Consider the following 115,343-nt stretch of genomic DNA (forward strand, 5'->3'; position numbering starts at 1 on the left):
CCTTCCCCATCGATAATTGGATCTTGCCATTTTCAAAGACCTTGAAGCCGTTGTTCGCCCATTTCGTATTGAAATGATTTTTTCGTTTGTACGGGTATTTATTTGGATGTCCGGCTTTTCTTGCTTTCCGTGCCGAATCACGTGCAAATAGATACTTATGGCAAACAGCTTGAACAGATTGGGAATGAATCGGAAAAGTCCCTTTCGTTCCTTTTTGCAATTCGCTCTTGGTGATCCATTTTCCTGTTTTCAAATGAGTTTCTTTCGCAAGGTCCAAACAACGATTCCAAACTTCGCCTGAAACCCGGTTGCACTCGAATAATCGGTCAATGGTTTCCTTGCTAGCACGGAATGATGTCTTCATACAACGGATCATTGCCAACCCTCCAATCAGGCGGTAGTATACTGTCTTATACCCCGAATCCCGCAACTTGAAACATATGTTTGCCTTATGGTGAAAATCGAAGGGCAAGCATTCATCCCCCACCTACGCTTTGCGTTGGGGTGGGAGACTTCTGCTCTAAGTTGTTAAAAAAGCAAACACATCTTAATCCTTGGTCTAACCGAATAAAGCAAATTCATTTTTTTATTGTTTTCATCGCTAAATGAATGTAGAATTTACTTTTGTAGCCTTATGATTTGCGGATGATGTAGGAACTTATATAATGAATAAAAAGTTTTATTGGAGGTTTATTATGAATTACAAAATCATTAACAAACAAGTATTTGAACAAGCGCAGCTACGTTCGGTTTCAGACGTACCATTCACCGAAGAAGAACTTCAAACCGGTATGAAGTTAGCTGTCTCTAAGGATGATGATACCCTTGCACTGTATTTAGTGGATGTAGACGGTCAGAAGAGATTCGATGTCCGTTGGGACGATTCATCCGAGCAATTTAAAGGTTGGCAATCCGCTTGGGATAATTTCTCTTGGTGCCTAAATGTGGTTAGTAATTAACCTATCTTCAAAAAAAAACGCCTCAAACCCTTTTCACTAAAGGATTTGAGGCGTTTTTTTATATGCATTTCTGATTTCATAAATTTCTAATTTCAAAAAAACAACAGACAATCACTTGCTAACAACAGAGCTCATGCTTTATTTAGGGATTTCATAATCAATTGGCCTAATTATTTGGTGAATTGGATCCCTATGGAGATCTTGATGTTTGGTGAAGATTCAATCATAATTCCTCCCCTCTTGACAAACATACATAATCCAGACAAACTAAGAGCACGATTAATAAGAATTGTCTTTACTCGTGGCGCTTAGTTCACGCGTGACGCATTCTACGTGAGGGAACTGACGGCGCTTAGTCCGTCCGTTCCTTTTTCTATATCTTTTCCATTCTTGTTATACATCATAAAAACAGAGCCAATCATCAACATCGGCTCTGCTAATATACACTACCTACAACACGGCTAAGGCACCAACATGCGCACTCTCTACACAGACTATGGCTTTCTCTCATTCCAATTATCTTTCAGCTCAATTAACTATTGATCCAAAAACAGTCAGATTGATAGTTGGCGGTGTAAAAGAGCAGGCTGTACAGGCTTGGGTGTTTGTGCCAGACATATTTATGACAATTCATCAAATCGAATAATAAAAGCAAGTCGGAAGCCATCTTTTTTTATACATTTATAATGAATTTACTAAATTGCTCACCGCACAGGCACCCGTTTTATATTTTCTACCTATTAACCGAATCCGTTATATTAAGGTCGTTATTTTTCAACTTATCGTTTAAAATACTCTCCTCTAAGACGGAAAACTTATCTCCATAGACCTTCGTGATATGTAACTCGCCCCAAGCACAAAGAGCATCTAATATCCCTTCCAGGCTAAGGCCATATTCACTCAATTCATATTCTACTTTTGGTGGCACTTGATTGTACACAATTCGGTTAATGACGCCATCCGCTTCTAGTTCACGTAATTGTTGCGTTAACATTTTTTGGGTAATATCGGGCATAAGGCGTTTCAATTCACTTGTTCGTTTTTTACCGTGCGTTAAATGGCACAGAATGACACATTTCCACTTTCCTCCAATCACTTCTAATGTCGCCTCAACGGATATATTATATTTCTTTTTTACCATTGTTATCCTCCTCATACATAGGCACTAAAAAGTATCTATAGAACTTTTTAGTGCCTATATTACTTTAAAGTGCGTACTTTTCTTTAAAAACTCTATGACTCATACTAACATTTGCCGGCAGTTTTACACTATATATTTTAATTTTACACAACGTAAATTCAATCATACAGCATGAGAAAAATTGGAGGAAGCATGAATGACTGTAGATAGTAATCGAAGTATCTTTGCATTGCTTGCATTAGCGGTAAGTGCATTTGCAATTGGAACAACTGAATTTGTTAGCGTGGGGCTCTTGCCGTTGATCTCCCAAGATCTAGATATATCGGTTTCAACGGCAGGACTAACTGTATCACTGTACGCGTTAGGTGTGATGGTAGGCGCACCGATTTTAACGTCTCTCACTTCAAGAATGCCAAGGAAATCATTACTGCTATGGATTATGCTTGTCTTTATCGTAGGTAACGGCATTGCGGCAGTTGCAACAAGTGTTACCACCTTATTGATCGCTCGTGTCATCGCCGCATTTTCGCATGGTGTATTTATGTCGATTGGGTCAACGATTGCCGCTGATTTAGTTCCTGAAAATCGAAGAGCAAGCGCAATTTCGATCATGTTTACCGGACTCACAGTTGCGACAATTACAGGCGTTCCATTTGGTACGTTCATTGGCCAACAGTTTGGTTGGCGTTTTGCCTTTGTAGCTATTGTTATTATAGGGATTGTAGGACTTATCACGAACAGTATCCTTGTTCCATCGGATTTACGCAAAAGCACTCCAACAACTATTCGAGACCAGGTTAGGCTTGCGACAAGCGGCCGCATACTGCTAGTCTTAAGCATTACGGCGCTAGGTTATGGAGGAACGTTCGTCGTATTTACTTACCTATCACCTTTGCTTCAGACGATAACTGGATTTACACAAGGAACCACCGTGATCATCTTACTCGTTTATGGGGTTGCGATTGCAATCGGTAATATGATCGGCGGCAAGCTGTCAAATAAAAACCCGATTAATGCACTATTTTATATGTTTATTGCGCAAGCGATCGTGCTGTTTGCATTAACGTTTACTGCCCCCTTTAAATTCGCTGGTTTAGTGACAATACTATTCATGGGCTTATTCGCTTTCATGAATGTTCCAGGGCTTCAAGTGTATGTGGTTATGTTGGCCGAACGTTTTGTACCAAGTGCAGTGGATGTCGCTTCGGCTATGAACATCGCTGCGTTTAATGCAGGGATTGCCCTTGGTGCGTATTTAGGCGGGGTTGTAACCGATTCGATTGGACTTATTCACACTGCTTGGGTTGGGGCTGTAATGGTTGTGATCGCAGTAATAATAACAGGGATCGGTCGAATATTGGAACGAAAAGATCAGCGGTCACTAAATCTGTACTAAAGGGGGTGGTTGGAACCGCGTAGTACACAATGCAACATTTATCTAAAAATGGAGGGTATTCAATAATGAAAAACTTACAATCTGCAACAACTTTGCATAATGGTGTGGAAATGCCCTGGTTAGGTCTAGGCGTCTTTAAAGTAGAAGAGGGGCAAGAGCTTGTACATGCAGTTAAAACTGCAATCGAAAATGGCTATCGCAGTATCGATACGGCAGCTATTTATGGCAATGAAGCAAGCGTCGGGCAAGGGATACGTGAAGCGAATATTGCAAGGGAAGATTTATTTATCACATCGAAAGTTTGGAATTCTGATTTGGGATACGAAGCGACGATTGCCGCTTATGAAGAAAGCCTAAGGAAACTTGGTTTAGATTATCTGGATCTATATCTTATTCACTGGCCAGTCGCCGGAAAATATAAAGAAGCATGGCGAGCATTAGAAACACTTTATAAGGAAGGAAGAATCAGAGCAATCGGAGTAAGTAACTTCCAAATTCACCACCTTGAAGATTTAATGAAGGACGCGGAAATTAAGCCAATGATAAACCAGGTGGAATATCATCCACGTTTGACTCAAGAAGACTTGCTTGCATTTTGCCAGCAACATACTATTCAATTGGAAGCATGGTCTCCTCTGATGCAAGGACAGTTGCTCGATAACGCAGAGCTTCAAGAGATTGCCGATAAGCACGGAAAGTCTGTTGCCCAAGTTATTTTGCGTTGGGACTTACAAAATGGCGTTATCACCATCCCAAAATCCACAAAAGAACATCGTATAATTGAAAATGCAACTGTTTTTGATTTTGAATTAACAGCAGAAGATATGGATTGTATTAATCGTATGAATGAGAATTACCGAGTAGGTCCAGATCCGGATAACTTTGATTTTTAAATAATGAAAAGAACCTATCATCCTAAACGAGATAGGTTCTTTGTGTATGCGGCCGATGTCGTCGCAATCCCTCTTTGCCATCGGTGGAGATCGAACCACCAGAAACTCATGAATGCTGACGTAAAAATGCGATAAGGTCATGATGATTTTCTAGCGTGACACCGTGTTCATCCTTGTATGTCTTAAATGTTACATTCGCATCAAGCGATTCGAAGTACTCCTTACTTTCCCTCCCCCATTACGATGTAATAATATAATCATACTCACCATGCGAAATGAAAATGTTCAAATGATTGACCGCCTGTTTCTTATAATCCAACCTCACAAAATTTGGTATATAGCCACTTAACGCTACGACGCCGTGGATCACGTTGCCCATCGTTAACGCTAATGACTGTGCCAGTACCGCTCTCTGACTAAAGCCAAGCACATAAATTTGCTCCACATCAAGCCCTTACTTTAGAAAAATACTCTTTTACTATCTATACGTCTTCTTCATAGCAACCTTTGCGAAACGCTTCCCCAAATGGATAGAACAGTCGGGAAAAAACCTGGCCAACAATATTAAATATCAATTGTATCGTTCTTATAAGTTAGCATAACAATACACAAGCCCCCATCTATTGAAAGATGAGGGCTGATTTGACACTTACTTAGCAATCAACGTGGCGGTGCCTATTAAGTTTCCGAATATTATGCCGTTCATATCTGTTAGTTCCATTCCACTTTGCTACACCATCTTTCGTCATTTAATTACTTTCATAAAACTGTTATTCAAAGAATCAAACTTGCTGATATTTTCCTCAAAAATAGGAAGCGATTTTGTTTTTTCTGATTGATTTACCAAGGTACAAACCAAATCATTAAAGGGAGTTGGAATATTTTTCTCTCTTCCTTTTTTCGAAACATATCCATTAATATAATCAATTTCTGTTTTTCTGCCTTTTTCTAGATCCTGCAACATACTAGCTTTGGTATTGACATGGGGACCCCATACTTCTTTGTAAAATTCCATTTTCCTAGAAATGTCGTCTTTATTCTCCAGCTCTAAAAATTCAAAATTTTTCCCCTGCATTTCTACTAATCGGATTTGATGTGCTCGAGCGACCTTAATCGTTTCATCAGCGATGTTTGCCAAACTTCTCATTGCATCGGGATTATATAATACTTCCCCGAATGTGCATCCTAGTGCAGCTGACATACCGCTAAAAGTTGCATTCATTAACAGCTTAGACCATTTCATTCCATTAATATTTGTGATAATTTCACAGTAACCAACAGTTTCTAAAATGGCACGTATTGTTTTTATTCTTTCTGTAATTTCTCCAGTTAGTTCACCTATATCAAAAGCATATTTTTTCATTACTTCTAGTTCTGTTACCAGTTCCGATACGCCAGGTCCTATCCAAGTAGCCCCAAAACCAACTACACCACCAACTGTTCGATTCTCCCCAACAATGGCAGCAACACTTTCTTCTGGTATTCCATTTTGTAGCGTACAAACTACACTATCTTCATGTAGAAAAGGAAGTATGGATGCCAATGAATCCTTTGTGTAAACTTGTTTTGTTAGAAGAAAAACTACATCATATTTTTCAGTCAAATCATTTGGATGTTTAGCTTTAACAGGAATTGTCTCATTTAAAAAACCTGTTATCTTTGCACCATTTTGATTAAGCTCATCTACATGTTCCTGATTAACGTCAATTAGATCAATATTATAACCGCCCTTAGTGATAAGTGCACCGATAATTGTCCCAAGTGACCCGACTCCTAATATGCCAATTTTCATTAATAGACACCCCTTGATTGATTTTTTGTCGATTGCTACATTAAAAATTGATAGTTACACCACTATTCGTTATATAGCATTTATCATTTACCCAAATAACATGTTTAATGCCAGGACTCCAAGTAATCCATAAATTGCAACAAGAGTATACATAAAACAAACTGATTTAATTGTTTGGACAATCGTCAAATTAAAGTATTCTTTTGTCATCCAGAAAGATACATCACTTGGTGGTGCCCAAGCTATCGAAGCGGCTGCGATTGCTATAACCATCAATTCTGGATTAACACCAGTTGCTTGAACAATTGGCAACATAATTCCCGCAGTGGTTAAAACCGTAACTGTGGCAGACCCTACGGCCAACCTTATAATAGCAGCAATAATCCACGCTAATACAAATGGTGAGATATTCCAACCATTTGTGAATTCTGAAATGTAATCTGCCATTCCACTATCTAGAATAACTTGTTTAAAAGCACCTCCACCACCAAGAACGAATATGATTCCTCCCATAGAAATCAGTGCTTGTTCCGCGATTTTCATTAATTGAGGCATCGTTTTTCTTTTTTTATGCAATCCAAATACATATACTGCTATGAAAAGCGATATTAGCAAAGCGATATCAGCATTACCGATAAAGGTTAAAACTTTATAAACAGTAGTAGTCTCAGGAATCGAAAATTGTGCAATTACCCCCATCAAAATAAGAATAACTGGGGACAAAGCGGTTAAAACGGAAGTTGCAAATGATGGAACTTCATCCATGTTAAATTCTTGCTTTGATACTAAATGGCTTGGAATTTCAATATCCCAATTTTTATATAACCTACCGAATAGCGGTCCAAAAATAATTGTAGCTGGAATCGCTAGAAGAAACCCGTACCCCAGAACAACACCCAAATTCGCTCCTAAAGCTGCTGCAATAGCAGTTGGACCCGGATGTGGAGGTAAAAAAACGTGTGTTATAGATATAGCTGCAAGAAAAGGGATCCCCACTTTCATTAGCTTAACCTTTGCTTCATTTGCTACTGTATATACGATAGGAATCAATAGAATGTAGGTAACTTCATAGAATAAAATTATTCCCAAAATAAATGACGCGAGGCAAATTGCCCAATCTACTCTTTTTTCACCAAAAACGCTAATTAGGGTTGTTGCAATTCTGTTGGCTCCACCGCCTTCAGATATTAGTTTCCCTAAAATTGCACCCAAGCCAATAATGATGGCTAAATGTCCTAATGTACCTCCAAGTCCAGCTTCAATTGATTGGACTATTGTTAATGGTTCCATTCCTAGAAAAAGTCCTACGAATATTGCCGATATTAAGAGAGACAGAAATGCGTTTAACTTAAAAACGATGATTAAAATAAATAATATTATGATCCCAAGAGCCAATGCTATAAGCGGCATAGTTCCACTCCATTCTGAGTTTTTTCAAAATATATTAAACAAGACTATATCCAATTTAGATTTCCGAGTTTCAAATCTATCTGTTAATCGTAACTCGTACGGATTTACAAAACGAAAGCTGTCACTTGATCCGTACGAGTAATAACTTTACGAATAGTTCATTAGCCTTTGCATCAATACACAACCGAGGTGGAACAATTTCCATCATTTGAAATTGCTAATGTCGTATTATCCCTCAGGCTGTTCGGAAATTAGGGTTGCTTCATCCAAAATCTTACTTTGTTGAAATAGGTGCCTTTTTTATATAATTTTGCGAAACCTTTAATTGATAAATTAAACGTTTATTGAATTCATTTCTTGTTTGAACAAGTGTTTCTGGGTTATACTTGAAAAATCCTTCTCCGGTTTTGACTCCTAACTTACCTTCCTTCACCTTTTCCCTTAGCAAAGGATTCGCTTCTGTCCGATTATCCATAACTTTTAATAGGTTATCACCTACTATACTCCAAATATCAAGACCTCCTAAATCTGCTACTTCTAACTGACCAGTAGTAGCATAACGAAATGCAGGTCCAAACATTAATGCTTTATCAACATCTTCCGGTTCAGCGATTCCTTGTTCAATAATCGAAAATACCTCTCTGGCGATCCCCTGTTGAATCCGATTAGCTACTAATCCAGGTACGTCTTTCAAAACTTTAATATACTGCTTTTTTATAGATTCAAATAGATATTCAACTTCTTGATAAACTTCTTCAGGCATATTACCAAAATAGGAAAGTTCAACAATTGGCATAATATGCGCTGGATTATAATAGTGAGTAACCATCATCCGTTCTTTTCTATTTTCACTAACTAAGGCCATCATATCGTTTAACCCAAGACTGGAAGTATTGCTTGTGAAAATCGTTTGTTCTGGACAAATATCGTCTAATAATTTGAACGTTTCTTGTTTTAGCTCCAGTATTTCAGGAATCGATTCCGTAATAAAATCACGATCAACAACGGCTTCTTTTATGTCAGAAAAATAATGAATATTGTTCATGGTCTCCGGAATTACACTATCTTTTATATATCCTTCTTCAGCGAGGAATTCCAAATCAATTTTAATTTCATTTTTCACATTTTTTAGTCTACCTTCATCAATATCAAATAAGTTCACATCATATCCATAGATTGCAAAGTTTTCTGCTATGCTTTTCCCCATTGTTCCTGCACCTAATACAGCTATTTTTTTTATCATGTGTCATCCCTACTCTCTTACTTATTTCCAAATTTGATAGCGCTTTCAAACTAAAAATTATAACTCCATTTATCTACTCAAATTAGCTGTACTCTTTGATTTCTTTTGCTCATTTATCTTCATTCAGCAGAAGACTCCCACCTTTATAGGTGGCGAGATGAATGCGGTTTTGTTTTCCTGTTCAGCGGGTGTTCAAAAGCCCGCTGAACGAAGATAAAGCCTCCGGCGGATGTCACAGATTTTGAAAGGAGTCAATCGAGCAAGCTCGATTCAAAATCTGGACGCAATCACGCCAAGGCGTGATTGATTCTATTCAGCCCCAAAATCTCCCTAGCCTCGTTAGGAGTAGCAATTTCTCTTCCTAGCGTGTTAGATAACTCCACTATCCTTTTCACAAATTGAGCATTAGTAGTAGCTAACTCACCTTTTCTATAATACACACTATCTTCCATGCCCACTCGAACATGGCCGCCTAGAAGTATACTCATCGTATTAATAAGTAGTTGATCTTTACTTGCCCCAATTGCTGACCAAGTTGAATCCTTAGGAATACTATCCACTAAAAACATTAGATTTTTAGGAGTCGCTGGCATCCCGCCATGGACACCTAACACAAATTGAAAATGGAACGGTTCTTCCAATAATCCTTTTTTCGCAATTCTTAATGCGTTATCTATCATTCCGACATCAAATATCTCAATTTCCGGTTTTATTTGGCGTTCTTTTGTAACTGTTGCCAGTGTCTCCAAAAATATAGGAGTATTATAAAAAACCTCTTGTCCAAAGTTCATAGTCCCTGCATCAAACGTAGCCATTTCAGGGTTTAGTTCGCAAACTTTTAATCTGGCTTCCTCATTATTCTCTAATCCGCCTGCGGTTGTTAAATTTAGAATAATATCGCATTTATCTTGAACCCGATCGATTACTTCCTTATAGGTGTCTAAATCAAGTGTGTTGTTTCCTTGATAATCTCTAACATGAATATGGGCAATGGCTGCCCCTTCTTTCCATGATTCAACAACTGAATCTGCAATCTCTTTTGGAGATAATGGCACATGTGGCGTATGTTCCCTAGTGGTTTGTGCTCCAGTTGGTGCGACTGTAATGATTAATTTTTCCATCTTTTTATCCCTCGCATTCCCTATAATTGTTATTCACTTTAGTATAATGCAAATTGTGTGCCAACTATAAAAACGCTATATTAAAGGCTTTCATTCTTCACCTAAAAATAAAGTGATGAAATATTTCATCGGTTTTAAATATAAATCATAATTATCCGTCGATTGTTACTATTTATTTTCGATTAAAAAAGGAATCAGCATTGATTCCTTTTTTAATCACTTATTTGAATTCCTAATTTCTTTGCCTTTTTCACCACAGATGATTGGCTAATTTTTAAAATTGCAGCCGCTTTTCTGGTACTCCCATAATCTTTTAATGCCTTTTCTATTATCTGTCTCTCTACTTTGGCGACAATCTCTTTAAGACTTAGTTCACCAGTTGATATTTCTGTACTTTCGGGCTCCATATTTAATATTTTTCTAGAAAATTCAGCATTAATTTTTTTGTATTTTTCTGACGTGATAACTATGCGCTCAATCACGTTCTGCAACTCTCTTATGTTTCCTGGCCATTTATACGTTTCGAATACCTCATACACTTCGCGGTTAAATAATATTTGTTTTCCATACTTCGTGTTATAAATGTCCAAATAATGTCTCGCTAATAATTCAATATCGGAGGATCTATGTCTTAAGGGAGGAATATGTATAGGGAATACGTTTAACCTGTAATATAAGTCTTCTCTAAATTTCCCTTTTTTCACTAGTTCATGTAAATCACAATTCGTTGCGGCAAGAATCCTAACATCAAATTTAATCGATTTCGTTCCGCCAATTCGTGTAACCTCTTTTTCTTGGATGATTCTAAGTAGTTTTGACTGTAATTCAAGGGGCATTTCCCCTATTTCATCCAAAAGCAAAGTGCCCTTGTCAGCCAACTCAAACATTCCGATTTTCCCTTTACTGGATGCGCCAGTAAAAGATCCGGCTTCATAGCCAAACAATTCTGCTTCTAAGAGGCTGGCAGGTATCGCTGCACAATTGACTTTTATAAAAGGTTTGCCATGTCTATTGCTATTCCTATATATTTCATTTCCAATAACTTCTTTTCCTACCCCGGTTTCTCCCGTTATAAGTACGGTTACATCCAAATCGGCTACTTGGTGAATCATTCGAATAATAGGCTGTATTTCATCACTTTTTCCCATTAAATTATTAGTTACCTGCAATTTTCGAAGATGTTCGATTTCATTTTGTGATGCCACAAGCTTTTCTTGCATATCCAATAAATCTGACATATCACGATTAATAACGACAACCTTTTTTAAATTCCCCTCCTGATCTAAAATAGGTGATCCAGAAATTAATACTTTTACCCCTGTACGGATTTCCGCCATCGCGTTAATTGGCTTTTTTGTTCTTATAATGTCAGGTGTGATTGCATTTTTATATAAACCTTCCTTCATGAGGTCGCTTACATACTTATTTAACACTAGCTCGGGTGCCAATCCAGTTATTCTGCTATAGGATTTGTTGACATATAAAGTCTTCCCTTCTTCATCAGAGATATAAATTCCATCATATAATTCATCACAAATCTTCTTATAATCAACAGCTTCAATTAATTCGTTCATTTCTACATACACTCCTTTCTAATCATTGGTCGGATTTCTTCTGATAGTTGTTTTGTGTATACCTCTGGTAATTGTAGCAAGTAATCAATAAAATGAAAAATAGCCTGAATTGCGGTAAGGATAAATATCCATTGCGCTTTCAGGACGTGGCGATTTTAGCTTCAGTTCTTCTAATCAGCAAATTTTTGTACTGAAAACGAAGCGTCAGCTACAGGGAGTTTGGATTAATGATGATTGAAATGAATGCTGAATCAATTTAAAGGTTTTAGTTGGTCAGAATTGGCTGAATGTTGGGGTTTAGAGGTAAAGGAACAACCGTTTATCGCAGATACAACAGATGGTGAAATGGTTATCCTCGGAAATACGCCTGAAGAGATTGAGAAAGTGTAACATATTAATGGAACAACTATGAAAGTAACGCTAACCAACGAGGAAGAAGTACAACCAGAGAAGATTAAACAATTCATCTGGTCAAATATTACAGATGGACATGGTAAATTTAAAAACCTCAAATACGTACAGATATTCAAAACTTTTTAAAAGCACTTATCATTGAGTCAAAAAAACTGGACTATAGCGCCCAGTTTACGAAGGTTTGTTAAAAATCGAAGATGATTATACGTTAGCTAGTTGGATAATTTATAGCTTAGAAAAGTTATGGACATAAGAGAACGCACATTTCGAAAACATTATGTAGCGGCTTGTTAAAGAATCGGCCGCATGATTGTCCAACAAATTCCTTTTACATACACAGTGAATGGTGCCAGGCACATAAACAAGACAACCCTTATGAATGCCTGACACCAAAAATCAAGAACACTTAGTCCCATTGCTCCTTATGCCGTTTTAAACCTTCTTCTCCATAGATCGTGACCACAAAATGTTCTTCTGCTTTTTTGGTCCGGATATGAATAGAAGAATGGTCTTCGCAAACATCGCAATTCCCGTATTCATAGTCCCCAATTCGTCTCAATACAAAGTAGTCATTTTTGACTTGTGAGAAGTCTCCTTGAAGCCATTTATCCAAGATCGCCTCTAACTCCGAATTCTTGTCCACGAAACGTTTCAAGTAAAGAATGTTTTCCTTCGCCATTTGCCCTGAAGAATGGCCTGCAGAATAGCTATTCACTTCGGCCCATCCCCCCTCTAACACGTCCGTAATAAGATAATCGGATGGATGTGGTGTCACTTTTTGCCTAAGCATACTCAACATTGTATTGGCCATCGTCATAGAATTTCTCTCTAACTCTTGCGCAGAAATACCCGCAAACTGCCCGGGGAGTCGTAGCGCGGGTGCCGATGGATCGATGGGATCATCCATATGTAGCAATCGATGGAGAAATACGGCATAATGCACTCTCGTAACGGGTTTTTCTGGCCAATAGAATCCGAAATCCCCCGTTGTGATGCCATTCGAATAAAGCGCCCGCACATACTGGTTCGCCGGATGGTCTTTCGGCACGTCCATGAAATCCAACTCCACTTTTACTTTCAAATCGAATGCGATCGTTAGCACCTTTGCCATCTCCGCACGGGTAATTGGTTTATTTGGGTTGAAGTTACCTTTCGAATCCGGTTCAAAAATTCCAGCTTGCTGCAATTTCTTCACATCGTTGAAGAAGGCATTCTTCGTGGATACATCCTTAAATGGAACGAACGGCTTTGTTGTTGGCAATTTGGTCGCACGGTTGACGAGGGCTGCCGCATGTTTTCGTGTGATAACCTCACTTGGCCTGAATTCCCCGTTTTCGTAACCGCTAATGATACGCTGATCCCGCATTTCATGGACAATCTCATAATACGGACTATTCTTGGACACATCCTTAAACGGATTTACCACTGCCGCCTCTGCCTGCATCGGTAAAACGATGGCAGGAACAGCAACAGCTGTCGCAATGGTTGCGATAAACAATTTGTAATTCTTCATTTAACTTCCTCCTATTTCTACTTCCGCTATCATGAAAACAACTTACAGACGTAGTTTTTCAGAAATAGTTTCAAAGAAATTTTACCTTTAAGTACAGTATCATGATCTGCACACAAAAAATGGCTGGCTGCTTTAGGCGCTGTATGTACAAACGTAAAATGAAGATTGCGTCTGAATAACAATTGGTTCAACTAACTCCAAGTTTTCCGGGTCCCCAATCTTTATTGCCTCGTCAATCAATCGTAACAAGGATTGGAAGGTATCCATCTGGTACAACCGCAGCTTAGATTCAACCAAGGATGTAGATTATCCTCCCAAGTATCCGGATAATCAGCATCCTTATAGATTCTTGTATACAGCCTGCCTTCTTCAAAAGTCCGGTCCTTCACATCGATTTCCCGTGCCTTCAATACTTGTAAAAGCCGGATTCGATTTTCATGATGCAAAGGGTCAACTTCCACCTTCAGTTTCAACCGATTGTCCGCCTGTTTAAACCATGCGATCAAGCCCTTATTCATCCACCATTTCTTACGCAAGTCGTTCTCGTCAAAATGCTCACCCCACGTCTGCTCGATGAAGTTCGGTGTACGGAAATGGGGCGTATAAAGCTGGTTCGGCCAATCCAACTTCCGGACAAATCGAATAAAAGCCTCTCGCAAGAAGCTGTTATCGACCTTTACAGTGAAATCGATCGTTTCTTTAAACTGACCGCCCCTCTAAAATGTCAATGTAGTAGGGAATGAAAGAATGGACGTCTTGATGCATATAGTCTGTGTTCGCATTCGTCACATTTTTTCGAATACCCAAAACATTCGAATAGCCAAGCATCAAATAATCCTCATGGGAAGACTCCTCATCCTGCAACGACAAAAACTCCGATATGATTTTATATCCTTCATACTTCGTTCGAACAAACTCGATATATTCCTCAAGCTGTCCCCTCGGATTCATTGGACCAAAACTTGTTTTCAATTAAAGCCGCTACTTAATGCCAGCGGGAGACAGCCAACAAATCAATTCGCTTTCCATTAGATGTCGCCAACTCTTTAACCATAACAAGATCTTGATAAGGATAACGGCTCAACTGAAGAACGTCATAATTAGAAATCTTATCCGTGTCCTCAAAATTGGCAGGATTGACAAAAACCTTCACAATCAACTTCTTAATGAAATACAAATCATGATTCCGCTGCGGATCCGTCAACCAGGCTAACATATTGGAATGACGAATTTCATAATTATCAACTTGAAGGACTTTGAAGGGATTGAAACGGTTGAAGTGATTATGTAAATAGATGAATTCTTGAGAATTCTCGATTAAGGAGAGAATTTGCTGTTGATCGTTTGGCATGACTCTTCACACTGGATTATTAGCATTAAAGAAAGCTCATAGTAGCATAGTTTTTCTTTTCACTGACTTTCTAAACTACAGTTCCACCATATACGGTGAAATAAAAAACTTCTACTGCAGTGCCTTGCCAAAACATTGAATTCGGAATTGCCGCTTAGCAAACAATCTCCTATAATAGCAGGCATTCGCCACCTATTTTCATGCCATAAACCAAAAGATAAACAGGTAGAGAAAACGCATCGTTTTTCTCTACCTGTTTTATTTTGGGGACTTATTGGATAGCCCCTATGACAACACATTTATAACAACTCGGTAAGTCGCATAAAAATTTAATAAAAAGCCAATCAGCTTACGCTTTTACCGTCTCCTTACATAATCTCAGAACGGCATTTAATAGGACATTCGCTCCCTTGGCACAATCTTCATAGGAAGTCAGTTCATCTTCTCGATGGCTATAGCCATTCACACTTGGAACAAAAATCATTGTTGTTGGAATATACGAAGCAATGAATTGTGCGTCATGTCCCGCCCCGCTATACATACGGGTTCCTTTATATCCTAAAGCATGACAAGCACTTTCAACAGCATTCACAATTTCTTCATTAAATTTCACTGTGTCCCGATCCCATAAGCGCTTTTTCTCAACAGTACACTCATTTGCTACAGATGGTAGTCCATTGACGATACGGGTAACACCTGCTATTACTGAAGCGTCTTGATGTCTCGCTTCTAGCGTAAACGTTACTTCTGAAGGAATGACCGTATGAATATTCGGATAAACATTCATACGACCAATCGTGTAAACCAATTTTCCCTCTAGCTTTGCAAGTTCCTTTTGCATGTCAACAATTAGGTTTGCAGCAGTAAACATCGGATCTTTCCTCATGGAAATTGGTGTTGTGCCTGCATGATTAGATTCCCCTCGAACAGAAATCTCATGACACACCATGCCAAGAACGCCTTCTACGACCCCAATATCTAGGTTGTTTTGTTCCAGTACTGGCCCTTGTTCAATATGCAATTCTAGAAAAGTACTTGCCTCTTGCAGACGGTTTGCTTCTGAGCCTTCAAAACCACTTTCCCTTAACGCAGTTCCAAATGTGATTCCGTCTTTATCGGGTGTAGCAAGCATTTTTTCTTTATCAAACTTTCCAGATAAAACTCCAGATGACATAATGGCAGGATCAAAGCGTGCTCCTTCTTCATTCGTAAAATTGACAATTGTCAATGGATAATCTAATTCTATGTTGTTGTCTTTAATTGTAGAAACAACCTCTAGCGCCGTTAAAACACCTAATACACCGTCAAAACGGCCCCCTTTCACGACAGAGTCTAAATGAGAACCCATGACGATAGGTGGCAAGTCTTTCTTGCCCTGCAAGGTCGCGTACATATTCCCCATATCATCATAAACGACATGCATCCCAAGCTCCTCGCAAAGTTCTTGCAATTTTCTTCTCGCCGCAACATCTTCCTCTGAAAGTGCTAGCCTTGTGACACCATTATTCTCTGTTTTTCCATATTCGCTAAACTGTTCAATTAGTTGTTGTAATCTTTTTGCATTACATGTTTGCAATAGAATTTCCCCCTTAATTATTAACAGCTTCTTTAGCTACGCGAGCATTTTCCCTAACAATCGCTGCATTCGTTAAAAGACTTACCGATACACCAATTAAAATATTTACCACAATTGCTACAAATCCGATGTTAATATCGTTAATTGCACTTGGGATATTCGGGAAAATTGTAGCCAATTTAAACGATGTAACCGCGTTAAATAACACAATTGAAACGCCCGTCAAAATACCGGCAATCGCTCCGTATTTGTTCATATATTTCGTCTTAAAGAAACCGAACATCATAGCTGGCACTAGTTGCGTAATCAGTCCATAGGACATAATGTTTAACACGGCTAATGCATTTCCACCAGTCACCGTGAAAATATAAGCGATTAATATAATAAGTAATACGAAAAGCTTAGAAACTGTCAGTTGTTGGCGGTCACTTGAATTTGGTCTAATTAATTGATAAAAACCAGTCATTAAACCAACTGCACCCGACATAACCATTACTGAAACAGGCACTAACGCTGTTAATAGACCCGCTGCTCCAACAATCCCTACAACCCATGGGTCAAACGTTTGCATGACTAGACGGAGCAAAGCGAGGTCTCCATCTGCACCTTGTAGACCTGGTACTTGAATAATCGCTGCAAACCCTATGAAAAAAGCAAAAAGTAATAAGATTGTATAGAGAGGTAAAGTGATCGCATTTTTTTTCAAAGTTCTTTCACTTTTAGCCGATAATACAACGCTAAAAGTTTGTGGCAATAAATAAAAACCAAAAGCATTTAATACAATGGTGGAAACGAACCATGGAGTACTAAATCCTTCATTTGCCAACGTTAAGGCTTCAGGTTTGACTGTCTGAACAGCTTCAAATAGCTGCGGAATTCCCCCAAAATAGTGGTAAGGAATATAGACACCTAAAAAGATAATGACGAATAAAATCAAAATATCTTTTAAGATGGCATTCCAGGCAGATCCATGAATGCCCGAAATCGTCACGTAGATCGCCACGATAACTGCCCCGATCGTCGAAGCAATGAGCGGTGAGATTGCCCCATAAGAAGCTTCAGCCACAATGATACCCAATCCTTTAAATTGGATAACAATATAAGGCACTAAAGCTATTAAACCAATGAAAGCAACGACAACACCTAGTGCTTTACTATTATAATTCTTCAAAAAGTATTGTGGCTGTGAGATAATGTCATTTTTCTTAGCAAATCGCCAAATTTTTGGGACCATCCAGTAGGACAACACATAAGCTAAACAGATATACGCCGGCACATAATACGCCGCTGATCCATTCGAATAAGCCCACCCGCTGCCGCCTAAAAAAGTGAATGTCGTATACACTTCACCCGCTATCAATAAGAAAATGAACAATGTTCCAAATCCTTTATTCCCAACCGCAAATTCATCAACATTCATTTCTTTTCCACGGGTGGCACGAATTCCTATAAACAATGCAATCGCTGCAGTAAAGAAGATAATGATTAAGGCGCTATTCATTCAAGCTCACTTCCTTCATTCGAAGGATCAAGTTTATAAACGATAAGCAAAATCCCAGATGATAAAATCATCCAAATTGTAATCCAAAATAACAGAAAAGGTAATCCTAATACATATGGTTCTATTCGGTTAGCTACTGGTAAAAGTGCACCCATCCCTATGAAAGGAATAATCAATAACAACTGACTATATTTTCTCATTTGCTAAGCTCCTTGACTTTGGATTGAGTGTGTACGATTTCCCCATCTAACATTGTCATTTCTGCTTTTATATTCGGTATTTCTTCAATTGAGCAATTTAAAATTGAAGTATTAAGAATCGCCAAGTCTGCCAACTTTCCAACTTCAATACTTCCTTTAATCTTTTCGTCAAAACTTGAATAAGCAGCATTGTAAGTATACATGCGAATCGCATCCATTAGTGATACTTTTTGCTGTTCACCAAACACTGTTCCCTCTTTGGTGCTTCGTGCCATCGCCATATATATACCAACAAACGGATTCACGGTTGTAATCGGTGCATCTGACCCAGCTGCAACAATAATATCTTTTGTCAGTAAATCATTGGCAGCGTACATATATTTTGTTCGTTCCCCATAATTATGGATATAGCTCTCTCCGAACTCATAAGGGAATGAAGGGTTCAGAATTGGAATCACCTTTAATGTTTTTGCCTTTTCTTGTAAATCTGGTGGGCATACACCTAAATGTTCTACCCGATGGCGGTGATCAGCACGCGGATATTCACTTAACAAACGCTCCACTACTGATAAATATTGCTCAATCGCTTTATCTCCTTGAGCATGTACAGTTATTTGATAGCCACCTTGATGGGCTTTAGTGAAGATCGAATATAGCTCCTCTTCCGTGTACATTAAATAACCATAATTTGTCTTATCGCTCGTGTAGGGCTCCCTCGTCGCAATTGTCGGTCCCGTGCTACTTCCATCTGTAAATAGTTTTGCAGGACCAATTTTGAAAAATTCATTTCCTGTATTTGTAACAACGCCTGTACTTAACATGTTTTTGGTGAATTGTTCGCAGTCATTTAATGTGCCAATCATGGCATAAATTCTCGTCTTAATATGTTTCTGTTGGGAGGCAATTTGCATAATTCTAAAGCTATCTTCGTTAAATCCTCCTGCATCATGGACACTCGTAATGCCATACATAAACAATTGCTCCTGTGCCTTTTCTAATGCTTCAAATAGCTCCTCTTCGCTATAAGGGAAACGTTGGCTCGAATTCAGGAAAGCGTTTTCAATCAATCGGCCAGTTAACTTTCCTTTGTCGTCTTTTTCTATTGTCCCTCCAAGAGGATCGGGCGTTTCCTCATCGATACTAAGTAAATCTAACGTGGCTGAATTGACCATTCCAATATGACCACAAGTACGTGTAATAATAATTGGATGTTCTGTAATTAAGCTATCTAATTCTTGAATAGTAGGATAACGTTTTTCCTTTACCTTTAATTCGTTAAACCCAAATACACGAATCACCTTGCCACTTTCAGTTTCCTTTACTATTTCAGATAACTTTTGAAGTAATTCATCTATCGAATGTATAACTGGTTCTTTACAATCTAAATGTATTAACGTATTTCCAAATAAATAAAGATGCATATGTGCATCAATTAGACCAGGCAAAACAGACTTCCCTTCTAAGTCAAGGACCGTAGCGGAAGGCGCCATTTGTTGGACGATCTCATCACTCGTGCCTACTGCAATGATTTTATTCCCCTCTACCAAACATGCTTCAAAAACCTCATCATGTCGGTTTACCGTAATCACTTCTCCATTAATTAGAGCTGTTTGAGCCATGTACTCATCCCCTTTCATAAAAACTATTTTAATGATACATCCCTTTTAAATCACATGATATATACGAAGTGTCAAGTTTTCCCCTCCCATTAAAGACAGAATGTTATGAAGTTTAGTAAAACTGTAACATTGGTGCTGTCCCTTTCCCCAATATTGTCTAAGAACCAATCTAGTTTAATGCTTACAAGAGGTTAGGCTTTCTGCTTCTTAACACAGAAAAAAACCTTTCTAATTCATTAATTTGCTAAGAAGGTGTCTAGGAATATTCACCTACGTTCTACTTACATCCTCTGTCAACAATTGAGCTTTTTCATTCGTCGCCCTAATTGAAAAAATCGACGACCGTTTTTTTCTAAACGAACGTCGATTGTTTCTATCTATTGACTGTAAATATGGTTCAACGCATTTGCTAAACTGCTCTCCGCTCCCCTTCCCTTTAAAGCATCAAAAAGGATTACCATGAAGACATGCACGACATGCAAAAAACAATTTGGAACTAAACCTTTTCGCATCACTATGGACAAAAGCCGCTTTTTTTCAATGGACTGCTTGCCGGATTGTTATCTCAATCTGGCAATGTACGGAACAAGTCCTAAGTGTTGAAGGCATTCATTTTCCCAAAGATGAACATCGAACAACCATCGCCTAATCAAAAATGGTACCAGGTTCCAATACAATTCGGAATTGTTTCGAAACCTAGTACCCTGAATTTAAATATCAATAGTATGTCACTCGAATACTTTACATTAATCTCCCTAAACACTCTTCCAATCGGTCTTCACATTCTCCGTATACCGACAAGCTGGATAATTACTACACCCATAAAACTTCCCATACCTACCAGTCTTCAAGGTCAATTTCCCATTACACTTCGGACAAGCGGTATGTAAAACTGATGCATCCTGCCTATACGTATTTTTTGCATAGCTGGTCTGTGGACGTGTCGCTTGCTTGGTAGCTTTCACTTTCCGAACCGATTGCATATGTTCTGCCTTAAGACGTTTCCTGTCGCTTTTATCTGTAATCAAAAGTCCCGCGAGCTTTTCATTGATCTCCTTCAACGTAGTCTCACCAATACAATGCTCCTTGTACTGGCTAATCGTTTTTAACAAGTCGGTAAATTGTATGACGTGTGCGGAGGTGAATTCCTTCTTGAATTTAAAAGTAGATTTCGATGAAAAGGCGATGATGGAATGGACATCTTGCATTTCCTCTTGTCCTAAGTTTCTTAAATTTATCTTGTCGAGATTTGATATGGTTTTCTGTTAGTTGTTTGGTTAACTGATTTGATTCACGTAATCCCTATGACAACGAGTGGAACTACACAACAATCGCACGAAGAACTAGATGGCTAACCTTCTTTCGTTACATCTGTTGAATCAGTTGCAATCGTGAATGAGCCAATTACAGAAACAGGAGAAAAAACCAAATGATGACCCCATCTCAACAGTACTAGCAGAATTGAGAGGGCTTAAACTTGAAATAATCGATGATGGCCATCAATCAGAAATACTTTACGTGATTGGCGGGAAAGAATTAGAAAAATACTCTACGCTTACCGAATCAAGGAGATAGCTTTCAGTAGAATGATATACGGAAACCAAGCAACCGATTTTTACCGGCTTGGTATGCGAAAATAAAAGCATGAAAAAAGCAATCCATAAATCTAAAAAAATTATGGATTGCTCTTTTTATTTAGTTAAGTCCGGCTGATTCTGGGGGAAGCCCAAATTTCCAAACTGGCTGGGCATGTTTTTCGCGATAAATGGAAAATTGTATTATCCAACAGAACACTTTAAAATGGATATCGAATGTTTTCGGTCTGAACAGATACCCATTTCGTTGTTGTGAAATCTTCAATGATCCAATCGGTTCCAAACCGTCCAATACCACTCTTTTTAACACCACCAAATGGCACGTTGCTTTCTAACACTGCTGGCATGTCATTGACATGTGTAGTGCCTGATTCGATTTCAAGCGCCAAGCGCTCTCCTCGCTTCAAGTCGCTCGTTATGATGGCAGCAGACAATCCAAACTCTGTGCTATTTGCCAATTCGATTGCTTCCTGATCATCTTTAGCATTTATAATTATAGCTACAGGTCCAAATATCTCAGTTTGTGCTAACTTTGAATCATTCGGCACATCAACAAAAACAAATGGTGAGATGACATTCCCCGTGCGCTCTCCTTCAACGGCTAACTTGATGCCTTCTTCCTTAGCTTCCTTGATGATTGATATAATTTTGTCAGCTTGTCTTTCATTGATTATCGGTCCAATGACAGTACTAGGATTTTTTGGATCACCGGCCTTTAATCCTTTTACTCTTTCTGCATATTTCTCAATAAATTCATCATATAAATCGTTGTGAACGATAATTCGGTTCGTAATTGCACAAATTTGTCCATTGTGCATGAACTTGCCGAATATCGCAAGATCGACTGCGTACTCGACATCCGCATCACCTAAAATGACTAATGGGTTATTGCCGCCTAATTCTAAGGCCTTTTGTTTAAACGATCCAGCCGTCACTTTTTCTATATGCTGTCCAACAGCTGTAGATCCTGTAAAACTAATAAAAGAAGTGTTCGCATTCGTTAAAAATTCATCTCCGGATTCTTCTAAATCCGTTAAAATGGAATTAAAGACACCAGCTGGCAATCCGGCTGATTCAAAAGCTTTTGCAAATATTTGTCCACCTACGAATCCAACCTGGACATCCGGCTTATGAACCACACTATTCCCTAATGCAATTGCCGGAAATATTGTACGGGTCGCCATATTAAATGGAAAGTTAAACGGTGTGATTGAAGTAATGACACCTAATGGCAATCGATATACACGGTTCACTTTGTTCGGTGTTCCGGATGGATAATCTTTAGGCTTATAAATCTTTTCCGCCATTTTAAGGGATTCATGGATATCGCTAATACCAAAGCTAAATTCAACTTCAGCTTTTAATAAGGTTCCCCCTGTTTCACGTACAATTAACTGAACGATCTCATCTTTATGCTCCACCAAATAATTTAACGCTTTTGTTAATATATCCCGTCTTTCTTCAACGGTGGTTTTTGCCCATTCTTTCTGAGCTTCTTTCGCTTTTTCAAAAGCAACTTGAATCTGGGATCGGTTCGCAAGAGAAACTTCGGCTAAAACCGAACCATCATACGGATCGTGATTTTGAAATACACGACCACTTTGGCCCTCAACCCATTGCCCAGCAATATAGCTCTTATTCAACTCTTTAATTCCCGTTAAAACTGTTGTAATTAACATAATTACATTTTCCTTTCTATATTTAATTCCAAAACAATGTTTTACGCTCTATTCATATAGATGGTTGTTTATAATAATCTTGAGGCTCCGCTTCAACGTTAATTTTCTTTTCCCGAGACTCTGCAATTAAAATAGATATAACTACTAAAATCAAAGCAATAATTTCAACTGCCCGGATTGAAGCACCATAAAAAAGGACAGCTACCGCGGAAGCTACAATTGGCATAACGGCATTCGCCATTCCTGCCGTACTTGCATTAATTTTTGGCATGGCCAGAAATGTTGTCGAATAGGCAAGAACCCACCCTAGTAAGCTATAAATAATAATGCCGCCCCAATTCGAAACACTTCCAAACAATGACATATCAAATGAATTCAGTTCAATTAAAGCCATCGGCAACGTTTGCAAAGCGCCAAAGAAAGTCAAACCCGCGGCAAGTGTGAACGGTGGTAATTCGACAGAGAATTTTTTTGCATAAATGAAAAATAAGGATATGGATAGTACGGCCAACAACATAAATACGATCCCTAAGACACTAGTGGAACCTTTAGATGAAACTCCGACAATATTCATTAGTAAAACAGCTGATACCGCTAAAAAAATTGATAAGACTTTTTTCATGGAAAGCTTCTCTTTTAATAAAAACAAAGACAAAATTAATACTACAGCCGGTGTAATACTACTTATAATACCTACCGATATGGCATCTGCATGGGTAAGTCCATAAAGTAAAAACACTGTATATAATGAAGCTGTTAACAATGCCTGCATGAACATCCCATAGTAATTTTTAAAGCCGAGTTTGATCCACTTTGTTTTTTCACTAATTGTTGCAAGAGGAATTAGAATAACGGCGGCAATCGTAATAGTTATGCAGGTAAATAGCCATACAGGAAAAGTCTTCATCATCGAATCCCCGATTGGAATGCTTGCACCGATAAACCCCATCGATAGAACAATTAATAATACTCCTTTGTTCATAATTCATTTCCCCCTCCATTTTAGTGTTGTTAACCATAAGAGCCTTTTACGAAGGTAGCCCAATGGAGTGATTCCCTTGCTAGATCCCCCCATTGGCAAATCATCGCTATTTAGCTTGCGATAAAGAACTTGACGAAGGGTTTATGTGTTCTCCAAACTCCTGAAAATCCGTCCGTAAAAGAATATGAATGGCCTTCTTTCATCGCAATTTTCTCTCCTGTTTCCATTTCAATTTCCGCCTGCCCTTTTACAACATAAAATGTCTCATTGCCTTCTACCTTATATGGCATTCCATTTGGATGTTCCTCAGGCTCGTGTCTCCATAATCCTGAAAAAAGAATACCGCCATCGTTTTGAGTTTGTCTAAGCCAACTAACCTGTCCAATCTCATTTCCTTCAACTGTAAATGGTTCCCACTTCTCATGACCCTCTACTAATTCATAAAAATCGACATTGTTTACATGTAGCATAATTTTTTCCTCCCATATAAATAAAATTTGTGGATAATTATTAAATTACAGCTCGCTCACGAACTTTTTCTTCTAAATATTGTTCAACTTTCCTAGAAACTTTGAATGCGCTTTCAATTGCACCATCTATAAAACCAGCCCAACCGTCTGCATAATCAGAACCAGCTAGGAACAATCCATCCTTTGGTTTTTGTAATTCTGATAAATAATTTGTCAATTGATTGTTACACTGCATTGGCCAAGTCTCCCCGGAAAGTGGATCGCCTACCCAATCGTGACCGATTGATTCGACCACATGAATATCTGGAATGACTCTACGAAGTGCTCGCTCAACCTCCAACTTGTTTGTCGGGTCCAGTTTACTTGCGTCAGGACCAAATCCGACCAATATTCCGTCCTGATCATCTGTATACTCCAATTGAATATAATTAATAGGATAATCTTCAGGAGCAAACGCAATAAAAGGGGTAGTGATGTTCTTTACTCTCGCCCAAAACTTTATCCCTCTGCTTGTTTGTCCTTCCTCGGCAGCAGCGAACTTTACAGGTGACAACGCCGGTCTATACTCGATACTATTTAAAACATTCAATGGAAGTGTGTTAATGACTGTGCGGCCAATGAACTGCCCCCCACCCTTGGTTGACACAACAAATCCACTTGCAGTCTTTTCTACTAAAGAAACTTCCTCCGAATAAAAAACATCCGCTTTGGCATCGTTCATAATTCCCTCTATCAATGCTCCTGTACCCTTTTCGATCTTATAGCTGGCGCAGATTTCCATCATCAGTTGCCAATTATAATCAGATAGCGCAGCCCAACGCATAGCCTGAGTAAGCCCGGCTCTTTCCGTCGGTCCATTAAAATTCAGCGCCCACATACTGTGCATTAATTCCTTTATATTATCATTTAATCCTAGGCTATCGATTTTATCGGATACAGTCAGATGGTCCACCTCGTTCAATTTTTTAGAAGTCAGCGGCTCATATGGAAGGGGGAAGTATTTGCGCGCATCCGCTAACAATTGATTGTTTGCCTCATCTAACATTCCAAACAATTCCTCGACTGTCCCCTCATGTCTTTTACCATCCGCAACCCAGTATGCTTTTTCCGGATCCGGAGATGGAACAACCTCCAAACCATACCTTGATATTTCAGCCCATATATGTGGCTGGAACCAATGAACCCAGGTCCCTCCCATTTCCAAGTTTCTTCCCAATTGTTTATCCACCCATGTCCGTCCCCCTAGACGATCTCTGGCCTCCAAAACAAGGGTTTGATAGCCTTTTTGGCTCAACTCCCGGGCTGCGGTAACTCCTGCAAAACCTGCTCCAATTATAATCACATCATAGTTTTTGATCGACATTTGTTCTCCTCCTCTACTTAAATTATTATTGAATCAATTGCGGACTAATCCACTTCCCTTCCCCAGTATCGGATTCCCAATTTTCATAATCTATTATCTAATACAAATAAAAAAAATTGTATTACCCATACGGACCAAATATACAGACTATTTGACTAATCTGAAATTAACTGTATTATAATGAACTAACAGAGATTTTGGGAGGTAAATGATGAACCAACTTTCTTTGAACGAAAAAAACTATCAAAAAATACTTTCTTTTATGGATGATATAAAAGGCGATGATAATAATTTCCGAAAAAATGTCCTACTTGCTTTTGAAAAGTGGTTCGGTTTTTCTCATGCAAACTTCTGGCTTTGCGATCAGCAAAATAATCTCGTAGATCCCGTTACTTCTACTACTGATAAAACTATGATTAAAGATTATTTGAAAAATTATATAGAAATGGATCCATTAGTTCCTTACAAACTAAACGATATGATTCTAAAACGCCGTGTCATCGGGCTTCTAGATCTACAATCAAAAAGAGATTATGAAAAAAGTGAGTATTTTAATAGTTTTTTTAAAAAGTATGGGTTCTATCACAACACGGGAATATTTTTAGTAAAGGACAATAGAATTGTTGGATTAGTGGATTTTATTGCACCTAAAAACGAAATGGAGGTTAATAATTACGAGGTCATGTGTCTTGAAATCATATCAAGATATTTAGCACAGAAATTACATGAGTATAGTTTATTAAAAAGTAAAGAACAAGATTTCATTGAAATTTTCTTAACTCCCAGGGAAAGTGAAGTGTTGCGGTACGTCCAAAAGGGTTATTCAAATAAACAAATAGCCGGTCAACTATTCATTAGTGTAAACACCGTAAAAAAACATGTACAGAGCCTCTACGACAAATTTGAGGTTAATAATCGGACAAGCCTTTCTTTTAAAGTACACAGTTTTGAAAATTAACTGTAATTCATGAAAAAGGATACGTAGAATTTAACTACGTTAGATAGCTGACATGTATTGCACTGTAGCACAGCTCTTTTTAGTCATACCACTGTCATTACAGGAAACGGATTTTAGAGAGCCTGAACTATAATAGGCATAGTCATACATGATGAATACGCCCCTATATGGTTTGGAGTGAAAGCGCCCCTGCTGGATATATGAAAACGAATAGAAATAGCGACCTGCCCATTAATGGGAATAGGTCGCTTTTGCATATTGGGTGCTTTTATCAATATATTATTTTTCTGGGTAAGTTGTATCATTCAATATTGCTGCCAGTGAACCAAATGTGAGACTGATGACACGTTGAGGTTTCGGATCCCAGCAAAAAAAACGACCTGTAGAACGCAATTCTTTTAAATCAACAACAATAATAGCCTCTACAGGCATAATAGTTTCTGTCCAAAATAAGATAGTTAAATCTTCATCAAGATTAAAGAAAGCACACTTTTCTACATCTGCTAGACCTGTCTCAGCTCCATTTACACAGTGCCACGCCATAGTTTCTTTAGTAAAATAGACATGCTCATACCAATCATCAGAACTATAGCGATAGAGAACACGCTTACCTACCAAATCTGAAGTTTGTACAATAGGTTTATTCCCAGGTAACCCTTCAATAACTGCTGACGTAAAATCTGTTTTTGTCCTTCTCTCTCCATTTATTTCCACAAAATTTGATGCTGCAACAAAGACATTACCATCTTCAGACCTCCATATTAATGAAACTTGTTCATTATAGGCTGGCTTGTAAAATGTTACAAAGAAAATTCCTTGGCGTACTTCAAAAGCTTGATAATTATCTGTTCCAGATAATCCTCTTTCTTCTCCTTCCAAGATAGTCCAAACTAATGTTTTTTCATCTTTGAATTCATGACTGATAACGCTTCCGCCTTCAAAATTAAGAACGATTGTTTTGCCAGCTAAAGCTGAGGTATGTGGAATCCTATTCTCGCTAAAGCCATCCGCCATTTCTTCAAGAGTCGGCCACTCTTCTACAGGTACATAAGTTTGAGTTTCCACGTGATTGTTAATATTGTAAGTCAAAGTCATTCAATAATCCCTCCATTAAAGTTTGATTGGATTTGTTGGAAAAAGATCTACCTTTCTTTTATTGTGTGCTTCGTTCTTCACATACAGATTATTTCAAAATTCATCTTTGGTTTCTATTACCCACTCGGATGATTTTTCGTTATTTTCAGTATTTTTTGGATGGAAATTGTATAATAAAAGAAAGAGATTTTTTAGAGGTGAGAAGAATGGAAACCCTTTCAATGAATGATTATCAAAAAGTCATATATTTCATGGACGAAGTTGAAAATACTACAAAACAGGATTTTAGAAGTCAGGTGTTACATATATTTGATAGGTTTTTTGGGTATTCTAAATCACATTTTTGGATTTGCGATGATAACTCTGACCTGACTAATGTCGTAAGTTTAAACGGAAATAAAAAGGCTCTGGAAGAATACGAATATTATTATAACCTGGATTACCTTATCCCCAAAAATGTATCAAGTTTACTCCTTTCAAAAAAAGTAATCAAAACATTTGATAAGGTTTCACCTAAAGATTATGAAAAGAGTATATTTTATAATGACTTCATGCGCGAATATGAATATTATGAAGCACTTGGAATTTATCTTTTTGACAGGCAAAAACCATTGGGACTTATTGAGTTTCTCCGTTCAAAAGATGAAAACCCATTTCAGCAACATGATATTAGGTTACTGGAAATCCTATCTAGATTTTTAACACAAGAAATGAAATTTTTCTCAACAAATTCTACAAAACATGCTAAAGAGGAACAGCTGGGACTCTCAGATTGGATTAAAGAGAAATACAATCTAACATTAAAAGAATTAGAAGTTTTGTATATCTCACAAAAAGGGTATTCCAATGCTGAAATAGCTTCGCAACTGTATCTAAGCAAAAACACTGTAAAAAAGCATCTTCAAAATATTTACCGGAAAGTGGATGTAACAAATCGTACAAGCTTGTGCTATAAAATAAATACGCTTCAAAAAGTAAGATCTCAGCCTAAATGAAATAGACCTCCCTTGAAACTTGCCGAAATGCAATTCAATTGGTGAGCATGATATAAAAGCACCGGCAGATATCCTCGTCGGTGCATGTCGTGCTTACGTTTAGAAGGCAGTCATAGATAGTTTTTTTTGAAGCGTCAAAAAGCTGATGAAGCACGTGCCACTGGTCAGCTACCTGTAGTATCGCAGGAGAGGCATCGCGAACGGCTTTTGCGAAACTGCGAGAGCCATCAACGGTGATTAGATTTATCTCAGGATGCGTAGAGATCCACTGAGCAACGGCTGTAGAGTCAGTCGAAGATATCATATTAACGGGGTGCCCTGTTTCTAAATCGATAAATACTGTCCCGTAAGAAAAACGTTTTTTAAAAGCAATATCATCTATTCCTACGAAAGGGATGGGTCCCGGATTCAAACTGACGCTGTTTTACGATTTTTAGTAAGGTATCGTGGTTATCGGGAATATGGAGGGCTTTGCAGATTTTTTCTCTTTATGAGGCAATTGGTAGAAAAGGCGATTTTCTCTAGTACTTCTTCCAAAAGCCTCGTTCGCCGCTGATACGGGTTTAGCCAAGAAATACGCTCTGTAAAGACGCGAACATGACAATCCGGATGACTGCAATACCATTTATTGGTGAGAACTTGAAATTCGACAGGTGTATCTGCATAAGCTAAGTCCTTCACGTACCGGGTGTATCGGTAGTGTTTTCTATGGGAGATATGTTGGCAATGTGGGCATGGAGCATTCTCCTTTTTCAGGTCAATGATCAGAAAGATCCTTTCCTCCGTTTGCTTACTATAGACCAGCTGATCGTTATCGGCAAAGGGAAGTCATTGTACCTGCTTTTCAACCGTTAGAATAATACCATACAACATGAAATAAATTCCTGGATTTCAAGAGGATTACTATTGCTAAAATGCCAGCTCCTAAACAATTCCGACTTGTATTAGAACCTGGAACTTTTCATTTTAGAGAAGGTATCATCCTCCTCCCAAATTATTCATTCCAAACATTGCACACTAATTATTTCTGTTACTGGTATACGAACTGTTCCCATCTGATCCTGCAAAATAATACACATCAATCTTACATCAATCTGTTCAATTGAGCCTTGGTGCTGGATAATGACTCCTGCTTGCCAAGTTTTAATGCGTGTTTCACATTTCCTTCGAAAAGCGACATCTAACTCCTCTTGGATTAATTGTAAATCGAATTCACTCAGTTTTGGACGCTTCACCAGCTCGTCTTCGCTTTGCCATACGCGCAACTCTTTAATATGTTCCGGGAGCATCATTGCAGTCCATTTAATACGTCCCCGATCCTTGACTTCTCCAACAGATTTCATATGTCTATTCAGTGCCATTCAATCACCCACCTCATCCATTCATTATGACGAGCACCGACAGCAAGTAACGATTTGAGAACTCATGATTTGTGACCTCCGACTAATTTCGAACGCTGCATAGCCGTGCCGTCTTCCGTAAGTGAAGAAGCCCGTAGGATGGCTGATGAACCATAGCGGCTACGAATTTCATCCATGGCGCTGCCCAGCTTTCTTTTTCGCCACTTATTTGCCTCAAACAGACTGAGTTGCATGGATGTTTCATCTTCCAAATTCGTAATTGAAATGGAAATTTTTCGAACGGGACGTTGATCATGAAACTTATCGAAAAGCGCAACGCAAACATCATAAATTTTCATCGTATCGTTTGTAGCTTCTTCTATTGACAGTGAGCGGCTGAATCCGCCGCCTAAAGAATGCTTGCTATAACCGATACTTAAATGAATGGTGCGTCCCGCTTTTCTTGCATGTCTAGCTCTACTGGCGACATCCTCACAGATTTCCAACATGACAACAAGAACCGATTTTCGTGTGACATAATCACGGAATAATGTTTGACCTTTTCCGAAACTTACTTGACCCTCTAGCAAAGGGGCGCCTAATTCAGAAAGATCAATGCCCCAAGCGTGATGGTAAAGTTGGTTGCCCATAATACCGAATTTCTTTTCAAGCCTTTCAAGCGATGTATGTGCGAGATCGCCCACGGAGAAAATCCCCATATTGTTCAAAGTCTTTTCCGTCCGTCCGCCTACTCCCCACATTTCGCTTAATGGCTGAATCGGCCATAGCTTTCTTGGAATATCTTCATATGTCCATCTTGCGAAGCCCGTTTTCTTGGCTTCCAAATCAAGCGCCAGTTTCGCCATTAACATATTAGGTCCCATACCAACCGTCGATGGTAAATTCAGCGTCTCAACGATCTCTCGTTGGATGACTTTAATGGTTTGCGTCGGGTCACCCCATAACTTTTCAGTTCCAGTTAAATCAATAAAGCTTTCGTCAACACTATACACATGAATCGCTTCAGCAGGGACGAATTTGTGTAAAATCTGGGTAATCGCCATCGACATTTCGAGAAAATAGCCCATTTTTGGCTCAAAAAGTTTAATATCAGGATGATTCGGAATTTCGTATAAACGTGTACCCGTCTTTACCCTAAACCTTTTCTTCATCGCCGGGGATGCGGCAAGGACAACGGCCCCCTTTTGTTCAAGATTCCCTACAATGGCAATGGGTACGGTTTGGACATCTAAATTATGCAAGGAAGCTATACAGCTGGCATAGAAACTCATCATGTCTATGCACGCAATCTGTCGATTTGGAAACTTACTGTAATCTATCATATAACCATCCGCTCGCTTGGAATGACGGGAACGAGGACAAGCACATTGTCTATTGTAAAGGTACGATTGGATTTCCTTAAATAGCAATAGGCCCTGAATGAAATCTCACCGACCTGAAGCACTTTAATTTTCCGCTTACTTATTGCACCTTCTTTGGATATGTACATCATATCCAAGTCGTAATTCCGATCCATCGACTTCATCAATTCAACATGCACATCTGTTCCCTCCTCTTTTAATCAGTATATGGAATGCACGTTCGGTTTGCATCGACAAATAAACACTTAACAGAAGTTACCAGAAGTGGATTCTTTGTTAAGTGCTTGATTTTAGATAATCAGGAGTACCTGTGTAGCAAACGATCATGAATGTTTCAGAGGTAACTAATTAGTATGTCGTTTGTTAACTTCAATCGTAATGAACTCCGGCAAATAGCTGGGAGTACATCCTTTTGCTACTATTTCACCTTTGTAAAGACCCGTTTTCTCACCAAGTTTAATACAACGTGCACGATTCTTTTCATCATAAACGCCTATCCAGCCTGCGGTGAAATTCATAGCCCATTGAACTTCTGGTTCTTCCTGCGTAATATTAGCTTCTAATGCAGAAAGCAAGTCCGCGGTGTTATCAGGCGGTGTTTGTCCAGTCCATCTCAATCGCCCTTGATAATACCAGAAAGCCCGCCTTTGAAGAGCAGATGGGCTATTTTCCCACGACTCCATCAATGCAATTTTCTTCTTATCTTTGGTGAGCTGATTAGCCATTAACCAATCCATTAAGTTATTTCGCTCATTAAAAGTGTGTGTCTGCATATCCTTATCAAGCTTATTTAGCACATCTTGTGAAAGAAGTTTTTTGTCCATAATTAAGATTGCTAATAGTCTGGGCAAAAACTCTTCGGTTGACCAAAGTTCCATAGCTAGTTCGTGATCTTTTTTAATGTCCTTCGCGATTTTTCGTAAGTCGCCGAGCTTAGTTTTACTATTGATCTGAAGTAGAATGTCTTCTGCTTTTGAAGAGCGTTTTATTTCTGTACCTTTATTTTCATTCATTTTATACAGCTGCTACTAAAAACATAGAAAAACGTATAAGTTTTCCTACGCTAGACATGTTCCTGCTTCTTCGTACCCCGCCTCGCCACTTATCGGCTACTACGGTTGGTTTGGCACTCCACAGGCGTAAATTCGGATGTAGCCCACCCTATCGGTACACGGTTTTCATTCTGTCACGACCGTGTATGCCTTCGTATATTTTAGATTTAAACTGGCATTGAAGTCTCGATCCATTTCCAACCCGCAATTTCCGCAAGTAAAAATGCGATCAGCAAGTGACAAGCCTACATTTTTCTCGCCACAACTTGAACAACATTTAGAAGAAGGGAACCATCGATCAACAAGTCGAATCTCAATCCCAATTTCCAAACATTTCGCAATGAGAAACTCCCTGAATTGCTTGAAGTTTTGACTGGCAATTGCGCGGGATAAATGGCGGTTTTTCATCATGCCTGTAACGTTTAAATCTTCGATCGCAATAAATGCTGGCTTGGTTTTCACCAGCACACTGGCGACAAATCGGATATACTCTTTACGCATATTGGCGAGTCTAGCGTGCAATTGTTGAACAACCAATAGTTGTTTTTGCCTGTTTTTAGCGCAGAACTCACCTCTCTGCCTATTTTTATTTTGTTCAATACTTCTACTCAGTTTTCGTTGTTGCCGTTTCAAGCGCTTTTCTAGCTTGATGATTCGTTCTTGTTTGTTCACATTCTCAAAAATAAGTTGATTGCTACAAACTGCAAACTCTTTCATCCCAAGGTCCACGCCAATTCCTTCTGATTCACTTTCATACGCTTTTTCACTTTTTTCAACATCACATAAAACAGATATAAAATACCGATCGGCTTTTTTTGACAGCGTGCAATTGATGATCGTTGCATCTGTTGGAATATAACCAAATTCCTTCAAACGTACCCAGCCAAACGTCGGAATTTTGATTCGATGGCGTTCGACGGTGAGGTCTGTTGCATTATTTTTCGGAAAATAAGCTTTCACGTCTTCATTTTTCCTCTTTTTGAAGCGCGGAAATTTGGCTATGCCCTTAAAGAAATTTTTAAAAGCTCGGTCCCCACTCATAATGGCTTGTTTCACGGCTTTACTCGACACATCTTTCATCCATTGGTCGTTTTGTTTCGTATGCACATTGTTCAGCCATTTTGAAAAATCAAATCCAGATAAATGCTTTTTCGTTTCTTTGTACTGTTTTTGTGCGGTCTCCAGATAAAGATTGTAAACATACCGGCAAACGCCGATGGTTTGATTGGCTTTTTGTTGTTGGGCAGCGGTGAGGAGAACTTCAGTTTTATATGCCTTTTTCAAAACGAGCATCCCCTTTACTTTTTTTCGCTTCCAATAGTAGTTCCAACCTCATTTACAGTCTTTACCCGTTTTAACGAACAGATAATCGTAGATGGCTTTCTAAGTGAATAGATATTTAGCTACTTTTTTATATAGTTTTCTATGTTTTTTATAACAGTAGCACTGTGCTTAATTAAAGCTTTCTCAAGATTAGGTGCCTGTGCGAGGCACATTTATGACCATTCTATCGAATAGAATAAACATGCGGTAGGAAGTCAATACAATATTGATACGACTGTTTCCAGCTTTTCGGGTATGAAATTGTAATGAATTCACTGAAGCATTTCCCTCATTTTCTCAATTTCTTCTTTTTCCAAGTGTGTTACTTCCGCTATGAATTCCGTCGGTGTTCCTCTTCTCAACATCTCCAAAACTACTTTTTTCACGCCTTGCACCAAACCCTGCTCCAATCCCTGCTGGACTCCCTTTTCCCACTCCAGATCAAAAGCATTCTTAATGGTTGGGGAAGCATTTTCCTTATTGTATAGTTCCATTAGCTCAGTCTCCTCCCTTATAATTGGTCATATTTCGTTGGATAGCTGTTTAGTATATGCTTCTGGCAATTCTAACAAGTAATCGATGAAATGAAAAACGGCTTGTATGGCTGTACGTGAATAGTTTTGATGGCGAATCAGCTCATGCATTAGTTTACTTTTGAACAGATAGCGTTGATGGGCTTCATCTTTTGTTCGTTGTAAAGCCTTCGCAGCTAATACAACTTTACTGAAAATATTATCGAATTGTTCCAATTGCTTGTCAGAATAATCTTCCGTTTGGTAATGTCTATATGAATAGCGCAGCTGCGTTCCCAAGTAATCGTAAGAAAAATGTTTTGGACGAGTATTAATGTTAGGTGATGTGTGGACAGCGATGGCGACAATCTTTTCTTGATGACGGTCGTATATGCGGTAGAAGTACTGAAACATTCGTTCAGGGAACTCCGGTTCATTCCTGCTTTGCACTTCAATGTGGATAAGAATCCATTGTTCCTTACCATTTTTCAATTGAACTTTTGCCAGTCGATCCGCAAAACGTCTGCCTTTTTTCTTGTCTACGACTTCCTGAAACAGTTCCTTATCTAAAAAATCTGGTTCCTGACTAAAGTCAATCTCAGCGTGTAGATTTGTTGCAAAAAACAATATGAAATCCTCGAATAATTCACCGATAACCTTTTTCCATAAACCGTCCTGATCCGACGGGCTACCTTCGTAAGTCACATGATCTTCTCTGATCCATGCCACAACCATTATAAAACACCTCCAGCAATTGTTTTTAGATTATTAACTAAATTATACCGTAGTTCGAACGTATGTTCAAGTAAGTAAGATGTAGTCTGTTGTATTGACAGTTCTCCCTGATTCCAAATATGGAAGAACCCAATTTTAATTGGATTGGGTGCCTGTGCGAGGTGTATTTATGACAATTCATCCAATTGAATAGAAATGTAAAAGGAAGCAAACCCAGTATTAATAGGACTGACTTCAGCTATTTTATTATGCAATTGCAGTGAGTTTACTGAATCGCTTGTTGCACAGGCATCTGTTATCAAATCGATACAGATCCCGGTGGCTCAATCAATCGAACACAACCAGTAACAATCACTCCAATACCCCATAGGATAAGATGTAAGTGAGTCTTTATGAAAAGGGGCATGTCATTGTCATGAATAACTCTAACTTTTCAGCTCCTATGGGGCGGCCTACTATTGTTGCGTTTGTGAGTGGAGATGTAACGGGGGATAGAATCATGGATCACATCTATTTGACTGGCACAAAAACGGCGGATAGTCCATTCATTCAAAATATTACTCTTCACGTTAGGGACGGCCGAACTGGCGCTGTGACAAGTATTCCGCTTCATAATAATGTAGGTTATAATCCGACCCTGTTCTTGGGCGATTTCACAGGTAACGGTGTAGATGAGATCCTAATCGGTATGGATACAGGTGGCAGTGGTGGAATTATCAACTATTACATTGTTTCCTTTTTAGGTAATCAAGCAAAAATCCTTTTTGATTCTGATGTTTATAATAATCATTTCCGATATGACGTCACTTATCAGGATAATTATAAGGTTGAAGTTGTCAGCAGACCCAATAACGAGAGATATATTATTGATTTATCGAAAAGAGATGCAAGTTATTTAAAAGAAATATATGATCGGAATGGCAAGCTGATAAGTCCGATAACTGGTTTTGTGGATCCATTAAGCGGTTTATATCCGGTGGATTTTGATTCGAACGGGGTCTACGAGCTTTTAGCGTATCAAAAAATTTCCGGAAGATATCATGCGGATGGCTTAGGTTATATAATGAATACACTGGGATGGAAAAACAATGGATTTGTATTGCAGGAACAGTACTTAGGCATATTCGGCGCACAGTTGTAGTGCATATCAAACAAATGACAAAATCCCTTCAAGCTTTTTTACAACTGTGAAGGGGTTCGGCTATTTGTTTTACGCTTTACTTACAACAATCTCTTCGTCCACAACATCTACATGGACTTCTTCGATTTGGTCTTCTTCCAAAATTACGAAAGTGCTAGGTTCTTAAACAAATACGAATTCAATTATTGTTAGGTGTCTGTGCGAAGCACATTTATGACATTTGCTAGAATTCATTAAATAACAAAAAGGAAGACTGCCCAGTATTGATAGGACTGACTTCCGCTTTTTTGGTTATAGTGAGTGATAGTTGAATGTAAATAAGAAGAGAGCCAATTCAACGCTTCATGGTAACTAGTGATCTGAACATGGCATTCCGAATATTTGAGACCATAAATGATAGAGGGGCAAAGCTTCAGCCAGAAAATCTGTTGAAAAATACTCCGGAACTTATCGGACGGAAGCAATATGGACCCGTTTCGCCAAGTAGTTAATGAATCTTTTTAGTTCATTTTCTTTTTTAAGAGAAATCAGTTCTTCTTCAATTGTCTCTCTAGCAGTAAGCATGTTAGTTTGGGATGTAGTGACTGAGTTCCCAACAGGTTTATTATTAATTAGTTCGGTAAAAAAGTAGTTATCCTTGTCATGATGTTTCAAGCGATTCATCCAAATGATATCACCATCATCATTAGGTGTTTTTTTATAAAGGTAGGGTGAATATAGACCGATATAGTCCGTATCATTATCCTTATTAAATTCCGCTATCGCGACGGCAAAAATCAAAGAAAGCGTAGTAATGCTTTGTTGTCCGCCCACTACTACCTTCCTTGCTTTGCCTTCTGAAAAAACCATACTGCCGATAAAATAGTCCTGTGATTGATCTTCATCCATACTTTCTTTAATATCAGTAATTAAATCTTTAATATTATCCTTAGACCAAACGTAGTTTCTCTGAAGTACAGGTATTTCATAATAATCTTGTCCATTCAATAATCTTTCTATATTAACTAAATCGTATGAATATTCCTTGAATTACTCATATCAATTGGCCTCCTAAATCACAACAGCTACCGCCCATGCGATACGTCCTATTGCTATGAAGATCATATCATACATCATTAGTTGGGATCGATAGAAAGCTAAGAATTTGTTTGTAAGAATTACAGTCAGGATGAGCCATCTTGTGGGGTGTACAACTAAATTGTGAGTACGACAACCTTTTCCACTTGAGCTCCGTTAAACCTCTATTATTAATCGTTCTTTCTCTTCTTCCACCATCAAATATAACTGATGCAATGCCCTACTGGTTGCAACGTAAGCCAATTTGCGATCGTCATCTGTCGGTTGGTAGTCACTGAATCGGGTAATGACGACCGCTTCAAATTCGAGTCCCTTGACGGCGGAAGGAGTGGTGATTACTACCTTTGTATCCGTCGGCAGCTCCCCTACAGTCTGAATAGCAACGGAAAAATAGGGATCGATCATATAGTGGTACTGCTCGATCATTGATTCGTCCTTTACAATGACGGCTACCGGCTCAAACTGGTGATCGTAGATAGCTTGTTCCAGGATCGCAATCAGTTCTTTCTCTTCTGTATCGAACTTGAACTCCTTTAGCTTAACCGGTTCGCCGTCACGGAAGGTCTCTGTCGAAAGCATATATTTTCCGCTTGCAAAAGGCTCAATAATCTCATTGCTCACCTCAACGATTTGGGCTGTAGAGCGGTAAGTGGCTTTCAATTCGTGCAACGAAAGGTCACCAATCAATTCACCGAGCCCGTTCCAGTCCTGCAGAGTACTTGCTCGATTTAGGTTCTGTCCGAGATCTCCTATGAGCATAATGCCATTCTTTCGGGTGAGTGCATGTAGTTCCGTGATTTCATATGGCATATAATCCTGCGCTTCATCGATGATCAAATAGGATAGAAGATGATCTTTCGGAGCGCCATGCAAAAGCCTGTTTATATGCAATAATGCCGGTAGATCTTCATAATACATCTCAACCTTATTCCAATCTACTGGCAACACCCCTTCGTCTTTAGCCATTTGAACCGCAATTTCATAACATTCCAAGAGATCCCTCTTCAAGTTCTTTTTAACGTAGTTCAGCAGAGTTTTCTCGTCCGCGTCGGAGAGGACACTTTCTTCTTCAAAAACAAACCTTGGATAGTCATTGCTGAAACTGTGATTGATTTTGTACTCCCTTTTTAAAGCTCCAATGATTTGCCGGTAATAAGCACGCTCGATTTCCGCGAGGCTTTCATTGTGCAAAGCCTCGTGGAGCATGGCTTTCCGTGTGTCGATGAAGTCCAGCTTTTCCGCAGGAAACTTTTGTAGCAGTTGCTCCTGCAATTTTTCGAGCTGCGCTTTGAGAGCAAGGTCCTGCATCAGATCAGCTGTATTCAATACCTCTTTCTGCTGCGAAGCGATATGCTTTAATATGACCACTTCCCGCTGTTCCCGCATCTTCTGCTTCATCTGCTTTAGCCAGGCATCCATAATGAGTGACTCGTCCATCACTCCAAGAGCACGTTCCTTCACATTGGCACTGTGCTCCTCCATTTTCAGCTGGACAGCATGCTGAATCGCTGCAAGGAATTGGCGACGACTCTCCTCCATCTTCTTTTTCATCTTGGTGGAAGCATCTTTAGCATAAGAAGCCGCATCTTGCATCCACTTTTCTCCCAGTATGGTAATTTGCTCAGACATAAAATTGGTTTGGAATAAAGGCAGATTGGAAACTTTCTCTTCCTCCATCCCTTTCGCCTGTTCCCGTACCCATTGCTTCCATTCACGAGATAATTCATTCTGCTCCTTCATCTCTCTTTGTAGACTCTTCAGGAAGAAGTTGAAATAAAGGTTTTCTCTTTCTTTCAGCGGCAAGTCAGGGTATTTTTCCATTTCACTTAGGATTGGCAAAATCGGAACGGTAGTTGAGCCTACTAAAACCGGTGTTGCCCATGTCCGCAAATCATTGAATAACCCCATAGTCTTTCTTTGCACAATCTCCCGGAATTCCAAGGAACCTTTCGCTTTAATGAGTTCAAGACCCTTAACGCTATGCCGCTTCATACCCGCCGGTGATAGTCCAAGTATATCGCAAGCCATGTTGAGGAATGTTGTCTGTTTAATGCCGAAGTCCCCTAGCGAAGGGAGTACGTTTTTGATATGGGCTAAAAACGCTTCATTCGGCCCTAAAATAGCTACACGCTCCGGAGATAGATTTTCGTATTTGTATAACAGATAGCTTAATCGGTGAAGAGCAATTGCAGACTTCCCGCTTCCTGCCGAACCTTGGATAATGATTGGCTTTGTCATAGGAAGTCGAATAATTTCATACTGCTCACGCTGCAATGTCGCGACAATTGCCTGCATGTCTACTCCACGTTTATCCGACAGCGCGGACACCAATCCTTCGTCTTGGAAGTATTCGCTTGATGCCGTAAGTGGCGGGTGAAGTGCAGCGATTTTCCCATACCGTATATCAATTTGCCGGATATAATCGACGATAACATCACCAAGCGTCTTATGAGAAATCGGTTGACCGACTGTACGCAAATAATAGAGCGAGGCCGCTTCCGCTTTCCAGTTCGTCACATATCCATCGATGCCTTGTTCCCCGATATACATCGATTCCATACCGTTCATCGTGACAAAATCGACACGCGCTACAAAAGGGGAATCTTCAATTGCTTGTAGGCGGCGATTATGTGCTTGCGAGCGTTTCCGGATAATCCCTTCTGCATATGCGGATGCGTAGTCCACCGAATATGTGCTGTCGAACTCCACTTTCCGGATTGGTCGCATTAAAGACTTTAATTTCCTAAGTACTTTCTGCAAAAAATCATACTCTGATTTGTCGTCACGCGGTAGGAATGAGGACTCACTATAGGACGGGAATGAAGGAGCTTTTATGATTTCGGGCACTTTGGCTTCTTCTAGAGTAGACATTGTCGTCAGCAACACATCAGACATTGTCTGCAACATCTGCGTTTCATCGACTTCCTTCTCAGCAAGCATTGGTTGATCATTTTCCCGTGCTTTCGGTAGAACGTCTGGTGTTGCGAGGATTTCATTTTCCTCATCTTCCAACTCAAGCTGCACAGCAATCGTTTCTTCAAGATTGGCCAATGCAATGCTATTCTTTTCTTCACTATCGTGATAGATATTTTCTAGACTTGCTAGTTCATCTATGGCGGACGCTGCATGCTCATGAGCAACAGATGCTGGGTTCTCTACCTCTTTTAATAACTGCTGTAATTGTTTATATTTCTCTTCCTTTTCATCTAACTCCTGAGCCAGGCGGTGGTTTTCCACTATTCGCAAAGTATGGCTCATCTGCAAAACTACATATCGTTTCTCTAGTTCCGTATGTACAGCTGCTGGCGTACTCGACTGGACTTCCACCTCGAGTTTGTCCGCCTTCGCTTTTAGCTTTTCTGCTGCAACCTGCATAAGTTGGAGCCGTCGCTCTAAAAGCTCTGTTTCCTTTTTCGCCTGTTCATAGACATCCTTTGAGACATGCTCCTGACCAACCGTTTTCAGCCGCAGCGCCAACCTCTGAATCTGATCGTCTTTCTGGCCAAGCTCTTCTTGTGTCGGACGCATTGTGAGTTCTGCATTATTTGCTTCGAGCAGACGGATGATTCCTTTCAAGTTTTCTAAATCCATGCTTTGCCGGTTGGCAACTTCCTCAACTCTCATTTGATCGGCAATCAGTTGCCTGTTCGTTTGCTCTTTCAGATCCACTTCCTGTTGCAGCTGATAGATTTGCTGCTCCAGTGTGCGCATGTCCGCATCCATAACCGAATGGACATTTGCTGGCTGGCCTTCCACTGGCTTTTGTTCTGCTATCTGGTGTAGCTTAGATGTATCGTCACTCTTAGTAGATAAGAACCTAAATAACTTCATTTCCCCACCTGCTTGTATTCTATTAGCCCGATTTTTTATCACTAGACGCATCCTACATTATACCCGATTAAATGATGGGAATCTTTAATTTTCAGCAAATAAAAAGCCTGAACAGGTGTCAGGCGCTTCTCATCCACTATTGTTTATATTCTTCTAACTCCTCGTCAATTTCATCTTTCATCCCATACTTTGTTTTTATTGCTTCCTGTTTGACGCAGATCCTCAATAGCCCGCGCAATTCCTTCACGCACAGCCACATACTCCCTTTTACGAATTAACTCGTCCATCGCCGTTTTCAGCTCATCGGCATCCTCCATATCCTTAACAGGAACAGCTCTCTAATAAAACCGTGTATAACGTCTTCCTTCTTCATAAGCAAGCGCCCGCACAGGAATGCCTTGCTGCTCCAAGCTTTTCAGTAAACGGTTTCTTTCCAAATGCGGCAGCGGACCCACTTCAACAATCAACCGAACCGTCGAATTACGTCTTTCAAACCAGGCAATGAGCGGATAGCCAAGCCAATACTTCTCTGTTACTTGGTAGTCCAAAGGCAGTTGTGTCCACTCCCGCTCTACAAAACTCGGAAGACTCGGATGGACATAGTAATAGTCAGAAGGAATACGTTGTTCATTCGCAAACATTGTAAATGCCTGTTGCATTGGCGATTGTGCTCGGACTTCAGTAAGTTCAGGAAACTCTAATGGAGTGCTATATTCGTCCCCCATCAAAACTGCATCGTTGATTAATCGTAATAGGGACTGGAAGGAATCTTTCTCGTACAGCTGCAGCATCACGAATCGACATCCTCCCACGAAGTCGGGTGATCAGCATCCATATAGATCCTTGTATACTGCCTGCCTTCTTCAAAAGCCAGCACCTTCACATCAATTCTCCGTGCTTTCAACGCTTGTAAAAGACGGACTCGATTCTCCAGATGTAAAGGAACCACCTCTACCTTCAGTTTCAACCGGTCATTCGATTGTTCAAACCAAGCAATCAGTCCCTTATTCATCCACCAATTCTTACGTAAGTCGTTCTCGTCAAAAAGCTCGTCCCACGTTTGCTCGATGAAGTTCGGCAAACGGAAATAGGGTGTGGACAAATGTTCCAGCCAATCCAACTTCCGGGCAAATCGAATAAAAGCCTCCCGCAAGAAGCTGTTCCCCACCTTCACAATGAAGTCAATCGTTTCTTTATATTGACTGTAAATATGGTTCAATTCATTCGTAAAGCTGGTTTCCTCCCCACCCTTTCCCTTTTCTACTGCTGAAATGAGATCGACAGCTTCCTTATGATTTTTATAAAGAGCCATTCCCATCTCATTTAATTCATCATTTTGAACCAACTGATCCTCCAAGATGTAGATGTAATAGGAAATGAAAGAATGTACATCTGGATGCATAAAGACTTTGTTTGCTTCCGTCAGATTGTTGAGGTTGTCCAACACATCCGAATAGCCGAGCATAAGATAGTCCTCATGCGTAGGCTCCTCATCCTGCAACGTCAAAAAAACGGAATGATTTTATAACCTTCATATGCCGTTCGTACAAACTTGATATATCCCTCAAATACCATAAACTCATATTTTCATTAATAAATTCGGCTATTTCTTATAACTCCGGACAATCGGTCATTTTTTATTAAATTCGTGATCCAATTATTATATTGTCGATTATAGCGTAAGGCGACAACCTGAAGCTGAAAGCAACCTTGTTCCAACTTTGATACAGTTTATTCAATTATGAAACTGACAAAGCATACGGAGTCCCTGGTTAGTAATCCGATTGTTGGATTCGATAAGTTCAATCGTACTGCACTTTAGATCTCTGGGTCTCATAAAGTTCCCTCCAAAACATAGATGGATTTTTAGAGAAGGTTCTTAAGCCGTATTTGGTTTGACTAGTTATCCTTTCGGAACGTAACAGATAACATACTCTCTTAGCACGCGTGATGGATACGAAAAAAATACGGCGTTGCTCATTTAATTCTTTCGGTTTGTCTACTGTGGAGTAAAACGGGAAATTGCCTTCTTCCATTCCCAAAATGATTACGATTTCAAATTCCAGACCTTTTGAGCTATGTCTCGTTGATATTGTTACTTGATTCTCCGATTTACCAAACCGAGCAAATCTACGTAAATCAAATTCTTGGAATTCACCATTTTTTATTTGCTCTTGAAAAGATAGGATATATTCAATTTCATTCTGATGTTTTTGGGAATTTGCTACCATGTATCCTAATTTAAGATTTTCCGACAAATATATAAACCATAAATGTAAGTTGTCTTGATACTTGATACTTTCTTTTAACAGTGAAAAAAAGTACTTTCTTTCAAATAGTCTATCTTCATCTGTTAAAGTTCCTTGATGATTAGATAACAAGTTTAACCAAAAATCGGATATGTCCGTGAATGGAACGCTTGAATTGTCTAAAATCCAAGTAGCACATTCTTTCAGCCATACAATGATTTTACTTTTTAATAATTCGTGCTTGGCTACATAATGGGGGATATTTGCTTCACCCATGACCGCGCTTAATGATTTTATTTGATTTCCAGTTCCGACAAGAACACAGATTTCTTCTAAAGGAATATTATTGGCAATACAATCTGGAATAATAGTATTAACTACATACTCATATTGTTCATTCATTTCACTTTCACAAGTGATAAAATGAAATTCAGCTTTTTCGCCTATCCTTGTGCCAGCTTTATATTCCCTATCATCCAAATTTAATGCAATAGAAGCAGCATCGATGATTTCTTGGTTACTTCTATAATTTGTTTTAAGGTCAACAGACATGATATTTGGGTTATCATACAGTTCTAATAGATAGTCGGGAATTGCCCCTTGAAAACCATATATTGATTGGTCAGGGTCCCCAACTGCGAATATTTTAATGTTTGTTTTATGAAAAAGCGTCAATACCATCTCATGTAAAGGTTTTCCTAAATCCTGATATTCATCAATCAGAATCCAAGGAAACTTTGCTTCAAGGCACTTTCTCACGTATTCTTTTTCCTGAATAAACTTTGTAGCCCATTTTATTATTTCAATAAAATCAACCTTATTCATTGCTCGTAGGCGACCTTCAAATATATGTGCAACCCTATTAGCAAAATCATTTGGTTCATGTTCGACTAAACTATCACCGCTAATTACCTGGTTCCGATATTTGTCCATAGCTTCAATTTTTAATGTACTCTTCCCTATTCCAAGCTCGTCAATTATATCGTTGAATAGTTTTGTTCTATCTGTCTTAGAAATGATATTTAACGGTAAAGAAATATCTATATCGTAAAGGTGCGCAAAGGGTATAATCACTTCCGCAATACAAAAAGAATGAATGGTATCGAGTACAACATTTGGTCTTTTTTGATAACCAAAGGATTTTAGTCTTTCAGTAAATTCCTTGGCCGCCTCATTACTGTAAGTAATACAAGCAAGCCCTCTAGGTGCTTTGATTTTATTGCCTAATAAGTCCATAATTTTCAAAGTAAGGACTGTTGTTTTTCCACTCCCTGGTCCAGCTTTTACAACGGTGCTTATATTGGATTTAAAGGCAGCATATTGGTCAACGTCATTCTTTATATCTTCAAGCTTTTGTGCATATAGATCCATCATAAATCATCTACTTTTGTAAAGATATCTTGTATTGCCTCTTCAATATAGGGTGGAATATTTTCCTTAGTACATTCTGTTGAAAGTCCTTGAGCGAATCTGCCTTTCCCAATAAGGGAATGTCTGCTTTCAATTTTATTTAAGCAAGCTACGTATTGTTTACTTTCAATTGCATTTTTAAAGTTCTCTTTTTGCTTTTCTCCACCTGATGTTAAGTCGTTAAAAATCCGAACAAATACTTCGCAAGCATCTTTATCATCAGAAATTTCCATCATGTCGATTTCCAACGTATGCATACCGATAAAGAAATTGAATTGCTTGTAAAACTCATCTTCTTCGTCAATTTCAGTTGGGATATCTGACTCCTTAACTTTGCATAAATCAACTAAAATTTTACGAGTTCTTTCCAGCCCGTCATATCCATTAAATTCATGACTTTCTTCGAGTACCTGACCAAACTTCCTATCAGAAGAAACACTTTCCCTAAAATAATAATCTCCATCTGTAATAACTACATATGGAATACCTAGTGCATCAAGAAATTGAACGTATGGTTTGAAATTAGTGGAGTTTATGTTACAACATATAATGCCCTTTTTATCTAAGGGCATATGTAATGCTTCTGCAAAGGTCGGTATTAAATATTCTTCTGCTACCCCTTCTACAAGGATGACACCTTTCCCAAAGTAAATCTCACCTTTTTTCACATCAATATATCTTGCTAAATCTTTACTATCCCTATCATTTAATTGTAAAGAAGCTGTGGTTTTAACATTAGTTCCACTCCCCATTGCACGAAGATGAACAATAGAATCAATTGGTGCAACGGACGTAATATGAGGAGAATGGGTGGTCATTAGCACTGATGTGTTTTGTTGCATCACGTCCTTGAAGATTAGCCGTTGCAAAGCAGGGTGTAGGTGTGCTTCTGGTTCTTCGATTGCTAATATTGTAAACCCTTTATTATCCCCAAAATATGAGTCCATAAAGGTATACAATAGACCTTGGTTTTCGGGTGATATGTCTTCTATTAGAATGTAATTTTTATTTTCATTTTGTATGTAGCATTTATTTAAGATTTCGCTATCTTCTTCCTCCAAAATTTTCAAATAGTTATCAGCCTTTATAATAGCTGGGATAGTTTTGTCTTCTAAAGATAGTAAAACTAACGAGATATAAAGGATATTATTTAATCCTAGACTCGAGTCACTTATTTGTCGTTTCCCTTGCCCTATCAATATCTTTAATGTATTTAGAATACGATTAGGGTCTAAGTCCATAGTCTCAAGTGATATAGATGAATCAATTTGCTGGCCAATAATAGTAGAAAATCTACTGTTAATACTATCAGTTAGATGCCTTAATTCATCTATTGATAGAACTTCATCACTTGTTGCCTTTAATCTTGTAGCAATATCAGTTAGTTCTTCTTTTCTTATGTCATAGTTTTTGAGAAGCTGATTTACAGGAGATTTACGCAAGCTTTTCATCTCTGCTTCTACATCTCTGATAGCTGGAATGACTTTTAAATTTAAATATTTTCGGTGATAATGCGTAAATGGAATATCCTCTTTGTTTCCTTGAAATATTCGATATTGATATTCGTAGGTACCATCGTTGTTTTGTGTTGCATAAAAGTGGTATGTTAATCTTATTGTTGATGGATTATCTGATATTGTCGCATCACATAGAGTTGATAATAAGACCTTGTTATGATCGTATCCTTGAATATCAATAGATATTTTAACTTCTTCACCATTATCCATTGGGGACTGAATACCTTCATAGAAATCAGAGTCTGCCAAGAAGCGATCTTCGTCAGATAATCTTGGATCAAGTATTAATTGAATTGCCCTTAAAAAGTTTGTTTTTCCAATATTGTTTTCTCCGATTATTACTTGTTTATGAGACATATTAACATCAACGTGTCGGAAGTTTCTAAAGTTACTAATTTGAACCCTGGATATGTAAGGTGCATTAATTGTTTTCATGAATTATATAGCCTCCATATATCATCTTATTAAAATGACTTTCACACCTTAGATACAGAATTTGCTACCATTTTCTCATTCCCAACCGGTGTAGTATAGTACCGTTGTTCAATCCCCCATAGTAAATGTTTAAGTTCGTCTTCGTTCTTTATATTAAATTTTGATTCTTCTTCATCGAAGGAGAGCTTTTCACTACAATAATCTTTTATGTATGAATAGATTGTACTCTTCTCCCTTGTTGAAAATCCCCTAATTGTTTCCATAGCTAGTGCTATTCTTTTTCTGTTTGCTGTTTTTACTTGTAATGCATCATAACCATCTTCTAGTTCAATAAAGTCACTTTTTAAAAACTCCTCTGTTTCCTTTTGTGTGGCTTCCTTATAAAGTTCAATTATGCCCTTAAAAATCGAGGTAAGCGATGAAATATTTTTAAAATAAAGCGTATCCTCTGACTCTTCATAAATAGCATCGGGAATTTCATTAATAACTATTATAGGAGACTGATTTTCGATTACTGGTTCACCAATCTTAAACCACTTTTTATTAACAATTAATGATGGTGTGATTTTTTGAAAGTAATAGACTCCTTCTTGGTATGAGCATAAAAAAAGTAAATTCTTAATATCAATAGTTCCCATCTGATCATAATCAGTAGAGATAAATTCTCGTTTTAAAAACTCTATACAGTAATCCTCGTTTGAAAAATCCGGTATATAAAACCATTCATCGTCTTCTAATTTATAGTCAGAATTGTACGTTTTAGGGTTATCCAGGTCTTCCGGCAATTCAAAAACTTTACCTGATAAAACCCTGTAAATTTTCCCTTCTCTTCCTTTGGTACTAGCAACTAAATAATTCATATGTTTCATCCCCCTAAGTCAATAAAAGTAAAATCATTGATTCTTCTCAATTCCGGTAAACTAATATCATCAGGATTTTTAAGAGATTTTCGGGTAATTAGGAATATTTTAGTTCTATTAACTGTTGTCAAGTAATAGAAATGATATCCGAGTAACAAAAATAATGGGTTAAAATAATGGGTTTGAGAAAAGAATGTAAACAAAAGCAATACTAAGAAAATAAAAGTCAAGGTTTCAAAGTTTGTTATACTGAGCGCCACAAAAAAATAGCCGAGATAACTTGGCAAAAAGCTGTTATTCGCTTGTTCCACTTCAATTATTTTAGATCTTTTAATGGTTTGTTCTTGTCCGTTTTCATTCCTTACTTTCTTTTCAGTTCTTTCTAGACTATCCTTGGCTAATAACTTAGCTAAAAGGAGACTTATAAAAGTAAATGCTATTGGCAAACAAAAATACAGCGCATACGAGGCAAAATCCGGTACAAAGGATAGTTTATCATGCCATTGTATTGTTACTTGTTCTTTTACAAGAAATATCACAATTATTAGTGATGTGGAGTTGAAGGTAAGAAACAATCTATAAAAAAGATTTATGAATAACAACCCCCTTCTTACAATGAATAGTAGTTCAAATAGCATAATTTTTCAATCCTTTACACTTGTAATGGAAGATTTCCAATACATTGGACACAGATAAGTTACTATAACTTCAAAAATAATTTTTTTGGTAAGGTTAAAGCCAAAAGTTTATTGATAGCAAGCAGATCTAACTATGCTAATAAGATGCGCCCCCTCATTTTTTTCAAATAACAGGCACTTCATGTTACTATATAATCTAAAGGGGGAGATTCAAATTGCATTTAATAACATTCGGTCAAACATCAATCCCCTATGAGATAGTCAGGAGCAATAAAAGGAAAACCGTTTCGATTACAGTTGATATAGATGGGGTTAAGGTAATTGCTCCTATTGATGTAGAAATTGAAAAAGTTCAAGATGTCGTGAAGAATAAAGTGATTTGGATTCGGAAACAGTTACTTCACTTTGAAGAAATTAATGATTATCGACATCAGCGATTATTTTTATCAGGTGAAAAGCTTCCGTATTTGGGGCGGCAATATCGTTTAAAGGCGATATCCAATACAGAAATAACAGTACCAAACTTCAAATTTTCACAAGGAACATTTTTGGCGGAAGTACCAGCTACAATAAATAAAGATCAATATCGTGACGCATTGTTTCCTTTATATGAGGATTGGATAAAGACTAAAGCGCTGAAATATGTAAATAATCGAATTTCGCGTTATACAACTATTCTTCAAATAACCCCTTCAACTATTTCAATAAAAAATCAGGAACAACGATGGGGGAGTTGTACACCTAGCGGAAAAGTGTTATTAAATTGGCGAATTTTCTTAGCACCTGTTTCAGTAATTGATTACGTATTAATCCATGAGCTAGCGCATTTAAAACACCTTAATCACTCTACTCAGTTTTGGGAAACAATTAAAATGTTGCAGCCCAATTACGAAGAGAAAAAAGAATGGTTACGTATTAATGGGCCTTCCCTTTATATTTAACTTGAAACAGTATATAAAGAAATTGGCGAGAATCCCGCCAATTTCTTTTTTGTTTAACTGAACAATTATTTCTTCCCATATTGGTTCTCCGCCAATGCTAGGAAATAACCTGTTAACATTGAGGCGTCACTCATGGACATTTTTTCTCTAAGTAGCTTTACTTTTAGATCAGCTGTTAATTTGCGCTTAAAATCGGTTTTGGACGACCAATCACTAATAGGGGATACAGTTTCATCTATGAATTGATGGACGTCAACGGCAATATCTTTTAAGTTATATGTCGCGCTTTCTTCATGGACTTCCAGCAGCTTGTTGTAATACGGCTCTTGTAAACTTGTTAAACCACTTTCCGTCTTTCCGCTAACTTTCGTCATGATTGCTTCTCGTGCTTCTTCTAGCTTTTCTAACAGTTCAAAAATTGTCATTTGACGTTCTTTATACTTTTCGATAAGCTGTTCCACTTTTTCTTTTAATGACGTATAGAAAACTTTATCTTCATCTATTCGAATGGAGATTTCCTTTTTAATAGCGTGTTCCATTTGAGCTGCTTTGGTTTCGGGCTTCACGTTCTTTTCTAGTTCCTCTTTAAATGATACGTCTAAAATAGAAACGGGGTCACGGGCATCAATGCCTTCTGAGTACAAATAGTTCTGTACAAGGCGGCGTACCTTTTCACCACATTCGGAAATGTCCATCCCATCATCAATAGCAAAACGAGACTTCGCCAGCTGACGAATAGCACCTAAGTGTTTCAAATCGCCCGTAAAACGCTCCGCCTTTGGACTCGGCAAGACCTTGTCCATGCTTTGTGCAAAACGCTTATACGCGATATCAAAATCTGCCCGAACATCTTCATCTGTTAAACGTAAAATGGCTGCCTCTAAATCGGTTGTTTTCACACCATCAAAATAACGAAGCGCTGCACGATGGCGTTGCTCTAAGCGAGGTAGCTCATCATCAATGGATTGCAAGGCGCCTTTTACATCGTTTGCACTGAAAATTTCAAGTGCTTGGTCAAGGAAGCGGGACACGCCAAAATAATCAACAATTAAGCCATATGATTTATTATCATCATATTTACGGTTTGTACGTGCAATCGCTTGTAATAAATTATGCTCTTTTAACGGCTTGTCTAAATACATGACCTGCTCAATAGGTGCGTCAAAACCTGTCAGTAACTTATCACAAACGATTAACATCGCTAAGTTATCTTCGTCCATTGGCTTTTTGAAGCGTGCGATCAAGTTTTTTTCTTCCTCTTTAGAAATGTGATAGTTGCGCATTTCCTCGGAGTCATTTTGACCCGCAGAAAAAATGACTGCTGTTTCAAACTGTCCTGCGGCGAACTCATCAATGAGCTTTTTATATTCAACTGCTGCATAACGTGAAACAGCAACAACTTGTGCTTTATAGCCATTCATCAGAATTTTGTTTTCATAATGGCGCACCATATCTAGCGCAATTTCACGCATACGGTCTGGTGATGTTAACAGTAGCTCGTCGTTTACATACTTTTGCTTAATCTTTTCACGTGTTTCCTCGTCGTATTCATGGAAGGAACGGGAGAACAATTCATCTAATGATTCGCCCTTTACGTGTAAGTTCGGCAAGCGTGATTCATAAAAAATGGCCACCGTAGCTCCATCTTCAACTGCTTGCTCAATTGTATATTTATCAATGTAAGCACCAAATTTACCTGTTGTTGAACGCTTTTCTTTATCAATCGGCGTACCCGTAAAACCTATGAACGTAGCATTCGGTAAAGCTTTCCTCATATTCATTGCCAAACCTTTATATTGTGAACGGTGTGATTCATCAGTCATAACAATAATGTTTTGTGATTCCGAGATGACCGGGAACTGCTTATCCTCATCACCTTGAAACTTTTGAATAAGCGTCATGACGGTACTCCCTGCACCTTTCGCGAGCTGCTGCTTTAAATCTGCTACAGATGCGGCTTGCGTTGGGTTCGGGAAGCCTGACTGTGTAAAGGTTGTTGTAATTTGCTCGTCTAAATCTTGACGGTCCGTTACAGTGACAAGCATTGGATTTTGCAGTTCCGATTGACGGCGAAGCTTCATCGCTAAATACACCATCGTAAGAGACTTACCAGAACCTTGGGTATGCCATACAACACCACCCCGAAGTGCTGGTTTGTCCTCCGTCAAAATACGGTCAATCGCCTTATTTACTGCCCGATATTGCTGATAACGAGCTAGTTTCTTTACCTTGCCATCAAAGACAATGAAATTCCTCATTAGATCAAGCAACGCTTCTTTACGAAGCATCCCCGCCACCAATACCTCTTGCGCACGTGTAGAACCTACTTCTTCTACAGTCAGAGGATAGGGGTCCTTCCATAAACCGTAATGCTGCGCCTTTGCAAATATCGTCCCAGCTCTTGCACGATCACGACTTGTGACGATTAACATTTGGTTATACCAAAACAGCTTGTCGTTCGTTTGCATATAACGCTCAAATTGACGTACACCTTCTGGCAACTGCTTATCTACCTGTATTTTTGGACTTTTACATTCCACAAGCACTAACGGTAGCCCATTAACAAACAAAACAATATCAGGACGAATTGTGCCATTTGCGTTTTCAATGCTTAACTGATTCACAACAAGAAATTCATTGTTATCTGGATGTTCAAAATCGAACAATGTTACGGTTTGATTTTTCTTACCGCCACCGACATCCTGTAATACTGAAATTCCTTGCCCAAACAGCCATTCAAAAATCGTTTTATTGGCATGCCACGTATCCTCTGCCTGAAGCGAAACAAACTGCTTTACAACCTTTTCAACGTTCGCATCATTTATCCACGGATTTAATGTACGAATTGCCTTAGAAAAACGCTGCTCAAGTACGATTGCCGCCTTTGAGGAACGCTCCACCTCAAGCACTGGCCCTTGCATATGAAGATAACCATAGCCTTTCAGCTGCTCAATAAAAGGTAGTTCTACCTCGGTATATTCTAATCCACTCATCTACATTCACCTGTCATCCTACATCCCTATAACACACGAACTGATTGGTTGACCTCATCATACTCCATAATTTCTACATCCTTTGGAATGAGATGCCCGTATGTACGGATATAATATTCGCCTAATGTTTCATTACGTTTCACACTAAAATCTCTTAATACAAATAAGATTTTCCGGTACCCCTCTGGTGCTAAATGAAAATAATTCATCGTCTCGTTCCATACAGTAAGTTTCGCACTCGGTACGTTATCACTTGGACGTGTCCAACGATGTGATTTACATTCAATAATGATTTTCTCTTCTGCATTCAAAGGCGTACCGAGATCAAATCGATGATTCTTCTTTCGCTCATGTCCTACCGACAAACCAACATCCTTTATAATGTCATAGCCTAAATCTATAAAATGAGCATAGGCAATGACCTCAAAATCTCTGCCAATATGTGCATTACTAATGGACCCGATTCTTTGAAAATTCGTCATACGCATCCCCTTGCATACAGCTAGATTTTTAAACGAATTTGGCCTGTCAGAAGCTGTTGCATTAAACCTTTTTTTAGTTCTTCGTATTTTTCCTTTTCTTGTTCGTAGGTGTCGATTTGGTCGTCTACTGTTGAAAGGGTTTGAGCAATTTTTTCTTGTTCTTGTATAGATGGAAGGGTAATTTTAAATTTCTTGAAAAATGGTAAACCAATTGTTTTAATAGTACTTCCAATAGCAATTCTTTGAAATAGCTTTTTCTTGGAAAGTAAATAGTAATATAAAAATATGGGGTTTAATTTCTCCCCACAAATATAGTTTATAAAATGCTGGCTAGTTGCCATTTCATGTCTCATAATACCGATTTTACCCACCGTAGCATCCCTTAATATTATTACAGTATTAATCGGAAGCAATACTGCTGAAGAATTGTTAATTCCTTCAATTGTAGTATAATCAGTAGTTTCCTCCACATATCGATTATCTAACCTATATGTGTCTTTCAAAGAAATCCAAGGAATATTTCCATTCCAATAAGAATTAACTTTTTTATCAGGCGTATGACCAGATTTCCTTTCGGCGACCGTATCTAACAGTATATATTCCCATTGCTCCGGTATCTCCCCAAGTTCTGTCTGCTTAAACTCCGTATGCCCAATCCCTTTTGTTAGCAATTTCTGCATTAAACCTTTTTTCAATTCCTTTGTTATCACAATCAACTGCTCGGTTTCATCAATTTGATTGTCTACTGTTGAAAGGATTGAGGCGATTTTTTGTTGTTCTTGTATTGAAGGTAAAACAAATTTAAAAGAATCTATTTCTTGCTTATTAACTTTTGGAATACCTGTTCTTGCAGAGTTTGCAGTCATAGCTTTTGTGAATCTTTTATCTAATATCGAATATAGTAGATATTCTGGTGTTAATATCTCATTATTTACATCTATAGGATACATATCTGCACTACATAACCCTTTAAATCTCGGATAGGTTGCTTTTGCAAAATGAGGATTTATTTTTCCATATAACACATGGTTTTCATTGAACAAAAATTTTCCGCTAATTAAATTTTCATCTTTAACAAGACTATATTCTAATAATTTTCCGCTCTCTTTTTCAATATTTGCATTTCCTATATGGGGATACTCTCTATAGATTTCATTATTCGGGTCTACTAAACCTGATACAATCGAGCAACACTCTTTAAATTGAACTATTTCCCACTCACTCGGTATCTCCCCAAGCTCCGTCATCTTATATCCTTCACGCACTTCGCTCATTAAATTTCACCTACCCCAAGTTCACGTAAGTACTCATTTAACTTCGCTTTTGTGTCGTTACGTTTCACTTCGATTTCTTGAATGTCTTGTAGAACAGCCGCAATATCCACTTGCTCTTCTTCCTCTGATTTATCGATGTAGCGTGTAATGTTTAAGTTGTAGTCATTGTTTTTGATTTCCTCTAGTGACACAACACGTGCATATTTTTCAACGTCTTCATATGCATCAAACGTAGCGACGATTTTTGCAATATCTTCATCACGTAATGTGTTTTGATTTTTACCTTCTTGGTACTCGTCCTCTGCTGCAATAAATAGGACGTTACCTTTACGTTTCTCATCTTTTTCACGATTAAAAATAAGTACACACGCTGGTATACCTGTACCATAGAATAAATTCGATGGTAAGCCAATTACCGCTTCTAATAAGTCCGTATCTGACTGTAATAAACCTTCACGAATCTTTCCTTCCGCACCGCCACGGAACAGTACACCATGCGGCATTACAACACCCGCCATACCATTTGCTTTTAGTGAAGCAATCATATGCTGGATAAATGCATAGTCACCCGTATTTTTAGGTGGTATGCCGTATTGGAAGCGACCATATACGTCATGCTCTGCTTCTTCACGTCCCCATTCTTTAAGAGAGAAGGGTGGATTCGCAATTACCCGGTCAAACAGCATGATTTCCCCGTCTTCTACTAGCTTCGGTGTACGGATTGTATCGCCTTTTTCAATGCGATGGTCTGGTAGATCATGTAGTAATAAGTTCATCTTCGCAATTGACCATGTACCTAAGTTTTTCTCTTGTCCGAACAGCGACAAAGATTGTGGATTACCACCAGTTGATTTCACATAGTCTACTGATTGAATCAGCATACCGCCTGAACCACATGTTGGATCATACACGCGCATACTTTCTTCTGGTTTAATGAGCTTAACGATAAGCTCTACTACTTTTGAAGGCGTATAGAACTCTCCGCCTTTTTTCCCCGCATCGTCAGCAAACATTTTAATCAAATACTCGTATGCACGCCCTAACATATCTGGTTCAGGTAAACTTGCATTACGTAAGTCTAGTAATTCAAAGTGTTGCAATAAGCGTTGTAGGACACCATCTGTTAACACTTCTTTACGGTTGAAATCGATTGGTGTTAAAACCCCTTCAAGTGTTACGTTTTCGTTTTCAAGTGCCTCAAACGCTACGTTAATCGCAGAACCGATATTTTCCGCCTTTGTACGAATCATTGACCAACGTGCTGCTTCTGGCACATAGAACTGGTACTGATCTTGGTCATCCACCAATAATGCACCAATCTCCTCACCATGCTCTGCAATAATCGCCTCACGATGCTCCTCAAATACATCATTTAAACGTTTTAAAAACAGTAATCCGAATATGTAATTTTTAAAGTCGCCCGAATCGACCGAACCACGTAAAATATCGGCAGACTTCCAGAGATGCGATTCTAATTCTTGTAATGTTAGTTGATTCATTGTTGTGCCTCCATAAAAATTATTAATCCCTAACCTAACAGTACCATAAATCCCTAATAAGTCTTAAGGAAATAACATGATAAATATTTCCTATATTATGGTTTCACTCCATTTCCGTAAAAATCCACTCATACACTTCATTATCAGTTGCAGTTAATCAATCATTAATTACTCCACATGCTATAGACTATTCAAATCAAACTCAAACACGCAAGTACTAACTTACTCTAATCTTTTCAAAAAATATTTTTAAGATATCCATACTAGCACCACTACGATAAGATTTAATATTACTACTGGTAACCATTTAGTCAGTAGATTTTTTTCAATTATGTGCGCAACAAGTACCCTCACTAAAAAAGTAGACTGAAAACACCAATACAATTACAAACTACACCGAGTAATGCGCATTCTTTTCCATTCTGTTTAAACATTTTATTTCTCTAAAACTGATCAATCCAAGGAGTAGTCCCATTATACTAAGAATTGTTCCAGATTTTACAAATATTATTCCTAAAATTGATAGTATTCCAATCACTAAGGAGCCAATGGCTTACCATTCACATTTTTATTTTCTCGAATATCCTGAGTGTTCAATAACGTTCCGCCCTTCCATTCAACTTAGCCAAATGTCATTTTATTTTTTAATCATTTCGTATGAGATTAATGGTCAATAGTTCACTACTATTAGATGTGCGAACTGTCCATATGCAAATTGAATATGAAAAACGGTACCACATACCCTTTAACCTATCCCCTCACCAATACCCGTTCTCCCGCCCATGCATGTCCTAAATAATAAGGATAGGCAACGACTTTGTTGCGATGGAAGTAAAGGATCTCCTCGGTATTCGTTTCATCGAAATGAAAAAGTTTCTTCATTAAAGAGGATGCGTTCGTCAATCGTTTTGGCGTTTCCCGGAAGAGGTCTTGGTGGAGCGCTTGTGCCTCTAAGACGTTTTCACTAAAGTAAAATGCGAAGCGATCCGGTTCCTTCGTTTCGGCGACGTATAATTTGATTTTGCCGATGCTTAACCTATTTTCTTCGGCCATTATCGAAATCGCTTCATCGTCATAGTCGATAGTGTCGAGTCGTTTGGAATCGTCATTCAATTGTACTTTACCATTTGTAATTGCCCAAAAAATCCTGTGTGCCAAATGAATCATATCCATCTCAATCGCTAAATCAAGCACTTCTTGTACAGTTACCATCTTCACTCCACCCTCTTCCTTTATCGTCTTGACGCCGAACGCCCTGTGCTTTTGTTAATCCCATTTAATATTGTGTAGAATGCCTGTTTCTTTCACATAACGGACAGTTGCTGTTCCTGTGGGTCCGTTACGATGTTTTGCGATATTGATTTCTAACAGGCCGGGCCTGTCCGTTTCTTTGTTGTAATAATCGTCACGATATAAAAAACCGATCACATCCGCATCTTGTTCGATATTGCCCGAGTCGCGTAAATCGCTCATGATGGGGCGTTTGTTGTCCCGGGCTTCGACGCCGCGATTCAGTTGGGACAGGCAAATGACAGGACAGTTAAATTCTTTTGCCATTTGCTTTAGTTCGTTGCTAATTTGTCCGATCGTTTCCGTACGATTATGGCTCTTGGATTCACTACGGATAATTTGCAAATAATCGATGAAAACAATCGGTTTGAGTTTCGGCTCCGTATGCATTATTTTTCTCGTTACGGCACGCATTTGAGATACGGTCAGTCCGGCGCTGTCATCAATATGAATATTCGCTTCGTTCAATCTCGCGAGTGTCGGGAGCCAATTCGCTTTTTGTTTGTCCGTGAAATACGTGTAAGGATTCCGCATACGCAGTCGGTTATAGCCGCCCATGATGGCGATGAAACGGTCAATCATCGACGTTCTGCTCATCTCCAGCGAAAAAATGATCGGCTTATATCCTGCTAATCCGGCATGTAGTGCAAAATGGTTCAATGTATCGGTCTTCCCCATCGACGGTCTTGCTGCGATGACGATCAGTTCGGCTGGTTGGAAGCCGTCAAGCAATTTGTCGACGTCGTTCAATCCTGTCGGAACACCAGGTACATGTAGCATTTCTTCATAAGGCCTTTCGCCCATCCGTACCAAATCCATTTTAATGCTCGTTTCACTTCCTGCATGGCCTTCATTTTCCAACTTCTCGAACGCTTGTTGGATTGTACCGATTTCCCAATCCCCCTGTTGTGCCTGAATCAGAATTTTATTCTTCTCACGGTTTTTCCATGCTTCTCGCATCATGTCCACATACTGATCAAACTTTGTCGGACTTGCAAAATTCACGAGACTTGCCAAGTAATTCGCGCCGCCGAGTGCTTCGGGCGCCATCATCGTCAGAAGTGTCACATAGTCAACGGGACGTTTTTTTGCCAGTAATGCTTGCATGCAATCAAAAATATTTTTGTGGATTTGACTGTTGAAAAAGTCTTGTTTCACTCCGCCATCGACGATTAAATACGGTTCCGAGAGCATTGACCCTAACACGCTTTTTTCAATCTGCTCATGACGTTCCATCCCTTAGGCCTCCCCTTCGCTAAAGTCCAATTCGAGTGGTTTTGGTGGAACGCTTTCTGGCGAGACGGTCCTCCTCGACTCTTCCAAATAGTTTTCAAAGTTCGTTGCATTGAACAACGTAGATGGACGTAAATACTTCTGCCAATGTGGATGATCTCGCCATTCTTTTGCTTTCGTATCAATGACCCTCTTGAAATCGGCCATTGTATACCCTTCACGGAATCGTGCATGCACTAAACGTGCAGTTGCCTTCGAAGACGGCTGGAATTGTTTGTCTGCTTTGTCATTCAAGTATTCAATCACAGACACAACGTCGAGATTGTTCTCGACAGGTTCTTTTTTAATTCTTTTATTCTTTTTAGTTATTGCTAGGGGCATGTTGCCTTCTAGAGAGGGGGCGTTTTGCACTTCCTCTCGAGCTGATGATGCTGTTGTCGATGTCGCATCTTGCCCCGACTGCGATTGCAGCATTTTATAATCAATACGATACCACTTTGTTTTATCCATTTTCGTCCGATTATACGAAGCGGTGGAAATAATATAGCCGCTATTTTCCAGTCGACGAATCGCCCTTTTGATCGTATCGACAGACCAAAACGGAAATTCTTCGTTTTTCCACTCGTCATATGTTTTGTAAACCCACTTATGCCCATCCCGAACATGCGTCGAGATGAGCGATCTGAAGTGTAATTGCTGCAGTAAAATCGCCTCATTCAATCCCACTTGCACAGCAAGTGATGGAATCACTTGAAGCGGTGACTCTTTGATTAATAAATGCATGAAAAATCCCCCTCGTAGTGTCTTTTGAAATTGAGTACGACGTCTTGTGCTTAGACGAACGATGCTTTCACCCTTTATATAGACAATTCAATCGCAAAAGTGGACAACTTGAGGACAACTATTTTTTTCACGTTGGGAATGTAGAAGAATAAAAGCAAAATCCGACAAAAAATAAAGAGGCCTGCCAACCTACAGATAGAAACTGTATGGCCGACAGGCACTCGAAAGGTTATGGAATTTCTCACTGAAAATCAGGCGGAGAGTAATTTTAATATAAAAGGCAGAAAGAGATTGACCGAAGAAGTTTTCCTGAAATCAGCGAGAAGCTTGAATGGGGAGTTATAAAACAATACCAGGTTCCAACACAATTCAAAATCATGTTAGAACCTGGTGCCTAAATTTACATATTAGTTAGATTCTGCATTCGCATCTTTGTTGTAATTGATCTGAGAAGGATCAACTGGAGTATATCCTTTTGGCGTATAGAATCTCAATAAGTCACCATTCACGACTTTATCGGAAAGCTCCAATTTATAATCTACTTCTTTTTTAATCGAATTTGCCAACTCTAATTGGCTATCATCTAGTGGTAAGCCTGTTTCATTGTCATAAAATTTTCCATTAATTGAATAAATCGCAGGGCTCACAAAACCGCCATTTCTAAATGGAACAATTTCATTATGCTCTTCTGATAATAAATCTGAACCAAATTGAATAAAGTTTTTCGTATCAATTCCTAGTAAATGTAATAACGTTGGAAGAAGGTCTGTTTGGCCACCATAAGTATGGTTGGTTCCACCTTGCATTCCAGGAACATGTATGAATAATGGTACGCGTTGTAAATTAGCACTTTCATAAGGTGTAATTTCTTCTCCCATGACTTGTCCCATCGCTTTTTTATGATTTTCTGAAATACCATAATGGTCGCCATAAAGAACAATCATCGAATTATCATATAAGCCTAATTCTTTTAATTGATTGAAGACTTGTTTGATCGCTTCATCTGTATAACGCGCTGTTTGGAAATAAGCGTCAACACTTACATCTCCAGTATCGGCTTTATCTATTGTTACTAAGTCTTGATTTATTTTATATGGGTAGTGGTTTCCTACCGTAATCAATTTCGTATAAAAAGGTTGTGGTAACGAACTTAAAAGGCTCTCAGATTGTTCATAAAATGGTTTATCTAACAAACCATATTCAGCCATATCTTTTGGTGAACTCGTGTCATAATAACTAGCATCAAAAAAGTTATCGAAACCAAATGATTTATAAATTACATTTCGATTCCAGAAGCTCCCGTTATTACCGTGGAACACAGCTGATGTATAGCCATAATCTTTTAAAATACTCGGAGCTGCTTGGTACGTGTTTTGTGCTTTTGTAATAAAAGCAGACCCTTGTGGTAACCCAAAAATAGAATTTTCCAGCATAAATTCTGCATCGGAAGTTTTACCTTGACCTGTTTGATGGAAAAAATTATCGAAATACATTGTGTTCTCATCTTTTGTTAATGAATTTAAAAATGGTGTAACTTCTTCACCGTTTAATTTGTAGTCGATCAGAAAGTTTTGGAATGATTCTAAATGTAAATAGATGACGTTCATTCCTTTTGCTGCACCAAAATATTTTTCATTAGGGTTGGCGTAGTTAGATTTTGTATAGTTAATCACTTCTGTAATATCATCACTGTCCGCCAAAACTCTCTGTGATGATGCTTTCATCGTTTCTACTGAGTCATAAATCGAGTAGTTATACATTCCTAGATATTTCACAATATAGTTTCTATCAAAACCCCGAGTTAATAGTTGCGGACGACTCATTTCAGCGAGTCCTAAATTTATGATAGATACTACTAATGCAAAAGCAATAATTGCTATTGCTTTTTTATATCCAAAATGGTTTGTTTCCTTTTGTATTTTTCTTGAAAATCGCAGGTAAAAAATCACAAATACATCCACAAAGAACAAGATATCAAAAGGTTTTATTAAAGAAAGAACACTTCCACCTAAATCTCCGAAGTTCTGCGTTTGGAAAATTGTGGGTAACGTAATGAAATCAGTAAAAAATCGATAATAAACCACATTGGCATATAAAAGAATAGACATAAGCGTGTAAACTACAACTAGTGATGTATATTTTTTCTTTCCTTTAAATAAAAATGACAACCCTAGAAATAGCAATGCTGAACCTAGTGGATTTATGAGCAAAAGAAATTGTTGAAGAGGCCCTTCTACACCTAGTTCAAATTGTGATCGTTGAGTGATATATGTTTTAATCCATAACGTCAAAACAGCTAATAAATATATTCCTAAAAAGTTGTTTAAAAGATGATCTTTTTTACTTACTAAATTTCTCATTTTTACACCAACCTTTTACTTAATTTATATTCAAATTATTAGTATTAAATTCAAAAAAATATTACTTTACAATAACATTTTTTTGCCGCTAAGGAAGCTTACTCCACATTCATACTTCTGTCAAGTTTTTGAAACCCAATCAATTACGCCTCGGCGTAATTGCGTCCAGATTTTTTCGAGCTCGCTCGAAAAGCTCCTCTAAAAAATCTGTGACATCCGCCGGAGGCTTTATCTTCGTTCAGCGGGCGTTTGGACACCCGCTGAACAGGAAAACAAAACCGCATTCATCTCACCACCTAGAGAGGTGGGAGTCTTCTGCTGAATGAAGATAAAACTACATGACACTAAAAAATGCCAAAACCCTTGCTGTATCAAGAGTTTTGATCTTCATTGAAACTCTAGGCAGGATAAGGATTTTATTTATATAAATACGTACAGAAGCCAACCGGCAGTTGATTCGGTTGGCTTCTTCCTTTTTTCATCAATTGTAGCGTATTTACTGAATAATGCTCTGCATAGGCACCCGGGCTTGTTACGGAACAACCGTGCATCATGGGCTGCTTTGTTGCCAATTTGAAGGACGTGATGTAGGACGTCTCGAATTTCAGGCGTTAAATAGCCTTTTTCGTTGAGCAGCTCGAGTCGTTCTTTCAAATTCGCCCATGGCTCATCGGGCTGCTTTTCCGCCTTGATCACTTGTTGCAATATATTTTCAACGAAGGCTGTCGCATGTGTCAGCACGGTACGTAGGCTTGCGAATATGCTGTTTTCCTGCTCACGTGCAACGTATGCGAGTTCTTTCGATAGTGGTTCAAGAAATTGATAGAAGTATGATGGTTTTTCCGTGTGACAGTTCCTCCGGCCTTGTGAAATCCTGTTTATAGTCTTATTTTTCCACACTCGCACTATCTTAGGATTTTCAGGATGAAGGAGTTTTTGTTGGACACCAGGTTACATGACAGTAAGCCCGTAATATAAAAATGAGCGCACCTTTTAGTGCGCACGACGAATAACCATCACATATAATCGTTCCTTTAAAGTTCACGGTGAAATCTTCTAATACAGAACGGCTTTTCGATAAAGAACTTTGAAAAAGAACAATCGTTGGTCCTTGGCATGATACGCTACGGAAAACCCAATTATAGGCGTTAGACTGACCCGACTTACCGTCTGATCGATTGATAAGATGGGCTTAGGTTTCATCCACGTGTAGCATAGATTTAGCCGTCAATGGCTGTTTCATAAACTCGAAAACAGGAGAAAGGCAATCTTCTGTTGTGCGAATAACCCAGTTCAATAAATTTTTATCATTGATCAGCAGACCATAACGTTTCCATTCCTTTACCTGACGGTAAGGGGGGCAAGTATTAAACTCATTTGAACGTGATTTTTCAGCGCAAAAAGCCATGAGCATAAAACTCATGGCCTTTGAACATACTTCGTTATCCTTGCAAAACCTTCTCCATCTCCGCTCGTTTTTTATAAAACTCTTGCAAAAAGTTCTTTTCGTAAGCATAACCCGCTCTTATTAAAACAGGTTCTGCATACGAAGATGTAACAAGTTGAAGGCCAACTGGTAAATTGTTCGCGCCGAATCCAATTGGAATGGAGAGGGCCGGTTGTTCAGTCAAATTAAACATGGCCGGATAACGCGTCATGGCACTGAATACATCTTCAGGAACCTCCCCCAAATGCACCATTTCCTTGCCAATTCTTTGCGACGTCGTCGGCGTTACAGGTGAGACCAACACATCTACATGTAAAAATAAATTTTCAAATTCGTGAATTAGTTCTTCCTTCCGATTCAACGCCTGTAAATAACGTAATGCGGAAATATCGCGACTTGCCTTCAACACAGCGCCAACATCTCTTCCAAATTGCGATTCAGGTTTATCGATATAGGCGTTGTGGACAAAACCTGCTTCTGTCATCGCTATAATTGTTATAATATCACGGTCTTCGTCTGTAAACGGTATATCCACTTCGACTAACACCGCGCCCATAGATGTAAACTGTTCAAGCGATTGTTGATAAAGGGCCGCTGTTTCTTCGTCCATTTTTTCATTTAAATAGTTCGTAGGCACACCAATTCGCAATCCACGAATGTCTTCCTCCAAAAACAGAGAATAATCATCACCTGTCGCCGCATCCATCATGATTGCAAGGTCGTCCATTGTTTTCACTATCGGTCCGACATGATCAAGCGTCCACGAAATGTTTTTCACACCCGTCGCCGGAATTAAATCGCGAGTTGCCTTTAATCCAATGACTCCACAAGCTGCCGCTGGAATACGAATCGATCCGCCCGTGTCGGTGCCAATTGAAGCCGCACATAAAGAAGCCGCTACTGCTGTTCCCGATCCACCGCTCGAACCACCCGGAGTATATTCGGAATTCCACGGATTTTTTGCCGGACCGTAGAACGGATTGTTCGACGTAATCCCAAATGCAAACTCATGCAAATTCGCTTTCCCTACATTCACGGCACCTTCACGCTGAAGCACATCCACAATACCCGCATTCAGCTCCGGTACAAACGCTTCGTCAATTTTGGAACCACTTGTCGTTCGCAATCCTTTTGTGAATAAATTATCTTTATATGACAAAGGAATGCCTTCCAAAATTCCTGTATCTTCCCCGAACAAAAACTTTTTCTCCGAAATCTCAGCTTGCTGTAAAGCTTGGCGATCGTTAACGGTTATATAAGCGTTCAATTCTTCAAACTCATGAATACGATCCAAGTAATACTTCGTCACCTCAACCGGTGAAAACGACTTCGCTTCATATCCTTTTATCAGTTCACGAATGGTTAACTCTCTCAAACTCATCCCTGCCTTGTAATAGTAATTATGCCACGATTTTGAATTTCACTTGCGCATTTCACAATCGTGGCGATCTTTGGTGACTTTATCTTAATTCAGCTGTAATTTAGTGCTGTGTATCATCGCATTTTCTACATCTTTTTTCTTAAATAAATACGGCTTGAATTCCCAGTTCTCATACATTTCAACTTGGTCCGTGTAATAATTACTAATCGTGCCATCTTTTTTCACAAATCCAATTTGACCAGGCGGTGTAATATTAAAGCCTACCGGTCCTCCCGGGGCCATTTCAATATAATGATTTTCACTACCGCGATTCATTTCAATGACGGAAGGTGCAGGTCCATTACTATGTGGAACCGCAATTAGCGATTCGTGGCCAAACGTCATTTTTTTGATTTCAGATTTCCAGCTGTCCACATCTTGCCCTTTTTCTTCTTCTAACGTCGCCAACGCTTTTTCAACACTAGCTATAATTACTTGTTCAGGAGATTCCTCCAGCCATTGATAGTTTGTCTCGTCCTCATTCAAGAGTCGATATGCTAAAGAGCCTCCATAACGATGATTCGTAATCGGATTCGTTATTTCGGAAAAACCGTCAAGCTGATCCTCAAATAAGGCATCATGCACATTGTTCCACCATTCATCAAAAAACGTTGCAATTGCAGCGTCGTAGTAGCCATCTTTGTTTGTGTCTTCTTTCAAGTTATTCCAATTCTCAAGTTCCTCGATCAAAACTCCGTAATTCGCATTCGAGCCCTTATGATTATTCAATGCCTCAATTAACAATGGTTTAAATTTATTCGTACGTAGCGCTACAAAACTAGCATGGTGATTGATATCATTTAAGTCATCCAACGTAACTTTTTCTCGCGCTTCCATTCCGTTAATGAATTGTTGCACTCGATTATCTTCGCCCCAATAGAAGCTATTCTCGCCATTACTCCAAGTCGCCTCTGGTTTGTTGTTCCAATTGACGACATAGCCATTTTTCGGATTCACGACTTGTGGATTCTCTTTGAATGGTAAGAACCCTTCCCACTCATATTCTCCTGTTCCGGGAGTTGGAATTCTTTCATCGATTTGTGCATTTCGAATTGGATATTTTCCGACATGGTAATAGCCAATATCGCCATTTTTACTTACATAATACCAATTGAGCGACATCGTAAATTTACTAGCAGCTTGTTCAAACTGATTGCGGTTTTTAGCAAAGTTCGCCTCCATAAACGCGGCCATACTTGTCGCTTCTGTTCCGCGGAAAGCCCATGCTTTACTATAAGCAATCTGTTGTTCTTCATCTATGCTAATGACTGGACCATGTACTGTTCGGTAAAATACTTCCTCGATCATTTCGCTTTCGCCATTATCCTTTTTCACGTTAATCAATTCCGTTCTCTTCTCCATCTCTCTCCACTCGCCCTTATACAAGTATTTCGTGGAATCTTGTGGATGAATTGTTTCTTCAAATAGATCGACGACATTTCCGTAACCAGCCGTTGATGAAAAAGCAAAATCATTATTCGCACCAAACATGATGAACGGGTACCCGATAAAACTTGACCCTACCATGTCATAGCCCGGTGTGTGTAGCCCAACTTCATATAAAAATCCTGGTGCAACAAAACCAACTTGCGGTCCACTCATTAATAATGCATTTCCTGTTTTCGATTTATCCGCCCCGACAATTATTGCGTTACTTCCTACAGAAAGTGGCAAGCCTAACTCTTCAGACGCTTGGACATATTCTTCTCGTTCCTTGTCCAACTGTTTAGCAACATTCGTAGCTACGGATGAAATCGTTTGCATACTTTTAGATGAAGAACGTTTCTTTGATTTATTTTCGGTCGGAATGCTCGTCGGAGCCTGCGGATCATCTACCCACACTAAATCATCGAACATGTCGCGTGCTACTTCTTTTCCAAAGGTTTCTTCCAAGTCCTCTAGCAATCTAGCATTCGTCAATTCTTGATGATTATCCATAAAGAACGTCATAGACGCCATAAATAAGCGGACAACATCGGTGGAAGTCCACTCTCGCGGAAGAAAATCATAGTCGTGAAACTCCTTCGGAAGCTTCTCCTCTGGATCATGTAACGCTTCCTCCACATAACGGGAAATTCCCTTCGCAAACTGTGCAATCAATTCCTCGTACTTCGGCTCTACTTTAGCAAGCATTGCTTCAACTTCTTCGTTTGTATGGCCATCACGTCTCGTTTGCAAGTCTTTAGATAAATAAGCTTCTCCAAAAATCTCTGAAACGGTCCCCTCATTCCCTCGACGGAACATCTCTAACTGAAACAAACGATCCTTTGCCATTACATAGCCATACGCTTCATATAAATCTTGTTTATTTTTAGCGTACAAATGTGGCACTCCGTAAGAATCCCGAAGAATCGTCACCTCTCCGACTTTCTCCTTTTTCCCCATCTCTCCCGCCAAAACAATATGTTGCGGAAGAATCAATACCAACACCAACAATAACGAAACGAGCCATCTTCTTCGCATTCATACACCCCCGGTAAAGTATTACAATTACAAAACGAATTATACATTTCCTGTTACACATAGTCAAACTAGTCACAAATATCTCAATTATATTTATTGTTTTTCCCGGATCTTTCTTACGTCACATTGGGTAGTAGATATGTTTCCAAGCACCGATGAAATGAATTAAACTAGATTGGATAATACGATATCGCTGCGTCCTTCTTTATTAATCATGTATATTAATGGGGAGATCGATCGTATCATCGAATGGCGATGGGTTGGACCGTGTACCGATCGGCTTTTCCTTTCCTCCAATTCTTCCTGTTCCACTTTCGTCACATCTTGAGAGATTGAAGTACCATCTGCGCCGGACTTCACTTCACGGCTATTTTTCTCATCAATATTCCCGTAAGCTGCAAGAAAGGCCTGCCATCATAGTAATAGTGCTTCGGCATTCCTTTTTTCTTTTGCAGCGAAGTAACCGGAAAGACGATGGACTCCACGAGGGCAGCCACATCTTCTCGCACAGCCTCGATGCCCACTTGCAAGTCCTCAGGGAAATGGCTATGTATATCATGAATTGACAGCATTTCATCTTCGGCTGTATAAGTTTTCAATATGCGGATCACTTCAAGAAGACGTTCCCTTGCCGTGATAGGGTTTTGGGTCAACTTCATCACACTTTCGCATTGTTTCTTTCAATCTTACAATATAAACAGTACCAGGTTCCAACGCAATTCAGAATTGTGTTAGAACCTGGTACTCGTTTGAGCACCTTTCACTAAAAACTATGACAAAAAGTATCCATATTATGTTAGCATGATATTAGATTTCGGCTCTCATCATCAACTTATGGGAGTCGCTATTCACTATTATTTTATGGGGTGGGTTTGTGAAACTATTATTTCCGTTGTTAGCGATGTTAGGTGGTGCTGCAGTCGCCTTTCAAGTACAGATTAATGGTAGTTTAGGGAAAAGGACAGGCGTATTAGAAGCTTCCTTTATCTCATTTGGTATCGGTACACTTGCATTATTTTTTATTGTTTTATTTTTTGGTAAAGGGAACTTTATGGCGGTTTCTGCAGTCCCCAAATGGCAATTATTTGGAGGTCTGTTAGGTGCATTTTATGTTATTGTTACCATCTTAATCGTACCAAAGCTCGGCGTTGCACCCACGCTTATTGCCGTCATTGCAGGGCAGATCTTATTAGGAGCGATTATCGATCATTTTGGATTATTTGGCGGAGAAGTCAAACCAATCGATTTAAAAAAATCCGCAGCCATACTTTTACTGTTTTTCTCTCTGTATTTATTCAATCATAAATAACAAGATGTGGTGACCGACCATTCGATCACCACATCTTGTTATTGTGTTTCCGGGAAGAACACCTGGGCTGTGCTGATGTCCACCAGCGTGGGAGCATTCGTATGGAGTGCTTCTTCCAGCACTGATTCCAGCTCAGTATCTGAGGTGGCGCGTAATCCTTTCCATCCGCAGGCTTCTGCCAATTTTAGAAAATCAGGGTTGGTTAAATCTACCCCTACTTCTTTCTTATTTGCCACTTTGAGTTTATCTCTCTCCATTTGCAGGCTCTCATTATTTAAGACAACGACTGTAATATTGAGTTCATAGCGGGTCGCTGTCAATAGATCAGCAAGCACCATTTGAAGTCCTCCGTCCCCGACTACCGCCACTACTTGTTTTTCAGGTTTTATCAGCTTGGCGGCCATTGCGGCTGGAAGACCAAAGCCCATTGTTCGCCAGTAGCCTGAGAATAAAACAGCTTGTTCTTTTTGTCGGAAGTTGCGATTCGTCCATACTGTATTATCTCCTGTATCCAATGCAAGAATTGCGTCCGGTGCCACTGTTCGGTCAAGGGCGCGGATAATCCGTGCAGGATGGACAGGATAACCCGTAGAACTCCCTTCCTTTTCATTGTGCAAAGCCCATTTCTCTTTTATTTCCTGGCAACGAGCCACCCAATCTTCAGAGCGGGAGAATCCTTGAAGGCTCTCCGTTATAAATGGAAGCACTTCTTCTGCTTTGCCCGTGATTCCAAGTTCTGTTGGAATGTCTTTTACAAATTTATCGAAATGGGGATCAATCTGGATAATCCGTGCACCCGTTGGCACATACCCTTCCGGCCACCATGCCGTACCTGCAAGAAGTACCACATCCGACTCCTTAAATAGATCAGCGACATAAGGGTTGCCGCCCTCGCCAATCCCTTGCAAATTATGCAAGGAAGATTCATCGAACAAGCCTTTCCCGCCCAAGCTTGTAAGGATGCCAGCTCCCCACAAATCAGCGAGTTTCTCTAACTCCTCTGAAGCGGCAGCAGCTCCGGAGCCTGCAAGGATCATTGGCCGCTTAGCTGTTTTCATAACTCCTGTTGCCTGTTCCAAGCTTTCTTTCGTGAAGACGGAAGCGCCCTCGATAACATCCGGCAATGGACGAGGTTCCCCTGTAGCCGGCATCATGAAAATGTCCTTTGGAACGGACAAATGTGTGACAACCCGCTGTCCGAGTGCTGTCCGCACTGCTTTTTGAAGCACTTCAATTGTCGCATCCGGGTTGGCCAGATTAGCGGAGTAAGCGGCAAAAGGCTTCATAAGCTCCTGCTGGTCAATATACTGCGGAAATTCCGTGCCAATTTTATTACTCGGTGCCTGTCCAGTGATGGCAAGTACAGGCGCTTTGTCTGCATGTGCATCACCGAGCCCATTTAGCAGATTAGCTGCACCAGGTCCCATCGTCGCGGTACACACGCCAAGCCTCCCTGTCAGTTTCGCTTCGGCAGACGCCATAAATGCAGCTGTCGACTCATGCTTGACCGCAATGTATTTAATTTTATCTTGCTTAGCCAGTGCATCGATAATCCCGAAGGTGGCATCGCCCACTACCCCATATATCCGTTGTACACCAAACAAAGACAATTGATCCAGCACCAATTCACCAACCGTTCGCTCTGTTTTTCCCATAACCTATGAACCTCCTTGATCGCTCTTTCCAACTTGCTAGGCATAAAGCATCTTTTTATTTTTCGTTCATCTTATTTGTTCCCGAAAAAGCGCCGGTTAATCTTCGTTTTACCAAACGCATGGCAAAATGAGGATTAAGTTGTACCATGCTGGATGACTATCTACCATGGTCAAAAAACATCCTGCTTTCATACAGAAAACAAAGCTAGCCCTTACATTCGAAGAAAAAATCCGAATGTAAGGGCTATTTGTGATGAGCATCATATAGGTCTGTTTTTTTATAATCCAGGCTTACTAAGAAAAGGTTTCTATCATCTACTTATCAAACCGACTCAAACTATATTGCTGCAAATCGATTGAAGTGTCACCGTGTAATAACAATTCAGCCATAAGCGTTCCGATGATTGGTGATAAAGTTATTCCACTATGCATTACCGAAATATAAGCGTTCTCAACATTTGGAATTTCACCTATAATCGGAAGTTCGTCTTCTGGAATTACCCTAATCCCCGAAAAAGCTCGAACTATGTTCGCATTCGCTAATGATGGGATATAGTCAATTGCCATTTGGGCTGTATTTTGAATTATATCTAATGTAGTTCGTCGGTCATAGCCAACCTCTTCTAATGAATAGCCTATAAGCACCTCACCGTTGTCAGCTTGACGCATACCCGCGATTGTATGTTTAATTAAATTTGTAAGAGGTTCTGTAATTAAGATTTGGCCGCGCACTTGTTTTACTGGTACCTTAATATCAATCAGCGAAGCCAATTCTTTCATCCAAGGACCACCAGCAAATATTATTTTTTTTGCAGTATATTTCCCTCCTTTTTCTGTTTCAATTTCAAATAGACCGTTCTTTTTAAGTATTGAAGTAACTGAGGTATAAAACGAAAATTCAACATTGTTTTTTTTCGCTGCTCGTATAAAAAGCTCCACTAATCGGAAAGGATTTACATTACCATCAATTGGACTATATGTGGCTCCAACTATGTTTGGTGATAGAGCAGGTTCCCGTGACAGGACTTCTTCCTGACTCAACACTTCTATTGGTATTCCTACCGTTGCTTGTTTTTCTGCAAGCATTAATGCTTTTTCTCTTTCTGATTCGCTAAAGAAAGGGGATATTCCCCCGGTACGCTTATACTCAACATCCCCTATCTTCTTTTCCAAAATAGGATACAGCTCAGCACTAAACATACTTAACTCTCCATACGAAGCTGGCGCCTTACTATGCACCCATACCCACGCTTGGGTAGAACCCGATGTTCCAGATAGCGGAAATCCTTTATCTATCACTAATACCTCTTCTTGTTGACTTTCTGATAAGTGATAGGCGATGCTACTCCCAATGACTCCACTACCAATAATGACAATATCATATCGCTTAGACACTGGTTTGCTCACCTTCTTCCAACGTAGCCTTCTCCTCTATACATAGATCAATGTTTTTAGTTAATGCACTTAGTCTTGTCACTTTCAATGGCATTCTCATTTTTGAAGGGGCTATTTCACCAAGAGGCTTATTCAGTTTTTCACTGATTATTTTTCTAACTAAATTCATGCAAATTTTTGATTGGCAAGTTCCCATCCCACATCGGGTAAGTCTTTTAATATCGTCGAACTCTTGTGCACCATTTTTAATTGCTATTTCTATTTCATCTATGTTTATTTCTTCACATCTACAAACAATTGTTGACTTCTCCATTTAGCATTCCTCCAATAACAATTCAACAAATGGTGGTAAAGCTAAACTTTCATCTTTATAAGTTTCCTTAATTGCAGCAATCCTAGCTTTAAAAACCTGACTTTCTTCGATTCGATACAGCTGTTCCCACAAAGCTCGGGATCTGTTTTTGAATTGTGAATATTCCAGTAATTCCAACGAGTATAATGCATTCCATGCTGCAATTTCCCCAGTTATTAAAATCCCGCCAATATTGGTAATTCCGGCAGCATTTCCTGCTACATAGACGGAGGTGTTCGTTGTCTCCAAAGAATTATAATACTTTGGGAAAAGGCCGCCCAAGTCTTCTTGATATGCTAATTGGCAACTAAGTATTTCAAATGCTTCCAATATTGGGCTTAACCTATTTCCTATACAAACTAAATCAACCATATGTTCTTCTTCGATTCCATCTATATTTAGTACAACTTTTTCTACTTCATTAACACCTGTTGCACTAATAATAGTGGCATTAGAAACTACACGTATCCCAACATTTTTAGCTTCGTGGAACAACTCAACATCGTAATTCCCCTTAGCAACTATAGCCTTAATATTAACACCGCATGATTCGAGTTGTTTACCAACCTCTAATGAAAACTCATTAAATCCAAGAATAATGGCTTCATTCCCCGGAAGAACATGTTCACGATTAAGCAAAATTTGAGCTGCACCAATTGTCATTACTCCCGGTAAAGTCCAACCAGGAAATATCGTCGCTTCCTCAGCTGCTCCAGTTGCGATAATCAGTTTCTTGTAAGTAATCGGGAATGTTTCTTTCCCATTTGTTACGCCTATACTATTATTTTTATAAATCCCAATCATTGTATGTCTAAGCAGAAATGTAATTGGCAATGACTTAAGACGTTCATAAAAATCATCTACCAGGCTGAATCCTCTTTGACTGTTAAATTCTCCAGGTAGGTTATTTAATATTTGTGTTTGTTGTTTTAACTGACCGCCAATAGTGATTGCCTCATCGACAATTATTACATTAGCACCATGTGAAGCCGCAGTATACGCAGCATTTAAACCTGCTGGACCTGACCCGATTATTAATATATCTGTTTTAATTTTGACCACTCCTTACAGTTGGATCAGAGTTATTAGCCTCAATAACCATACCTTCCTCAACTAATGTCATACAGCTTAATACATGATCTAAACCGTTAACTGTAACAAAACAACTCGTACATCTTCCATTTGCGCAAAATAATCCTCTAGGTTTGTGAAACTTCCGGCTAACTCCTAATTTTTTTATTCCATTTGCAAATAACGCTGCAGCTAGAGTCTGCCCCTCTCTGGCTATAAAAGTTTGCCCTTGATAAGTAAATGTAATATCTTTATTAAAATGATTATTCATAATAGGGTGTTCGTTAATATGCATAATAATCACCTTTAGATTAGTATTTTTCAACTTTAACATTGCGCGATTAATAAACTAACTAAACTAAAATTGCACGTTGTGGATTATATGGCGTTAAATCTAAATCGACAGGCTCTTCCTGAATAATTTTTGCAGCCAGCATTCCAACATACGGACCCATTGTTAAGCCTGAAGAACCCAATCCAGTTGCTAATATAAGCCCTTTTACTGAATCTATCGGCCCAATGACTGGTAACGCATCAGGTCCAGTAGGCCTGAATCCTATCCGCACTTCCTCAAGTGAACCTGTTCTTAATCTTGGTGCGATACTAAGCCCTTCAGCAATCACTTCACTAATTCCTGCGACTGTTGTTCTATAGTCAAAACCTGATCCTACTTCTCTTGTGGCTCCCACAACAACACGTGAATCATCAAAAGCTAACATATAATAACTAGATTCGGGTAATATGACAGGCCAATTCGAAGTATCATGACCCATCATTTTCAAATGTACAATTTGTCCCCGTTCTGGTTCTACCTGTAATTTAATTCCCAAGGGCACTAATAGAGACGGCGCCCACGCTCCCGCTGCTATTAGGACAGAATCTGCAAACTTTCTTTCACCGTTTACTGTTACGCCTATAACTTGATTCTCTTCATAAACCAGTCTGGCTTCACCATTAATAATTTCCACACCGCTCTTTACTGAAGCCCGTCTAATAGTATCTACCAGTGATTTCCCCTCTACTCGCATAGCCCCCGATACATAAACGGCCCCTAAACTCTTTTCTAATGGTGGAAAAAATCCCCGTGCTTGTGCAGGATTCAATATTAAAATATCACCAATTTCAGGTGCATTTTTTCTTCTAGTTTTCAAAGTTCCTTCTATTTCATTTAGTTTTTCAGTATGAATACTAACGTACAAAGCCCCTGTTTTTTTATATCCATCCACTTTTTCCCCATCGGCTTCTAATTCCGAAATTAAAGCAGGATAATATTTCGCACCTAACCGTGCTATTTCGTACCAATCATTAGACTGTATTCTATGATTCCATGGACATACAATACCCGCCCCAGCTGAGGATGCTTTACCTTCGTGCGCTTTGTCTATTAGTATTACGTCTCTCCCTTTTTTCGCTAAAGTATAAGCCGCAGTTACACCAACAATTCCACCTCCGATTACGATTACACTCATTCCAACACTCCTGTTCTAGTTAATATGAAATTTATAAGCTATCCTTTTTCTGAATAATTCATTTCCCACTCGAAGCAAACATCTTCCCAACACCTAATATTCTTTCAATAAATATCATTAGAACAATTGTTATGATAATTATTACACTCGAAACAGAAGTAATTATTGGATCATATTGATACTGCATATACGTAAATATTCGAACTGGAAGTGTCACAACATCTGTACTAATAATAAATAATGCAATTGTTAAATCATCAAACGATGTAATAAATGCAAATATTGCACCACCTATTACACCTGATTTAATGACTGGTAAAGTAATTTGAAAAAACACTCTTGAATTGCTTGCGCCTAAATTCATAGCCGCTTGTTCAATGGATTGATTAAATCCAACTAAACTTGCTACTACTAATCTCATGACAAAGGGTACTGAGATGATTACATGGCCGATTATTAAGGCAAATGGGCTAGTTGCCATTCCAATCCAAGAGTAGAATTGCAAAAGAGCGACTGCAAATACTACCGAAGGAATCAATAATGGCGATCCTATTAGTTGAACAATTAATGCTTTTGCAGCGAATTCATGCCGTACAACCGCAAGGGATGCTAATGTTCCTATTACCATGGAAATAAGCGCGGTTCCTAATGCAACTGTCACACTAAGCATTAAAGATTCCATGAACTCTGGATGGTTTATCAGTTCTGTATACCACCTAAGCGTTAATCCCTCTGGCGGGAAAACAATATACTCGGTCTTCGTTAATGAAGAAGATAATATGACAATTATTGGAGCTAGCAAAAATATATAAGTTAAAGTACAGACAAAATTTAAAAGTATTTTCGGCAGGCGCTTTTTCATTATTGGATAGCAACTCCTTTTTCTACCCTATTAAGTATTCTGCTGTAAATGACGATTGTAATAGTTGCAATCAGAACTAATAAGAATCCAATTGCTGCTCCATATGGCCAATTTGCCATAGTAGCAACCTGCTCATATGTTAAATAAGCCATCACTTTTACTTGTGGACCACCAAGAATTGCTGGGGTAACAAACGAACTAACGCCTAAACTAAACACCATAACTGAACCTGCGAAAATCCCTGGCAGCGTTAAAGGGAAAAATACTGAAAAAAATGTTCTGAGAGGGTTTGCGCCTAAGCTTTGCGAGGCTTTAATTACTGACGGATCAATCCTTTCAATAGAACCCATAATACTTAATACCATGTACGGAAATAATACATGTGCCAACCCCAATATGACGCTAAATTCCGAATATAAAAGCGTTAAGGGTTGGCTTATGATTCCTAAATCCATTAAGGTTTTATTAATAACCCCATTATTGGATAAGACAATTACCCATCCATAATTACGGATAACCATACTAATAAGTAATGGTGATAATACAAGTAAAGTTAAGTAATTTTTTAATCTGCCACTAGCTCGTGATATTTGATATGCTACTGGAAAAGAAATAACAATAGTTATAACTGTTGTTACTAATGCTATTTTTATTGTTCTCCAAAGTACTTCCAAGTAAAAAGGATCGGATAGGAATTTTAAATAGTTTTGGAGTGTCCATTGATCACCAACACCCAAACTTGCATCAAAGGTTTTGAAACTCATCACGAGGAGAACGATTAAAGGTAGAACAAAAAAGAAAAGAAAAATACCAAGTGTTGGGAGTAATAGTAACCAAGCATCCAGTCTCTTCCTTTTCCATTTTTTCTTCTGCTGCTCTATTAATAGCTCATGATTTGATTTCACTTGTAAATGCATTTGAAATTGTCACCTTCCTTTTCTAAGTAACAAATCATCTGGATTCAAGTGCACAATTACCGTAGATTCTTCTTGAATTTGGCTAGGATTTAACACCGTATTGGAAATATCTGCAATAAGTTGCTCCCCGTTCACTTTTAAAAAGTATCGAGTCCTTGCGCCAAGGAACATTTTTTTATCAACCTTCATTTCAATTCCTGTATCTTCTTCAGTATTTCTAAAATTAACAATTTGAACTTTTTCAGGTCTAATAAAGAAATTAAGCATAGTATCCTGTGATGAATCACTTGGAATGATAAGCTCCTTGCCGAAGAAAAGAATTTTCGACTTATTATCTTTATAGACTTCTAGTACCTTTCCTTTTACTTGATTAACTTCTCCAATAAACTCTGAAACAAAATCAGTTTTCGGATTATTGTAAATTGCTGAAGGGATATCTACTTGCTCAATTCTTCCATCATACATAACTGCAATTCGATCAGATATGGCTAGTGCTTCCTCTTGGTCATGAGTGACAAATATCGTTGTGATACCAACCTTTTTTTGAATATCCACTATTTCCTCGCGCATTTCTTGACGCAGTTTTGCATCTAGATTACTTAATGGTTCATCTAACAATAGAAGTTTGGGTTTAATTACCAATGCCCTTGCTAGAGAAACGCGTTGTTGTTGTCCTCCTGAAAGCTCTTTTGGATACCTGTTCTCATATCCAGCTAACCGGACCATTTCCAATCCTTCTAGGACCCTTTTGCGAATTTCTTGTTTCTTTACTTTTCTTATCTTCAATCCATATGCAACATTATCAAAAACCGTCATATGAGGGAATAAAGCATAATTTTGAAATACCATCCCCATCTCTCTTTTATGAGGAGGCAGGAGGTGGACAGACTCCCCCGCCACCTCAATCTTCCCCCTGTCAACCTCTAAAAAACCTGCAATCATATTTAGTGTTGTCGACTTTCCGCATCCAGATGGACCAAGGAAAGACATTATTTCACCTTCTTTTATCTCCAAACTCAAGTCTTTTACTACTTCTGTTTTGTTAAAAGATTTCCTGATGTTCTCAAGCTTTAAATAACTACTCATTCCAAAATCCCTCCTTCAGTTAGCAATCTCAATCTCTTTGCTTACCCGTTCAGTCCATTCTGCGCGTTTAGAATTTACAAGGTCCCAATCTATTTTAATAAGTTTATCTATATCTTGGACTTTATCAACTATGCTATCATCCAACTCAACATCTTTATTAACCGGTGCATTTGATAAATGTTCAGCAAATAGTTGTTGAGCTTCTTCTCCTAAAAGGAAATCTACAAACTTTTGTGCCAACTCTTCGTTCGGAGCATTTTTAACTACATTAGCTGTAGCAATTAAAGCTGGAGCACCTTCTTCTGGAATCACATATTCAATAGGGAATCCTGTATCTTGCAGTAAGTAAACTCGACTACTTCCCCAAGCACTTGCAACCGCTTGACCTTGCAAGAAAAAGTTGGAAACATCGGCAGTTGTATCAAATGTAATCGCATTATCAGCAATTTCTTTTAATCTTTCAAATCCAGGTTCAATATTTTCTATACTTCCTCCATTTGAGATAGCACTCATGATCAGTAAATGAACCCCGTAAGTGTTAGCAATTGAAGGTAATACTATCTGTCCTTTAAATTTCGGGTCTGCTAAGTCATTCCAAGACTTAAGCGGTTCCCATCCATTTTTTTCAAACTTCTCTTTGTCATAAGCTAGACCCGTTGAAATGACACCAAACCCAACCCCAAGGTTATCTTCAAATTTTGCAATTTCATAAACGTTATTTAAGTTTTGTACAATGTCTTCATTTAAGGAGGCAATTAGGTCAAAAGATCTTGCCTGTGCTTGAGGGCCGTCATCTAATAAAGCAACATCGATTTGAGGACTATTTTTTTGTGCTTTTAACTTTGCTAACGTATCCGTGGAAGATCCAGTAATATATTTGACGGTGACCCCCTCATTCTCCTTTTCAAATTGAGGAATTAAGACTTCTTTAATTTTTTGTTCATAACTCCCACCATAACCAGCAAGCATAAGTGTTTTATTATCTTTATCACTAGAAGATTTTTTTTCTTCACCATCTGCCGTGCTGCTACATGCAGAAGCAATCACTAGTAATAAACAAAGCAATGTGACAAGGTAATTTTTTCTCTTCATCATATTTTCCTCCTTAAATTTTCACGGATAAAGTATTTAAACAATAATTTGGTAGGATATCCTTTCTAACAACATTTCTAAATTAAAAATAAAGGGATTAATACTACGACCAAATACCAATTTGTAAATATTCTGTAAATTTAAATTAAAATTAAATTGCGATATTCATAACAATTCAACTAAATAATCTTAGTGATTGTACATTAACAAAAAGGGATGTGTGGCTCTTTCTTAATAGTCGCTTTCTCCAACAAGACAACCCTAACTATAAAGTAAATTTTTCGCCAAGACATTATTTCATTACCATCAAACGAATGAAAACGAGCTTCCGATACCTTTTTTAACTGCCCTTTCATATACGACTTGAGCAACTGCAATGTCCAAAGCGCCAGTTCCAATTAATAAGGCAATCGTGATATCATCATTTTTAATTTCAGATATTTTACCGACAACTAAATCTCCCACAGTTCCTTTGATATCGTCTGCGGTAAATTGATTCGTGTCGCTTAATTTTTTCAAAGCTCCTCGATGTAGACATTGCTCAACATGATCAACGATAATATTATCAGCACCTAAGATCAAATCATCTTCAACCTCTTGATATGAGCCTAACGGAAATATTATTGTACCGGGTTGAATCCACTCTTTTTTTATAAACGGTTCCTTCGCCTGCGTAACAGCTACAATGACATTTGCCTGAGCTACCTCTTTAGGGTCCGATACGGCATGAATATCTCCCTCGACATATTCACTCATCTCTTCTTTAAACGCTTCAGCTGCTTCTGGATGAATATCATAAACAAAAAGCTCTTTAATTTTAAAGTTTTCAGCGATAGCCATTGTTTGTGTTCTTCCTTGAGCTCCTGCACCATAAAGCCCTAATGAAATTGACTTTGAATCCTTCTTCAAATATTTAAGGGTAATCGAAGTTTGCGAACCAGTTCTTAAATTTGTAATATGTGCACCATCTAAAACTGCTGTAAAATTACCAATTTCCGGATTAATCAACATAATTAACGAGGTAATAAAAGGTAATCCTCTTTTTTGTCGTTCTCCTAATAGACCGCCTGCCCATTTAATACCCGCAGTATCTAACCAACCTACATATGCCGGCATTGCATTCATAAACCCTTGATATGAAGGAAAAGAAGACTGCTCTCCTAAATCTAAACCTACTTTTGCTGGATTAATAGTCGTCCCTTCTCCAAAACCAATAAAAGTTTGTTCGCATATTTCAACTACATCTTTAATTGTTATCAATTCCTTGATTGATTCTTGTGATAATAAAAATGTTTCTTCCATTCTTCTTCCTCCAATTATCCATATTATTTAATTACTACTAGGTTCAATGTTAAAAATCATTGTATATTTTATATATAGAATATACAAAAATTATAATGTTATAATTTTATAGTATTGAAGAGAACTTTAACTATACTTAAAAGTATTAATTATCTCTTCCAATAACCTTATAATGTAACCTCAATAAAGTAATTAAAATTATCCTTTTTGATAACGAAATAGGAATACTCAACTAATGCATCATTTACATTAAAAGTATACCTTTCTAACACAAAAAGTTGTTGACCTATAGGTATATTTAAAATATCCGCTTCTTTTTCTCCGGCTAAAATTGTTGATATAAAAATTTTAGCTTTTTTTAATTTCAAACCATACTTTTTAGTTAATACATTATAAATTAAATCTTCTTCTAATAATGATTGCTCTAGATTACCAGTACATTTTTGGGGTATATATGTGTATTCAATACTAACCGGAACTTCATTATCAAGCTTTACTCTGTTAATCGAGTAAATCAATTCAGATTCATCAACTTGGAGGGCTTTTCCAATTTTTACTCCCGCTTGCTTTAATTCGAAGCTAATTGTTTTATGTGGATAATCTTCCTCATTGTCATCTGTACTAATTAATGTAACCATTTTATTTATACTTTTCTCTTCTTTCTTATTTACAAATGTCCCCCTTCCTCTTTCTCTATATAACAGCCCCTCATTAACCAGCTCAAGAATACCTCTTTTAACTGTTATCGTACTAACGTCAAAATAAGCAGCTAATTCTTTCTCTGTTGGTAGTTGGTATCCTGGCGGCCATTCCTCAGATAATAATTTTTCTTCTATTACATTTTTGACTTGTTGGTAATATGGAATATTTATGTTTTTATCAATACGCACTGTTCTATCTCCTAGTTTTTATAATATTTTTTAATATGCTAATTTGGAATAGCTTTCTAATGGTTTAATAATACCATACTTAAGTAACTTCCCTCTAAATCACATTAAGTATTCTGAAAACATTAGTTTGTATTCCTACTGTATCCGTTTTTTGGTTAAAACTAGGATTTTTAATATATTTAAGTTAGTCTGGCTTTTTCTCTTGGAATTGCGAATTCAAAGCTTTCATTTATTTCTGATTTAGTTTGCTTACCAGAGGCAACCTCAAGTAAAAACTCATATAATTCTTTCCCAGTTGAATCTATTGTTTTTCCCTCTAGTACTGTTCCGGCATTAAAGTCTAATATGCTCTCTAATCTTTTATACGCCTTAGGGTTTCCAGTTATTTTAATTACCGGCATAACTGCATTACCAATTGGTGTTCCCCTTCCCGTACTAAAAACAGTTACATTTGCACCCGCCATGGCAAAACCAGTTGTTCCAAATTGATCTGGTCCCTGCACTCTTGCGTCAACAATCCATAGCCCTGGATAAGGGACCTGTTCCCCTAGTTTTAGGATTCCTTCTATTCTTGATGAACCCATCTTTTTAATATTTCCCATTGATTTTTCTACAAGAGTTGTAATTCCTCCCGCTTTATTACCTTCAGTTGGGTTAATCTTTTCAATTGTTTGTCCATGATCATTTAAAAAATCATTTCTTAACTCTTCAACCATTTTTAAAACTTCTACGCCTTTTTCATGCGTAATCATTCTTTCAGCAACAATATGTTCACTTCCTGGAAAACCAAAAACCTCTGACATTAATACAGTACCACCATTTTCTATTACCAAATCGGTCATTCTCCCAATAACAGTGTTGCCAGAGATTGCAGTTGTCCAGTCCGATCCACCGCATTGCACACCCACAACTAATCCCGCCAAACTTTCTGTTTCTCTTATAACCTCTGTTGACTCTTTTTGTAATTGCCTTACTAATTCTATTCCTTTTGCTATAGTTTCAGGTGATCCGCCTTCTTGTTGAACTAGTAAACTTTTCACCGGTTTTCCAAATGACTCTATCGCTTCTATTAAATCCTTAGACGAGGTTTGTTCACACCCCAAACCTACGACTATAACGCCGTATACATTCGGATTTTGTCCAGCTCTCATTAACGCTAATACAGTTTGTCTATGATCGTCTTCAAATTCAACACAGCCTTGCTCGTGTGTTATCGGTATCGCGCCAGTATGCAAACCAATTTTTGATACAACCGTATTGACGCAAGAGACTGTTGAAATGACTATTATATAATTACGGATCCCAACTGAATCATTCGCTCTTCTATAGGCTGAAATAGTAGACACTTTACTTCCCCCCTTTCACTAAGAATAATTCTTTATTTTTATTACAAAGTTCCTCAGTAACATCTTCTACATTATGTGTGTGGACATAATCGCCTAATTGAATATCAACCTTTGCTCTTCCTATTGGCACATTATATTTAATAATGAATTCATTTTTCGGTATAAGTTCCAAGGCTACCTTATGGCCAATAGGTATTGTCTCTAATACAGTGAATTCACCATTTTTATGTTTCAGGACATCGCCTTTCTTAAGAGTTTGTGTAGCAACGCCAATATTATCTCTCTCCTCAATTTGAATGACATTCATCTCTCATCACTCCTTAGATTATAAAGTTATAACTTTATAATCTATAATTTTAATAACATTTATAGCTATGCACTGACTTAAAGCTTATAAAACTCATTAACAATGTAACACTTTCAAGTATTCAAACTTTCCAAATAATCACTCTTTAAATATATAATACATATATGACGCCTTGTTGTCTACTAATTTTTTGAATATTTCATAATTTATCATTCAACTATTTGTTTCCTAAAATTATATAAACGTTTTCCCATTTATAGAACAGTATCGCCTTTAAATTTAAACCGTGCAAGTTTTCCTAAAAAGATAGATTAACACCCAACACATTTTTTCGGATAGGTGGTTATTTTATACATGTTTCTTGGATATTTTTGAATCAAGGAAGGCATTGGCTTTCGCTCCGGCCTTACTCACAGAGAAAAGCCAGTTTTTTCGGCCAATCACATTTGGACGAATCACATTTTCTGTTGGATTATTATCAATTTCAATTCGACCATCGAATTGAAAAACTTTTAATTCGTTAGCTCGTTTTAATGTGTATTCAGTAGCTTTGGCTAAGGCACTTTTCCCGAAGAAAGAAGATTCATCCACCCACTTTAGGAATTCCTCCACAATCGGTTTTGAATATTTTCGACGTTTTCCCGGACGAAGCCGTTTGAATTGGCGCTCTAAACGATACAGCTGTTCGCAATAATCCACTCCAACTTGTCCCTGTTTGCTATCGGCATTCAACCAATATCGCCGTACATGCGCCCAACAGTTAGCGAACGTAATAGCAGGTAAATTCCCATAGGCAGAATAGCCATCACAAATGATTGTCCCCTTAAAGTTCATGGTGAAATCCTCTAATACAGATCGACTTCTTGATAGAGAACTTTGAAAAAGAATAATTGCTGGTCCTTGGCATGGTACGCTAAGAGAAACCCACTTATAGGCGTTAGACTGACCTGACTTGCCATCTGATCAATTGATGATTTGGGCATGGGTTTCATCCACCTGTAGAATAAATTTAGCTGTCAATAGCTGTTTTATAAACTTGAAAAAGGCGAAAGGCAATCTTCTGCTGCACGAATGACCCAGTTCGATAAACTTTTATCATTGGTAAGCAGACCATAACGTTCCCATTCCTTTACCTGATGGTAAAGAGGCAGGTACTGAATAAACTTATCATAGATAATCATCGTTGTGCTTTGTTCTTCTGTGTGCTTAGAATCAGTAAAAGACGGGTCGGCATCAAATAACGAACCTTGCCTGTCGGGCGTATTGTATTTGGACTTCTCGCTTTTAGATCCATATAGGAGCTTGCTTAAATTCTGCACTTGGCGAGTGGAATTGTACAAAAAGTAGAGGAATCTGCGGATACGTTAAGCCGGCCGTTGCTTGCTATAGAATGTAATGTTACGGGGACGATGACTAATGGTTTTTGCGGCATGAAAGCACCTCCTATAAATTGATGTATTAATCGTACAAGAGGTGCTTCATGTTTATATGAGTTGTTTGATTACGGGCTTACCATTTGAATGATCGTTATGCCATTTAAGTGCTCTTTTTAGCGGATCACTACAGTTACCATTAGCATCAGATAGATACACATTACAAACAAACAACTAAAAAGGAAAGAGATAAAGATCGATGCTTTTTTGAAAAACGATAACACAATCAATCCTACAAATAAAATGGATAAGAAAAAGAAGTATACTGTATTTAGGTTCACAACAAAGCCAATTGTGCTACCCGAATCGATAACGTCATTGTGAAGTAGACGGAATAAAGGTGACACTGCCTCACTCATTAAATAATTGCCATGAGGTGGTGATTGTTGTGAAAAAATAGCTGTAATCGCAAATATTACAAATAAAATAAAGCCTTCTACACGAATCCAAGGTATGGGATTAAATGTAGCATCTTTGGATAACATATATTTCACAATGAAACCGTTCACTAATGCATAAAAAACAAGCGGCAGTAGGAATAAATGTTTGATTAATAACCCTTGTCCGTATGAAACCAACCACGAATCAATATACCCATCCACCATTACATCCATCAATATCAGACCACTAAGAGCTGTAGCAACTAAACAGCCAATAGCGACCATTGAAAACCAACTTATAAATTCCAGCCAGTTTTTATGATTAAGCGAACACCAGCCAATTATAAGTAAAACTCCAACCCAAATACTGACAGCTGTTAAATGAATAAAGTGGCTGATAATTCCTACCGCTTGATCTATAGAGCTTGCATGGCTTGACCAAGCAACTGTTACTATTAATCCAAATGTTAGCATTGCACCTAAAATCGCGTAAATGCTCTTCTCAGCAGGCCTAGATAACGCAATTAATAGTAATAACACACTGGAACCGAGAAGGGTGAAATCCCAAGCTGTCCCAACCGTATACGTTGTTAAAACAATTTTTAAAGATTCAACTAGACCTAAGCGCGGAGCAATATATAAGGTAATATCAAGCACTGGAATAAATGCGAAAATAGGTAGCGTAATAGCACTCATAAGCAATAAGCGCTTCGAAATTTTTACATCAGGACGATAGTTGCTTGGGACAAGTAGAAGGATAAAACTTCCTAACAAGACCGAAAAACATACATATAAAAGCGTCTGACTAATGATTACTAATATATCCATTCATTATTTCTTTCTTTTAGTAAGTAAGAAGAAACCACCTGCTACAATGGCAATTAAAAGAATAATTAGAATAACTGTCATAGAAGATGATTCTTTCTCTACTTCACCCGCTGGAGCTACATTTTCTTGATTTTCTGTCGATTGCTCAGCTGACTCCGTTGTTTCTGATGGTTCCTCTGTTCCTTCTTCCACAGATTCAGGAACTGAAGCATTGACGGTAAATGAGAATTCACCTTCCAATGGATGACCGTCTGCACTAATAATGCTCCAATTTACTTGATATTCGTCATTTGGAAGTGGCTCAGCAACTGTACCTGTTAATGTACCTTCACCAATAATAATTTCTTGTAGTTCAATGGCTTGCCCTTTTGTCGTTTGTACATCTATAAAGCTACCTTGTTCAATTTGTCCATCAAATTCCAGGGCAATTTCATTTAATGGCTCCGTTACAATGTCACCACCTGCTGGATTCGATCCTTCTAAATGCGAGTGAGCAAACGCACTGGTAGAAATAGACATGGTTAGTAAAATTGCTGCAATTACGGTAAACATACGTTTCAAAATAACCCCTCCTAAACTTTTTACTATGGAATCAATAGATACAACTATTCATAGTCATCATCTACTTTATAGTAAAAGTGTGAGATTTGCATGAAGTAGGCACACACTTCCATTCATAAACTGTACAATTAAGAAAAGACCAGATGCTCGAGCATCTGGTCAATACAGCGGACTTCCGCGTGAAAAACGGTTGGCCAGTTATAGATGTAAATAGCCTGCTTACATCTAACACCAGAAAACCTAACCCATATAAACACTTGCGCACGTTCCCGCTGCCGGTTCATAAAAACAGTGATTTTTAAATTGACCGGTAAAAGGTTGCCCGTACCAGGTTGGAGGACAGGGAGCATACGGATTAAAGTACCAAAGGGCGAATTTCGCTGGATGTTGTCTCCAATTCTCCAAATTCTGTCTTGCTAATCTTTTTTCAGTGGATCTCGCTCTTTGATAAAATAAATTTCCTTTTTGCACGGCTTCAAAAGAATAATTATTTCCTTGCACCTGAAAAATGACATCTTCAATTGATCTTACGTCCCTGAAGTCCAAGCAGTCCGCGACAGCACGGTTAACAATTACATTTCCAACGTATAACATCCCTTGCTTTCCTTCACCTTCAGCTTCTGCTCGCATCATCCTTGCCATTAGATCGACGTCTGCATCTCGGTATTTGACTCTCGGCATTTTTCCACCCCAACTACATGGTATGAAAGAAAGTGGACATTGATGTCATATTCATAAATAAGGATGATGTGATCAAAGAGGGAACGCTTTCGTTTCATTTTTACTACTTATCCCTCGCCTCTCGTTTTGATAGGCCGATGCAGCTAATAAATAGGATGAAGAACAATAGAATCTTTCTCGTTTCAAAAAAGTCTGGGATGCTGTTTGTGAAAATAAATTGGACGAGACTATGTGCTCCGACGACTAATAAAGCCATTACCGCACTCCCGATGACAATGTTCACATTCTTCATAACGGCTCCTCCTTTCGGTTCTCTACCTTAACGATAGCAATGGACAGAGTGTCTATTTTGATTAAAGATGCGGTCACTCTGAAGCGACTTCGCAGTTTTGATCAAAACCTACTTTTAGCCGTACGCTATAATAATTTGCAAGGAGGGAGTGCCTTGGGAGATGAACAAATGATACAGCGCGCGGTTGAATGGATTGAGGTAAATTTAGAGCGGAATATTCAGCTTGCCGACGTGGCGAGCTTTGCGGGCTACTCGAAGTTCCATTTTCACCGGCTGTTTCAATCCGTTTTAAATATGAGCGTGGATCAATACATCCGTACACGGAGACTTGCTGCCGCTGCAGTTTTATTGATCCATTCGGATGAAAGGATTCTGGATATTGCATTTTATGCTTCTTTCAACTCCCAAGAAGCGTTCAGCCGGGCCTTTAAGAAGACGTATCGTTTGGCACCGGGCGAATATCGAAGGATTATGAGGAGCATTATTTTCATACAAGAGGAGGAGTGTATGATGCAGGAGATGAAAGGCTGGTTTTTGAGCGGAAGTCATCCGCATCTGTATAAGATGGGGATCGATCGGCAAGTTGTTCATACAGGAAATGCTTCGGGCTATCTTCATTCTCAGTTCGTTACGGAAGCGGCAGAATTCGCGACGATGATGCAACAATTCAAAGCGGACAAATTTCTTGGAAAGCGATTGAAGCTATCCTGTTTCATTAAATGTGAAGACGTCGACCAGTTTGCTGGGGCGTGGATGCGCGTTGACGATCAGTTGGGCGATGTGTTGCAGTTTGACAATATGAGCAATCGCCCTATTAAAGGAACACTTGACTGGAACTACTATTCGATCGTGCTCGATGTTCCATCCCGGAGCCAAATGATTTCATTCGGCGTGCTTTTGCAAGGAAAAGGAAAGCTATGGGTAAATCAATTCCAATTTGAAGAAGTGCCTGAAACCTATGCGACGACAAACTTGGAAGTAATGCCTGAACTACTTGATGAGCCGGTCAACTTGTCATTTGATGAATAAAAAGATAAAAAACGGTGCCTGCCATCAACACGATTCTAAATTGTGTCAATGGCAGGCACCTCTTTTATGTTCTTCATTTATTGTAGTATATTTACTGAATTATGTTCCGCACTGGCACCGAAACAATTCGTTTTTGTAATATACAGCAATCGAATTAATATTAATTTAATGTGCTATGATTAGGTTTACATCGATTATAACCGTAATAGGTACACACAAAAGGGCAATAATAAGGATGAAGTCGTTTTGTACTTACAGCCCTATATACAGGAGGTCTACAAATGAATAATAATGATATATTAATTCGATTACGATATGCCTTAGATTTAAAAAATGCTGATATGGTAGATATTTTTCAAATGGGTGGCATTGAAGTAACAAAAGAAGATGTGTTACTGTTGCTTACAAAATCAAATGAAGATGAAGCTGAAAATGAATTGCAAATGAAGTGTACGAATAGCATGTTGGATTCATTTTTAAATGGCTTGATTATTTATAAAAGAGGAAAACAAGATCCAAAGCCAGGACAACCTCAAGGTCCAACTGTATCGATCATGACTAATGAAAATGTGAATAATATCCTTCTAAAGAAAGTAAAAATAGCACTCGCGTTAACAAGTGAGGACATGCTTGATATTTTAGAAAAAGCAGGAGTCATCATATCAAAAGGCGAATTAAGCGCAGTATTGCGAAAAGAAGGGCACAAAAATTATAAACCATGTCTGGATCGATACGCCAGAAACTTCTTAAAAGGATTAGCTATAAAATATAGGGCCTAAGTTAAGGTGCCTGGTAGTGATGCAATTCCGGATTGCGTTACTATTAGGCGCTTTTATTTTAAGGGCTTTTTGCTACTGCCCCATATCCCCTAATTTTTATGTATTTCCTTTAATCTCCATGTTCTTCAATGATCCGCATGGCGATGCCCGTTAACTCGTCATGTTCAGTAAATCGTTCATTAAGCATATCCGTAAGAATATGTTCGAGGAAGTATTTTACACAGTTCATCTCTTGAAACAGCAGTATGGTCCTTAATGCTTCTTCATATATCTCTAAAAACAATGGCTCCGGATTACCTTTTTGAATCTCACCAAATGCTTCATAAAGCAAATCAATTTTATCTGCAACAGATAATATGCGCCCCTCCAATGTCTCATCTTTACCTTCTTTAAATCGCTCCAAATAAATGGCTTGAAACTCAGATGGTAGATCCTTTTCTACAAACTTTCTTGTCATTTCTTCCTCTACTTCACTGAATAGTTGCTTCAACTCTTTCGAAGCATATTTTACTGGCGTCTTTATATCTCCTGTAAAAAGTTCCGCGTAATCATGGTTCAACGCCTTCTCATAGAGGATTCTCCAATCCACATTCTGACCAGATTGCTCTTCGACTGTTCCAAGAAATTGAGCGATTTTTGTCACCTTAAATGAATGACTGGCGACGGAATGCTCCTGATATTTGAACTTTCCTGGACAACGAATGATTTGTTCTAAATCAGATAAGCTTTTAAAATATTGATGTACACCCATCTTATTCATCACCTTTCTTTATTTTTTAGGGCTATCGTATAGAAAACCTCGTCATATAACGACTCCTATTTATGCGTTTTTAACAGAGCTGTATTCACTTTAAGCATTGTCTTTCAATACTTTCCCTTATTCTTACTAAAGTATGCAGGAAAGGGGCTAAAATCATTCAATCAGGGATTTAAACGGTCAATATCAATTACGCCTTGGCGTAATTGCGTCCAGATTTTGAATCGAGCTTGCTCGATTAACTCCTTTCAAAATCTGTGACATCCGCGGGCCTACAGGATGTAGGTCATGCAGTCGTTGCGACAGGATGTCGCGCACTTAGACTGCCTTCCATTCTTCGTTCAGCAGGCGTTTGAACACCCGCTGAACAGGAAACCAAAACCGCATTCATCTCTCCACCTACAGAGGTGGGAGTCTTCTGCTGAATGAAGATAAAAAGATAATATGAAATCTCCGTTGGTTGTCTGGGAAGACCCAAGCCTTCCAGTCTTATTGTGCCACAAATAAAAACAATACCAGGTTCTGAGGCAATTCAAAATTGCGTCAGAACCTGGTACCCTAAATTAGCTCTCCACCACTTCCGGCTGTTCAACTTGATTCACTTTCATTTTCCGCACCTTATAAATAACAATCAGTAAAACAAACCAAGCAGGCGTTACGAACAAGGAAACACGCGTATCTTCCGCAAGTGCAAGAACGACAAGAACGAACGCTAGGAAAAGCAGGATCAAGTAATTGCTAACCGGGTAAAGCGGCATTTTGAATTTGTTTGCTTTTGCTAGTTCCGGTCTTGTTTTGCGATATTTCAAATGGCAGATGACCGTAATTCCCCAAATAAAGATGAAACAGACTGTAGAAATACTGGTAATGAGTGTAAATACGCCTTCTGGCATGACATAGTTCAAAACAACGGCAATTAGAATGACGATGGTTGAAAAGTACAATGCATTGGAAGGGACTTTACGTTTGTCCAGTTTTGCTAATCGTGCAGGTGCATTTTTGTCTTTGGCAAGTGAATAGATCATTCTACTTGTACTAAAGATTGCACTGTTACATGCCGAAGCTGCGGATGTCAGGACGACAAAATTGACGATTCCGGCTGCTGCAATGATGCCAACGCCTACGAAGACTTGGACGAATGGACTTTCCGCAGGTTTGACTGCAGTCCATGGATAAATACTCATAATGACAATCAAGGCTCCGATATAGAAAACAATAATCCGAATCGGGATATTATTGATCGCTTTTGGAATAACCTTTTCGGGATCCTTTGTTTCGCCCGCCATCAATCCAACAAGTTCAATACCGACAAACGCGAATACGACCATCTGGAAGGAGAGAATAAAACCGTTCATCCCATTTGGGAACATTCCGCCATGGCTCCATAGGTTCGTAAAACTGGATGGACCTTCACTCGTTGAAAAGCCTTTAATAATCATGAAAGTTCCGATGACAATTAACCCTAGAATCGCAATGACCTTGATCAATGCGAACCAGAATTCCATTTCACCAAAAAGCTTTACAGTAGCAAGGTTCATAATTAACAACACAACAAGTGCAATTAATCCCGGCATCCACTGGGGTACTTCTGGAAACCAATACTGGGCATAGAGACCAACTGCTGTGATATCGGCCATTGCGATTGAAATCCAGCAAAACCAGTAGGTCCAGCCCGTGATAAAGGCTGCCATGTTCCCTAAATAATCTTGTACAAAATCAACAAAAGAATGATAGTTTAAATTGGATAACAGTAGTTCTCCAAGTGAACGCATGATTAAAAAGCAAATGATCCCTGTAATGGTATAAGCAAATAAAATGGAGGGTCCTGCTAGATGAATCGATTTCCCTGCTCCTAGAAACAATCCGGTTCCGATTGCCCCTCCAATCGCGATGAGTTGTACGTGTCTATTTTTTAAGCCTCTTTCCAATTGTTGTACTTCCACAGATGTCACACTCCTTAATTTCCACATGATGAGTATTGAGTATTCTGTCGCCTAGTAATAAAGCGCTTACATTTTGAGTGATTCTAAATACATAACATACTATTATTATTAAAGATATTCCCCTCCTTTTGTATTTCACCAGTAAAAGGACAGGGGAAATATAGGTGTTCACCTATACTTCCTCTGTCCTTTTACCTGAGAGTATAACTCCTTTGGTGGCACATGGCGCTCTCCAGAGGCGCGTCCTATTATGGTCCTTTTACCTGAGAGATTAATTCTTTTTCTGGAACTTGCTCCTTCGGTGCTAAACTAAACGTTTAGTCTCTCCCATAATATTCATCCGCTATTATTTAATTAATTTATATAATAGCACTTGGAAAGGAAAGTTGTCTAGTAATTATTTAGAATTTAAATATTATTTCGATCTCACACAAAAAAGCTAACGAAGCTTTAAACCCTAAACGCTCATAGAAGTGTGGGTTAGCAGACACAAAATACGTTCGGTTTCCGACCATAAATAAACACTTAACAAGGTCTTCAACAGCGGACTCTTGTTAAGTGTTCAATAAATTCTTTTCTATCAATTACGCCTTGGCGTAATTGCGTCCAGATTTTGAATCGAGCTTGCTCGATTAACTCCTTTCAAAATCTGTGACATCCGCCGGAGGCTTTATCTTCGTTCAGCAGGCGTTTGAACACCCGCTGAACAGGAAACCAAAACCGCATTCATCTCTCCACCTACAGAGGTGGGAGTCTTCTGCTGAATGAAGATAAATTAATCAATCGAAAATCCGACTTATGCATCATATGCATTTAACGCATTCACGCTGTGAGCCAAAGCTGAACCTGCTTTTAGAGCCGTTGCCACCAGAATCGATTCTGCCAACTCTTCCTTCGTTGCACCTGCACCCTTCGCACCCTTTGTATGAATATCAATGCAGTACGGGCAGCCCGTAGTATGGGCAACAGCGACAGCAATCAATTCTTTCTCTTTGACACTTAGGATACTTGCTTTCAATGCTTTTGTATCAAAGTCAACAAAAGCCTTGAACACATCACCATTTAGCGCTGAGAACTCTTTTAATCTATTAAAATAAGATGCCTTATATAATTCATCATCGCCATTTTGATCATATGCATTTAAGGCATTCACGCCATGAGCTAGAGCAGAGCCTGCTTTTAAGGCCGTTGCGACTAGGATGGATTCAGCCATTTCTTCTTTGGTCACACTTTCTGATTTTGCCGCTGTTACATGGACTTCAATACAATATGGGCAACCTGTCGTATGGGCAACCGCAACGGCAATTAATTCTTTTAACTTTTTCGTGAGTTTCCCCTCAGATAATGCTAGTTTGTCAAACTGTGCAAAAGCCTTAAATGTATCCGGTGCAAGATCACTTAATTCTCCAATACGATTAAAATATGATTTTTTATACAATTCTTCTCTGCTCATTCTTACTTCCCCCTCATTAATCTTTTTATTGTTTGTTATTTTCGACAATTACCTCTATCAATATATCAGAAAACGTAGAAAAAGTGTATTTTTCTGAACCACCAACCATCTATCCCCATTCTGGAGATTAGACGCCGACTTTTTGCAGTTCCCTTGCCTTTAGTTCACGTCGAAGAATTTTTCCGCTGATCGGCGTCTTCGGCAACTCCTCTAGAAATTCGATTTCTCTTGGCGCCGCATGGGCTGCTAGTCCACTTCGTACAAATTGACGAAGCTCTTGCAACAGCGCATCACTTGCTTCATAGCCATTCTTTAAGACGATAAATGCCTTTACGATTTCGCCCCTTACGGCATCTGGTTTTCCAATAACGCCCACTTCTGCAACGGCTGGATGTTCGATCAATTTACTCTCCACTTCAAATGGACCGATTCGTTCGCCTGAAGAATTGATCATATCGTCACTCCGGCCTTGGAAGAAGATATAGCCGTTGTCATCGATTGTCGCCAAATCACCAGACACATACCACCCCTCGAATGGGAAGTACGTCGCATATTTCGCAGGATCTTGCCACACTTCCTTCATGATGGCAGGCCAATTTGCTTTCAAAGCTAACTGACCGACTTTTCCAGGCGCAAGCTTTTCGCCATCATCTCCTAGAATGGCAGCCTCAATTCCTGGAAAAGGTCTCCCCATGGATCCTGGAATAATGGTTTCAGATGGAAGATTAACAATAAGTTGGGCCCCTGTTTCGGTCATCCACCACGTATCATGGATGCGGTTGGACAATGTTTTGATTCCCCAACGGATCACTTCCGGGTTTAACGGCTCGCCCACGCTTAAAATATGGCGGATTTTTGACAAATCATAGGTCGCTGTCTTTGCATCCCCTTCCGCCATCAACATTCTAAATGCCGTCGGCGCACTATACCAAACGGTGACACCGGATTTTTCCAACACGGAGTACCATTCATCGGCATTAAATCGACCGCCGTGAATAATAATGGTCGCACGGTTAAGCAGTGGTGCGAATACACCATACACCGTTCCGGTCACCCAACCCGGGTGGGCCGTGCACCAATACACATCCTCCTCTTTCAAATCCAATACCCATCTGCCTGTAATGTATTGTTGGATCATCACTCGATGTGCATGGACAATTCCTTTCGGGCGCCCTGTTGAACCACTTGTATAATGAATGTTCAGTGCATGGTCCAAATCTACCCACTCGATGATATCTTCCTCAATTTCAACAGCCCGGGCTTCCTCAAATAACGAAATCTCATCACCCTTACATTCTTCCGGTTCCGCTGTTATCAAAACCGTTTTCAAGGATGGCAGTTCCGCACGTGGCACCCGTTTCACCAACTCAGGTGAAGCGATTAAATAAGTCCCCTGGCAATCCGCAATCCGCTCCTTCACCGCATCTTCCATAAACGCTTCAAAAAGTGGCCCGACTACAGCTCCGAGCTTAATGGCAGCGAGCATGGCGATATGACAATCAGGATGCTTTGGTAAAAAGATAAAAACAAAATCCCCTTTTTTCACGCCTTGCTTTTTCAAAACAGTCGCCCAAAGATCCGACTTTTCTTTCAATTCACGGTACGTCAGGGTGTACTCTTCCTCTTCCCCATAATAATGGAGAGCGACTTTCTCTCCAAACCCTTTCACCACATGGCGGTCCACACATTCATAGGCCATATTCACTTTTCCCGTAACGGACCAGCTGAAGTTCGATTCGATTTTTTCCCATGTAAAATCTTCTCGTGATGGAAGATCAGTTGTTATATTAGTATTTCCTTCAAATGGATAAATCACTTCTTCATTTGCCAAGTTTAGTCAACCACCTTTTCAATATGTAATAAATCTAAGATTTCCGCCTTTTTCGACGCCAGGAACGTATTACCTCGATCCCGTGGTTTTGCCACATCAATCGGCATTTCCACTTGCAATGTCCCGGGCTGACCTCCTAGGATGAAAATCCGGTCGCATAAGTAAAGTGCTTCGTCAATGTCATGCGTAACGACCACCATCGTCGTTAATCGTTTCTTTTGAATTTCCAACAATAAATCTTGCAGTTGCATTTTTGTGAAAGCATCCAGCGCACTAAACGGCTCGTCAAGCAGTAAGACATCAGGCTCGCCAATCAACGCACGCGCAATGGCAACCCGTTGTGCCATCCCGCCAGACAAGTCTTTCGGATAATAATCGCCAAAGTCGGACAAACCGACAAGATTCAAATATTCCTGGATCACTCCTTGTTTTTTCTTCGCATCTTTCGCTCCAAATAGAATATTTTCTTTTACTGTCAGCCAAGGCATCAGTCGCGGCTCTTGAAAGATCATCCCAATCGGTTGTTCCCCCATACCCGCTATTTCAATAGCTCCTTCAAAATTCTGATCCAGCCCCGATAAAACGCGTAAGAGCGTACTTTTCCCGCATCCACTCGTCCCCAAAACCCCGACTGTTTCCCCTTCCTCAATGGAAAACGAGATGTTCTGGAATCCAGCAAGCCCGTCATTAAATGTCCTTGTCGCCTGTTTCACTTTCAACATCGGTATCCCTCCATTATTGTTGGTTTTGTAAATTGTCCTGCCATTTCAATGCACGTGCTTCCAACGCTTTCAACAAGGAATCGGTCGCTTTCCCTAGCAATGCAAATAGAATGATGCTGGCAATGATAAGCTCTGGCGAATATGTATTCTGACCGACAACGAGCAAATACCCGAGCCCTTGACTGGCACCCATTAACTCGGCGGCCACGACGAACATCCAGCCTAATCCGACACCACTGCGTAAACCGACAAGAAACGATGGAAGTGCAGCCGGAAAGATGATACGGCGAACAATTTGAAACGTTGTAAAATGATAAATCTTCCCGACTTCGATCAATTTACGATCCACCCCTTGAATGCCTGAAACGATATTCAAATAGATCGGAAAGAACACACCGACAGCAATGAGCATCACTTTAGAGGATTCTCCGATTCCCATCCAAAGGATGAACAACGGGACCCATGCCAAAGATGGAATCGAGCGAAATGCTTGAATTAACGGATCCATCAGCTGCTCAAACCATTTGAAATAACCGACAATGGACCCCAAGACAACTGCAACAACCGTCCCTGCCAGAAACCCGATGAAGACACGGAAGAACGTAATGCCCACATGCCCCCAAAGTGTACCTTCCGCCGCTAACTCGATAATCTTTTGCAAAATGGTGGTCGGAGCGGGAAAGACATAGGCATCGAGCCAATTGAAACGGACAGCCACTTCCCAAACGACTAAAAGAATGAACGGAATGATGAAGCCGAGTGCTATACCTCTCACCTTTTTCAATTCAAAGCCAACTTTCACCGGCTTTTGTTCTTTCGTTTCAAATAATCCTTTTCCGTCAATTTTGACCGTCATGCCTATTCCCCCTATTTCATTCGATTACTTTTTTTGCGTACTGATCAATGATCAATTCATCCACAATTTTCTCGACTTCCACATTGCCTTTAATAACATTTTCTGACTGCAATACTTTACCGGCTTCATTTAACGCTTCAATTTGCTTCACGCCAGGGATTGGATCTGAGAAATCATTGCGTTCTAAACTCTTTTGTGCAACTTCCAATGGCATTTCAGCTTCTTTCGCTAGGATGTCCGCTGCCTCTTCAGGATTGTCGATCACCCACTGCCGTGCTTTTTCATAGACTTCAATCACTGTCTCGACCACTTCCGGATGTTGTTCCGCAAAATCAGATCGAACATTCAACGTTCCATACGTATTTTTATCATGATCGCGCAAAAATAATTTCGCACCTGAATCGATTTCAACCTTTGCCATATGTGGATCGAGCCCTGCCCACGCATCTACTTGACCCGTCAAAAGGGCATTCGCACCATCAGAATGCTGTAAATTCACAATTTCCAAATCCTTCGATGACAAACCTGCTTCTTGTAACGAACGTAGCAGGAAAATATAAGGATCTGTTCCTAACGTCGCCGCTACTTTCTTGCCTTTCAATTGTTCGACGGATGTGATTTCTGCATCATCTGTTGTCACCAGTGCCGTCCATTCCGGCTTTGAATAAATATAGACCGATTCAATCGGCGAACCATTCGATTTGGCAATTAATGCGGCTGCTCCAGCCGTCGAACCAAAATCGACACTTTTAGAATTTAAAAATTCAAGTGCTTTATTGCTTCCGTGGCTGAGTACCCATTCCACTTCAATCCCTTGTTCCTCAAACGCTTCTTCTGCCCAACCAAATTCTTTCAACGCTAGACTAGTAGGCGAATAATAAGCATAATCTAAAACAACTTTTTCCAACTTGTTCTTTTCTTCCCCTTCAGCCGATGAACAAGCTGTCATCAAAAGCGTTGTGCCGATGATTACTACCATAAATGCTATCCATTTTCTCATGTTGATTTCCTCCTGCGTTCATTTTTATATTGAAATTCCTTTCAATCCATTTTACCTAATGATTAATTTATCTTATCTGTATACTCGGGTTTAATCGGCATAAATCCCTCTTTAATCTTTCTTTTATAATCCAATATAAAAACCCCCTTCCTAAGAAGAGGGTCGAAACAATTCCTCCTCTTATCTTCCAAGCTTAAAACGCCTGTAGGATGTAGCACCTTTTCAGATACGATCATCTGCCGGTTGCCGGGCTTCATCGGGCCTATTCCCTCCACCACTCTTAATAAGAGATCTATGTAGTTGTAACAAATTGATCTTTTCAAACAATCAGTTGACTGAAAATTAGTATAGACGGAAAAAATAATATTGTCAACTTACTTTCCGCAAAAAAATAAATTAATTTGTATGCATCCATTTTTGTGCTTTTTCCCACGTAAAAAAGTACCAGCTTCCAACACAATTCAAAATCGTGTTGGGAACTGGTACCTCAACTATTATCTTACGTTCTCTACAAATTCAACTAATTTGTCTAACGTCACTAAATGGTGATTGCAATCTGTGGTGTCTTGGCAAATGTAATTCCCTTTTTTCGTATAGGTGCCGATTCCCTCGCCTTTTGTTTTGGTCATGAACATGCAAACGTTCGTGAGCCGGTTACAAATTGCACAAATTTGCTTGCTATTCGTTTCTTCATAAGTACCCGAAAGACCTATCATGCCTTTTGAGCTAGGTGCAATGATAAATCGTTTTTTCATCCCGATATCATCAAAACTTAAAAAGGACATTTTATGATAGTCCAAACTTTTTGTAGGTAGCTTTAATTTTTTCACTTTGGGAAACAACTTTTTCAGCTTTTGTTCCGAAGGTTTGCTGAACGGTATAATGTAAGACTCCAATTCGTGTAAGAATTGTTCGGCCTCTTCTTTACCAACAATCTCTACAATCTTGTTCAGCATTTCTTTATGCTCATCTGTGATGTCCGTAAACAGATCAACAACTCTTTCGATTGAAAGGGATTCAAGAGCGCCAATAACCCGTTCATCATTAACCGTACTATGGCCATTTACAAGTTGCCGCACTTGTCTTTTAATAAAATTATACTGATCATTTCTCATAAATTGTTCGTTATTCATTTCTGTGAGCTCCTTTGTTTTTAGTGCGTAAACAAAGCGCAAAGCTACCATTCAGAAATGGAGAACTCTCCTATAGGCGATTAAACGTCCATCCGCCCCATGCAAAGTATCGCCTTTTCCTCATCCGGCTTTGCATGAGTCTTTCGAGAAGCTGGCAATGTCATTCGAGTTGCCATCTTCACATCACCTCCCGATCGATAGCCTTTTCGATGCTACGTCAAATATCATACAGCTTTCTCTTTTTCGAGACAACTAAAAAACGATTCTGAAACAAAACGACTCTATTCTCTTTTTTTTACAAGGTCAACAGCTCGTTATAGGGCGTAATAAGTTCAACCTTCCTTTTACATGTTCATATAATGTAAGGAAAGGAGGCTGGATGGAATGGACCGATTTATATTTTTAATGTTGGCTAGTATTTTAGCCGGGTTTGCATTATTAAAAGTTCCTTTAGCAGGTACTTTCTTGTCAGGTATCGAGCCAATCACTGACTTAATAGGTCTTTTGGCTATGTTAATATTCTCCCTTGTGCTCATCTATAAAGGCTTAATGGCACTGCTGGGGAAATAGTAAAAAGAAGGTCGAGGCTGGACATCACTAGCTTCTAAAAAACGAAAAGTGAAATCGCACCGTCGATTTCACTTTTTTTGTTTACAACTTTCGATTTCCCGCGAACGGTGCATGATGCATTCTGCTAATCCCTTCCCCAGATCAAATCAATAAGCACTCTTTTCCTCGGCACGCGTACATTGTATAACCATCTGACAATCGTCGTAGATGCCCATTGGCAAATCAATGCCTGAATGACGATTTCCCATACAATGACATAAGCCGTTATCACAAAGATGACGCCATTGATCCAAAACAGGGACTTTCCTGGATTGATGTTCTTATACTTGGCAATGATCAACGCGATGACTCCAATGCCACCGTTTGAAACGCCCTGTCTCAGAAGTACGGCAATGCCCAAGCCTAAAAAAATAGATCCGAATAATAGATCGAGCGCAATATGGGAGAAGGGGGAATTCAAAGACGCTTCAAATAGATTGACGGAAATGGAGGTGACGGTGATCCCAAAGAGCGTGCCAATTGTGCTCCTACTACCGAGAAAATGGAAGGCAAATAATAACATGGAAGCATTCATGATCCATAGCGCCAAACTGAACGGAATGCCAAACCAATAGTTCAGCAAGACGGTGAAGCCGCCTGCTCCACCTGACGGGATATAGTTTGGAAATAAAAAAACGCCCATGGCAAAGCCTTGGAGTACGGCCCCGGTTGCCACAAGGAAGTATTTTCTGAAGAAGCTGCGAATGTTTTTTGCGGGTTGTCTACGATCTCTTCTTTTCACTTAGCATCATCCTCATGAGAGATGGCACAATGGTTTGTGCTGCTTTCAGTCTATGCTTGGAGAAAAGAATGGAGACCATCATATTGCCGAGTATTTGTCTGTCAAATGCCCGGCAACTTCTTATAAAGTGAAACTTCAATCAGTGGGGGTTTTCTCCATCCCCCACTGATTGAGGGGAACACAAGCTAAAAGCGTCACGTCCTGTGACAACGCTTGTGTAACCAACATCGTGTTGGCCCGAACCAATCGGGCTTTTATCTTCCTTTAACGGACGTCCAAACTACCCTGTTGAAGGAAGGCAACTTAAGTTCGCGGCTTCCTGTAAGTGCCTTAATTTCTGCAAAGAGAGCAGAAATTAAGGCAAATCGAACCCTTCTCTGTTCGATTGGCAGTTGATCTCCCACCTATTCTTATCGTTTTACCTAATTCTTGAGGTGGGAGTCTTACTGCCCGTTAAAGCGGGATAAAGCCGCTTTAGGTACCACCGGTTTAAGCTGATAACTGATCTCCTCCGAAGTGCCCGATTCGCTTTGATTCGGCTCATCAAGGATCTGCTTCAAAATTTGTTTCACGGTGGAGGTGAAGGTGGCGTGGTCTCGTTGTCTCGGCCTTGGAAGCGGGATCGCTATATCCTGGGCAATCATTCCGTCTTGGAGCAGGATGACTCGATCCGCCAAAGCAACTGCTTCTTCTACATCATGTGTCACAAGTAACGCCGTAAATCTGTGTTTCTGCCAGATGTTTTCAATGAGGCTTTGCATTTCTAGACGAGTGAACGCATCGAGCGCTCCAAGCGGTTCATCAAGCAGCAGCAGACTCGGCTTATGGATGAGGGCCCTAGCTAAGGCAACCCGCTGTTTTTGTCCGCCGGATAGTTTGGCAGGCCATTCATGGATTCGATGTTCGAGACCGACATGCTTCAATACGGTCATCGCCTCTTCCCTGTGAGATCCTTTCAATCCCAACTCGACATTCTCCAACACCGTCTTCCATGGCAGTAGGCGTCCATCCTGGAACATCATGCACGATTGGCGATTGATGGCCATCAATGGTTCGTGCTCAATTAGGATCTGTCCGTCCGAGGGTTTCTCCAAACCGGAAAGTAGCCGGAGCAATGTGCTTTTCCCACAACCGCTCTTTCCGACAATCGCGACAAATTCCCCTTTACGTACGTTCAAGGATAATTGATCAAGCACTTTCGTGTCATGATAGGATTTTTTCAAACGCTTAAGCTGAATGTGAAATCGTTCTTCTTTCATGCCCTTCCCCCATTTCTAAGGTTGTTTCGCATAGCCTGAATGCCATTTTAGCCAACGTTGCTCAAGGGAACGTGCAATCATATCCGATAGTTTTCCGAGGAAGGCATACAATAAGATACTCAGGAGTATGACATCCATTTGCATGAATTCCCGGGCATTCATCGCCATATAGCCGATTCCGGATGTGGAAGAGATGGTTTCAGCAACAATGAGGGTCATCCACATCATCCCGAGAGAAAAGCGGATGCCGACTAAAATGGAGGAAAGGGCACCCGGGAAGATCACATTGAAAAATAGGGAGACTCTATTCAAGCCATATATCTTTCCCATCTCGATCAGCCCTGCATCAACAGATTTAATGCCATGGTACGTATTGATGTAAATTGGGAAAAGTACCCCTAATGCAACGAGGAAAATTTTCGCCTCTTCCCCGATTCCGAACCACAGAATGACGAGTGGTATGAGTGCCAGGTGGGGAATGTTCCGTAGCATCTGAACGGATGTATCAACTAACATTTCAGATGTACGGAATAATCCGTTCACGAGCCCTAAAATGAACCCGATACCTCCCCCGATCAAAAAACCGATCAAAGCCCTCCCAAGGCTCACCCACACGTGATGGAACAGTTCGCCAGATTGCGTCAACTCAACTGCTGCAAGGAGGACATCCGTTGGTGCAGATAAGGTTTTAGCTGACAAGATACCCGTCTTACTGGCTATTTGCCAAACGATGAGAAGAAGGAAAGGGACGAACCAAGGGAGTGCTTTGTAAAGCGTCTTCCTAACGGCAGGTTTCATTTCCCTCCATCCTTTTCAAATGAAAATACCCGTTCCTTTACATTAATTTTTGACGGGATGATGCCTAATTCATAGAATGTGTCTGCGATTGCCTGCTGTTCTGTAATGATTTCTCCGGAAATTTCTTGCTCAACTCCATATACACGTCTTTCTACTGCTAACTTCAGGGAAGCATCATCGATTCCTAAAATATCCGATAGCATTTTCGTGAGTTCTTCAGGATGTTCATTGGCCCAGTCACTGGAGTTCCGGATTTCTTCGACTACCTCCTTCAAGATGTCGCTATGCTCAGCAGCAAAGTCCGACGATGAGAGAAAGTAATCACGGTCCGAAGTCAGCCCTGCACCGTTCACTAAAAGTCGCGCATCTGTTGATAATTCTGTGTCGGCCGTGAATGGATCCCAAACCACCCAAGCATCGATGTCCCCTTGTTCAAACGCAACGCGGGCATCCCCCGGCGATAGAAATGCCGGTGTAATCTCCTCATAGTTCAGATTCGCCTTCTCCAAAGCTTTCACAAGTAAAAAATGGGAGCTCGAACCCTTCGCAAAACCAATCGTTTTCCCTTTCAAATCCTCCAGCTTTTGGATAGGTGAGCCATCCTTCACCAAAATCCCTGAACCTTCGAACTTCGAAAACCCGACAGCTATATAGTGCAGTGAAGAACCCGAGGCTTGTGCAAAGATGGGAGGAGAATCACCCGTTCTTCCAAAGTCGATACTACCCGCATGTAAAGCTTCAAGTAGGGCCGGACCTGCTTGAAATTCATGCCACTCCACTCGATAACCGAGCGGCTCCAACCGCTTCTCCAACGTTCCTAAGTTTTTTAAAATGATTAAAGGACCGTTTTTCTGATAACCGATCCGAATTTTTTGATCTGCAGTTTGTGTTGTTGCATTTTCAGTGGCCCCACAAGCACTCAAGAGCAATGCCGCTAATAAAAACAGGCTTCCCACTAATGCTAACGATCTCTTTACTGTCAACAGTGGTACACATCCCCTCAATATTTCAGCCATGTGATGCTCGTTAGGCAATTAGCTGGTTCAACTACAAAGTATGCATGGAGGTGAATAAGGGCTTAGGCGTATTCATTGGGATGGAGAGCGAAGAGGTTACAAATTCCCAGTTCATCAATACACTGGTCCAGTTCTAATTCCTGATGCTCGATAAAACCGGTTTTCTTCCTTGCCCAAACTTACATCCAGGCCAATACCCGATTGCTCTATAGATATGAAATTTGCAGAAGTAAGACTTTATAAGATGTGCACGAGCGAGGTGCATTTTAAAGATATTCTTTTTTACTAACACCCTTCACCCCTTGCAACGAATACCGCTAATCTATGGTATTTCTTCTGGATGATTAGTATAATGTTTATAAAGAATGCATATACTGACTTCGATTATTCTAGAAGGATGTGGTCGGTATGTGTAAAAAGGAGGATATTGAAATGGCTACAGAGTCAATCGTCAAAATCAGTTCCGACTTAAACAATCACCGCGTTTCCAAAGCTTTAAACGAAGTAAGGTTGATTCAAACTGCAGAACTTCCTAAAAAGTCGGCTAGGGATTTCCTAAAAGAGTCACGCGAAAAGTAAATCGTAATGTCAAAATATACAGCTATCACTACTCCAACTTTTGAAGCCCGATATAAGAAACTTAAAAAAAGATATCCCAAAATTGATGATGATTTTGAAGTATTCCTTGATGAAGTTGAAATTGAAGGCGATTTAGGTGAAGACATACAGCGAGTAGTAAAAGACGGGAACAAAGTCTTTAAGAAAAGAATGCGAAACTCGAGTGCCCGAAAAGGTTTAACGGGTGGTTTTAGAATCATTGAATATGTAGTAACTGCAGATAATGAAGTATACCTTTTGGATATATATTCGAAGTCCGATCAAGTCAATATCTCAAAAGAGCAAATTCGAAAATTGATAGACAGTGCGCGTGTAAAGTAAGAACAGCGCATATTCATACGGAGCACCTCCTGATACGGGAAACGTATCAGGAGGTGCCTTTTTGAATATACCGTAGAAGGATGAAAGGCACGTTTGCGACATTTTGATATGCAGTATAAATTAGTATCTTGCACCTCCACCTCCCTTTCGCTAAAGACCAATAGTTATAAACCGTATGGCCGACAGGGACTCTTTATTTACGTTAAAGCTATTCTTCTATTCATTTGATTCAAAGGGAAAATAAATTGTAAAAAAGTGTAGTTAATGTAAGCAAGGTATCCTAGAAAATGATGACCTATATTTCCAAGCCTCAACCCCACTCCTCATCTTCCATTGGATCGATGTCCGCATAGATTTGGTACCCGTTTTCCCAATGCGTCTTCAGCCATTGAATCACCGAGACCATCTTCTCCCCATGGGCAGCGGCTTTTCCCTCAAGTTCTTGAGCCTGTTGCAGTTTGGAGAAACACCAAGCGGGATCTGGGAAAGCTTCAAACCATTCTTTGTCTTCCTCTTCAAGTGGATCCGTATAGCACATGGCGTCGTCCACGGGCAACATGTTCGGCCAATCGAGCCCGAGTCCTACGTCTTCTATCAATTGCCGAATTTCAAGACCGAATGTGAAATGGAAGGTGTATGTGGCGATATCCTCTTCCTCGTCCAAGATTTGAATTCTGTATTCCTTCAAACTTTCCTGCTTGAATAACTTTTGGAAGAGTGACTCTTTGCGGGTAACGTCTTTGATTGTCATGTTTTTGATGGCTGTCAATTTGACATTTTCAGCGTACTGCTGTTCTTTGCTATCCGGGTATCTTTCAGCCTTGAGAGCCAACATCTGATCCAGTTCGTTCTGCTCCGCAGCTGTCAGTTTTGACCGCAATTCCTTTTTCCGAATTTCCGGCATTTTAATTGCCATTCGGCGCTCTTCTTCTATATGCATACTCATCGTATTACCTCCGTTCATGTTGACTGAGTTTCCGGCTTATTTTTGACCATAACGACTTATTCGACAGCATGCAAAAATGTCCTTTCCAATTGATGCTTATATAAATCCGAACCATGTATATATCCGGTTACTTTTTTTGTTTTAAACAAGTATGCTATGATAAATGCACGGACAGAGTCAGAGGAGGCAGAGAGATGCAAAAGCTCTATTTTGAACCTGCATGGGACCGTACCATCGCCCCGGCTGATCGCGAAAAAATGATGAGGCATTTCCAACAACAAATGAAACAGCTAGATAACGGCGTCCATTTTTCATTTTTATGGAATGCCCGCAATTATAAAGATGAGCAGCTGATTACTGTGCTCATCCATAATTGTGAAGAGTTTCCTTTATACATACGCAATACAACCATCGCCTACTATGAACAAGGCAAACAACTGGCCAATGCTAAGTTTAACTTGCCTTGTGAAATAGCCGGCAATACCTCCATGCCATGGACGTTCATCTTTTCCAAAGCGAATAAAACAACGGATGATCCCCAATTCATGATTTGGAGTTAATGAAAAAATAAAGAAGTGCCTGCCACCATACAATTATAAACCGTATGGCCGGCAGGCACTCTTTTATTCTTTTAAACAAGCACCTTGTCCTGTTTAATTTGACGCGCAATTTTCTCTGTTAAGCGTGTTGTCACTTTTGGTAACACCATTTTGAGAACAGGTGCTAACACAGCTCCTGATAAGCCACCCGCATTGACTTCAACCGTTCCCGTCATCGTTGTATGCTCTGCTGATTCCTCGGCAGTAAACTGTCCACTACCTGTAAAATTATCCGTTAAGCCTTTCAATTCGAAACGGATCGTCGATGGTGCGTGAAATTCAGTAATGTCCAATTCCATTTTCACGGTCTTTTTGAGGCCCTTGAATTCCCCTTCAAATGTCCAAATCGACTTTTGTTCATCAATTTGCTCATGCTCCTTATAAGCGGGGACCATCGTTGCCCAGTTTTCAATTTGACTCACATATGCCCATACGTTTTCTACAGATGCTGGTATGTTTACAGAATGTGATGCGATTGCCATACATTTCACTACTTTCTTTGTTATTTTCAATTTGGTTCCAAATAAGCTTCAGGGTAGAATCAATCGCGCCTCGGCGTGACTGCGTCCAGATTTTGAATTGCGAATCGAACAGCGAAGGGTTCGATTTGCCGTATTTCTGCGTTTTTTTGCAGAAATTAAGGCACTTTCATTCAGGACGCGGCGACCTTAGCCTGAGTTCCTCTAATCAGCAGGTAGTTTGTACTCCCTCTGATTGAAGTGCTTTCTGGCATTCATCCCGCCACTTATGAAAGTGGGGGACTTCTGCTGAATCAAGTTAAATCTATCACTCTCTGAAACTTTTTCTACCGATTCACCAACTAATATTATACCGCATCTGCCCGTTATGTACATTCGTAAAGGGGAACAGTTATTGACCGCATTCATGTAGGTCTAACAATAATTTCATTAACGGAGGCGTAATCCGGTTGAGCAATTGCGTGCAGAATAGTATCAGCGATTATTTTTGCTGGAATAGCGGTTTGATACAGTTTTTCTACATTTTGTCTTAATTTTTCATTAGAAATGGTTTGTACAAGCTCTGTATTTATCGCTCCAGGTGAAATAATGGTAGCGCGTATATTATTTCTTGCCTCTTCGATTCGTAGACCTTCCGTAATCGCCCGAACAGCAAATTTCGTTCCGGAATACACAGCCGCGGCTGGTTCAACTATATGTCCGGCAACAGAAGATATATTGATAATATGCCCTTTTTTTCGCTCTCGCATATAAGGCAGAACGGCACCAATTCCGTAAAGTACGCCTTTGATATTGACATCGATCATTTGATCCCATTCAGAAATTTTCTTTTCGCTTAAAAAAGATAGTGGCATGAGACCGGCATTGTTAATCAGCACATCAATTTGTCCAAACGTTTCTATGGAAAAACGAGCCAGATCTTCCATCTCCTCTTGAACAGCAACATTCGTTACTTTATATACAGAAATGCCACCCTGCTTTTCAATACTTGCATCGAGCGCTTTCAAACGTTCTTCACGCCTTGCTGCAAGAACTACCCTAGCTCCCTGATTGGCAAGCTCCTTAGCTGTAGATTCACCAATTCCACTGGAAGCTCCAGTTAAAATAACAACTTTCCCTTCGACATTGAACATATGCGCCCAACCCTTCTAGTCTTTTATTTCTACAAAGATCCTTCACATCAAAAAGACCCGAAGTGATTGCTCTCAACGGGACCTACCTTCATTAATTGTTCCAGAACCTAGAACCTCAAATTTCTTCCTCTACCGGTACAAAATAATGGCCTAATCGATACGCTGTCGCATCCATTGTAGCAATTAGCTCTCCATCGCTTTCAACTTTAATCGTGTACCAAGCAGTTCGATAATTTTTCTTTACTTCCTCGGCAGTGGCTCGAATAAGTGCTCCTTCTTTGCCAGCTGCCATATAATTGATCGTATTGGTCAACGCAACAGCTGTTCGACCATAGGAGTTGCAAGCTGCTGCGAATACATAGTCGGCAATTGCGAAGGTAACAGCTCCGTGAAGTGTTCCGTGTGCATTTAACATATAGGCTTCGGAATTTAACTCTGCAATTGCTGTTCCTTCGCCAACCTCGATTAATTGAATACCTAAATGGTTTGCATACGCGTCTTTTTTCAATGCTTGTATAATAACTTCTTTATGTTGATGATGTAATTCACTTTCATCGATAACCGCTTTCATCATCATTTCCCCCTTTTTATATTTCAATAAAAAAACGATGTACGTAATTATCGTAATACTTTTTTGAACAATTCACAAGTTTTTCAGTATTTGGATGACTGTGTTTTTGCGCCCCCAAAAAACCGACGTCCATTTTGTGATCAAACGGACGTCGGTTGGTCTTTGTCATTATCGAAATATTTGTCGGTACCTGTGCTCAGAATAATTTCGTGCCTAGGTACTTTTACAATGGCACCATTCTTATTTAACAACCGTCACAGGGCAATTGACATGCTTCATGACTTTATGACTGACGCTGCCAAGCACCATTTCTTGGAAAGCGTTTAGGCCCCTGCTGCCGATGACGAGTTGATCCATCGCTTCTTCGTTCACGAATTTTATAATTTCTTGGCTCGGGTCCCCTTTTAGTAGCGCCGTTTTCGCTTTTACGCCAGCATGATGGGCCAGTTCCAGAACGGGATCTATTTTTCGCTGTCGTTTCAGCAGGAGACTTTCTTCGCTTTGTGCTAAAAGTCGTTCGTCTTTCGCTTTATTGTAATCCGCGACATAGATGATCTCCAATTGTGCGCCCGGGAAGTGTTGGGCCAGTGTGATGGCATGTCTTGCAGCGCGCAGCGCATTTTCCGATCCGTCGATGGCTACAGCAATTTTCATAAAAATCCCCTCCTCTATAGTAACTTCTCGTATAGTTGTTCACTGGAAGAATTCAACCCTCGGATTGTTACCCTTACGCCTTCTTCCTCAAGTTTCTGCTTGACCTTGATGATTGCTCCAACAGATGATTCATCCCAGAGCTGGCTATCTTCGAAATCAATCACGATTTCCTTCTCTTTTACGTCGCTAAATGACTGGATGAATTTCGTAGTGGAGGCGAAAAATAACGGTCCTTTTATTTTATATATGCCTTCATTTCGCGTCACAGTCACCCGAGAGATATTCGCAACAAAAAATAGTGAGCTCAGTACAACGCCGATGACGACACCGATTGCAAGATTATGCGTATATAAAATGATCGCGACGGTGATCAGCATAACGACCGATTCCGTTTTTGGCGCTTGCTTCAGGAACTTGAACGAACTCCAATTGAATGTCGTCATGGCGACCATAATCATGACGCCTGCCAGGACAGGCATCGGAATTTTGACGACGACATCGCCCAAAACAATGATCAAAAACATCAGGAAGACGCCCGCTGTGAATGTGGATAGGCGTCCACGACCACCTGATTTCATGTTGATGATCGATTGGCCAATTAATGCACAGCCTGCCATCCCGCCGAAAAAACCTGTTATGAAGTTCGCGATTCCTTGCCCGCGCGCCTCTTTATTCTTATCGCTCGGCGTATCCGTCATATCATCCAATACTTGGGAAGTCAGCAACGATTCCAATAAACCGACAATGGATAAGGCCAATGAATAAGGGAAGATGATTTTCAATGTTTCCAAGTTGAGCGGGATATCCGGAAGGAAGAAAGTTGGCAATGAGCTTGGCATCTTCCCTAAATCACCGATGGTTTGAAGCGATACACCACTCAGCAATGCGATGCCCGTCATAACGACAATCGCGATAAGAGGTGCAGGGATTGCGGTGAAAAAGCGCGGCACGACATATACCAACACCAATGTCGCAATCGCGAATAGATACGTCATTGCATTGCTTCCTTTTAAGTAAGGAAGTTGGGTGATGAAGATCATAATGCCGAGTGCATTCACAAATCCGAGCATAACGGAGTTCGGGATGAAACGCATCAAGTTCGCCACCCCGAGTCCACCGAGGATCAATTGAATGACGCCTGTCAAAACAGTGGCTGCCAGCACATACTGCAAGCCATGATCCGCCATCAAGTTGACGAGGACTAATGCCATTGCACCGGTTGCCGCTGAAATCAGACCCGGACGCCCTCCGACAAATGAAGTAATGACAGCAATCGTAAACGAAGCATATAGCGCGACACGTGGATCCACTCCTACGATAAACGCAAAAGCCAACGCTTCAGGAATGAGCGCTAGTCCTACTACGATTCCCGCAAGAATATCGGCACGCACATTTCCGAACCATTGTTGTTTCAAAGTATGCAATTATTGTTCTCCCCTCTTTATTCTCAGTTGTCTAAACGATATATACCTACGATAGATGTAGGTAAGAATGTGTATAATTCGTTCCAATTATAGCAGAATGGATGGGCAAGATGGCAAGTACCGTTTCAAAAAGTAAAGTGCCAGTTTCCAAAACAATTCGAAATTGCTTTGGAATCTGGCACTTTTCTTCATACGCTATTATGATTTTTAACATAAAGATGCATCGTATCGAGTTTGTCTTCTAGACATAAAAAGACGAACCATCTATCATCTCTACGCCCTCCCTTTCTTTAATTTTTTTGATTAAGGTGAAAAGTGCTTCGTCCTTCTGTTTAGCCTCGATCATACAATCAATTTGCGGAATTGAACCTTTAATCTCGTTTAAGAACCGGAAAAACATGTCTACATCCACATAATCCGAATGATGACGAAATTTGTCCTCACTTTTCGGACTAGAGATATGCATTTTGATTGGAAGAGGTGAGTCCTTCCATGTCGCCACCACTCGGTCCCATTTATCTTCCCACTTTTCATTACGGTGATTGGCCAGATGATGATAATAATCAAATACAAGCGGAATCCCTAGTTTCTCGCTTAGATATAGCGTGTCCTCAAGTGTAAATGACGTGTCATCATTCTCCAGCATAATCATCTGTTGAATGGGCAATGGAACATGATTCCAATTCACAACAAAACGCTCTAATGATTTTTCAGTTTCTTTATAGTTGCCGCCAATATGGAGCACACAGCGATGTGTGACATCTATATTCATTGCTTTTAATAGCAAATAATGCATCTTTAAATTCTTTACTGAATTTATCAATACATCTCTTTTCGGAGAATTCAAAACGACAAAATGGTCAGGGTGAAAATCGACTCTCAGATTATTGTTTCTTACAAACTGCCCTATTTCATCTAATTTCCCTTTTAACGGTTGCAAAAAATCCCAATCAGAAAGTTCTTCATGATTGGCTAATGGAATCAATCGTGATGTGAAGCGATAAAAATGGATATCATGAAAGTTATTATGTTTTAGTATCCTATGGGTATTTTCCAAATTCTCCAGTGCAATCCGTTCCAACTTGCGAATTGCTGCTACCCGATCCCCGATTTTCTGGAACTGAGTAAACGTCATGGTTTTGGATGGTGAGGCATTTTTTAGTTCCGTACTCATCGCCACATAACCGAGTCGTACAATCGTCATATTCCACCTCATCTTATCTATGATTTGAAAAGACCTTGGTAAAGGTGCATGAAAATGTCTGGACGTCTATACAAAATTATAGAAAAACCAAACGTAAAACGAGTAATGGACATATATAGTCTCACCTCAGCCTAGACAAATATACGGTGCTATCACAAAAGGTGCCAGTTGCCATGACAATTTTGAATTGAGATTTTGTGGTAAGCGACTGTTCCCCACCCAATTCGACCATACTATTTTCCGAGGAGTGAACGTTATGTATAAATTATTGTCCCATAATGATTTAGATGGAGTTGGATGCGGAATTTTGGCGAAGCTCGCTTTTGGGAAACAGGTCAAAGTGCGTTATAATTCGGTTTCCGGTCTGGATCGGGAAGTGGAATGGTTTTTGGATAACGATGATCAAGATACTTTTTTGTTCATTACGGATTTGTCGGTAAGTGAGGACAATGAGAAAAGGCTGGATGTGTTTTTTCAAGCGGGTGGAAAAGTGCAAATGCTGGATCATCATAAGACTGCGTTGCATTTCAATGATTATGCGTGGGGTCATGTCGTGGTGGAAGACGACGAAGGAAAATTAACTTCCGCGACTTCCCTTTTGTATGAATACTTGGTGACCCATCAGTTCATGGATCCATCAGACGCTGTCGCTGAATTTGTTGAGCTCGTCAGGCAATATGATACATGGGAATGGGAGAAAAATGACAATCAGCATGCGCAACGACTCAATGCCCTCTTTTTCTTAGTCCCCATTGAGGAATTTGAAGAAAAAATGATCAACCGCCTTCAAGCAAGCGAGCATTTTCACTTTGATGAATTTGAAACGAAAATATTGGATATGGAAGAAAATAAAATCGAACGCTATATCCGCCGGAAAAGGCGTGAACTTGTGCAGGCGCAAGCGGGCGACCATTTTGCCGGCGTCGTGTATGCGGAATCCTACCATTCAGAGCTCGGCAATGAATTAGGCAAGGATTGTCCACACTTGGATTATATCGCGATTCTCAATATCGGTGGGAAACGAGTCGGTTTTCGGACCATCCACGATCATATTGATGTTTCAGCAGTGGCCGGCCAATTCGGCGGAGGCGGACATGCAAAAGCATCCGGTTGCTCGTTAACAAATGAGGCTTATCAACAGTTTGTGGTAGACACGTTCCCATTGGAACCGTTAAGGGAAGACGCACGACGCAATCGCTATAATTTGAAACGTTCCTCGTTTGGTTCCCTATATAAAAACCGGATGGAAGAGCTCTTTCTCCTCTATCCCGTAAACGATCAGGCCTGGGCAATCAAACAAAACCAAACAAATTTGGAACAGAGTTTTACTAGCTTCGAGGAAGGAGAAATCTTCCTGAAACGAAACTATGAAGCATGGCTTGTCAGGGATGATGCGTTTGTTAATTATTTGATGGAGCAAGTAAGGAAAGATTGACATGTGCCTAGCGTGAATACACGCTAGGTATTTTTTATATCCCTGCCAAACCGTAACTTTTTTCCAAACATTCCGTCTAACTGATTAAGAAAGAGAGGTGTTCCTAATTATGAAAGGCAAAATCGTTTTCATTCTGTTCCTATGTTTTGTATTAGTAGCTTGTAGTTCCAATCACTCGGAAAATCTTGTTATAGAGGAATCTAAAGCAGTTTCAAATGACATTGCCGTAGAAAGTGCAACGGATCATTCAACTGTGGATACTGCGCAAGAGGTACAACCGAAAGAAAGCACAACGGATCGCATGATTATCCACCAGGCACAATTGCAGGTCAAAGTAAAAGAACTAGAAAACGCCATGCATCAGCTTAAAAAAAAGGCGGCTGACTACGGAGGTTACATCGTTGAATCAAATGTATATCGGGAATCGGCTGACACCGTCAGTGGGAAGATGATCATCCGCATTCCGGAAAACCATTTCCAAGCGATTTTGACAGATACCGAAGAGCAATCGGCTGAGGTACTAGTGCGCAATGTGACGGGGCAGGATGTAACCGAGCAATACGTGGATTTACAATCGAGAGTAAAATCGAAGCGTGCAGTTGAAGAACGACTTCTTGCGTTTATGGGCGATGCAGAAAAGACCGAGGATTTATTGAAAATATCATCCGATTTAGCAACAGTCCAAGAAGAAATTGAAGTAATTGTCGGCAAGATGAATTATCTTGAAAACCAAACCGCTTATTCCACAATCGAAATCACCATGTTTGAAGATCGCGTAGTTGTTCCGACCGTGGACAGTAAAAACTTGGACACATGGGGGAAAACAAAAAAGCAACTGGCGACCAGTACGAACTTCATCCTAGCTGCCGGTTCTGGTTTGATTGTGTTCCTAATTGGAAACTTGCCCGTCATTGTCCTCCTTTTGCTTGTTGGAACTGGCGTTTACTTTATCATTAAAAGAAAGAAACCAAATGGCTAAGTTTCACGAGAACATACAGTTAATGACAATCGTCTAATCATAAACCGAATCCCCCATCACACCGTTCCTGATTTTTCGAACGGTATAATGGGGGTTCCCTTTTACGAGTGCCTTTGTAAGAAATAGTTAGTTTCCACTAACAAACCTCTTCATATTATTCGATACGATAGAGGTATCCCAAGGGTACCAATAATAGGTTTCACCATCGAACTACATGTCATATTTGTAGGCGAGCGGACCTTCCGTGTAAAAAACCATTGTATAAGTGAGAGGATCTCCCCGTTCTGTGTTAGGCCAGAAATCAGGTTTTTCTTCACTATTTATTAACAGTTGAAGAAAGCTCTTAACTTCCTCGTTCTCTGTCAACTCGGAAATAAGTTGATCCCCTTCTGGCGGATTGGTCTCGTAAATCTCAATCCTCTTGACTTTATCGATTGGCATATCTTTAAAATGCCAAAGATATTCGGTATCTTCGCGTGAAAAGTATACTTTGTAGCCATTTATGGTGTTGGTGTCCTTCACGGCAATCAAATGAGGATGATCCTTAATGCTAAAAATCTCAGTCCCCTTCTCATGGATAGCAGCATCCCCATTTCTGAGCTTATAGCTTGGATTTGTTACATTGCCAGCTACTCTAAATCCAACCGTACCCATCTTTTCACCTATATATTGTTGATCGGCTAACACCCCAGAATGGATACCATTGTATTCTTTTCCATCCAATTGAATAAAATCAACCCAATCAATTACAGTATGACCGTCAAATGGTGTTGACCGGCAGCCCGTTAACAATAGCAAAATAAAAACAGCCAAAAACATACGCCTTTTCTTCAATGACGACGCCCCCTTTCTCCATCAGACGAACATGCAGGGGCTTTCGTTACGTACAAATTTGTCGTGGTCAATGCACGAATCTATTCATTGAATACCAGATGCTTTTCTCGCTATTCCTTAATTATTTGGGGCAAAATAATGACAACACTCACTAAAAAGAATTTATTTTACCTCTATTTGTATTAGAGTAGTATCCATTTTTAATCGTTCTCTCAACTCGTCTGAAATATTAAAAGAGTACTGTTGACCTGGTGTTACATCTACTGCTTGATAACCTTGTGCTGTGTTAACAGTACCGTCAGTCCCGATTGGCGTCCAATTTGTGGAATCGAAGTCTCGCAAATGATCAATATAGTTTCCACTAATCTTTCCTTTTTCCAACCATTCGTCTGGTAAAAAATCGTATCCCAAGCCCTTTTCAGCTAATACTATTTCAACATCCCCCGCTGAAACCGTTACTTGTCCGCTTTTAGGTATCGATTCCCCATTAACCTGTATCTCGTATACAAATTGATTCCGGGAAAATTCCAACATTTCTTCATCCGATAAGTGAACAATCGCTTGCTTAATGGCCGTCACGAAATGCTGATTTTGTTCGGTTAGATACTGATTTTGGGCCTGCAATGATTCTATTTCATTCGTATCCATTTCAACTTCTTCTACCAAAGTTTGCATTTGACCTTGTTCTTCGTTTTGCTCTTCACTACAACCAACTAATGCGAAGACACTTAATGCAATCCCGGTAAATAAAAATTTCTTCAACACATTGTTGATCCCCTTCCTAAATGGATTACTTGTACTATTTTTATTTAACTAAAGCATCCGATTGGAGAAGATGAAACGTTTACTATGCTATTGTTTTTCACAAGAAACTGGTGACCAAAAGCCACCCTTCTTTACGACCACTTTTTCCTCTTTATCAAAATTCTCAAAGCACTTGTCTATAATGAGTTCATTTGCTTGATGATTCTTTACAATTTGGAAAATGGTTACACTGCCAACTGCTACTATAATGACACTTACGATGATTGCAATAAATATATTTAATTTGTTTTTACTCAAATCCAAACTCTCCTATCCTAATATTACCTTTCTTTATTTTAATTTCATAATATCCCCCATTTCACTATACCGCCCCGTTCGTTTAAGTGCCAACCTTAATTTGCTAGTCCCGAAGACAAAATAGAGTACAAGTAAATGTGCATCGGGGCGCATCAACACATCTAATTTACTTGATAATAATGATTCGGTCCCACAACGAATACTGAACTTTCCGTCTTTAAAATATTCATCATTATTCACATATAAATACCTATACATGCATGAATATGCATGTTATACTCATCAATATCATTGATTCAGCAAGTGAACTTTCAAGAAAACTAAAATTATGTTGCTAATCTTCTGATAACATAGTATGTTTTATTTAAATTAAAATAATTATTCGTTTCTGAATAGCATCGTTTTGGAAAAGGTGATCCGATGACAGGTTTGTTCTTACATCCAAATTCGAAAGAAGAAGTGATCGATTCCTATGAAGAAGATATTATCCTGACCAATCACGCCGGTATGATTGTGAAAGCCTCTCATATTAGCGGCAAACATTACGGCATTCAGGCTGAGGACCTTCTCGGGAATTCGGTTTATGAATTGGAGAAAAAGGGTATTTTTTCACCGGCGATTACGCCGCTTGTAATCCAGCAGAAAAAGAAAGTGGTTGTCATCCAAACGACGACGACCGGTCAAAAAGTGTTGATTACGGGGATGCCTTTTTTCAATGAGGCTGGAGAGGTCGAATATGTCCTCAGTTATTCGTATGAAGTGTCGGAACTCTTGGTCATTCAAGAGTACATGAAAGAATTGGAACAGGAAATGCTATTGGCAAAAGATGAACTTTCCTTGCTGCGCAAAGAAAAGCTGACGATCGACGGTTTGACGATGGAAAGCCGATCGACTCGGGTCGCTTACGAAACGGCACGCAATGCAGCGCCTCTCGATGTGTCCGTTATCCTCTACGGTGAGCAAGGAACTGGAAAGTCGACGATAGCGAAAGTCATCCATAATGAAAGCTTGCGAAAAGACGGCCCTTTCATCGAAATCGACTTGGAAACATTGCCGGAAGCGATGGTAGAGCGCGAGCTGTTCGGCGGCGAGTTCGAACAAAGGGAAACCGGTTTGGTGACGCTCGCACATGGAGGTACGCTTTTCTTAAAAGGGATAGACAAGCTTCCCCTCCATTTACAAGGTAAATTGACACCTGTTTTAAAAGAACGCCAGTATACGCCTTCCGGTGCGGAGCGCGCGCTGCCGCTCGATGTGAGATTGATCAGTTCTTCCGAAACGCCATTGGCAGAAGCGGTGGCCAACGGGACATTTCATCAAGATCTCTACTATTTACTTCATATCGTCCCGATCCATTTGCATCCATTGCGTGAGCGGAAAGAAGATGTCCGTGCGCTGATCT

107 protein-coding genes, 3 pseudogenes and 3 riboswitches (1 of these 113 running past the window's edge) are annotated in these 115,343 nt (G+C 39.4%); of the genes and pseudogenes, 18 read left to right on the top strand and 92 right to left on the bottom strand.

What is annotated here, in order from left to right:
- Positions 1-376 (bottom strand): annotated as a pseudogene (locus MHZ95_RS00005) (transposase); the annotation flags it as partial.
- Positions 377-695: 319 nt separating this feature from the next.
- On the opposite strand from MHZ95_RS00005, the gene MHZ95_RS00010 reads away from it, so the two are divergent.
- A complete protein-coding gene (locus MHZ95_RS00010; RefSeq protein WP_239388189.1) occupies positions 696-959 on the top strand; it encodes a hypothetical protein in 264 nt (87 codons plus the stop codon).
- Positions 960-1,692: 733 nt separating this feature from the next.
- Here MHZ95_RS00010 and MHZ95_RS00015 read toward each other — a convergent pair.
- Positions 1,693-2,100, bottom strand: a complete 408-nt coding sequence (locus MHZ95_RS00015; protein ID WP_239388191.1) for a winged helix-turn-helix transcriptional regulator — start codon at positions 2,098-2,100, stop codon at positions 1,693-1,695.
- A 196-nt stretch (positions 2,101-2,296) separates the two neighbouring features.
- Here MHZ95_RS00015 and MHZ95_RS00020 point away from each other — a divergent pair, with 196 nt between their 5' ends.
- Positions 2,297-3,496 (top strand): MFS transporter, encoded by a 1,200-nt coding sequence (locus MHZ95_RS00020; RefSeq protein ID WP_239388193.1) that lies wholly within the window; start codon positions 2,297-2,299, stop codon positions 3,494-3,496.
- Positions 3,497-3,558: 62 nt separating this feature from the next.
- Complete coding sequence (locus MHZ95_RS00025) at positions 3,559-4,389, top strand: aldo/keto reductase (protein ID WP_239389156.1); 831 nt, start codon at positions 3,559-3,561, stop codon at positions 4,387-4,389.
- A gap of 238 nt (positions 4,390-4,627) precedes the next feature.
- Here the strand turns inward: MHZ95_RS00025 and MHZ95_RS00030 are convergent, their stop codons facing one another.
- From MHZ95_RS00030 to MHZ95_RS00055, 6 genes are all read right to left on the bottom strand, one after another.
- Entirely contained in the window at positions 4,628-4,834 is a 207-nt protein-coding gene (locus MHZ95_RS00030) for an alpha/beta hydrolase (RefSeq protein ID WP_239388195.1), read from the bottom strand.
- Between the two features lie 300 nt (positions 4,835-5,134).
- Complete coding sequence (locus tag MHZ95_RS00035; RefSeq protein ID WP_239388197.1) at positions 5,135-6,181, bottom strand: ketopantoate reductase family protein; 1,047 nt, start codon at positions 6,179-6,181, stop codon at positions 5,135-5,137.
- An 87-nt stretch (positions 6,182-6,268) separates the two neighbouring features.
- Positions 6,269-7,591 (bottom strand): gluconate:H+ symporter, encoded by a 1,323-nt coding sequence (locus MHZ95_RS00040; RefSeq protein ID WP_239388199.1) that lies wholly within the window; start codon positions 7,589-7,591, stop codon positions 6,269-6,271.
- Between the two features lie 274 nt (positions 7,592-7,865).
- Positions 7,866-8,834 carry a 3-hydroxyacyl-CoA dehydrogenase family protein gene (locus MHZ95_RS00045; protein ID WP_239388201.1) on the bottom strand — a complete coding sequence of 323 codons (969 nt, stop codon included), beginning with the start codon at positions 8,832-8,834 and terminating at the stop codon, positions 7,866-7,868.
- A 287-nt stretch (positions 8,835-9,121) separates the two neighbouring features.
- Positions 9,122-9,955 (bottom strand): beta-keto acid cleavage family enzyme, encoded by an 834-nt coding sequence (locus tag MHZ95_RS00050; protein ID WP_239388203.1) that lies wholly within the window; start codon positions 9,953-9,955, stop codon positions 9,122-9,124.
- Between the two features lie 212 nt (positions 9,956-10,167).
- Entirely contained in the window at positions 10,168-11,529 is a 1,362-nt protein-coding gene (locus MHZ95_RS00055; protein ID WP_239388205.1) for a sigma-54 interaction domain-containing protein, read from the bottom strand.
- Between the two features lie 243 nt (positions 11,530-11,772).
- Between MHZ95_RS00055 and MHZ95_RS00060 the strand changes: the two genes are divergently transcribed.
- A complete protein-coding gene (locus MHZ95_RS00060) occupies positions 11,773-11,919 on the top strand; it encodes a hypothetical protein (protein ID WP_239388207.1) in 147 nt (48 codons plus the stop codon).
- 430 nt (positions 11,920-12,349) lie between these two features.
- Here the strand turns inward: MHZ95_RS00060 and MHZ95_RS00065 are convergent, their stop codons facing one another.
- The 13 genes from MHZ95_RS00065 to MHZ95_RS00125 all read right to left on the bottom strand — a co-directional run bounded on the left by MHZ95_RS00065 (position 12,350) and on the right by MHZ95_RS00125 (position 25,792).
- Positions 12,350-13,456, bottom strand: coding sequence for an S-layer homology domain-containing protein (locus MHZ95_RS00065; protein WP_239388209.1), 1,107 nt, complete (start codon positions 13,454-13,456; stop codon positions 12,350-12,352).
- A gap of 236 nt (positions 13,457-13,692) precedes the next feature.
- Positions 13,693-14,115, bottom strand: coding sequence for a hypothetical protein (locus MHZ95_RS00070; protein WP_239388211.1), 423 nt, complete (start codon positions 14,113-14,115; stop codon positions 13,693-13,695).
- A gap of 40 nt (positions 14,116-14,155) precedes the next feature.
- On the bottom strand, positions 14,156-14,428 hold the full coding sequence (locus MHZ95_RS00075; protein WP_239388213.1) for a hypothetical protein: 273 nt from the start codon (positions 14,426-14,428) through the stop codon (positions 14,156-14,158).
- Positions 14,429-14,441: 13 nt separating this feature from the next.
- Positions 14,442-14,807 carry a PD-(D/E)XK nuclease family protein gene (locus MHZ95_RS00080; RefSeq protein WP_239388215.1) on the bottom strand — a complete coding sequence of 122 codons (366 nt, stop codon included), beginning with the start codon at positions 14,805-14,807 and terminating at the stop codon, positions 14,442-14,444.
- 349 nt (positions 14,808-15,156) lie between these two features.
- Entirely contained in the window at positions 15,157-16,383 is a 1,227-nt protein-coding gene (locus MHZ95_RS00085) for a Zn-dependent hydrolase (protein WP_239388217.1), read from the bottom strand.
- Between the two features lie 13 nt (positions 16,384-16,396).
- Positions 16,397-17,884, bottom strand: a complete 1,488-nt coding sequence (locus tag MHZ95_RS00090; RefSeq protein ID WP_239388219.1) for a sodium:solute symporter family protein — start codon at positions 17,882-17,884, stop codon at positions 16,397-16,399.
- Positions 17,881-18,084 carry a DUF3311 domain-containing protein gene (locus tag MHZ95_RS00095; RefSeq protein ID WP_239388221.1) on the bottom strand — a complete coding sequence of 68 codons (204 nt, stop codon included), beginning with the start codon at positions 18,082-18,084 and terminating at the stop codon, positions 17,881-17,883. The genes MHZ95_RS00090 and MHZ95_RS00095 overlap by 4 nt, the downstream gene beginning before the upstream one ends.
- Positions 18,081-19,703 carry an amidohydrolase gene (locus MHZ95_RS00100; RefSeq protein WP_239388223.1) on the bottom strand — a complete coding sequence of 541 codons (1,623 nt, stop codon included), beginning with the start codon at positions 19,701-19,703 and terminating at the stop codon, positions 18,081-18,083. Before MHZ95_RS00100 ends, MHZ95_RS00095 begins: the two co-directional genes overlap by 4 nt.
- Positions 19,704-20,458: 755 nt before the next feature.
- Positions 20,459-20,911, bottom strand: coding sequence for a topoisomerase DNA-binding C4 zinc finger domain-containing protein (locus MHZ95_RS00105; RefSeq protein WP_239388225.1), 453 nt, complete (start codon positions 20,909-20,911; stop codon positions 20,459-20,461).
- Between the two features lie 587 nt (positions 20,912-21,498).
- Positions 21,499-22,977, bottom strand: a complete 1,479-nt coding sequence (locus MHZ95_RS00110) for an aldehyde dehydrogenase family protein (RefSeq protein WP_239388227.1) — start codon at positions 22,975-22,977, stop codon at positions 21,499-21,501.
- Positions 22,978-23,029: 52 nt separating this feature from the next.
- Positions 23,030-23,959: a DMT family transporter gene (locus MHZ95_RS00115; RefSeq protein ID WP_239388229.1), complete on the bottom strand. Its 930-nt coding sequence runs from the start codon at positions 23,957-23,959 to the stop codon at positions 23,030-23,032.
- A 110-nt stretch (positions 23,960-24,069) separates the two neighbouring features.
- Complete coding sequence (locus tag MHZ95_RS00120; RefSeq protein ID WP_239388231.1) at positions 24,070-24,429, bottom strand: cupin domain-containing protein; 360 nt, start codon at positions 24,427-24,429, stop codon at positions 24,070-24,072.
- Between the two features lie 40 nt (positions 24,430-24,469).
- Complete coding sequence (locus MHZ95_RS00125) at positions 24,470-25,792, bottom strand: flavin monoamine oxidase family protein (protein WP_239388233.1); 1,323 nt, start codon at positions 25,790-25,792, stop codon at positions 24,470-24,472.
- Between the two features lie 211 nt (positions 25,793-26,003).
- On the opposite strand from MHZ95_RS00125, the gene MHZ95_RS00130 reads away from it, so the two are divergent.
- Positions 26,004-26,750, top strand: coding sequence for a helix-turn-helix transcriptional regulator (locus MHZ95_RS00130; protein ID WP_239388235.1), 747 nt, complete (start codon positions 26,004-26,006; stop codon positions 26,748-26,750).
- Positions 26,751-27,029: 279 nt separating this feature from the next.
- Here the strand turns inward: MHZ95_RS00130 and MHZ95_RS00135 are convergent, their stop codons facing one another.
- Complete coding sequence (locus MHZ95_RS00135) at positions 27,030-27,845, bottom strand: molybdenum cofactor biosynthesis F family protein (protein ID WP_239388237.1); 816 nt, start codon at positions 27,843-27,845, stop codon at positions 27,030-27,032.
- Positions 27,846-28,051: 206 nt separating this feature from the next.
- Between MHZ95_RS00135 and MHZ95_RS00140 the strand changes: the two genes are divergently transcribed.
- Positions 28,052-28,840, top strand: a complete 789-nt coding sequence (locus MHZ95_RS00140; RefSeq protein WP_239388239.1) for a LuxR C-terminal-related transcriptional regulator — start codon at positions 28,052-28,054, stop codon at positions 28,838-28,840.
- 34 nt (positions 28,841-28,874) lie between these two features.
- Here the strand turns inward: MHZ95_RS00140 and MHZ95_RS20945 are convergent, their stop codons facing one another.
- From MHZ95_RS20945 to MHZ95_RS00175, 8 genes are all read right to left on the bottom strand, one after another.
- The gene (locus MHZ95_RS20945; RefSeq protein WP_370642860.1) at positions 28,875-29,252 is read right to left on the bottom strand and encodes a transposase; all 378 of its coding nucleotides are present in this window, start codon (positions 29,250-29,252) and stop codon (positions 28,875-28,877) included.
- 586 nt (positions 29,253-29,838) lie between these two features.
- Complete coding sequence (locus tag MHZ95_RS00145; RefSeq protein WP_239388241.1) at positions 29,839-30,201, bottom strand: YolD-like family protein; 363 nt, start codon at positions 30,199-30,201, stop codon at positions 29,839-29,841.
- 62 nt (positions 30,202-30,263) lie between these two features.
- Positions 30,264-31,523 (bottom strand): Y-family DNA polymerase, encoded by a 1,260-nt coding sequence (locus tag MHZ95_RS00150; RefSeq protein ID WP_239388243.1) that lies wholly within the window; start codon positions 31,521-31,523, stop codon positions 30,264-30,266.
- Positions 31,520-31,741, bottom strand: coding sequence for a transcriptional regulator (locus MHZ95_RS00155; protein WP_239388245.1), 222 nt, complete (start codon positions 31,739-31,741; stop codon positions 31,520-31,522). Before MHZ95_RS00155 ends, MHZ95_RS00150 begins: the two co-directional genes overlap by 4 nt.
- A gap of 165 nt (positions 31,742-31,906) precedes the next feature.
- Entirely contained in the window at positions 31,907-32,575 is a 669-nt protein-coding gene (locus tag MHZ95_RS00160) for a DNA alkylation repair protein (protein ID WP_239388247.1), read from the bottom strand.
- 165 nt (positions 32,576-32,740) lie between these two features.
- Positions 32,741-33,898 carry an RNA-guided endonuclease InsQ/TnpB family protein gene (locus MHZ95_RS00165; RefSeq protein WP_239388249.1) on the bottom strand — a complete coding sequence of 386 codons (1,158 nt, stop codon included), beginning with the start codon at positions 33,896-33,898 and terminating at the stop codon, positions 32,741-32,743.
- A gap of 311 nt (positions 33,899-34,209) precedes the next feature.
- A complete protein-coding gene (locus tag MHZ95_RS00170) occupies positions 34,210-34,431 on the bottom strand; it encodes a hypothetical protein (protein WP_239388251.1) in 222 nt (73 codons plus the stop codon).
- A 27-nt stretch (positions 34,432-34,458) separates the two neighbouring features.
- Complete coding sequence (locus MHZ95_RS00175; RefSeq protein ID WP_239388253.1) at positions 34,459-35,184, bottom strand: Rpn family recombination-promoting nuclease/putative transposase; 726 nt, start codon at positions 35,182-35,184, stop codon at positions 34,459-34,461.
- A gap of 382 nt (positions 35,185-35,566) precedes the next feature.
- On the opposite strand from MHZ95_RS00175, the gene MHZ95_RS00180 reads away from it, so the two are divergent.
- Entirely contained in the window at positions 35,567-36,325 is a 759-nt protein-coding gene (locus MHZ95_RS00180) for a VCBS repeat-containing protein (protein WP_239388255.1), read from the top strand.
- A gap of 447 nt (positions 36,326-36,772) precedes the next feature.
- Here the strand turns inward: MHZ95_RS00180 and MHZ95_RS00185 are convergent, their stop codons facing one another.
- The 8 genes from MHZ95_RS00185 to MHZ95_RS00220 all read right to left on the bottom strand — a co-directional run bounded on the left by MHZ95_RS00185 (position 36,773) and on the right by MHZ95_RS00220 (position 48,342).
- Positions 36,773-37,312, bottom strand: coding sequence for a DUF262 domain-containing protein (locus MHZ95_RS00185; protein ID WP_239388257.1), 540 nt, complete (start codon positions 37,310-37,312; stop codon positions 36,773-36,775).
- Between the two features lie 246 nt (positions 37,313-37,558).
- Positions 37,559-41,233: a 3'-5' exonuclease gene (locus MHZ95_RS00190; protein WP_239388259.1), complete on the bottom strand. Its 3,675-nt coding sequence runs from the start codon at positions 41,231-41,233 to the stop codon at positions 37,559-37,561.
- 338 nt (positions 41,234-41,571) lie between these two features.
- Entirely contained in the window at positions 41,572-42,027 is a 456-nt protein-coding gene (locus MHZ95_RS00195) for a hypothetical protein (protein ID WP_239388261.1), read from the bottom strand.
- Positions 42,024-42,698 carry a hypothetical protein gene (locus MHZ95_RS00200; RefSeq protein ID WP_239388263.1) on the bottom strand — a complete coding sequence of 225 codons (675 nt, stop codon included), beginning with the start codon at positions 42,696-42,698 and terminating at the stop codon, positions 42,024-42,026. Before MHZ95_RS00200 ends, MHZ95_RS00195 begins: the two co-directional genes overlap by 4 nt.
- Before the next feature lie 337 nt (positions 42,699-43,035).
- Entirely contained in the window at positions 43,036-44,853 is a 1,818-nt protein-coding gene (locus MHZ95_RS00205; protein ID WP_239388265.1) for an ATP-dependent helicase, read from the bottom strand.
- Positions 44,853-46,844 (bottom strand): ATP-dependent nuclease, encoded by a 1,992-nt coding sequence (locus tag MHZ95_RS00210; RefSeq protein ID WP_239388267.1) that lies wholly within the window; start codon positions 46,842-46,844, stop codon positions 44,853-44,855. The genes MHZ95_RS00205 and MHZ95_RS00210 overlap by 1 nt, the downstream gene beginning before the upstream one ends.
- 41 nt (positions 46,845-46,885) lie before the next feature.
- A complete protein-coding gene (locus MHZ95_RS00215; protein ID WP_239388269.1) occupies positions 46,886-47,704 on the bottom strand; it encodes a hypothetical protein in 819 nt (272 codons plus the stop codon).
- A gap of 5 nt (positions 47,705-47,709) precedes the next feature.
- On the bottom strand, positions 47,710-48,342 hold the full coding sequence (locus tag MHZ95_RS00220; RefSeq protein WP_239388271.1) for a hypothetical protein: 633 nt from the start codon (positions 48,340-48,342) through the stop codon (positions 47,710-47,712).
- A gap of 215 nt (positions 48,343-48,557) precedes the next feature.
- On the opposite strand from MHZ95_RS00220, the gene MHZ95_RS00225 reads away from it, so the two are divergent.
- Positions 48,558-49,283, top strand: a complete 726-nt coding sequence (locus tag MHZ95_RS00225; protein WP_239388273.1) for a M48 family metallopeptidase — start codon at positions 48,558-48,560, stop codon at positions 49,281-49,283.
- 65 nt (positions 49,284-49,348) lie between these two features.
- Here the strand turns inward: MHZ95_RS00225 and MHZ95_RS00230 are convergent, their stop codons facing one another.
- From MHZ95_RS00230 to MHZ95_RS00290, 13 genes and pseudogenes are all read right to left on the bottom strand, one after another.
- Positions 49,349-52,276: a type I restriction endonuclease subunit R gene (locus MHZ95_RS00230; protein ID WP_239388275.1), complete on the bottom strand. Its 2,928-nt coding sequence runs from the start codon at positions 52,274-52,276 to the stop codon at positions 49,349-49,351.
- 26 nt (positions 52,277-52,302) lie between these two features.
- A complete protein-coding gene (locus tag MHZ95_RS00235) occupies positions 52,303-52,758 on the bottom strand; it encodes a hypothetical protein (protein WP_239388277.1) in 456 nt (151 codons plus the stop codon).
- A gap of 20 nt (positions 52,759-52,778) precedes the next feature.
- Positions 52,779-54,032, bottom strand: a complete 1,254-nt coding sequence (locus tag MHZ95_RS00240) for a restriction endonuclease subunit S (protein ID WP_239388279.1) — start codon at positions 54,030-54,032, stop codon at positions 52,779-52,781.
- Positions 54,032-55,531, bottom strand: a complete 1,500-nt coding sequence (locus MHZ95_RS00245; RefSeq protein ID WP_239388281.1) for a type I restriction-modification system subunit M — start codon at positions 55,529-55,531, stop codon at positions 54,032-54,034. The genes MHZ95_RS00240 and MHZ95_RS00245 overlap by 1 nt, the downstream gene beginning before the upstream one ends.
- A 750-nt stretch (positions 55,532-56,281) precedes the next feature.
- On the bottom strand, positions 56,282-56,743 hold the full coding sequence (locus MHZ95_RS00250) for an immunoglobulin domain-containing protein (RefSeq protein ID WP_239388283.1): 462 nt from the start codon (positions 56,741-56,743) through the stop codon (positions 56,282-56,284).
- 54 nt (positions 56,744-56,797) lie between these two features.
- Positions 56,798-58,057, bottom strand: a complete 1,260-nt coding sequence (locus MHZ95_RS00255) for a replicative DNA helicase (RefSeq protein ID WP_239388285.1) — start codon at positions 58,055-58,057, stop codon at positions 56,798-56,800.
- A gap of 3 nt (positions 58,058-58,060) precedes the next feature.
- Entirely contained in the window at positions 58,061-58,837 is a 777-nt protein-coding gene (locus MHZ95_RS00260) for a conserved phage C-terminal domain-containing protein (protein WP_239388287.1), read from the bottom strand.
- A gap of 407 nt (positions 58,838-59,244) precedes the next feature.
- Positions 59,245-61,197 (bottom strand): lipoteichoic acid synthase, encoded by a 1,953-nt coding sequence (gene ltaS / locus MHZ95_RS00265; protein WP_239388289.1) that lies wholly within the window; start codon positions 61,195-61,197, stop codon positions 59,245-59,247.
- A 420-nt stretch (positions 61,198-61,617) separates the two neighbouring features.
- Positions 61,618-62,097, bottom strand: coding sequence for a DUF4145 domain-containing protein (locus MHZ95_RS00270; protein WP_239388291.1), 480 nt, complete (start codon positions 62,095-62,097; stop codon positions 61,618-61,620).
- A 103-nt stretch (positions 62,098-62,200) separates the two neighbouring features.
- Positions 62,201-62,557, bottom strand: a pseudogene (locus tag MHZ95_RS21040) (IS66 family transposase); the annotation flags it as partial.
- An 82-nt stretch (positions 62,558-62,639) separates the two neighbouring features.
- Positions 62,640-64,019 carry an amidase gene (locus MHZ95_RS00280; protein WP_370642861.1) on the bottom strand — a complete coding sequence of 460 codons (1,380 nt, stop codon included), beginning with the start codon at positions 64,017-64,019 and terminating at the stop codon, positions 62,640-62,642.
- 90 nt (positions 64,020-64,109) lie between these two features.
- Positions 64,110-66,527, bottom strand: coding sequence for a penicillin acylase family protein (locus MHZ95_RS00285; protein WP_239388295.1), 2,418 nt, complete (start codon positions 66,525-66,527; stop codon positions 64,110-64,112).
- A 356-nt stretch (positions 66,528-66,883) separates the two neighbouring features.
- Entirely contained in the window at positions 66,884-67,186 is a 303-nt protein-coding gene (locus MHZ95_RS00290; RefSeq protein ID WP_239388297.1) for a hypothetical protein, read from the bottom strand.
- Between the two features lie 215 nt (positions 67,187-67,401).
- Between MHZ95_RS00290 and MHZ95_RS00295 the strand changes: the two genes are divergently transcribed.
- A complete protein-coding gene (locus MHZ95_RS00295; protein ID WP_239388299.1) occupies positions 67,402-67,836 on the top strand; it encodes a DMT family transporter in 435 nt (144 codons plus the stop codon).
- Between the two features lie 38 nt (positions 67,837-67,874).
- Here the strand turns inward: MHZ95_RS00295 and MHZ95_RS00300 are convergent, their stop codons facing one another.
- From MHZ95_RS00300 to MHZ95_RS00390, 19 genes and pseudogenes are all read right to left on the bottom strand, one after another.
- Entirely contained in the window at positions 67,875-69,491 is a 1,617-nt protein-coding gene (locus MHZ95_RS00300) for a thiamine pyrophosphate-binding protein (RefSeq protein ID WP_239388301.1), read from the bottom strand.
- Positions 69,492-69,806: 315 nt separating this feature from the next.
- Complete coding sequence (locus tag MHZ95_RS00305) at positions 69,807-70,886, bottom strand: NAD(P)/FAD-dependent oxidoreductase (protein WP_239388303.1); 1,080 nt, start codon at positions 70,884-70,886, stop codon at positions 69,807-69,809.
- Positions 70,879-71,199, bottom strand: coding sequence for a (2Fe-2S)-binding protein (locus MHZ95_RS00310; protein WP_239388305.1), 321 nt, complete (start codon positions 71,197-71,199; stop codon positions 70,879-70,881). The genes MHZ95_RS00305 and MHZ95_RS00310 overlap by 8 nt, the downstream gene beginning before the upstream one ends.
- Positions 71,200-72,300, bottom strand: coding sequence for an NAD(P)/FAD-dependent oxidoreductase (locus tag MHZ95_RS00315; RefSeq protein ID WP_239388307.1), 1,101 nt, complete (start codon positions 72,298-72,300; stop codon positions 71,200-71,202).
- Complete coding sequence (locus tag MHZ95_RS00320) at positions 72,287-72,604, bottom strand: (2Fe-2S)-binding protein (protein ID WP_239388309.1); 318 nt, start codon at positions 72,602-72,604, stop codon at positions 72,287-72,289. Before MHZ95_RS00320 ends, MHZ95_RS00315 begins: the two co-directional genes overlap by 14 nt.
- Positions 72,605-72,662: 58 nt before the next feature.
- The gene (locus tag MHZ95_RS00325; protein ID WP_239388311.1) at positions 72,663-73,778 is read right to left on the bottom strand and encodes an NAD(P)/FAD-dependent oxidoreductase; all 1,116 of its coding nucleotides are present in this window, start codon (positions 73,776-73,778) and stop codon (positions 72,663-72,665) included.
- A gap of 58 nt (positions 73,779-73,836) precedes the next feature.
- Positions 73,837-74,640 (bottom strand): ABC transporter permease, encoded by an 804-nt coding sequence (locus MHZ95_RS00330; RefSeq protein ID WP_239388313.1) that lies wholly within the window; start codon positions 74,638-74,640, stop codon positions 73,837-73,839.
- On the bottom strand, positions 74,640-75,557 hold the full coding sequence (locus MHZ95_RS00335) for an ABC transporter permease (RefSeq protein ID WP_239388315.1): 918 nt from the start codon (positions 75,555-75,557) through the stop codon (positions 74,640-74,642). Before MHZ95_RS00335 ends, MHZ95_RS00330 begins: the two co-directional genes overlap by 1 nt.
- A 9-nt stretch (positions 75,558-75,566) precedes the next feature.
- The gene (locus MHZ95_RS00340) at positions 75,567-76,643 is read right to left on the bottom strand and encodes an ABC transporter ATP-binding protein (protein WP_239388317.1); all 1,077 of its coding nucleotides are present in this window, start codon (positions 76,641-76,643) and stop codon (positions 75,567-75,569) included.
- Between the two features lie 15 nt (positions 76,644-76,658).
- On the bottom strand, positions 76,659-77,735 hold the full coding sequence (locus MHZ95_RS00345; RefSeq protein ID WP_239388319.1) for an ABC transporter substrate-binding protein: 1,077 nt from the start codon (positions 77,733-77,735) through the stop codon (positions 76,659-76,661).
- A gap of 306 nt (positions 77,736-78,041) precedes the next feature.
- A complete protein-coding gene (locus tag MHZ95_RS00350; protein WP_239388321.1) occupies positions 78,042-79,037 on the bottom strand; it encodes an ornithine cyclodeaminase family protein in 996 nt (331 codons plus the stop codon).
- A gap of 167 nt (positions 79,038-79,204) precedes the next feature.
- Positions 79,205-79,927 (bottom strand): GntR family transcriptional regulator, encoded by a 723-nt coding sequence (locus MHZ95_RS00355; protein ID WP_239388323.1) that lies wholly within the window; start codon positions 79,925-79,927, stop codon positions 79,205-79,207.
- A 179-nt stretch (positions 79,928-80,106) separates the two neighbouring features.
- Positions 80,107-81,273, bottom strand: coding sequence for a UxaA family hydrolase (locus MHZ95_RS00360; protein ID WP_239388325.1), 1,167 nt, complete (start codon positions 81,271-81,273; stop codon positions 80,107-80,109).
- A gap of 1 nt (position 81,274) precedes the next feature.
- Positions 81,275-81,580: a UxaA family hydrolase gene (locus MHZ95_RS00365; RefSeq protein ID WP_239388327.1), complete on the bottom strand. Its 306-nt coding sequence runs from the start codon at positions 81,578-81,580 to the stop codon at positions 81,275-81,277.
- A 384-nt stretch (positions 81,581-81,964) separates the two neighbouring features.
- Positions 81,965-82,908, bottom strand: a pseudogene (tnpC, locus tag MHZ95_RS21045) (IS66 family transposase); the annotation flags it as partial.
- A gap of 221 nt (positions 82,909-83,129) precedes the next feature.
- Entirely contained in the window at positions 83,130-84,221 is a 1,092-nt protein-coding gene (locus tag MHZ95_RS00375) for a copper resistance D family protein (RefSeq protein WP_239388329.1), read from the bottom strand.
- Positions 84,222-84,224: 3 nt separating this feature from the next.
- Complete coding sequence (locus tag MHZ95_RS00380) at positions 84,225-84,773, bottom strand: copper resistance CopC family protein (RefSeq protein ID WP_239389157.1); 549 nt, start codon at positions 84,771-84,773, stop codon at positions 84,225-84,227.
- A gap of 249 nt (positions 84,774-85,022) precedes the next feature.
- The gene (locus MHZ95_RS00385; RefSeq protein ID WP_239388331.1) at positions 85,023-85,463 is read right to left on the bottom strand and encodes a cell wall hydrolase; all 441 of its coding nucleotides are present in this window, start codon (positions 85,461-85,463) and stop codon (positions 85,023-85,025) included.
- 103 nt (positions 85,464-85,566) lie between these two features.
- The gene (locus MHZ95_RS00390; RefSeq protein ID WP_239388333.1) at positions 85,567-85,755 is read right to left on the bottom strand and encodes a hypothetical protein; all 189 of its coding nucleotides are present in this window, start codon (positions 85,753-85,755) and stop codon (positions 85,567-85,569) included.
- A gap of 168 nt (positions 85,756-85,923) precedes the next feature.
- On the opposite strand from MHZ95_RS00390, the gene MHZ95_RS00395 reads away from it, so the two are divergent.
- Together MHZ95_RS00395 and MHZ95_RS00400 are read left to right on the top strand one after the other, a co-directional pair.
- Positions 85,924-86,784 carry a helix-turn-helix transcriptional regulator gene (locus tag MHZ95_RS00395; RefSeq protein WP_370642883.1) on the top strand — a complete coding sequence of 287 codons (861 nt, stop codon included), beginning with the start codon at positions 85,924-85,926 and terminating at the stop codon, positions 86,782-86,784.
- A 281-nt stretch (positions 86,785-87,065) separates the two neighbouring features.
- Positions 87,066-87,563, top strand: coding sequence for a YehS family protein (locus MHZ95_RS00400; RefSeq protein WP_239388337.1), 498 nt, complete (start codon positions 87,066-87,068; stop codon positions 87,561-87,563).
- A gap of 109 nt (positions 87,564-87,672) precedes the next feature.
- Here the strand turns inward: MHZ95_RS00400 and MHZ95_RS00405 are convergent, their stop codons facing one another.
- The 8 genes from MHZ95_RS00405 to MHZ95_RS00440 all read right to left on the bottom strand — a co-directional run bounded on the left by MHZ95_RS00405 (position 87,673) and on the right by MHZ95_RS00440 (position 97,258).
- The gene (locus tag MHZ95_RS00405; protein ID WP_239388339.1) at positions 87,673-88,314 is read right to left on the bottom strand and encodes an HD domain-containing protein; all 642 of its coding nucleotides are present in this window, start codon (positions 88,312-88,314) and stop codon (positions 87,673-87,675) included.
- Positions 88,315-88,883: 569 nt separating this feature from the next.
- The gene (locus tag MHZ95_RS00410; protein ID WP_370642862.1) at positions 88,884-90,263 is read right to left on the bottom strand and encodes an amino acid permease; all 1,380 of its coding nucleotides are present in this window, start codon (positions 90,261-90,263) and stop codon (positions 88,884-88,886) included.
- A gap of 180 nt (positions 90,264-90,443) precedes the next feature.
- Positions 90,444-90,502: riboswitch (glycine riboswitch) on the bottom strand.
- Positions 90,503-90,504: 2 nt separating this feature from the next.
- Positions 90,505-90,603, bottom strand: a riboswitch (glycine riboswitch).
- 456 nt (positions 90,604-91,059) lie between these two features.
- The gene (locus MHZ95_RS00415; protein WP_239388343.1) at positions 91,060-91,716 is read right to left on the bottom strand and encodes a carboxymuconolactone decarboxylase family protein; all 657 of its coding nucleotides are present in this window, start codon (positions 91,714-91,716) and stop codon (positions 91,060-91,062) included.
- Between the two features lie 127 nt (positions 91,717-91,843).
- Positions 91,844-93,547, bottom strand: coding sequence for an acetate--CoA ligase (acsA, locus tag MHZ95_RS00420; RefSeq protein WP_255726481.1), 1,704 nt, complete (start codon positions 93,545-93,547; stop codon positions 91,844-91,846).
- A 2-nt stretch (positions 93,548-93,549) separates the two neighbouring features.
- The gene (locus MHZ95_RS00425; RefSeq protein WP_239388345.1) at positions 93,550-94,269 is read right to left on the bottom strand and encodes an ABC transporter ATP-binding protein; all 720 of its coding nucleotides are present in this window, start codon (positions 94,267-94,269) and stop codon (positions 93,550-93,552) included.
- A gap of 13 nt (positions 94,270-94,282) precedes the next feature.
- The gene (locus MHZ95_RS00430; RefSeq protein ID WP_239388347.1) at positions 94,283-95,125 is read right to left on the bottom strand and encodes an ABC transporter permease; all 843 of its coding nucleotides are present in this window, start codon (positions 95,123-95,125) and stop codon (positions 94,283-94,285) included.
- Between the two features lie 16 nt (positions 95,126-95,141).
- Entirely contained in the window at positions 95,142-96,125 is a 984-nt protein-coding gene (locus tag MHZ95_RS00435; protein ID WP_239388349.1) for an aliphatic sulfonate ABC transporter substrate-binding protein, read from the bottom strand.
- Between the two features lie 177 nt (positions 96,126-96,302).
- A riboswitch (SAM riboswitch) is annotated at positions 96,303-96,415 on the bottom strand.
- 204 nt (positions 96,416-96,619) lie between these two features.
- Positions 96,620-97,258, bottom strand: a complete 639-nt coding sequence (locus MHZ95_RS00440; protein WP_239388351.1) for a FusB/FusC family EF-G-binding protein — start codon at positions 97,256-97,258, stop codon at positions 96,620-96,622.
- A 384-nt stretch (positions 97,259-97,642) separates the two neighbouring features.
- Here MHZ95_RS00440 and MHZ95_RS00445 point away from each other — a divergent pair, with 384 nt between their 5' ends.
- Positions 97,643-97,828, top strand: coding sequence for a hypothetical protein (locus MHZ95_RS00445; protein WP_239388353.1), 186 nt, complete (start codon positions 97,643-97,645; stop codon positions 97,826-97,828).
- Between the two features lie 124 nt (positions 97,829-97,952).
- Here MHZ95_RS00445 and MHZ95_RS00450 read toward each other — a convergent pair whose 3' ends face one another.
- The 4 genes from MHZ95_RS00450 to MHZ95_RS00465 all read right to left on the bottom strand — a co-directional run bounded on the left by MHZ95_RS00450 (position 97,953) and on the right by MHZ95_RS00465 (position 101,649).
- Positions 97,953-98,609, bottom strand: a complete 657-nt coding sequence (locus MHZ95_RS00450) for a YitT family protein (RefSeq protein WP_239388355.1) — start codon at positions 98,607-98,609, stop codon at positions 97,953-97,955.
- A gap of 443 nt (positions 98,610-99,052) precedes the next feature.
- Complete coding sequence (locus tag MHZ95_RS00455) at positions 99,053-99,868, bottom strand: ABC transporter ATP-binding protein (protein ID WP_239388357.1); 816 nt, start codon at positions 99,866-99,868, stop codon at positions 99,053-99,055.
- 15 nt (positions 99,869-99,883) lie between these two features.
- Positions 99,884-100,666 (bottom strand): aliphatic sulfonate ABC transporter permease SsuC, encoded by a 783-nt coding sequence (ssuC, locus tag MHZ95_RS00460; protein ID WP_239388359.1) that lies wholly within the window; start codon positions 100,664-100,666, stop codon positions 99,884-99,886.
- The gene (locus tag MHZ95_RS00465) at positions 100,663-101,649 is read right to left on the bottom strand and encodes a sulfonate ABC transporter substrate-binding protein (RefSeq protein ID WP_239388361.1); all 987 of its coding nucleotides are present in this window, start codon (positions 101,647-101,649) and stop codon (positions 100,663-100,665) included. Before MHZ95_RS00465 ends, ssuC begins: the two co-directional genes overlap by 4 nt.
- A 465-nt stretch (positions 101,650-102,114) precedes the next feature.
- Between MHZ95_RS00465 and MHZ95_RS00470 the strand changes: the two genes are divergently transcribed.
- Positions 102,115-102,261, top strand: coding sequence for a hypothetical protein (locus MHZ95_RS00470; RefSeq protein ID WP_239388363.1), 147 nt, complete (start codon positions 102,115-102,117; stop codon positions 102,259-102,261).
- 6 nt (positions 102,262-102,267) lie between these two features.
- Entirely contained in the window at positions 102,268-102,621 is a 354-nt protein-coding gene (locus MHZ95_RS00475; protein WP_239388365.1) for a hypothetical protein, read from the top strand.
- Between the two features lie 310 nt (positions 102,622-102,931).
- Here MHZ95_RS00475 and MHZ95_RS00480 read toward each other — a convergent pair whose 3' ends face one another.
- On the bottom strand, positions 102,932-103,567 hold the full coding sequence (locus tag MHZ95_RS00480) for a hypothetical protein (protein ID WP_239388367.1): 636 nt from the start codon (positions 103,565-103,567) through the stop codon (positions 102,932-102,934).
- Positions 103,568-103,761: 194 nt separating this feature from the next.
- Between MHZ95_RS00480 and MHZ95_RS00485 the strand changes: the two genes are divergently transcribed.
- Entirely contained in the window at positions 103,762-104,127 is a 366-nt protein-coding gene (locus tag MHZ95_RS00485; protein ID WP_239388369.1) for an SLAP domain-containing protein, read from the top strand.
- Positions 104,128-104,198: 71 nt separating this feature from the next.
- Here the strand turns inward: MHZ95_RS00485 and MHZ95_RS00490 are convergent, their stop codons facing one another.
- The 6 genes from MHZ95_RS00490 to uvsE form a co-directional block, all read right to left on the bottom strand.
- Positions 104,199-104,648: an SRPBCC family protein gene (locus tag MHZ95_RS00490; protein WP_239388371.1), complete on the bottom strand. Its 450-nt coding sequence runs from the start codon at positions 104,646-104,648 to the stop codon at positions 104,199-104,201.
- 401 nt (positions 104,649-105,049) lie between these two features.
- Positions 105,050-105,778: an SDR family oxidoreductase gene (locus MHZ95_RS00495; protein WP_239388373.1), complete on the bottom strand. Its 729-nt coding sequence runs from the start codon at positions 105,776-105,778 to the stop codon at positions 105,050-105,052.
- A 115-nt stretch (positions 105,779-105,893) separates the two neighbouring features.
- On the bottom strand, positions 105,894-106,349 hold the full coding sequence (locus tag MHZ95_RS00500; protein ID WP_370642863.1) for a PaaI family thioesterase: 456 nt from the start codon (positions 106,347-106,349) through the stop codon (positions 105,894-105,896).
- 240 nt (positions 106,350-106,589) lie between these two features.
- On the bottom strand, positions 106,590-107,003 hold the full coding sequence (locus MHZ95_RS00505) for a universal stress protein (RefSeq protein ID WP_239388376.1): 414 nt from the start codon (positions 107,001-107,003) through the stop codon (positions 106,590-106,592).
- A 14-nt stretch (positions 107,004-107,017) separates the two neighbouring features.
- Entirely contained in the window at positions 107,018-108,427 is a 1,410-nt protein-coding gene (locus MHZ95_RS00510; protein ID WP_239388378.1) for a SulP family inorganic anion transporter, read from the bottom strand.
- A gap of 241 nt (positions 108,428-108,668) precedes the next feature.
- Entirely contained in the window at positions 108,669-109,631 is a 963-nt protein-coding gene (gene uvsE, locus MHZ95_RS00515; RefSeq protein WP_239388380.1) for a UV DNA damage repair endonuclease UvsE, read from the bottom strand.
- A gap of 256 nt (positions 109,632-109,887) precedes the next feature.
- Here uvsE and MHZ95_RS00520 point away from each other — a divergent pair, with 256 nt between their 5' ends.
- Complete coding sequence (locus MHZ95_RS00520) at positions 109,888-111,066, top strand: DHH family phosphoesterase (RefSeq protein ID WP_239388382.1); 1,179 nt, start codon at positions 109,888-109,890, stop codon at positions 111,064-111,066.
- 109 nt (positions 111,067-111,175) lie between these two features.
- Positions 111,176-112,045, top strand: coding sequence for a DUF4349 domain-containing protein (locus MHZ95_RS00525; protein ID WP_239388384.1), 870 nt, complete (start codon positions 111,176-111,178; stop codon positions 112,043-112,045).
- A 210-nt stretch (positions 112,046-112,255) separates the two neighbouring features.
- Here MHZ95_RS00525 and MHZ95_RS00530 read toward each other — a convergent pair whose 3' ends face one another.
- The 3 genes from MHZ95_RS00530 to MHZ95_RS00540 all read right to left on the bottom strand — a co-directional run bounded on the left by MHZ95_RS00530 (position 112,256) and on the right by MHZ95_RS00540 (position 113,941).
- Positions 112,256-112,879, bottom strand: coding sequence for a hypothetical protein (locus tag MHZ95_RS00530; protein WP_239388386.1), 624 nt, complete (start codon positions 112,877-112,879; stop codon positions 112,256-112,258).
- A gap of 162 nt (positions 112,880-113,041) precedes the next feature.
- Entirely contained in the window at positions 113,042-113,644 is a 603-nt protein-coding gene (locus tag MHZ95_RS00535; RefSeq protein ID WP_239388388.1) for a hypothetical protein, read from the bottom strand.
- 87 nt (positions 113,645-113,731) lie between these two features.
- Entirely contained in the window at positions 113,732-113,941 is a 210-nt protein-coding gene (locus MHZ95_RS00540; RefSeq protein ID WP_239388390.1) for a hypothetical protein, read from the bottom strand.
- Positions 113,942-114,361: 420 nt separating this feature from the next.
- On the opposite strand from MHZ95_RS00540, the gene MHZ95_RS00545 reads away from it, so the two are divergent.
- Positions 114,362-115,343: the 5' portion of a sigma 54-interacting transcriptional regulator gene (locus tag MHZ95_RS00545; RefSeq protein ID WP_239388392.1), read on the top strand. It continues 383 nt past the right edge of the window; only the first 982 of its 1,365 coding nucleotides appear in the window; the start codon lies at positions 114,362-114,364; its stop codon lies beyond the right edge, outside the window.

Origin of the sequence: Sporosarcina sp. ACRSM, assembly GCF_022346545.1 — a bacterium.
Classification (GTDB): Bacteria; Bacillota; Bacilli; order Bacillales_A; family Planococcaceae; genus Sporosarcina.

Coding starts and splice junctions, on each gene's coding strand:
- MHZ95_RS00010 (WP_239388189.1), top strand. CDS start 696: ATGAATTACAAAATCATTAACAAACAAGTATTTGAACAAGCGCAGCTA.
- MHZ95_RS00015 (WP_239388191.1), bottom strand. CDS start 2,100: ATGGTAAAAAAGAAATATAATATATCCGTTGAGGCGACATTAGAAGTG.
- MHZ95_RS00020 (WP_239388193.1), top strand. CDS start 2,297: ATGACTGTAGATAGTAATCGAAGTATCTTTGCATTGCTTGCATTAGCG.
- MHZ95_RS00035 (WP_239388197.1), bottom strand. CDS start 6,181: ATGAAAATTGGCATATTAGGAGTCGGGTCACTTGGGACAATTATCGGT.
- MHZ95_RS00040 (WP_239388199.1), bottom strand. CDS start 7,591: ATGCCGCTTATAGCATTGGCTCTTGGGATCATAATATTATTTATTTTA.
- MHZ95_RS00045 (WP_239388201.1), bottom strand. CDS start 8,834: ATGATAAAAAAAATAGCTGTATTAGGTGCAGGAACAATGGGGAAAAGC.
- MHZ95_RS00050 (WP_239388203.1), bottom strand. CDS start 9,955: ATGGAAAAATTAATCATTACAGTCGCACCAACTGGAGCACAAACCACT.
- MHZ95_RS00055 (WP_239388205.1), bottom strand. CDS start 11,529: ATGAACGAATTAATTGAAGCTGTTGATTATAAGAAGATTTGTGATGAA.
- MHZ95_RS00060 (WP_239388207.1), top strand. CDS start 11,773: ATGCTGAATCAATTTAAAGGTTTTAGTTGGTCAGAATTGGCTGAATGT.
- MHZ95_RS00065 (WP_239388209.1), bottom strand. CDS start 13,456: ATGAAGAATTACAAATTGTTTATCGCAACCATTGCGACAGCTGTTGCT.
- MHZ95_RS00080 (WP_239388215.1), bottom strand. CDS start 14,807: ATGCCAAACGATCAACAGCAAATTCTCTCCTTAATCGAGAATTCTCAA.
- MHZ95_RS00090 (WP_239388219.1), bottom strand. CDS start 17,884: ATGAATAGCGCCTTAATCATTATCTTCTTTACTGCAGCGATTGCATTG.
- MHZ95_RS00095 (WP_239388221.1), bottom strand. CDS start 18,084: ATGAGAAAATATAGTCAGTTGTTATTGATTATTCCTTTCATAGGGATG.
- MHZ95_RS00100 (WP_239388223.1), bottom strand. CDS start 19,703: ATGGCTCAAACAGCTCTAATTAATGGAGAAGTGATTACGGTAAACCGA.
- MHZ95_RS00105 (WP_239388225.1), bottom strand. CDS start 20,911: ATGCAAGATGTCCATTCCATCATCGCCTTTTCATCGAAATCTACTTTT.
- MHZ95_RS00110 (WP_239388227.1), bottom strand. CDS start 22,977: ATGTTAATTACAACAGTTTTAACGGGAATTAAAGAGTTGAATAAGAGC.
- MHZ95_RS00115 (WP_239388229.1), bottom strand. CDS start 23,959: ATGAACAAAGGAGTATTATTAATTGTTCTATCGATGGGGTTTATCGGT.
- MHZ95_RS00120 (WP_239388231.1), bottom strand. CDS start 24,429: ATGCTACATGTAAACAATGTCGATTTTTATGAATTAGTAGAGGGTCAT.
- MHZ95_RS00125 (WP_239388233.1), bottom strand. CDS start 25,792: ATGTCGATCAAAAACTATGATGTGATTATAATTGGAGCAGGTTTTGCA.
- MHZ95_RS00130 (WP_239388235.1), top strand. CDS start 26,004: ATGAACCAACTTTCTTTGAACGAAAAAAACTATCAAAAAATACTTTCT.
- MHZ95_RS00135 (WP_239388237.1), bottom strand. CDS start 27,845: ATGACTTTGACTTACAATATTAACAATCACGTGGAAACTCAAACTTAT.
- MHZ95_RS00140 (WP_239388239.1), top strand. CDS start 28,052: ATGGAAACCCTTTCAATGAATGATTATCAAAAAGTCATATATTTCATG.
- MHZ95_RS00145 (WP_239388241.1), bottom strand. CDS start 30,201: ATGGCACTGAATAGACATATGAAATCTGTTGGAGAAGTCAAGGATCGG.
- MHZ95_RS00150 (WP_239388243.1), bottom strand. CDS start 31,523: ATGATAGATTACAGTAAGTTTCCAAATCGACAGATTGCGTGCATAGAC.
- MHZ95_RS00160 (WP_239388247.1), bottom strand. CDS start 32,575: ATGAATGAAAATAAAGGTACAGAAATAAAACGCTCTTCAAAAGCAGAA.
- MHZ95_RS00170 (WP_239388251.1), bottom strand. CDS start 34,431: ATGGAACTATACAATAAGGAAAATGCTTCCCCAACCATTAAGAATGCT.
- MHZ95_RS00175 (WP_239388253.1), bottom strand. CDS start 35,184: ATGGTTGTGGCATGGATCAGAGAAGATCATGTGACTTACGAAGGTAGC.
- MHZ95_RS00190 (WP_239388259.1), bottom strand. CDS start 41,233: ATGAAGTTATTTAGGTTCTTATCTACTAAGAGTGACGATACATCTAAG.
- MHZ95_RS00200 (WP_239388263.1), bottom strand. CDS start 42,698: ATGCTCGGCTATTCGGATGTGTTGGACAACCTCAACAATCTGACGGAA.
- MHZ95_RS00205 (WP_239388265.1), bottom strand. CDS start 44,853: ATGGATCTATATGCACAAAAGCTTGAAGATATAAAGAATGACGTTGAC.
- MHZ95_RS00210 (WP_239388267.1), bottom strand. CDS start 46,844: ATGAAAACAATTAATGCACCTTACATATCCAGGGTTCAAATTAGTAAC.
- MHZ95_RS00215 (WP_239388269.1), bottom strand. CDS start 47,704: ATGAATTATTTAGTTGCTAGTACCAAAGGAAGAGAAGGGAAAATTTAC.
- MHZ95_RS00220 (WP_239388271.1), bottom strand. CDS start 48,342: ATGCTATTTGAACTACTATTCATTGTAAGAAGGGGGTTGTTATTCATA.
- MHZ95_RS00230 (WP_239388275.1), bottom strand. CDS start 52,276: ATGAGTGGATTAGAATATACCGAGGTAGAACTACCTTTTATTGAGCAG.
- MHZ95_RS00235 (WP_239388277.1), bottom strand. CDS start 52,758: ATGACGAATTTTCAAAGAATCGGGTCCATTAGTAATGCACATATTGGC.
- MHZ95_RS00240 (WP_239388279.1), bottom strand. CDS start 54,032: ATGAGCGAAGTGCGTGAAGGATATAAGATGACGGAGCTTGGGGAGATA.
- MHZ95_RS00245 (WP_239388281.1), bottom strand. CDS start 55,531: ATGAATCAACTAACATTACAAGAATTAGAATCGCATCTCTGGAAGTCT.
- MHZ95_RS00250 (WP_239388283.1), bottom strand. CDS start 56,743: ATGGTAACTGTACAAGAAGTGCTTGATTTAGCGATTGAGATGGATATG.
- MHZ95_RS00255 (WP_239388285.1), bottom strand. CDS start 58,057: ATGGAACGTCATGAGCAGATTGAAAAAAGCGTGTTAGGGTCAATGCTC.
- MHZ95_RS00260 (WP_239388287.1), bottom strand. CDS start 58,837: ATGCATTTATTAATCAAAGAGTCACCGCTTCAAGTGATTCCATCACTT.
- ltaS (WP_239388289.1), bottom strand. CDS start 61,197: ATGAGAAATTTAGTAAGTAAAAAAGATCATCTTTTAAACAACTTTTTA.
- MHZ95_RS00285 (WP_239388295.1), bottom strand. CDS start 66,527: ATGCGAAGAAGATGGCTCGTTTCGTTATTGTTGGTGTTGGTATTGATT.
- MHZ95_RS00290 (WP_239388297.1), bottom strand. CDS start 67,186: ATGAAGTTGACCCAAAACCCTATCACGGCAAGGGAACGTCTTCTTGAA.
- MHZ95_RS00300 (WP_239388301.1), bottom strand. CDS start 69,491: ATGGGAAAAACAGAGCGAACGGTTGGTGAATTGGTGCTGGATCAATTG.
- MHZ95_RS00310 (WP_239388305.1), bottom strand. CDS start 71,199: ATGGAGAAGTCAACAATTGTTTGTAGATGTGAAGAAATAAACATAGAT.
- MHZ95_RS00320 (WP_239388309.1), bottom strand. CDS start 72,604: ATGCATATTAACGAACACCCTATTATGAATAATCATTTTAATAAAGAT.
- MHZ95_RS00325 (WP_239388311.1), bottom strand. CDS start 73,778: ATGAGTGTAATCGTAATCGGAGGTGGAATTGTTGGTGTAACTGCGGCT.
- MHZ95_RS00330 (WP_239388313.1), bottom strand. CDS start 74,640: ATGAAAAAGCGCCTGCCGAAAATACTTTTAAATTTTGTCTGTACTTTA.
- MHZ95_RS00335 (WP_239388315.1), bottom strand. CDS start 75,557: ATGCATTTACAAGTGAAATCAAATCATGAGCTATTAATAGAGCAGCAG.
- MHZ95_RS00340 (WP_239388317.1), bottom strand. CDS start 76,643: ATGAGTAGTTATTTAAAGCTTGAGAACATCAGGAAATCTTTTAACAAA.
- MHZ95_RS00345 (WP_239388319.1), bottom strand. CDS start 77,735: ATGAAGAGAAAAAATTACCTTGTCACATTGCTTTGTTTATTACTAGTG.
- MHZ95_RS00350 (WP_239388321.1), bottom strand. CDS start 79,037: ATGGAAGAAACATTTTTATTATCACAAGAATCAATCAAGGAATTGATA.
- MHZ95_RS00365 (WP_239388327.1), bottom strand. CDS start 81,580: ATGAATGTCATTCAAATTGAGGAGAGAGATAATATTGGCGTTGCTACA.
- MHZ95_RS00375 (WP_239388329.1), bottom strand. CDS start 84,221: ATGGATATATTAGTAATCATTAGTCAGACGCTTTTATATGTATGTTTT.
- MHZ95_RS00380 (WP_239389157.1), bottom strand. CDS start 84,773: ATGTTTACCGTAATTGCAGCAATTTTACTAACCATGTCTATTTCTACC.
- MHZ95_RS00385 (WP_239388331.1), bottom strand. CDS start 85,463: ATGCCGAGAGTCAAATACCGAGATGCAGACGTCGATCTAATGGCAAGG.
- MHZ95_RS00390 (WP_239388333.1), bottom strand. CDS start 85,755: ATGAAGAATGTGAACATTGTCATCGGGAGTGCGGTAATGGCTTTATTA.
- MHZ95_RS00395 (WP_370642883.1), top strand. CDS start 85,924: ATGATACAGCGCGCGGTTGAATGGATTGAGGTAAATTTAGAGCGGAAT.
- MHZ95_RS00400 (WP_239388337.1), top strand. CDS start 87,066: ATGAATAATAATGATATATTAATTCGATTACGATATGCCTTAGATTTA.
- MHZ95_RS00405 (WP_239388339.1), bottom strand. CDS start 88,314: ATGGGTGTACATCAATATTTTAAAAGCTTATCTGATTTAGAACAAATC.
- MHZ95_RS00415 (WP_239388343.1), bottom strand. CDS start 91,716: ATGAGCAGAGAAGAATTGTATAAAAAATCATATTTTAATCGTATTGGA.
- MHZ95_RS00425 (WP_239388345.1), bottom strand. CDS start 94,269: ATGTTGAAAGTGAAACAGGCGACAAGGACATTTAATGACGGGCTTGCT.
- MHZ95_RS00430 (WP_239388347.1), bottom strand. CDS start 95,125: ATGACGGTCAAAATTGACGGAAAAGGATTATTTGAAACGAAAGAACAA.
- MHZ95_RS00435 (WP_239388349.1), bottom strand. CDS start 96,125: ATGAGAAAATGGATAGCATTTATGGTAGTAATCATCGGCACAACGCTT.
- MHZ95_RS00440 (WP_239388351.1), bottom strand. CDS start 97,258: ATGAATAACGAACAATTTATGAGAAATGATCAGTATAATTTTATTAAA.
- MHZ95_RS00445 (WP_239388353.1), top strand. CDS start 97,643: ATGGACCGATTTATATTTTTAATGTTGGCTAGTATTTTAGCCGGGTTT.
- MHZ95_RS00455 (WP_239388357.1), bottom strand. CDS start 99,868: ATGAAAGAAGAACGATTTCACATTCAGCTTAAGCGTTTGAAAAAATCC.
- ssuC (WP_239388359.1), bottom strand. CDS start 100,666: ATGAAACCTGCCGTTAGGAAGACGCTTTACAAAGCACTCCCTTGGTTC.
- MHZ95_RS00470 (WP_239388363.1), top strand. CDS start 102,115: ATGGCTACAGAGTCAATCGTCAAAATCAGTTCCGACTTAAACAATCAC.
- MHZ95_RS00475 (WP_239388365.1), top strand. CDS start 102,268: ATGTCAAAATATACAGCTATCACTACTCCAACTTTTGAAGCCCGATAT.
- MHZ95_RS00480 (WP_239388367.1), bottom strand. CDS start 103,567: ATGAGTATGCATATAGAAGAAGAGCGCCGAATGGCAATTAAAATGCCG.
- MHZ95_RS00485 (WP_239388369.1), top strand. CDS start 103,762: ATGCAAAAGCTCTATTTTGAACCTGCATGGGACCGTACCATCGCCCCG.
- MHZ95_RS00490 (WP_239388371.1), bottom strand. CDS start 104,648: ATGGCAATCGCATCACATTCTGTAAACATACCAGCATCTGTAGAAAAC.
- MHZ95_RS00495 (WP_239388373.1), bottom strand. CDS start 105,778: ATGTTCAATGTCGAAGGGAAAGTTGTTATTTTAACTGGAGCTTCCAGT.
- MHZ95_RS00500 (WP_370642863.1), bottom strand. CDS start 106,349: ATGAAAGCGGTTATCGATGAAAGTGAATTACATCATCAACATAAAGAA.
- MHZ95_RS00505 (WP_239388376.1), bottom strand. CDS start 107,003: ATGAAAATTGCTGTAGCCATCGACGGATCGGAAAATGCGCTGCGCGCT.
- uvsE (WP_239388380.1), bottom strand. CDS start 109,631: ATGACGATTGTACGACTCGGTTATGTGGCGATGAGTACGGAACTAAAA.
- MHZ95_RS00520 (WP_239388382.1), top strand. CDS start 109,888: ATGTATAAATTATTGTCCCATAATGATTTAGATGGAGTTGGATGCGGA.
- MHZ95_RS00525 (WP_239388384.1), top strand. CDS start 111,176: ATGAAAGGCAAAATCGTTTTCATTCTGTTCCTATGTTTTGTATTAGTA.